This window comes from Nocardioides ginsengisoli, from assembly GCF_039537225.1.
Classification (GTDB): Bacteria; Actinomycetota; Actinomycetes; order Propionibacteriales; family Nocardioidaceae; genus Nocardioides; species Nocardioides ginsengisoli.
This window is the reverse complement of record NZ_BAABAC010000015.1, coordinates 1-85765: the sequence shown is the minus strand read 5'-3', so window position 1 is coordinate 85765 and position 85765 is coordinate 1. Positions and strand designations below refer to the sequence as shown.

At 71.8% G+C, this 85765-nt stretch carries 91 protein-coding genes; 39 read left to right on the top strand and 52 right to left on the bottom strand.

Annotated elements, in window-relative coordinates; translation table 11 throughout:
• The coding region (locus AB4880_RS08835) for an alpha/beta hydrolase fold domain-containing protein (RefSeq protein ID WP_367918849.1) at positions 1 to 515 on the top strand (515 nt) is incomplete at its 5' end.
• A gap of 95 nt (positions 516 to 610) precedes the next feature.
• Here the strand turns inward: AB4880_RS08835 and AB4880_RS08830 are convergent.
• The 4 genes from AB4880_RS08830 to cobA form a co-directional block, all read right to left on the bottom strand.
• Entirely contained in the window at positions 611 to 1102 is a 492-nt protein-coding gene (locus AB4880_RS08830; protein ID WP_367918848.1) for a carboxymuconolactone decarboxylase family protein, read from the bottom strand.
• On the bottom strand, positions 1102 to 2220 hold the full coding sequence (locus AB4880_RS08825) for an NAD(P)H-dependent amine dehydrogenase family protein (protein WP_367918847.1): 1119 nt from the start codon (positions 2218 to 2220) through the stop codon (positions 1102 to 1104). The genes AB4880_RS08830 and AB4880_RS08825 overlap by 1 nt, the downstream gene beginning before the upstream one ends.
• Before the next feature lie 65 nt (positions 2221 to 2285).
• Positions 2286 to 3089, bottom strand: coding sequence for a TrmH family RNA methyltransferase (locus AB4880_RS08820; protein WP_367918846.1), 804 nt, complete (start codon positions 3087 to 3089; stop codon positions 2286 to 2288).
• Between the two features lie 4 nt (positions 3090 to 3093).
• A complete protein-coding gene (gene cobA, locus AB4880_RS08815; RefSeq protein WP_367918845.1) occupies positions 3094 to 4314 on the bottom strand; it encodes a uroporphyrinogen-III C-methyltransferase in 1221 nt (406 codons plus the stop codon).
• A gap of 69 nt (positions 4315 to 4383) precedes the next feature.
• Between cobA and AB4880_RS08810 the strand changes: the two genes are divergently transcribed.
• The gene (locus AB4880_RS08810) at positions 4384 to 4911 is read left to right on the top strand and encodes a YbhB/YbcL family Raf kinase inhibitor-like protein (RefSeq protein WP_367918844.1); all 528 of its coding nucleotides are present in this window, start codon (positions 4384 to 4386) and stop codon (positions 4909 to 4911) included.
• Positions 4912 to 5029: 118 nt separating this feature from the next.
• Here the strand turns inward: AB4880_RS08810 and AB4880_RS08805 are convergent, their stop codons facing one another.
• The 3 genes from AB4880_RS08805 to AB4880_RS08795 are packed head-to-tail and all read right to left on the bottom strand — an operon-like array spanning position 5030 to position 8030.
• The gene (locus tag AB4880_RS08805) at positions 5030 to 6181 is read right to left on the bottom strand and encodes an acyl-CoA dehydrogenase family protein (RefSeq protein WP_367918843.1); all 1152 of its coding nucleotides are present in this window, start codon (positions 6179 to 6181) and stop codon (positions 5030 to 5032) included.
• Between the two features lie 53 nt (positions 6182 to 6234).
• The gene (locus AB4880_RS08800; protein ID WP_367918842.1) at positions 6235 to 6885 is read right to left on the bottom strand and encodes an FMN reductase; all 651 of its coding nucleotides are present in this window, start codon (positions 6883 to 6885) and stop codon (positions 6235 to 6237) included.
• Positions 6882 to 8030 carry an LLM class flavin-dependent oxidoreductase gene (locus AB4880_RS08795; protein WP_367918841.1) on the bottom strand — a complete coding sequence of 383 codons (1149 nt, stop codon included), beginning with the start codon at positions 8028 to 8030 and terminating at the stop codon, positions 6882 to 6884. The genes AB4880_RS08800 and AB4880_RS08795 overlap by 4 nt, the downstream gene beginning before the upstream one ends.
• 223 nt (positions 8031 to 8253) lie before the next feature.
• On the opposite strand from AB4880_RS08795, the gene AB4880_RS08790 reads away from it, so the two are divergent.
• Positions 8254 to 9231 (top strand): alpha/beta hydrolase, encoded by a 978-nt coding sequence (locus tag AB4880_RS08790; RefSeq protein ID WP_367918840.1) that lies wholly within the window; start codon positions 8254 to 8256, stop codon positions 9229 to 9231.
• A 5-nt stretch (positions 9232 to 9236) separates the two neighbouring features.
• Here AB4880_RS08790 and AB4880_RS08785 read toward each other — a convergent pair whose 3' ends face one another.
• Positions 9237 to 9464, bottom strand: a complete 228-nt coding sequence (locus AB4880_RS08785; RefSeq protein ID WP_367918839.1) for a DUF4190 domain-containing protein — start codon at positions 9462 to 9464, stop codon at positions 9237 to 9239.
• A 123-nt stretch (positions 9465 to 9587) separates the two neighbouring features.
• Complete coding sequence (locus AB4880_RS08780; protein ID WP_367918838.1) at positions 9588 to 10058, bottom strand: DUF4190 domain-containing protein; 471 nt, start codon at positions 10056 to 10058, stop codon at positions 9588 to 9590.
• A gap of 35 nt (positions 10059 to 10093) precedes the next feature.
• Between AB4880_RS08780 and AB4880_RS08775 the strand changes: the two genes are divergently transcribed.
• Entirely contained in the window at positions 10094 to 10480 is a 387-nt protein-coding gene (locus tag AB4880_RS08775; protein ID WP_367918837.1) for a hypothetical protein, read from the top strand.
• Here the strand turns inward: AB4880_RS08775 and AB4880_RS08770 are convergent.
• From AB4880_RS08770 to AB4880_RS08750, 5 genes are all read right to left on the bottom strand, one after another.
• On the bottom strand, positions 10465 to 10992 hold the full coding sequence (locus AB4880_RS08770) for a DUF4190 domain-containing protein (RefSeq protein WP_367918836.1): 528 nt from the start codon (positions 10990 to 10992) through the stop codon (positions 10465 to 10467). The two genes, AB4880_RS08775 and AB4880_RS08770, sit on opposite strands and share 16 nt — an antisense overlap.
• Positions 10993 to 11024: 32 nt before the next feature.
• A complete protein-coding gene (locus tag AB4880_RS08765; RefSeq protein ID WP_367918835.1) occupies positions 11025 to 11906 on the bottom strand; it encodes a sulfite exporter TauE/SafE family protein in 882 nt (293 codons plus the stop codon).
• Positions 11903 to 12928: an SPFH domain-containing protein gene (locus AB4880_RS08760; protein WP_367918834.1), complete on the bottom strand. Its 1026-nt coding sequence runs from the start codon at positions 12926 to 12928 to the stop codon at positions 11903 to 11905. Before AB4880_RS08760 ends, AB4880_RS08765 begins: the two co-directional genes overlap by 4 nt.
• Positions 12925 to 13398, bottom strand: a complete 474-nt coding sequence (locus AB4880_RS08755) for an NfeD family protein (protein ID WP_367918833.1) — start codon at positions 13396 to 13398, stop codon at positions 12925 to 12927. Before AB4880_RS08755 ends, AB4880_RS08760 begins: the two co-directional genes overlap by 4 nt.
• An 81-nt stretch (positions 13399 to 13479) precedes the next feature.
• Positions 13480 to 14274 (bottom strand): ABC transporter ATP-binding protein, encoded by a 795-nt coding sequence (locus AB4880_RS08750; RefSeq protein WP_367918832.1) that lies wholly within the window; start codon positions 14272 to 14274, stop codon positions 13480 to 13482.
• 70 nt (positions 14275 to 14344) lie between these two features.
• On the opposite strand from AB4880_RS08750, the gene AB4880_RS08745 reads away from it, so the two are divergent.
• Together AB4880_RS08745 and serB are read left to right on the top strand one after the other, a co-directional pair.
• A complete protein-coding gene (locus tag AB4880_RS08745; protein ID WP_367918831.1) occupies positions 14345 to 15094 on the top strand; it encodes an Rv1486c family protein in 750 nt (249 codons plus the stop codon).
• Between the two features lie 12 nt (positions 15095 to 15106).
• Positions 15107 to 16333 carry a phosphoserine phosphatase SerB gene (serB, locus tag AB4880_RS08740; RefSeq protein WP_367918830.1) on the top strand — a complete coding sequence of 409 codons (1227 nt, stop codon included), beginning with the start codon at positions 15107 to 15109 and terminating at the stop codon, positions 16331 to 16333.
• Positions 16334 to 16337: 4 nt separating this feature from the next.
• Here the strand turns inward: serB and AB4880_RS08735 are convergent, their stop codons facing one another.
• On the bottom strand, positions 16338 to 16850 hold the full coding sequence (locus tag AB4880_RS08735) for a SixA phosphatase family protein (protein WP_367918829.1): 513 nt from the start codon (positions 16848 to 16850) through the stop codon (positions 16338 to 16340).
• A gap of 78 nt (positions 16851 to 16928) precedes the next feature.
• On the opposite strand from AB4880_RS08735, the gene AB4880_RS08730 reads away from it, so the two are divergent.
• Genes AB4880_RS08730 through AB4880_RS08710 form a run of 5 tightly spaced genes read left to right on the top strand, consistent with a single transcriptional unit; the run spans position 16929 to position 19920 of the window.
• Complete coding sequence (locus tag AB4880_RS08730; RefSeq protein WP_367918828.1) at positions 16929 to 17249, top strand: WXG100 family type VII secretion target; 321 nt, start codon at positions 16929 to 16931, stop codon at positions 17247 to 17249.
• Positions 17246 to 17539, top strand: coding sequence for a WXG100 family type VII secretion target (locus AB4880_RS08725; protein ID WP_367918827.1), 294 nt, complete (start codon positions 17246 to 17248; stop codon positions 17537 to 17539). Before AB4880_RS08730 ends, AB4880_RS08725 begins: the two co-directional genes overlap by 4 nt.
• Positions 17536 to 18894: a WXG100-like domain-containing protein gene (locus AB4880_RS08720; protein WP_367918868.1), complete on the top strand. Its 1359-nt coding sequence runs from the start codon at positions 17536 to 17538 to the stop codon at positions 18892 to 18894. The genes AB4880_RS08725 and AB4880_RS08720 overlap by 4 nt, the downstream gene beginning before the upstream one ends.
• Positions 18891 to 19223 carry an immunity protein CdiI family protein gene (locus tag AB4880_RS08715; protein WP_367918826.1) on the top strand — a complete coding sequence of 111 codons (333 nt, stop codon included), beginning with the start codon at positions 18891 to 18893 and terminating at the stop codon, positions 19221 to 19223. The genes AB4880_RS08720 and AB4880_RS08715 overlap by 4 nt, the downstream gene beginning before the upstream one ends.
• Before the next feature lie 22 nt (positions 19224 to 19245).
• A complete protein-coding gene (locus AB4880_RS08710) occupies positions 19246 to 19920 on the top strand; it encodes a YwaF family protein (RefSeq protein WP_367918825.1) in 675 nt (224 codons plus the stop codon).
• A 1-nt stretch (position 19921) separates the two neighbouring features.
• On the opposite strand, the gene fabI is transcribed toward AB4880_RS08710, so the two are convergent.
• From fabI to AB4880_RS08695, 3 genes are all read right to left on the bottom strand, one after another.
• Positions 19922 to 20704 (bottom strand): enoyl-ACP reductase FabI, encoded by a 783-nt coding sequence (fabI, locus tag AB4880_RS08705; protein WP_367918824.1) that lies wholly within the window; start codon positions 20702 to 20704, stop codon positions 19922 to 19924.
• Positions 20705 to 20706: 2 nt separating this feature from the next.
• Complete coding sequence (locus tag AB4880_RS08700; RefSeq protein ID WP_367918823.1) at positions 20707 to 21417, bottom strand: beta-ketoacyl-ACP reductase; 711 nt, start codon at positions 21415 to 21417, stop codon at positions 20707 to 20709.
• A 315-nt stretch (positions 21418 to 21732) separates the two neighbouring features.
• Entirely contained in the window at positions 21733 to 21948 is a 216-nt protein-coding gene (locus AB4880_RS08695) for a dodecin (protein ID WP_367918822.1), read from the bottom strand.
• A 49-nt stretch (positions 21949 to 21997) separates the two neighbouring features.
• On the opposite strand from AB4880_RS08695, the gene AB4880_RS08690 reads away from it, so the two are divergent.
• The gene (locus AB4880_RS08690) at positions 21998 to 22375 is read left to right on the top strand and encodes a DUF3099 domain-containing protein (protein ID WP_367918821.1); all 378 of its coding nucleotides are present in this window, start codon (positions 21998 to 22000) and stop codon (positions 22373 to 22375) included.
• On the top strand, positions 22365 to 22559 hold the full coding sequence (locus tag AB4880_RS08685) for an acetone carboxylase (protein ID WP_367918820.1): 195 nt from the start codon (positions 22365 to 22367) through the stop codon (positions 22557 to 22559). The genes AB4880_RS08690 and AB4880_RS08685 overlap by 11 nt, the downstream gene beginning before the upstream one ends.
• Positions 22560 to 22584: 25 nt before the next feature.
• Here AB4880_RS08685 and moaA read toward each other — a convergent pair whose 3' ends face one another.
• Positions 22585 to 23577 carry a GTP 3',8-cyclase MoaA gene (moaA, locus tag AB4880_RS08680; protein WP_367918819.1) on the bottom strand — a complete coding sequence of 331 codons (993 nt, stop codon included), beginning with the start codon at positions 23575 to 23577 and terminating at the stop codon, positions 22585 to 22587.
• 56 nt (positions 23578 to 23633) lie between these two features.
• On the opposite strand from moaA, the gene AB4880_RS08675 reads away from it, so the two are divergent.
• On the top strand, positions 23634 to 24542 hold the full coding sequence (locus AB4880_RS08675) for an SURF1 family cytochrome oxidase biogenesis protein (RefSeq protein WP_367918818.1): 909 nt from the start codon (positions 23634 to 23636) through the stop codon (positions 24540 to 24542).
• On the opposite strand, the gene AB4880_RS08670 is transcribed toward AB4880_RS08675, so the two are convergent.
• The 3 genes from AB4880_RS08670 to glpK are packed head-to-tail and all read right to left on the bottom strand — an operon-like array spanning position 24428 to position 28472.
• Entirely contained in the window at positions 24428 to 25189 is a 762-nt protein-coding gene (locus AB4880_RS08670) for an SDR family oxidoreductase (RefSeq protein WP_367918817.1), read from the bottom strand. The two genes, AB4880_RS08675 and AB4880_RS08670, sit on opposite strands and share 115 nt — an antisense overlap.
• Positions 25189 to 26946, bottom strand: coding sequence for a glycerol-3-phosphate dehydrogenase/oxidase (locus AB4880_RS08665; protein WP_367918816.1), 1758 nt, complete (start codon positions 26944 to 26946; stop codon positions 25189 to 25191). Before AB4880_RS08665 ends, AB4880_RS08670 begins: the two co-directional genes overlap by 1 nt.
• Positions 26943 to 28472, bottom strand: a complete 1530-nt coding sequence (glpK, locus tag AB4880_RS08660; protein ID WP_367918815.1) for a glycerol kinase GlpK — start codon at positions 28470 to 28472, stop codon at positions 26943 to 26945. Before glpK ends, AB4880_RS08665 begins: the two co-directional genes overlap by 4 nt.
• Positions 28473 to 28566: 94 nt before the next feature.
• On the opposite strand from glpK, the gene AB4880_RS08655 reads away from it, so the two are divergent.
• Positions 28567 to 29367, top strand: coding sequence for an ABC transporter ATP-binding protein (locus tag AB4880_RS08655; RefSeq protein WP_367918814.1), 801 nt, complete (start codon positions 28567 to 28569; stop codon positions 29365 to 29367).
• A gap of 3 nt (positions 29368 to 29370) precedes the next feature.
• A complete protein-coding gene (locus AB4880_RS08650) occupies positions 29371 to 31902 on the top strand; it encodes an ABC transporter permease (RefSeq protein ID WP_367918813.1) in 2532 nt (843 codons plus the stop codon).
• A gap of 90 nt (positions 31903 to 31992) precedes the next feature.
• Here AB4880_RS08650 and AB4880_RS08645 read toward each other — a convergent pair whose 3' ends face one another.
• On the bottom strand, positions 31993 to 33591 hold the full coding sequence (locus tag AB4880_RS08645) for an ABC-F family ATP-binding cassette domain-containing protein (RefSeq protein ID WP_367918812.1): 1599 nt from the start codon (positions 33589 to 33591) through the stop codon (positions 31993 to 31995).
• Positions 33592 to 33688: 97 nt separating this feature from the next.
• On the opposite strand from AB4880_RS08645, the gene ypfJ reads away from it, so the two are divergent.
• The gene (gene ypfJ / locus AB4880_RS08640; RefSeq protein WP_437440497.1) at positions 33689 to 34636 is read left to right on the top strand and encodes a KPN_02809 family neutral zinc metallopeptidase; all 948 of its coding nucleotides are present in this window, start codon (positions 33689 to 33691) and stop codon (positions 34634 to 34636) included.
• Between the two features lie 45 nt (positions 34637 to 34681).
• On the opposite strand, the gene AB4880_RS08635 is transcribed toward ypfJ, so the two are convergent.
• Genes AB4880_RS08635 through AB4880_RS08625 form a run of 3 tightly spaced genes read right to left on the bottom strand, consistent with a single transcriptional unit; the run spans position 34682 to position 38068 of the window.
• Entirely contained in the window at positions 34682 to 35587 is a 906-nt protein-coding gene (locus AB4880_RS08635; protein ID WP_367918810.1) for a phosphotransferase family protein, read from the bottom strand.
• Between the two features lie 10 nt (positions 35588 to 35597).
• Positions 35598 to 37154 (bottom strand): ABC transporter permease, encoded by a 1557-nt coding sequence (locus tag AB4880_RS08630; protein WP_367918809.1) that lies wholly within the window; start codon positions 37152 to 37154, stop codon positions 35598 to 35600.
• Positions 37151 to 38068 carry an ABC transporter ATP-binding protein gene (locus AB4880_RS08625; RefSeq protein WP_367918808.1) on the bottom strand — a complete coding sequence of 306 codons (918 nt, stop codon included), beginning with the start codon at positions 38066 to 38068 and terminating at the stop codon, positions 37151 to 37153. The genes AB4880_RS08630 and AB4880_RS08625 overlap by 4 nt, the downstream gene beginning before the upstream one ends.
• 65 nt (positions 38069 to 38133) lie before the next feature.
• Between AB4880_RS08625 and AB4880_RS08620 the strand changes: the two genes are divergently transcribed.
• The 3 genes from AB4880_RS08620 to AB4880_RS08610 all read left to right on the top strand — a co-directional run bounded on the left by AB4880_RS08620 (position 38134) and on the right by AB4880_RS08610 (position 40095).
• Positions 38134 to 38589, top strand: a complete 456-nt coding sequence (locus AB4880_RS08620) for a GNAT family N-acetyltransferase (protein WP_367918807.1) — start codon at positions 38134 to 38136, stop codon at positions 38587 to 38589.
• A gap of 385 nt (positions 38590 to 38974) precedes the next feature.
• Positions 38975 to 39370 carry a zinc metalloprotease gene (locus AB4880_RS08615; RefSeq protein WP_367918806.1) on the top strand — a complete coding sequence of 132 codons (396 nt, stop codon included), beginning with the start codon at positions 38975 to 38977 and terminating at the stop codon, positions 39368 to 39370.
• 14 nt (positions 39371 to 39384) lie between these two features.
• Positions 39385 to 40095 (top strand): hypothetical protein, encoded by a 711-nt coding sequence (locus AB4880_RS08610; RefSeq protein WP_367918805.1) that lies wholly within the window; start codon positions 39385 to 39387, stop codon positions 40093 to 40095.
• Here AB4880_RS08610 and AB4880_RS08605 read toward each other — a convergent pair whose 3' ends face one another.
• Positions 40096 to 40695: an acVLRF1 family peptidyl-tRNA hydrolase gene (locus AB4880_RS08605; RefSeq protein ID WP_367918804.1), complete on the bottom strand. Its 600-nt coding sequence runs from the start codon at positions 40693 to 40695 to the stop codon at positions 40096 to 40098.
• A 40-nt stretch (positions 40696 to 40735) separates the two neighbouring features.
• On the opposite strand from AB4880_RS08605, the gene AB4880_RS08600 reads away from it, so the two are divergent.
• Positions 40736 to 41248, top strand: a complete 513-nt coding sequence (locus tag AB4880_RS08600) for an SRPBCC family protein (RefSeq protein WP_367918803.1) — start codon at positions 40736 to 40738, stop codon at positions 41246 to 41248.
• A 143-nt stretch (positions 41249 to 41391) separates the two neighbouring features.
• On the opposite strand, the gene AB4880_RS08595 is transcribed toward AB4880_RS08600, so the two are convergent.
• The 10 genes from AB4880_RS08595 to AB4880_RS08550 all read right to left on the bottom strand — a co-directional run bounded on the left by AB4880_RS08595 (position 41392) and on the right by AB4880_RS08550 (position 48841).
• On the bottom strand, positions 41392 to 41775 hold the full coding sequence (locus AB4880_RS08595) for a metal-sulfur cluster assembly factor (RefSeq protein ID WP_367918802.1): 384 nt from the start codon (positions 41773 to 41775) through the stop codon (positions 41392 to 41394).
• Complete coding sequence (gene sufU, locus AB4880_RS08590; protein ID WP_367918801.1) at positions 41775 to 42230, bottom strand: Fe-S cluster assembly sulfur transfer protein SufU; 456 nt, start codon at positions 42228 to 42230, stop codon at positions 41775 to 41777. Before sufU ends, AB4880_RS08595 begins: the two co-directional genes overlap by 1 nt.
• Before the next feature lie 2 nt (positions 42231 to 42232).
• A complete protein-coding gene (locus AB4880_RS08585) occupies positions 42233 to 43504 on the bottom strand; it encodes a cysteine desulfurase (protein ID WP_367918800.1) in 1272 nt (423 codons plus the stop codon).
• Positions 43505 to 43506: 2 nt separating this feature from the next.
• Positions 43507 to 44271 (bottom strand): Fe-S cluster assembly ATPase SufC, encoded by a 765-nt coding sequence (gene sufC / locus AB4880_RS08580; RefSeq protein WP_367918799.1) that lies wholly within the window; start codon positions 44269 to 44271, stop codon positions 43507 to 43509.
• Positions 44268 to 44603: a bifunctional 3-phenylpropionate/cinnamic acid dioxygenase ferredoxin subunit gene (locus tag AB4880_RS08575; protein WP_367918798.1), complete on the bottom strand. Its 336-nt coding sequence runs from the start codon at positions 44601 to 44603 to the stop codon at positions 44268 to 44270. The genes sufC and AB4880_RS08575 overlap by 4 nt, the downstream gene beginning before the upstream one ends.
• Complete coding sequence (gene sufD, locus AB4880_RS08570; RefSeq protein ID WP_367918797.1) at positions 44603 to 45772, bottom strand: Fe-S cluster assembly protein SufD; 1170 nt, start codon at positions 45770 to 45772, stop codon at positions 44603 to 44605. Before sufD ends, AB4880_RS08575 begins: the two co-directional genes overlap by 1 nt.
• Positions 45772 to 47190 carry a Fe-S cluster assembly protein SufB gene (gene sufB, locus AB4880_RS08565; RefSeq protein ID WP_367918796.1) on the bottom strand — a complete coding sequence of 473 codons (1419 nt, stop codon included), beginning with the start codon at positions 47188 to 47190 and terminating at the stop codon, positions 45772 to 45774. Before sufB ends, sufD begins: the two co-directional genes overlap by 1 nt.
• Positions 47187 to 47876, bottom strand: coding sequence for a helix-turn-helix transcriptional regulator (locus tag AB4880_RS08560; protein WP_367918795.1), 690 nt, complete (start codon positions 47874 to 47876; stop codon positions 47187 to 47189). Before AB4880_RS08560 ends, sufB begins: the two co-directional genes overlap by 4 nt.
• A 157-nt stretch (positions 47877 to 48033) precedes the next feature.
• Positions 48034 to 48483 (bottom strand): hypothetical protein, encoded by a 450-nt coding sequence (locus AB4880_RS08555; protein ID WP_367918794.1) that lies wholly within the window; start codon positions 48481 to 48483, stop codon positions 48034 to 48036.
• Positions 48476 to 48841 carry a hypothetical protein gene (locus AB4880_RS08550; protein ID WP_367918793.1) on the bottom strand — a complete coding sequence of 122 codons (366 nt, stop codon included), beginning with the start codon at positions 48839 to 48841 and terminating at the stop codon, positions 48476 to 48478. Before AB4880_RS08550 ends, AB4880_RS08555 begins: the two co-directional genes overlap by 8 nt.
• Positions 48842 to 48975: 134 nt before the next feature.
• Between AB4880_RS08550 and AB4880_RS08545 the strand changes: the two genes are divergently transcribed.
• The 7 genes from AB4880_RS08545 to AB4880_RS08515 all read left to right on the top strand — a co-directional run bounded on the left by AB4880_RS08545 (position 48976) and on the right by AB4880_RS08515 (position 56144).
• Complete coding sequence (locus AB4880_RS08545; RefSeq protein ID WP_367918792.1) at positions 48976 to 50457, top strand: amino acid permease; 1482 nt, start codon at positions 48976 to 48978, stop codon at positions 50455 to 50457.
• A complete protein-coding gene (locus AB4880_RS08540; RefSeq protein ID WP_367918791.1) occupies positions 50430 to 50885 on the top strand; it encodes an Lrp/AsnC family transcriptional regulator in 456 nt (151 codons plus the stop codon). The genes AB4880_RS08545 and AB4880_RS08540 overlap by 28 nt, the downstream gene beginning before the upstream one ends.
• 117 nt (positions 50886 to 51002) lie before the next feature.
• Positions 51003 to 51812, top strand: coding sequence for a carbon-nitrogen hydrolase family protein (locus AB4880_RS08535; protein ID WP_367918790.1), 810 nt, complete (start codon positions 51003 to 51005; stop codon positions 51810 to 51812).
• Positions 51809 to 53491 (top strand): flavin monoamine oxidase family protein, encoded by a 1683-nt coding sequence (locus AB4880_RS08530; protein WP_367918789.1) that lies wholly within the window; start codon positions 51809 to 51811, stop codon positions 53489 to 53491. Before AB4880_RS08535 ends, AB4880_RS08530 begins: the two co-directional genes overlap by 4 nt.
• A gap of 54 nt (positions 53492 to 53545) precedes the next feature.
• On the top strand, positions 53546 to 54487 hold the full coding sequence (locus tag AB4880_RS08525) for an ABC transporter ATP-binding protein (RefSeq protein WP_367918788.1): 942 nt from the start codon (positions 53546 to 53548) through the stop codon (positions 54485 to 54487).
• The gene (locus AB4880_RS08520; RefSeq protein WP_367918787.1) at positions 54484 to 55251 is read left to right on the top strand and encodes an ABC transporter permease; all 768 of its coding nucleotides are present in this window, start codon (positions 54484 to 54486) and stop codon (positions 55249 to 55251) included. Before AB4880_RS08525 ends, AB4880_RS08520 begins: the two co-directional genes overlap by 4 nt.
• A 2-nt stretch (positions 55252 to 55253) precedes the next feature.
• Complete coding sequence (locus tag AB4880_RS08515; RefSeq protein WP_367918786.1) at positions 55254 to 56144, top strand: COX15/CtaA family protein; 891 nt, start codon at positions 55254 to 55256, stop codon at positions 56142 to 56144.
• Between the two features lie 393 nt (positions 56145 to 56537).
• Here the strand turns inward: AB4880_RS08515 and AB4880_RS08510 are convergent, their stop codons facing one another.
• Entirely contained in the window at positions 56538 to 57485 is a 948-nt protein-coding gene (locus AB4880_RS08510) for a heme o synthase (protein ID WP_367918785.1), read from the bottom strand.
• Between the two features lie 111 nt (positions 57486 to 57596).
• Here AB4880_RS08510 and tkt point away from each other — a divergent pair, with 111 nt between their 5' ends.
• The 4 genes from tkt to pgl are packed head-to-tail and all read left to right on the top strand — an operon-like array spanning position 57597 to position 63257.
• The gene (gene tkt, locus AB4880_RS08505) at positions 57597 to 59708 is read left to right on the top strand and encodes a transketolase (RefSeq protein ID WP_367918784.1); all 2112 of its coding nucleotides are present in this window, start codon (positions 57597 to 57599) and stop codon (positions 59706 to 59708) included.
• 31 nt (positions 59709 to 59739) lie between these two features.
• Positions 59740 to 60855, top strand: a complete 1116-nt coding sequence (tal, locus tag AB4880_RS08500) for a transaldolase (protein WP_367918783.1) — start codon at positions 59740 to 59742, stop codon at positions 60853 to 60855.
• 3 nt (positions 60856 to 60858) lie between these two features.
• Entirely contained in the window at positions 60859 to 62529 is a 1671-nt protein-coding gene (pgi, locus tag AB4880_RS08495; protein WP_367918782.1) for a glucose-6-phosphate isomerase, read from the top strand.
• The gene (pgl, locus tag AB4880_RS08490) at positions 62526 to 63257 is read left to right on the top strand and encodes a 6-phosphogluconolactonase (protein WP_367918781.1); all 732 of its coding nucleotides are present in this window, start codon (positions 62526 to 62528) and stop codon (positions 63255 to 63257) included. Before pgi ends, pgl begins: the two co-directional genes overlap by 4 nt.
• Before the next feature lie 7 nt (positions 63258 to 63264).
• On the opposite strand, the gene AB4880_RS08485 is transcribed toward pgl, so the two are convergent.
• The gene (locus AB4880_RS08485; protein ID WP_367918780.1) at positions 63265 to 63906 is read right to left on the bottom strand and encodes a GntR family transcriptional regulator; all 642 of its coding nucleotides are present in this window, start codon (positions 63904 to 63906) and stop codon (positions 63265 to 63267) included.
• A gap of 129 nt (positions 63907 to 64035) precedes the next feature.
• Here AB4880_RS08485 and AB4880_RS08480 point away from each other — a divergent pair, with 129 nt between their 5' ends.
• The 4 genes from AB4880_RS08480 to AB4880_RS08465 all read left to right on the top strand — a co-directional run bounded on the left by AB4880_RS08480 (position 64036) and on the right by AB4880_RS08465 (position 69202).
• Positions 64036 to 64236 carry a hypothetical protein gene (locus AB4880_RS08480; protein WP_367918779.1) on the top strand — a complete coding sequence of 67 codons (201 nt, stop codon included), beginning with the start codon at positions 64036 to 64038 and terminating at the stop codon, positions 64234 to 64236.
• A complete protein-coding gene (locus AB4880_RS08475) occupies positions 64236 to 65687 on the top strand; it encodes a sodium:solute symporter family protein (RefSeq protein ID WP_367918778.1) in 1452 nt (483 codons plus the stop codon). Before AB4880_RS08480 ends, AB4880_RS08475 begins: the two co-directional genes overlap by 1 nt.
• Entirely contained in the window at positions 65684 to 66874 is a 1191-nt protein-coding gene (locus AB4880_RS08470) for an amidohydrolase (RefSeq protein ID WP_367918777.1), read from the top strand. The genes AB4880_RS08475 and AB4880_RS08470 overlap by 4 nt, the downstream gene beginning before the upstream one ends.
• A 156-nt stretch (positions 66875 to 67030) precedes the next feature.
• Complete coding sequence (locus AB4880_RS08465) at positions 67031 to 69202, top strand: sortase domain-containing protein (RefSeq protein ID WP_367918776.1); 2172 nt, start codon at positions 67031 to 67033, stop codon at positions 69200 to 69202.
• Positions 69203 to 69228: 26 nt separating this feature from the next.
• Here AB4880_RS08465 and AB4880_RS08460 read toward each other — a convergent pair whose 3' ends face one another.
• The 10 genes from AB4880_RS08460 to uvrC all read right to left on the bottom strand — a co-directional run bounded on the left by AB4880_RS08460 (position 69229) and on the right by uvrC (position 78696).
• A complete protein-coding gene (locus AB4880_RS08460) occupies positions 69229 to 69591 on the bottom strand; it encodes an RNA polymerase-binding protein RbpA (RefSeq protein WP_367918775.1) in 363 nt (120 codons plus the stop codon).
• Positions 69592 to 69651: 60 nt separating this feature from the next.
• The gene (gene secG / locus AB4880_RS08455; RefSeq protein WP_367918774.1) at positions 69652 to 69888 is read right to left on the bottom strand and encodes a preprotein translocase subunit SecG; all 237 of its coding nucleotides are present in this window, start codon (positions 69886 to 69888) and stop codon (positions 69652 to 69654) included.
• A gap of 27 nt (positions 69889 to 69915) precedes the next feature.
• The gene (gene tpiA, locus AB4880_RS08450) at positions 69916 to 70707 is read right to left on the bottom strand and encodes a triose-phosphate isomerase (protein WP_367918773.1); all 792 of its coding nucleotides are present in this window, start codon (positions 70705 to 70707) and stop codon (positions 69916 to 69918) included.
• A 65-nt stretch (positions 70708 to 70772) separates the two neighbouring features.
• A complete protein-coding gene (locus AB4880_RS08445; RefSeq protein WP_437440496.1) occupies positions 70773 to 71978 on the bottom strand; it encodes a phosphoglycerate kinase in 1206 nt (401 codons plus the stop codon).
• A 5-nt stretch (positions 71979 to 71983) separates the two neighbouring features.
• A complete protein-coding gene (gene gap / locus AB4880_RS08440; protein WP_367918772.1) occupies positions 71984 to 72982 on the bottom strand; it encodes a type I glyceraldehyde-3-phosphate dehydrogenase in 999 nt (332 codons plus the stop codon).
• Between the two features lie 44 nt (positions 72983 to 73026).
• Complete coding sequence (locus AB4880_RS08435) at positions 73027 to 73659, bottom strand: Orn/Lys/Arg family decarboxylase (RefSeq protein ID WP_367918771.1); 633 nt, start codon at positions 73657 to 73659, stop codon at positions 73027 to 73029.
• Positions 73660 to 73748: 89 nt separating this feature from the next.
• Entirely contained in the window at positions 73749 to 74735 is a 987-nt protein-coding gene (whiA, locus tag AB4880_RS08430) for a DNA-binding protein WhiA (protein ID WP_367918770.1), read from the bottom strand.
• A 112-nt stretch (positions 74736 to 74847) separates the two neighbouring features.
• A complete protein-coding gene (locus AB4880_RS08425; protein ID WP_367918769.1) occupies positions 74848 to 75843 on the bottom strand; it encodes a gluconeogenesis factor YvcK family protein in 996 nt (331 codons plus the stop codon).
• Entirely contained in the window at positions 75840 to 76709 is an 870-nt protein-coding gene (rapZ, locus tag AB4880_RS08420) for an RNase adapter RapZ (protein ID WP_367918768.1), read from the bottom strand. Before rapZ ends, AB4880_RS08425 begins: the two co-directional genes overlap by 4 nt.
• Positions 76702 to 78696, bottom strand: coding sequence for an excinuclease ABC subunit UvrC (gene uvrC / locus AB4880_RS08415; RefSeq protein ID WP_379228418.1), 1995 nt, complete (start codon positions 78694 to 78696; stop codon positions 76702 to 76704). The genes rapZ and uvrC overlap by 8 nt, the downstream gene beginning before the upstream one ends.
• A 38-nt stretch (positions 78697 to 78734) precedes the next feature.
• Here uvrC and AB4880_RS08410 point away from each other — a divergent pair, with 38 nt between their 5' ends.
• Together AB4880_RS08410 and AB4880_RS08405 are read left to right on the top strand one after the other, a co-directional pair.
• The gene (locus AB4880_RS08410) at positions 78735 to 80042 is read left to right on the top strand and encodes a tetratricopeptide repeat protein (RefSeq protein ID WP_367918766.1); all 1308 of its coding nucleotides are present in this window, start codon (positions 78735 to 78737) and stop codon (positions 80040 to 80042) included.
• The gene (locus tag AB4880_RS08405) at positions 80039 to 80884 is read left to right on the top strand and encodes an alpha/beta hydrolase (protein ID WP_367918765.1); all 846 of its coding nucleotides are present in this window, start codon (positions 80039 to 80041) and stop codon (positions 80882 to 80884) included. Before AB4880_RS08410 ends, AB4880_RS08405 begins: the two co-directional genes overlap by 4 nt.
• Position 80885: 1 nt before the next feature.
• On the opposite strand, the gene AB4880_RS08400 is transcribed toward AB4880_RS08405, so the two are convergent.
• The 3 genes from AB4880_RS08400 to uvrA form a co-directional block, all read right to left on the bottom strand.
• Positions 80886 to 81314, bottom strand: a complete 429-nt coding sequence (locus tag AB4880_RS08400; protein WP_367918764.1) for a Rieske (2Fe-2S) protein — start codon at positions 81312 to 81314, stop codon at positions 80886 to 80888.
• Positions 81311 to 81790 carry a Rieske (2Fe-2S) protein gene (locus AB4880_RS08395; protein WP_367918763.1) on the bottom strand — a complete coding sequence of 160 codons (480 nt, stop codon included), beginning with the start codon at positions 81788 to 81790 and terminating at the stop codon, positions 81311 to 81313. The genes AB4880_RS08400 and AB4880_RS08395 overlap by 4 nt, the downstream gene beginning before the upstream one ends.
• 68 nt (positions 81791 to 81858) lie before the next feature.
• Positions 81859 to 84864: an excinuclease ABC subunit UvrA gene (gene uvrA / locus AB4880_RS08390; RefSeq protein WP_367918762.1), complete on the bottom strand. Its 3006-nt coding sequence runs from the start codon at positions 84862 to 84864 to the stop codon at positions 81859 to 81861.
• Positions 84865 to 85007: 143 nt separating this feature from the next.
• Here uvrA and AB4880_RS08385 point away from each other — a divergent pair, with 143 nt between their 5' ends.
• Positions 85008 to 85709: a maleylpyruvate isomerase family mycothiol-dependent enzyme gene (locus tag AB4880_RS08385; protein WP_367918761.1), complete on the top strand. Its 702-nt coding sequence runs from the start codon at positions 85008 to 85010 to the stop codon at positions 85707 to 85709.
• The last annotated feature ends 56 nt before the right edge of the window (positions 85710 to 85765 follow it).

Below are 85765 nucleotides of genomic sequence, written 5' to 3'. Positions count from 1 at the left end.
CCGACGTCCGCGACCGGCTCGAGGAGTTCGGCGGCAACGGCATCCTGGGCGTCGCGGGCGACTCCGCCGGCGGCAACCTCTCCGCCGTCGCCGCCCAGCACGTACCGGGGATCGCGGCCCAGCTGCTGATCTATCCCGCGACCGACGTCCCCGGCGACTTCGCCTCGCGCGCCGAGAACGCCACCGGCTACTTCCTCGACGAGCCGACGATGACCTGGTTCATGACGCAGTACCTCGACGCCGACACCGACCTCGCCGACCCCCGCCTGTCCCCGCTGCGCGGCGACCTCGCCGGGCAGCCGCCGGCCGTCGTCGTCACCGCGGAGTTCGACCCGCTGCGCGACGAGGGCATCGCCTACGCCGACGCGCTCGTCGACGCGGGCGTGCCCGCGCAGCAGCACACCTACCCCGGCCTGATCCACGGCTTCTTCGACATGGGCCCGTGGTCGCCGGCCTGCCAGCGGGCGATCGACGAGACGATCGCCCGCTTCGCGGAGGTCCTGCGCCGGGCCTGAAGCGTCAGGCCCGAAGGTCAGGCCCGAAGGTCAGGCCAGAACATGCGGCCAGAACGTGCGGCCAGAACGTGCGGCCAGAACGTCGGGCCCGAGCGTCAGGCCTGAGCGACGTGGCTCGGCAGGACGCACGCGGCGTCCAGGCCGAGCACCCGGTTGAGGCGGCCGAACGCGATCCAGGAGCCGAGGCACATCGACAGCTCCGCGATCTCGCGGTCGCTGTAGGCGGCGCGCATCCGCTGCCAGAACCCGTCGTCGAGCCCGTGGTGGTCGAGTGCGTACCGCTCGGCGTACTCGGCGGCGAGGCGGGTGCGCTCGTCGAACGCGCGCGTCGTCCGCCACTCCTCGACCGCTTGGTCGAACGTGTCCTCGACCTTCTGGCCGTCGCGCTCGGTGCGCCAGTCCTGGCAGAAGAGGCAGCCGTTGATCTGCGCGATCCGCAGCCGGGCGGCCTCGAACTCGCGCAGGCCGAGCGTGCTGTGCTCGTAGACGCTCATCGCGAAGGCGGACGCCGCCGGGCCGATGCCGGGGACCAGCTCGCCCCAGACGTGGAGGATCGGGTCCTTGCCCTCGGGGATGTCGATGAACATCAGGCCTCCTCGGTGCGCGTCGTGCGCAGGTAGGTGCTCGGGACGAGCGGGACGTCGAGGCCGTCGTACAGGCCCGGGGTGGCGGTGCGCAGCCACGGGATCGCATTCACCAGCCGGTTGGCGGCCGTGGCGTTGCCGCCGGCCGCGCGGTTGCCGCCCTCGTCGGTCGCCTCGACGTTGATCTCGATGCGAGGGCGGCCCTCGATGATGACGCGGTGGGCGCCGTCACCGCCGTCGGGCGGCATCGGCCAGTCGTAGGCGCAGGACGCGGCGATCCGGGTGACGTGCTCGATGACGATCCTGGGCTCGCCGCCCACGATGCCCTGGACCTCGAACCGGAGCGCACCCTGGGTGCCGGCCTCGAACTCGCCGAGCGCCGTGGTCACCGTCTCCTGGAGCGCCTGCCGCTCGACCGTCTCGCGCAGCTCGTCGACCTCGACTCCGAGCGCGCGGGCGATGAGCCGGACCTGCCCGCCCCACACCATCGACGGGATCCCGGCCGCGACCATCGGCGGCTCGTAGTCCATCGGCTGGCCCATTCCGACGATGGAGCGGACCGAGTCCTCGGCGTCGTACGTCGAGTAGTCGAAGATCTCCTGGCACCGCACCTGGTCGATCTCGGACGCCAGCCCGCTGACCAGCGCCGGCAGCAGGTCGTTGCCCCAGCCCGGGTCGATGCCGCTGACGAACAGCGCGCTGCCGCCCTCGGCGCACGCCTTCTCGACCGGGACGCGGACCTCGTCGGGCGCGCTGCGGTGGTCGTAAAGCGCGTAGACCGACGGGGTCACCACGACGGCTCCCCCGGCCAGCGCCCGCGCGATGTCGACGACCGCGTCGTCGGGCCGCAGCTCACCGGACGCGGCGTACGCCACGGCGCCCTGGCCGTGGAGCGTCGCCAGCGCGGCGTCGACGTCTGTCGTCGCCGCCACGCCGGTCGCGCCGCCGAGGCCCGCGAGCTCACCCGCGTCCTTGCCGGCCTTGGCCTCGTCGTTGACGATCACGCCGGTCAGCACGAGCCCGGGGTGCGCGACCACCGCGCGGATCGACGCGCGCCCCATGTTGCCGGTGCCCCAGACCACGACCGGGATGGGTTGGTAGAACGCGTTCTCATCCGCCATGGGGGGAGGTTAGGCGGCTCAGCGAGGTTGCGGTAGTGCGACAGCGTGTTCTTTTTGGTGAACCGTCAGCGCCGCGCGGTGACGTAGCAGGCGACCGCCGTGGCCGCCGCGACGTTCAGCGAGTCGATGCCCGCCGCCATCGGGATGATCGCGCGCCGGTCGGCCGACTCCTCCCACCGCGCGGACAGCCCGTGCCCCTCCGAGCCGAGGACGAGCGCAACCCGGTCGAGGCCGGCCACCGCCTGGTCCACCGGTACGGCGTCCGGGGCGAGCGTGAGCGCGACGGTGGTGAAGCCGCGAGCGCTGAGGGCCGGCAGGGCGTCGTACCAGTCCGGGAGGCGGGTCCAGGGCAGCGAGAAGACGGCGCCCATCGCGACCTTGATCGCGCGCCGGTAGAGCGGGTCGGCGCAGCGCGGGGCGAGCAGGACGGCGTCGAAGCCGAGGGCCGCGCCGCTGCGGATGATGGCCCCGATGTTGGCGTGGTCGACCAGGTTCTCGAGCACGAGGACCGAGCGGGCGCCGTCCAGCACCTCGTCGAGCGACGGCAGCGGCCGGCGCTCCAGCGAGGCGAGCGCGCCGCGGTGGACGTGGAAGCCGGTGACCTGCTCGGCGAGCGCCTCGGAGAGGACGTAGCAGGGCGCGTCCGAGCGGTCGAGCACGTCGGACAGCCCGTCCAGCCACCGCGGCGCCATCAGGAACGAGCGCGGGGCGTAGCCGCCGAGGACCGCGCGCCGGACGACCTTCTCCCCCTCCGCGAGGAACAGGCCGTGCTCCGCCTCGAGGTGCTTGCGCAGCTCGACGTCGCGCAGGTCGCGGTAGTCGGCCAGCCGCGGATCGTCCGCGGCGTCGATCTCGACGAGCTCGGCCACGACGTCAGTAGGCGTCGGGGTGGGCGACGCGGACGACCTCGCCGATCACGATGATGGCCGGCGGCTTCACCGACTCCTCGGCGAGCCGGTCGGCGAGGGTGCCGAGGGTGGCGAGCACGGTGCGCTGGGTCGGCATGGTGCCGTCGCAGACGACGGCGACCGGAAGCGACGCGGGGCGACCGCCCTCGATGAGCGCGGTGGCGATGGCTGGGGCGTTCTCGACGCCCATCATCACCACGACGGTCCCGTTGAGCTGGGCCAGCGCCTTGTAGTCGGTCAGCGCCTCCGGGTGACCCGGCGGAAGATGACCCGAGACGACGGCGAACTCGTGCGCCACGCCGCGGTGGGTGACCGGGATGCCGGCCACGCCGGGCACGGTGACCGGCGAGGTCAGGCCCGGGATGACGGTGACCGGCACGCCGGCCGCGCGGCAGGCGATGACCTCCTCGTAGCCGCGACCGAACACGAAGTTGTCGCCGCCCTTGAACCGGACGACGCGCTTGCCCTCGAGCGCCCGCTCGACGATGACCCGGTTGATCTCCTCCTGCTGCGCCGAGCGTCCGCGCGGCAGCTTCGCCACGTCGACCAGCTCGACGTCGGCGGGCAGCTCGCCCAGCAGCTCGCGCGGGGCGAGCCGGTCGGCGACGACCACGTCGGCGTCCATCAGAGCCTTGCGGCCGGCGATCGAGATGAGCTCGGGGTTGCCGGGGCCGCCGCCGACGAGGGTCACGCCCGGCGTCCGGTCGCGGTGGTGGGGCGCCGCGATGGTGCCGTCGCGCAGCCCCGCGACGATCTCGTCGCGGACCGACGCCGAGCGGCGCGGGTCGCGGTTGCCGACGACGGCGACGGTGATGCCGGCCTCGCGGCCGATCGCCGGGGTCCAGGCGGTGCCGAGGGTGGCGTCGTCGGAGCGGACGCAGAAGATCCGCTGCTCCTCGCACAGGGTCGACACGTGGTCGTTGACGGCCCGGTCGTCGGTGACGGCGATGACGTACCAGGCGCCGTCGAGGTCGGCGTCCCCGAACGGACGCTCGTGCCAGGTGATCTCACCCGAGCCGACCAGGCCCTCGATCGCGGGCGTCACGTCCGGCGCGACGACATGGACGTCGGCGCCGACGGCGATGAGCTGCGGGACGCGCCGCTGCGCGACGTGACCACCGCCGACGACGAGCACACGGCGCCCGGCGAGGCGCAGACCGGACGGGTACGGCGGGAAGTCACTCACCCGCACATTCTCCCGACAGACCGCGCCGGGTCGTTGGTGCGGGCCAACCACCGGACTAACTTCGGTGACATGAGTCTCGATCGCCCGGTCACTCCGGACCCGTATCCCCTGCTCCCCGCGACCGCCTCGTTCGCCGTGACCAGCGACGACGTCACCGACGGCCAGCCGCTGAAGGCCGACCAGGTCTACGACGGCGGCAACACCTCACCGCAGCTCACCTGGGAGCGCGGCCCCGAAGGCACGCAGAGCTATGTCGTGACCTGCTTCGACCCGGATGCGCCCATCCCGAGCGGGTTCTGGCACTGGGTCGTCGTCGACATCCCGGCCGACGTGACCAGCCTCGACACCGGCGCCGGTACGTCGGACGCGTCGCTGCCCGAGGGCGCCTTCCACGTCCGCAACGACTTCGGGACGCTCGACTTCGCCGGCGCCGCTCCCCCGCAGGGCGACCAGGTCCACCGCTACTTCTTCGTCGTCCACGCCGTGCAGGAGCCGAAGCTCGGCGTCGACGGGTCGGCGACCCCGGCCGTGGTCGGCTTCAACCTGGCGTTCAAGACGCTCGGCCGCGCGATCATCACGGGCACGTACGCGCACTGAGGCGCGTCCCCGAGGGGGACTTCCTGACGGAAACTGGCGCTTCCTGACGGTTGCAACCGTCAGGAAGCGCAGGAATCCCCGCTGAAGCGGGGATTCCCACACCGCCGGGCCGAGCCGATCAGAGCCCCATCGACTTCGCGATGATCAGCTTCATCACCTCGGACGTCCCGCCGTAGATCCGGGTGACGCGGGTGTCGGCGTAGAGCCGCGCGATCGGGTACTCGTTCATGTAGCCGTAGCCGCCGTGCAGCTGCAGGCAGCGGTCGATGACCCGGCCGGCGACCTCGGTGCAGAACAGCTTGGCCGACGCCGCGTCGACGGCGGTCAGCTCGCCCGCGTCGTGCGCCTCGAGCGCGCGGTCGCAGACGGCCTGGGCGGCGTCGACCTCGCTCTGGCAGGCGGCCAGCTCGAACTTGGTGTTCTGGAAGGACGCGACGGTCGTGCCGAAGACCTTGCGGTCCTCGACGTACGCCTGGGTGAAGCGGATCGCCGCGGCGGCCTGGGCGTAGGCGCCGTAGGCGATGCCGAGGCGCTCCTGCGGGAGGTTCTGGCCGAGGTAGGAGAAGCCCTCGTTCTCCTCGCCGAGCAGGTCGGCGGCCGGGACCATCACGTCGGTGAACGACAGCTCGGCGGTGTCGGAGGTGCGCAGGCCGAGCTTGTCGAGCTTGCGGCCGACCGCCCAGCCCGGCGACGAGGTGTCGACGGCGAAGAGCGAGATGCCGAAGCGGCGGTTGCTCTCGAGCGGCGGCGACGTGCGGGCGCAGACGATGACGCGGTCGGCGAGGACGCCGCCGGTGATGAAGGTCTTCGCGCCGTTGAGCACGTAGTGGTCGCCGTCGCGCTTGGCGGTGGTCTGCATGCCGGCGAGGTCGGATCCGGTGCCGGGCTCGGTCATCGCGATGGCCCACATCTCGGTGCCGGCGACATAGCCCGGCATCCAGCGCTTGAGCTGCTCGGGGGTGGCGAGCTTGAGGAGGTACGGCAGGCACAGCTCGACGTGGACGCCGGCTCCGCCGAGCTGCACGCCCGCCCGGGCGCACTCCTCGGTCAGGATCGCGGAGAACTTGAACGAGTGGATCCCCGCGCCGCCGTACTCCTCCGGCACCTCGATCCCGAACACCCCGAGCTCGCCGAGCTTGGCGTAGAGGTCGCGCGAGACCTGGCCCGCGTCGTACCACTCCTGGTAGTGCGGGACGACCTCCGCCTCCAGGAAGGCACGGATGGTCCGGCGGAAGTCGTCGTGGTCCCCGTTGAACACAGTGCGGCGCATGCGGTCATGGTGCCACCGCCGCGAAGCACGTCACCAGCGGCGTCGCGCCGGCGTCAACGGACCGAGTCACCGCCCGCCTCGCGGAGCAGCTGCTCGAACGGCGTGGGCGCCGCGAACTCGTCGGCCAGGGTACGGCGGTGCGGGGTCGCGGCCGCCGGCGTCGTGGAGACGCCGAGCAGCGCGGCCAGCTCGCCGGCCGCTCGCTCGACCCGCTTGTCGAGCGAGCCGTCGTCGGTGGCGCCGAAGTCCTCGCTCGCCGCGAAGACGCCCGTCGGGACGACGACCGCCCGCAGGTAGGCGAAGAGCGGACGCAGTGCGTGGTCGAGGACCAGGCTGTGCCGCGCCGTGCCCGCGGTGGCCGCGATGACGACCGGCTTGCCGTCGAGCATGCCGTTCTCGAGGACGTCGAAGAACGTCTTGAACAGCCCCGAGTACGACGCCGAGAACACCGGCGTCACGACGACCAGACCGTCCGCGTGGCGCACCGCCTCGATCGCCCGCGCCAGGTCCCCGGTCGGGAACCCGGTCAGCAGGTGGTCGGCCAGTGCGTGGGCCAGCGGCCGGAGCTCGACGTGCTCGACGTCGACCTCCTGGCCGCGGGCGCCCACCGCCCGCTCGACGGCGTCGCCGAGCTTGTCGGCGAGCAGCTTGGTCGACGACGGGACGGAGAGCCCCGCCGAGACGACGACGATCCTGGTGGTCATGCGTCGACCTCCTCCTCGGCACGGTCGGTGGTGCCGGTCATGGTGTCCTCGGCGTGGACGGTGACGTCCTTCGAGCCGCCGGCCGCCGCGACGAGCGAGGCGTGGGTCGGGGCGTCCGGGACGGTGGCCGGGCGGCCCTCGGCGAAGCCCTTGCGCATCTCGGGCAGGATCTCGCCGAGCAGGTCGAGCTGCTCGAGGACCGTCTTCAGCGGCAGGCCCGCGTGGTCGACCAGGAACAGCTGGCGCTGGTAGTGGCCGGCGTAGTCACGGAACGACAGGGTGCGCTCCAGGATCTGCTGCGGCGAGCCGACGGTCAGCGGCGTGTGCTCGGTGAAGTCCTCCAGCGAGGGGCCGTGGCCGTAGACCGGCGCGTTGTCGAAGTACGGTCGGAACTCGCGGACGGCGTCCTGGCTGTTCTTGCGCATGAAGAACTGTCCGCCCAGGCCGACGATCGCCTGCTCGGCGGTGCCGTGGCCGTAGTGCGCGAAGCGCTCGCGGTAGAGGGCGACCATCTGCTCGGTGTGCGACTTCGGCCAGAAGATGTGGTTGTGGAAGAAGCCGTCGCCGTAGTAGGCCGCCTGCTCGGCGATCTCGGGGCTGCGGATCGAGCCGTGCCACACGAACGGCGCCACGCCGTCGAGCGGCCGCGGGGTCGAGGTGTAGCCCTGCAGCGGGGTGCGGAAGCGGCCCTCCCAGTCGACATTCGACTCGGCCCAGAGCCGGCGCAGCAGCGCGTAGTTCTCGATCGCGAGGTTGATGCCCTGGCGGATGTCCTTGCCGAACCAGGGGTACACCGGACCGGTGTTGCCGCGGCCCATCATCAGGTCGACGCGACCGTCGGTGAGGTGCTGGATCTTGGCGTAGTCCTCGGCGATGAGCACCGGGTCGGTCGTCGTGATCAGCGTGGTCGCGGTCGAGAGGATGATGTTCTCGGTCTGCGCGCCGATGTAGGCGAGCGTCGCGGTCGGGTTGGACGCGATGAACGGCGGGTTGTGGTGCTCGCCGGTCGCGAACACGTCGAGGCCGATCTCCTCGGCCTTCTTCGCGATCGCGACGGTGGCCTTGATCCGCTCGTACTCCGACGGCGTCTGCCCGGTCGTGGGGTCGGTGGTGACGTCGCCGACGGTGAAGATGCCGATCTGCATGGGTCCGCTCCGTGTCTGGTGGGTTCGGGATGGTCACCGGTCAGAACAGGTGACATGTCAACTATATTCCAGGATCGTTGATCTGTCATCCAGTGAGCCTTCGCGGCGATTCTCGCCCGGATCGCGACGCGGCCCGTTATCGTGGCCGCGGACCTGGTCCGACAAACCCCCCTTTGCCGGACCGGGTCCGCCTGTTTTTCGGCTCTGCTGGCAGACTCGCCGCGTGAGCGAGCAGAGCACGGTCGACATCCTGGGCGAGCCGTGGCGGGTCGAGACCATCCCGCTCGACGACGACTTCGAGGGCGAGGTCGTCGCGACGCTCGTCAGCCGCCGCCGCGACGACGCAGGCGATCCGGCGACCGACCGCGCCACGCTGCACGTGCACGGGTTCTCCGACTACTTCTTCCACACCGAGTACGGCGCCTGGTGGCTCGACCGCGGCCGCGACATGTACGCCCTCGACCTGCGCAAGTACGGGCGCTCGATCCGCCCCCACCAGTCGGCCACCTATGTCGCCGACCTCGAGGAGTACTTCGCCGAGCTCGACGCCGCCTGGGAGCGGATCACCGTCCGCGACGGACACCGCGACGTCGTCCTCACCGGGCACTCGACCGGCGGGCTGATCGTGGCGTTGTGGGCCGACGCCCGCAAGCCGGCCGAGCTCAGTGGCCTGGTGCTCAACTCACCGTGGCTCGACCTGCAGGGCAAGGCCGTCGTCCGCTCCCCCGTCGCCAACGTCATCGTCGACCAGGTCGGCCGGCGCCAGCCGCTGCGCGAGCTCGGCCGCGACGTCAGCGGCTACTACGCGCGCAGCCTGCACCGCGACCACGAGGGCGAGTGGGAGTTCGACCTCACCTGGAAGCCGGTCGAGTCCTACCCCGTCCGCTTCGGCTGGCTCCGCGCGATCCGTCGGGGACATGCCCGGCTGCAGGCCGGGCTCGCCGTGCCGGCGCCGGTGCTCGTGCTCTCCTCCGACCGCTCCGGGCGCCCGCAGGGCATGGACGACGAGCAGGTCTTCACGACCGACATCGTGCTCGACGTACGCCAGATCCGGCGGTGGTCGACGGCGATCGGACCGCACGTCACCTACGCCGCCGTACCGGGTGCGGTGCACGACGTCGTCCTGTCCCGGCCCGAGGCGCGCGCTCGCGCCTACGACGAGATCGGCCGCTGGCTGATGGCCTACGTCGACGGGCGCTAACCTCCTCAGCTGAACGCGCCGCCGGCCGCCGCCAGCACGACCCAGATGCTGAACAGGAAGAGGAACCACGCGAACCCGAGCCAGCCGATGATGATGCCGGCCACCGCCTGCCCGTAACCACGCTCACCGGTGCGCTTGATCCGGCCCAGCGCGACGTGGCCCATGATCGCCGCGGCGATGCCCGGCAGTCCGAAGAAGACCAGCGAGACCAGGCTGAGGATCAACGAGACCAAGGCGAGGCTGTTCGACTGCGGCGGTACCGGGTAGCCGGGTTGCGGTGGCGGGAGCGGCGGCGGTGGCGGCGCGGGGAACGAGGACACCACGGCGACCTTTCCGCCAACGGTGCTCGCCAAACCTCAGTTGCAGGTGTAGCCGGTGTCGGTGCCGGTGCAGTCGAGGTTGCCCGCGAAGACGCCGATCGCGATGACGACGATGACGACGCCGACGAAGAAGACCGTGCCGAGCCAGCCGATGATGATGCCCGCCATGGCCAGTCCGCCACCCTGCTCACCCGACCGCTTCATCTGACCGCGCGCCATGTGGCCGAGGATCGCGCCGACGAAGCCGGTGAACCCGGCGCACACGGTGATCGACAGGATGCTCACCACCAGCGAGGCGATCGCCAGGGAGTTGGTGCCGGCCACCGGCGGATAGCCGTACGGCGGCACGCCGGCGCCGTACGGCTGCTGGCCGTAGGGCTGCTGAGCGTAGGGCTGCTGGCCGTAGGGCTGCTGGCCGTAGGGCTGCTGGCCGTAGGGCTGCTGGCCGGGAGGCTGCTGGCCGTAGGGCTGGTACGGCGGCTGCGGCTCGTCGGAGGGCGACGTCATGCCCGAACGATCCCACGCTCCTCTAGGGTCTGCCCATGGACCCCGTCTCCGGAATCTCCCTCGGCCGCATCGCCATCGGCGTCAGCGCCCTGGCCGCGCCGACCACGACCGCCAAGCTGTTCGGCCTCGACCCGGCCGCGAACCCGCACCTGGGCTACTTCGCCCGGATGTTCGGCACCCGCGAGATCGCGCTCGGCACGGTCACCCTGGTCTCCCGGGGCGCGCTGCGCCGCAACCTCACCCTGGTCGGGATCGCCGTCGACGGGGCCGACGCGGCGACCGGCGTGCTCGAGCTCAACGCGCGCAACGTCCCCAAGCCGGCCGGCGCGATGCTGGTCGGCGCCGCGCTCGGAGCGGTCGGGTCCGGGATCTCGGCCCTGGTCCGCAACCGCGGTGCTCGCGCGGCTCAGACGGTCGAGTAGTCCCAGCTGCCGCCCGACGACAGCACGGCGATCAGGACGACGCCGAGCGCGAGGGTCAGCCCGAACACGATCCAGCCGACGATGATGCCCGCCAGCGCGAGCCCGTCGCCGTTCTCGCCCCGCGCCTTGATCTGGCGCCGCGCGACATGGCCGAGGATCGCGCCCACGGCGCCGGCGACGCCCAGGACGCCGCACAGGCATACCCCGACGATGCTCAGGACGCTCACCACCAGCGACGCGATGGCCATCCCGTTGGTGGTGGGCGACTGGTAGCCGTAACCGTAGGGCTGCTGGCCGTACGGCTGCTGGCCGTAGGGCTGCTGGCCGTAGGGCTGCTGGCCGTAGGGCTGCTGGCCGTAGGGCTGCTGAGCGTGGGGCTGCTCGCCGTAGGGCTGCTGGCCGTACTGCGGATAGGTCCCGTACGGCTGCGTCGGCGGCGCCGGCGGCGTCGGCGGGGTGGGCTCGCTGCCCTCGTCGGGGCTGCTGCCCCAGGGCGGGGTGGGGTTCGACATGCGGGTCCTTCCGGTTTCCGGATCCGAGCGGATCAGCGCAGGAGCAGGGTGACGACGGCGACCAGGCCGACGACGACGATGACGGTTCGCAGGACGATCGGCGGGAGGCGGCGTCCGACCGCGGCGCCGAGGACGCCGCCGATGATCGCACCGACGCCGATCAGCAGGACGAGCAGCCAGTCGACGCTGGCCTGCGCACCGGAGCCGAAGAGTCCGAGCTCGGCGCTGCCGACGAAGATCAGCCCGGCGATCGCGTTGACGAACGCGACCAGGACGTTCTTGACGCCGTTGAGCCGCTGGATGGTGTCGGCGATGCCGATCCCGAGGACGCCCATGAGCAGCACGCCCTGGGCGGCGCCGAAGTAGCCGCCATAGACGCCGGTGGCGAAGACGGCGAGCGGCACCCACCAGGCCCGCTCCCCCACGTCCGGTACGGCAGCGGCGGACGCGGCGCCATCAGACGCGGCGGTCGCGGCGTCCTCGCCGCCCTCGCCGCGAGCGGCCGTGCGGACGGCGGCCCGGGCCTCGGCGCGCGCGGCGACGTACCGGGCCAGGCGCGGCTGCACGACGACCAGCACCACGCCGGCCAGGATCAGCACCGGCACCACGGCCTTGAAGGCGCCCGGCGGCAGCACCAGGAGCAGCACCGCCCCGAGGATGCCGCCCGTCGTGGAGAAGGCGAGCAGCCGCAGGATCCGGCTGCGCTGGCCGACAAGCTCGCGGCGGTAGCCGTAGGCGCCGGTGATCGAGCCCGGCACCAGCCCGAGGCTGTTGGACATGTTGGCTGTCACCGGCGGCACGCCGAAGGCGAGGAGGGTCGGGAACGTGATGAGCGTCCCCGACCCGACCACGGTGTTGATCGTCCCGGCGCCGACGCCGGCGAGGAGGATCGCGCCGGCCTCGAGCGGACTCACGCGGGAGGCAGCGGCGCCGGCGGCACCTCGGGCGGGGTGGACTCGGCGATCTCGGCCGGTGCGGGCGCGACCGGGGTCGGCGCCCCGGGTGCACCGGGGGCACCGGGCGCACCCGGACCGCCCTGCAGCAGCTCACTGAGGCCGCCGAGGCCGTCGAGGGCCTTCCCGATCTCGCTCGGGATGATCCACAGCTTGTTGCTGTCGCCGTCGGCGATGCGGGGCAGCATCTGGAGGTACTGGTAGGCCAGCAGGCTCTGGTCGGGCCGTCCCTCGTGGATGGCCTTGAAGACGGTCTCGATCGCCGCACCCTCACCCTGCGCGCGCAAGATGGCGGACTGCCGGTCGGCCTCGGCGCGCAGGATCGCGGACTCCCGCTCACCCTCGGCGTTGAGGATCGCCGACTGCTTGTTGCCCTCCGCGGTGAGGATCGCGGCCTGCCGCTGACCCTCGGCCGAGAGCACCTGCGCGCGCTTGTCACGCTCGGCGCGCATCTGCTTCTCCATCGCGTCCTTGATCGACGGCGGCGGGTCGATGCCCTTGATCTCGACCCGCTTGACCTTGATGCCCCAGCGGCCGGTGGTCTCGTCGAGGACGGCGGACAGCCCGTTGTTGATCGACTCGCGGCTGGTCAGCGTCTGCTCGAGATCCATGCCGCCGACGACATTGCGCAGGGTGGTCATGGTGAGCTGCTCAATGGCCTGGATGTAGTTGGAGATCTCGTAGGTCGCCGCGATCGGGTCGGTCACCTGGAAGTAGATGACCGTGTCGATGTCGACGGTGAGGTTGTCCTCGGTGATGGCGGCCTGCGGCGGGAAGCTCACGACCTGCTCCCGCAGGTCGATGATGTAGTGCACCTTGTCGACGAAGGGCACCACGAAGTTGAGACCGGCCGGCAGGGTCTCCTTGTACTTGCCGAAGCGCTCGACGAGGCCGGTGTAGGCCTGCGGGATCACGCGGATGGACTTCGCGACCACGGTGATCACCAGCAGCAGCAACAGCGCGAGCAGGACCAGGACGATCATCGGAGCTCCTCGATCTCGGGGGTGGACACGGGGCGGACGTGGGCGGTGGCGCCGGCGATCGAAACGACCTCGACCGTGGTGCCGATCGCGATGCCGGCACCCGGCGGCTCGCCCACCGCGAGCCAGGACTCGCCGCCGATCTTGACCCGGCCGGGGCGGTGCTCGGCGACCGGCTCGGTGACGATGCCGCGGCTGCCGACCAGGCTGGCCGGGCCGAGCACCAGGTCGGGGCCGCCGTGCAGCCGCCGGATCAGCGTCGGGCGCACCGCGCCGAGCAGCAGGACGGCGGTCGCGGACGCGACGACCACCTGGATCACCGCGTTGTCGGTGACGAGCGCGGTCGCCATGCCGGCGAGCGCGCCGCCGGCGAGCATCAGCAGGAAGAGGTCCATGCTGAGGAGCTCGGCCAGCGCGAGCACGAAGGCCGCACCCAGCCAGGTCTCCCAGAGATGATCCCCAAGCCATTCCATGACTAGAACTCTAGGCCGCGGGCCCGACGGAATCCGGCGATGGGGGGCAAAGAGTGGCGAGGGGGCGCACCGGACGCGCGGTCAGACGCGGTGCTGGCGCCGGCGCGCGGCGTACCGGCCGTCGTGGTGCTCGAGGACGAGCGGCATCCCGAAGGTGGCCGAGAGCGTCTCCGGCGAGAGGGTCGTCTCGAGCGGGCCCTCCGCGACGACCCGGCCGTCGCGCAGCATCAGCACGTGGGTGAAGCCGGGCGGGATCTCCTCGACGTGGTGCGAGACCAGGATCGTGGCCGGGGACGACGGGTCGTAGGCGAGCACCGACAGCGTGGAGACCAGGTCCTCGCGGCCGCCGAGGTCGAGACCGGCCGCGGGCTCGTCGAGCAGCAGCAGCTCGGGGTCGGTCATCAGCGCGCGTGCGATCTGGACGCGCTTGCGCTCGCCCTCGCTGAGCGTCCCGAAGGTGCGGTCGGCGAGCTTGGCGACGCCGACCTCGCGGAGCAGCTCGTCGGCGCGCTTGTGGTCGACCTCGTCGTACTCCTCGCGCCAGCGGCCCAGCACGGCGTACGACGCCGACACGACCAGGTCGCGGACGGTCTCGTTGCGCGGGATCCGCTCCGCGACCGCGGCGCTGGAGACGCCGATCCGCGGGCGGAGCTCGAAGACGTCGACGGTGCCGAGCAGCTCACCGAGCAGGCCGACGGCGCCCGCGGTGGGGTGCAGCTGCGCGGCCGCGATCTGCATGAGCGTCGTCTTGCCGGCGCCGTTGGCGCCGAGCAGGATCCACCGCTCGCCCTCGCGCACGACCCAGCTCACCCGGTCGAGCAGGGTCGCGTCGCCACGACGAACGGTCACCTCGGCGAGCTCGAGCACGGCGGACATGCGTGCCACCCTAACCAGTCGGAGCCAGCGCGCAGCCAGCCGGTCGGAGCCGGTCTCCTAGGCTGGGGGCGTGAGCGCCCTCCCTGCCGCGGCCCGTCTGGCGTGGTGGGGCACCGCCTGGATGCAGGGCCGGATCGGGCCCGACCTCTTCCTCGACGCGATGCTCGGCGACGACGTGGCGCACGTCGTCACCGGTACGACGGAGCCGGCGCCCCTGCTGCTCGAGCTCGCCGACGCGCGCAACCGCGGCGCGACCGCCGTCGGCGCCGCCTTCCCGGCCCCAGGCGACCCGGCCGGCCTGCGTGGTCCGCGCGAGCTCAACAAGGCCGCGATCGAGGCCGGCGAGGTCGCGCTCGTGCTGGGTGGCGACGCAGGCATCGGCCTGGTCCCCCGTCAGGTCGGTCGTGCCGTCGAGTGGTCGCTGCTGCCGGCCGAGCGACGTCCCCCGCCGGATCTCGGCGAGGCCGACCGCGCGCTCCGGACGGCGCTGCTCGCCGCCGCCAACACGCTCGCCGACCTCGACGTCGCCCGCTGGCGGCCGGAGGTCGCCGACGAGCTCCACGACCTGCGCACCGGGGTCCCGCTCGTCGCGCCGCCCGGGACGCCCGCCCGCTGCGTCGACCTGGCCGGTCGCGCGCTGCACCTGGAGGCGGTCGTCGCGCTCGCCCTCGAGGACGACGGCGGCGCCGTGAGCGCCGGCGAGGCGATGGCCCGGCGCCACGCTCTCGAGCCGCTGGAGCGAGCCGCCCGACGCGCGCTGACGGCCGCCTGCTCGCCCGACGGCTGGCCACCGGCCGACGAGGACGCCCGACAGCGATAGCCTGCACCCGCGATGAGCCCTCACGATCCTGCCGCTGACGACACTCTGCTGATCACCGTCACCGGAACCGACCGTCCCGGTGTCACCTCCGCCGTCCTCGACAGCCTCGCCTCCGCCGGCGTGACCGTCGTCGACATCGAGCAGATCCTGATGCGCGGACGGCTGGTGCTCGGCGTCCTCGTCACCGCGCCCCGCGACCGCAAGAAGCTCGCGCAGGGACTGACCGACACCGTCGAGGCACTCGGCATGAGCGTCGACATCGAGCGCGGCTCCGGCGACAACCGGGCCCGACCCGCCGACCGCGCCCACGTGACCGTGATCGGCGCGCCGCTCAAGGCGTCCGCGATGGCCGCCATCGCCGGCCGGATCGCCGACTGCGGCGGCAATATCGACCGGATGGAGCGGATGGCCCGCTATCCGGTCACCGCGATCGAGCTCGACGTCTCCGGCGCGGCTCCCGACCGGCTCCGCGTGCTGCTCGCCGGCGACGCCGCGGCCCAGGGCGTCGACGTCGCGGTCCAGCCCGCCAACCTGCTGCGCCACGGCATGCGCCTGATCGTGATGGACGTCGACTCGACCCTCATCCAGGGCGAGGTCATCGAGATGCTCGCCGAGTACGCCGGCTTCGGCGCCCAGGTCGCCGAGGTCACCGAGCGCGCGATGCGCGGCGAGATCGACTTCGAGGAGTCGCTGCGCGCCCGGGTCGAGCTGCTCGCCGGGCTCGACGCGTCGGTCCTCGACCGGGTCTACGACGCGATCGTCGTCAACCCCGGCGCCCGGACCATGGTGCGGGTGCTGCGGCGGCTCGGCTACCGGTTCGCGATCGTGTCCGGCGGCTTCAGCCAGATCACCGACCGGCTCGCCGCCGACCTCGGGATCCACCGGGCGCGGGCCAACACGCTCGAGATCGTCGACGGCAAGCTCACCGGCCGGGTCGTCGGCGAGGTCGTCGACCGGGCCGGCAAGGCCCGGGCGCTGCGCGAGTTCGCGGCCGACCTCGGCGTCTCCGAGGCTGCCACCATCGCGATCGGCGACGGCGCGAACGACCTCGACATGCTCGACGCGGCCGGGCTGGGGATCGCCTACAACGCGCGGCCCGTCGTACGGGAGGCGGCGGACACGTCGCTCAACGTGCCCTACCTCGACACGATCATGTACCTGCTCGGGATCACCCGCGAGGAGATCGAGGCGGCCGACGCCGAGGCCGGCTACGTGACGCCGGCGCCGCCGCTCGTCTGAGGCCTCAGTCGGCGCGGCCGACGTGGAAGGCGCTGAGCCGCAGCGCCGTCGGCTCGACGTCGGCCCACGCGCCCGGGACGACGAACACCGCCGCCGCGCTGGTCGGGAAGCCCTCGGTCGCGACCGCGCCCGTGGCCTCGCCCTCACCGTCGTCGAGGAGCTGCGCGAGCATCCCGACCGTGGGGTTGTGGCCGATCACGACGACCGCCTGCGCCGACTCGGGCGTCGTCCGCACCAGCTCGAGGACGCCCTCCTCGTCGGTGTCGTAGAGGTTGCCGTCGAAATGGGGCGTGATGGTCCAGCCGGCGCCCTCCGCGACGGCGGACCAGGTCTGCCGGGTGCGGACGGCGTACGAGACGTAGGCGACGTCGGCGGCCACCCCCTGCGCCGCCAGCCAGATGCCGAGCTCGTGACCGTCGGCCCGGCCCCGCTCGCTCAGCGGCCGCTCCACATCGGACGCCGCGAACGGCTCGGCCTTGGCGTGCCGCACGACGACGAGCAGCCGTTCCCTCTCCATTCGAGCATCGTAGTGCCGGTTTGCCCTCTGCTGGGTGGGGCACGCTGGCCGGCGGAGAGCCGACGACGGGGGGAAGTCATGAGCGAGCTGGCGCTGGAGCACGGCGCGGCGGTACGGGCGGAGAACGCCATCGACCGCATCTGCGCCGAGATCCATGCGGAATGCAGACAGCTCGACGGGTCGGTGGCGGCTCTGCTCGACGGCTCCTGGGGTGGCGTGGCTGCCGACCAGTACCGGGAGGGGTGGGACGAATGGGCCGCCGGTGCCGCCGAACTCGTCGGCGCCCTCGGCACGCTGGGCCGCCTGATGGCGGCTGCCCGGACGACGATCGAGGCCGCCGACGGCGCGTCGGCCGACGGCTCCCGGCTACTCGTCTCACGACTGGGGCCGCTCGCATGAGCCACCACGTCGACCTCGAGCGCCTCGACGCCACCGTCGGCGACCTCACCGCGTTCGAGGCATGGCTCGACGACAAGCTCGCCGAGCTCGAGCGCGTCGTCGCCGAGGTGCACGTGACGTGGAGCGGCCAGGCTGCCGACGCCCACCGCCAGGCTCACCGCGAGTGGGTGGACGGCGCGCGCGAGATGCACCAGGGGCTGCGCGAGATGCGGCGCGCCGCGCAGATCGCCCACGGCAACTACCAGGGGGCCATCGACGCCAACAGTGCGATGTGGGCGAGCACCCGATGACGGTCATCTACTTCGAGACCGACCACTGGGTCGCCGGCATGACCCAGATGTACTGGGGTAGTCATCGGGTCTACGGCCTCGTCTCCGACCTCGACACCGCGTTGGCACAGGGCAGTGGCATGGCGGGCACCGACACCGGAGGCGCGGAGTTCGCCCGCCAGTACGACGCGGTGGCCGGGCAGCTCCTCCAGGCGGGCGCCGACCTGAGCGAGACCATGGGGAAGCTCGGCAACCTCCTCAACACGTCGCTGATCAACCACGAGGGCGCCGACTATGGCGCCCGGCTCGCGCCGTACGGCGGGCAGAGCGACGGCGACCCTGACCCCAACGACACCGTCATCACGATCCTGCCTGCCCCGCCGCCGTCCGCTGCCGGGGGCACCGGCGACGTGCCCGGCTGGTGGCACTGGCTGTCATCGCACATGGAGGGCCTGCTCTGGCCGGATGCCGACACCGGCCGGCTTCGGACTGTCGGTGCGGCCTGGTTGACCGCCGGCCGGGGCGTGAGCTCGGCGGCGGGCTACTGCGAGGCAGGAGCCAACGAGCTCCTCCATCAGAAGTCCGCCGAGGTCTCCGACGTCGTCGCGACGCTGCACGACGTCGAGAAGCAGGCCGACGAGCTCGGCACGGCCTACCAGACGCTCGGGCAGGCGTGCATCGACTACGCCGACGCGGTCGACGACCACCACCAGCAGGTCGAGGACGCGATCGCGGACTTCATCGGCTGGACCATCGCCATCGAGGCAGGCAGCGCGATCCTGTTCGAGATCGGCGGAGAGATTTGGGGACAGGCGATCGAGGCGGGCAAGATCGCCAGCAGCGCCTCGAAGGTGGTGCGGATCCTGCGGCCGCTGGTGACGATCGCGAAGGGTCTCGCGTCGAGGATCCTCGAGCTGCTCAAGGTCGCGACGTCCGCGCTCGCGAGGTTCAAGACCATCCTGAGCGCGCGAGTCGTCCGGGCCATCGGCAAGTCGGCCGAAGGGATCGCGGCGACCGAGCGGCAGGCCCTGATCAAGGAGCTCGAGGCGGCCGGGACGAAGTTCGACCCCGAGGCGATCGTGACGATCTTCCGCGACGCCGAGGGCCGCATCGTCTTCCTGGAGAAGGGCACGGACCGCGCCGGGCTCGCCCACATCATCGGTCGGCACGGCCCCGAGTTCGCCGCGGCCGGCGTGCCGGAAGCCGAGGTGCCGACATTGCTGCAACGTGCCCTGGAGGCTGGCAGGATCGTGGGCCATCAGGGCAAGGGCACAGGGCGGCCCATCTACGAAGTGCTGTTCGGCGGGAAGACCATCCGCGTCGCGATCACCGTCGGCACCAACGGATTCATCGTGGGAGCGAATATCACGTCATGAGGACACTGCTGGAGCACCGCTTCGCGCTCGAGTACAACTGCTGGCCGGTCTGGATCGTCTGGTCGGACGGCGCGGCAGACAACCCCGATCCCCACGTCCTCGGGCTGTCGGCCGACCTGGCGGACCGGTTGGCGGCGTACTCCGACCGCTTCGACGCGCTCTACGACCCTGATGACTTCACCGCTCCCCTGTTCGCGTCGAGCGCCGAACGGCAGTCCTTCGACGACGAGGGCCGGACCCTGGCCGCCGAGGTCGCCGCGGCGCTGGCGGGTCAGGCGCCGCGATTCGTGTTCCGCTCTCTCGCCGACGAGGACGTCGTCCTGCGCTGACCTCCGGTGGCACGATGACGGCGTGGCGCAGTACGGACCCAGCCACCTCGTGGCGCTCGCCGTCTTCGGCGTCGGCCTGGTCGTGGTGGTGCTGCTCGGCCGGCGCCACGCGGCCGCCGACGGGCCGACCACCTTCAGCCGGGTGTGGGCGCTGCTCCTCCCGCTGGTGACACTGCCGTTCCTGGTGTACGACGTGTTGTTCCACTACGACATCGCGACCACGCTGCCGCTGCACCTGTGCGACCTCGCCTGGATCGCGGTGGCCTGGGCGCTGTGGACCCATCGGCCGCTGCCCGTCGCGCTGACCTACTTCTGGGGCCTGACGCTGACCGTCCAGGGCATCATCACGCCGTCACTGAACGAGGACTTCCCTCACCCGCGCTACTTCGCGTTCTGGGCGCTGCACCTGCTCATCGTGTGGGCGGCCGTCTACCTGGTGCTCGGCCTGCGGCTGGTCCCTCGCTGGCGCGACTACGGCGCGGCCGTCGCAACGACGCTGGTGTGGGCGGTGTCGGCGTACGTCTTCAACGTCGTCGCGGACACCAACTACGGCTACCTGATGCGGAAGCCGGGACCGTCGATCCTCGATCTCCTCGGCCCGTGGCCGTGGTACGTGGCCGAGGAGATCGGGATCGTCGTCGTGGTGTGGGCCGTGCTCACGCTCGCGGCGCAGCGGTGGGCCCGTCGTACCGAGTGACTCAGGCGCCCATCGCGTGGAAGCCGCCGTCGACGTGGACGATCTCGCCCGTCGTCGCCGGGAACAGGTCCGACAGCAGCGCGCAGACGGCGCGCGCGGTTGGCTCCTGGTCGGTGTTGTCCCAGCCCAGCGGGGCCTTCGTCGACCACATCGACTCGAGGTCCTCGAAACCGGGGATCGCCTTCGCCGCGAGCGTGCGCAGCGGGCCGGCGGACACCAGGTTGACCCGGATGCCGTCGCCACCGAGGTCGCGCGCCAGGTAGCGCGCGCACGACTCGAGACCGGCCTTGGCGACGCCCATCCAGTCGTAGACCGGCCAGGCGACGCTCGCGTCGAAGGTCAGGCCGACGACCGAGCCGCCGGTGGACATCAGCGGGCGGCAGGCGACGGCCAGCGACTTCAGCGAGTACGCCGAGACCTGCACCGCCTGCGCGACGTCCTCCCACGGGCCGTCGAGGAACTTGCCGCCGAGCAGCGTCTCCGGGTTGCCATAGGCGATGGAGTGGACGACGCCGTCCAGCTTCGCGTCGGGGCCGAGCGCCTCGCGGACGGCGTCCGGGAGGGCGGCGAGGTGCTCGGCGTCGGTGACGTCGAGCTCGATGACCGCCGGCAGCTCCGGGAGCCGCTTGACGATGCGCCGGGTGATCCGCAGCGCCTGGCCGAAGTTCGAGACCAGGACCGTCGCGCCCTGCTCCTGCGCGAACTTCGCCACCGCGAAGCCGATCGAGGTGTCGAGGGTGACGCCCGCGACCAGGATGAACTTGCCGTCGAGGATTCCGCTCATGATCAGTGCCCCATTCCGAGTCCGCCGTCGACCGGGATCACGGCGCCGGTCACATACGCCGCCTGCGGGCTCGCGAGCCACAGGACCGCTCCTGCCACCTCTGCCGGGTCGGCGTACCGACCCAGGGGAACCTGACTACGGATCCCCTCCTTCTGCTCGTCGGTCAGCACCGCCGTCATGTCGGTGTCGACGTAGCCGGGCGCCACGACATTGGCCGTGATCGAGCGCGGCCCGAGCTCGCGCGCCAGCGACCGCGCCATGCCGACCAGGCCGGCCTTCGACGCCGCGTAGTTGACCTGGCCCGGCGAGCCGAGCAGGCCGACGACGCTGGAGATGAAGATGATCCGGCCCTTCTTCTGCCGCAGCATGCCCTTCGCCGCGCGCTTGGCCAGCCGGAACGAGCCGGTCAGGTTGGTCTCGATGACCGACGACCAGTCCTCCTCCGACATCCGCAGCAGCAGCGTGTCGTTGGTGATGCCGGCGTTGGCGACCAGGATCTCGACCGGGCCGTGCGCCTCCTCGGCCGCGGCGAACGCCGCGTCGACCGCAGCCGGGTCGGTGATGTCGGCCTTGATGTCGAGGGCGCCCTCGGGAGCGCCGCCGTTCCGGGTGGTGACGGCGACCTTGTCGCCCGCTTCGAGGAAGGCCTCGGCGATCGCGCGGCCGATGCCGCGGTTGCCGCCGGTGACGAGCACAGAGCGTGGTGAGTTCACGCTGTGACGCTAGTGGGGCGGGCGGTGTCGGCTCGTGCGCGGCGGGCACCAAGATCGCGGCGTTCGGTTGTAGGACCTCGACAAAGACCGCTGGGACGGGGTCGGTGAAAGCGTTGCGGTTTGGTCCCAAACCGCAACATCACGGCCGGTCGGCATGCGGTCTTTGACCAATCGACGGCCCCGGAAGAGCGCACCGTGACGCAACCCACCAAACCACGCGACACTGACCGACCCGCCCCACAAGCGCGCGACGGCCGCCTGCCGACCGCCCGGAAGCGATCAGCAGGCGGCCGTCAGCCGGCGCCGAGCAGCGACCTACTCGTCGTCCTCCAGCCGGAACCCGACCTTCATCGTGACCTGGAAGTGCTCGACCTCGCCGTCCTTGATCTGGCCGCGCACACCCTCGACCTCGAACCAGTCGAGATGCCGCAGGGTCTGCCCGGCGCGGATGATGCCGTTGCGGATCGCCTGGTCGATGCCGTCCGGGGACGTGCCGACGATCTCGGTGACGCGGTAGGTGCGATTGGACATGGCAGCAGCCTACTCAGCACCCGCCGGAGCGCGGGTCTAGGCTGGAGCCATGTCGTCGTCCCGCCCGATCCGCTCGTCCGGCCGGCACGACGACGCCATCCGGATCACCACCGCTGGCTCGAGCCCGCAGGCTGATCTGGCGCGCCGTCAGAAGCGGTACGTCATCGCGATGTCGATCCGCACGCTCTGCTTCATCGGGGCGGCGATCTCGGGGGCGGCGGGCATCCACTGGCTGTGGCCGCTGCTGATCGCGGGCGCGATCATCCTCCCGTACGTCGCCGTGGTGGCCGCCAACGCCGAGGACAGCCGCTCCTCGGGGATGCCCCTCACCGGTGGCGGCGATCCGCAGCGCCAACTGGGCGACGGTCCGGTCACCGTGTCCGGCGACGACGACAGCCCGACCGAAGAGGACGACCGTGGAGCCTGACGTCTGCTCGGCCAAGGGGTGCCGCGAGCCTGCTCAGTGGCAGCTGCTCTGGAACAACCCCAAGCTGCACACCCCCGACCGCCGCAAGATCTGGCTGGCGTGCGACGCGCACCGCGAGTCGCTCGAGGCGTTCCTGGGCGCGCGCGGATTCCTCAAGGAGACCGCGCCGCACGTCCCGGCCTGAGCCGAGCAGCCGAGGACAGCAGACGTCAGCCGCCGATGGCCGACATCGGCCGGTCCGGCTGCAGGAAGGTCGGGTCGTCGATGCCGTGTCCGGGCAGCTTGCCCCACATCGCGATCCGCCACCGGTCGGCGAGCTCCTCGTCGCTGGCACCGGCGCGCAGCGCGCCCCGCAGGTCCGACTCGGTGCGCGCGAAGAGGCAGTTGCGGACCTGGCCGTCGGCGGTGAGCCGGACCCGGTCGCAGTCGCCGCAGAAGGGCCGGGTCACCGAGGCGATGACGCCGACGGTGGCAGGGCCGCCGTCGACGAGGAAGAGCTCGGCCGGGGCGCTGCCGCGCGGCTCGTGCGCGGGCGTGAGGTCGTAGCGCGTGGCCAGGGACGCGAAGATCTCGTCGGCGGTCACCATCGACGCGCGGTCCCAGCCGTGCTGGGCGTCGAGCGGCATCTGCTCGATGAAGCGCAGCTGGTAGCCGCGCTCGAGGCACCAGCCGAGCAGCTCGGGCGCCTGGTCGTCGTTGACGCCGCGCAGCAGGACGGCGTTGACCTTCACCGGCCCCAGCCCGGCGGCCTCGGCCGCGGCGAGGCCCTCGACCACGTCGTGGAAGCGGTCGCGGCGGGTGATCTCGTGGAAGACCTCCGAGCGGACCGTGTCGAGGCTGACGTTGACCCGGTTGAGCCCCGCCTCGGCCAGCGCGGACGCCGTCCGCGCGAGCCCCAGCGCGTTGGTGGTGATCGACATCTCGACGTCGGCGTCGAACGCGCGGACCTGCCGCACGATGTCGACCAGGCCCCGCCGTACGAGCGGCTCGCCGCCGGTGAACCGGACCTCCTCGACGCCCAGCTCGCGCACGGCGACGCGGATCAGGCGGACCACCTCGTCGTCGCTGAGCTGGTCCTCGAGCGGCATCCAGTCGAGACCCTCGGCGGGCATGCAGTAGGTGCAGCGCAGGTTGCAGCGGTCGGTCAGGGAGACGCGAAGGTCGGTCGCGGTCCGGCCGTGCTGGTCGATTAGAGGCTGCACACACCCAGCATAGGCCGAGGTCAGGTTGGCTTCGGGCTGGTCCTACCGTTATGGCTGTGCGTTCTGTCCTGAGCTCGTGGCGGTTCCTCCTGAGCCGCCGCTGGGTCCTCTTCTTCCTCGCGGTCATCCTCATCGGCTACGGCACCTGGTGGCTCGGCGAATGGCAGTTCGGCCGCCTCCACGACCGCCGCGAGCTCAACGCCGTCGTCCGCGCCAACGAGCACCGCGCCCCCATCCCGGTCGACCAGGTGATGGCGCCGGGACGTCCCGTCGGCGAGACCGACGAGTGGCGGCTGATCACCGCCACCGGCGAGTACGACGTCGCCGAGACCATCGTCGTCCGCTACCGCACCCGCGAGGGCGCCCCCGGCGTCGAGGTCGTCGTCCCGCTGGTCACGGCCGACGGTACCGCCCTCCTCGTCGACCGGGGCTGGTTCGAGACCGACGACCCCGAGATCGGGCCCGACAAGCTCCCCGCTCCCCCGGCCGGCGAGGTGACGGTCACCGGGTGGGTCCGCGCCGACGGCACCGGCAGCTCCACGCAGGTCAGCGGCCGCTCGACCCGCGCGATCGCCAGCGGCCCGATCAGCAAGGCGATCAACGAGGAGGTCTTCACCGGCTTCGTCGCGCTCAAGGCCGAGGACCCGAAGCCCGCCACCGAGCTCGCCCCGGTCGAGCTGCCCGACCTCGGCGAGGGACCGCACTTCTTCTACGGCCTGCAGTGGTGGTTCTTCGGCGTCCTCGCCGGCGGCGGCTTCCTCTACCTCGCCTACGACGAGCGCAAGCACGGCCCGCGCGGCGAGCGCAAGGGCACCAAGCGTCGCCAGGGCGGGCCGTTCTCACGGGCTCCTCAGAGCGCGCGGACCATCCCGCCGTCGACCGGCAGCATCACGCCGGACAGGTACGACGCCGCGGGCGACAGCACGAAGGCGGCCACCCGGCCGAACTCCTCCGGCAAGCCGTAGCGCCGCAGCGGGATCTGCTCGATCGAGCGCCGCCGCGCGGCCTCCTCGTCGCCGGTGGCGGCGTCGAGCTCGGCGACCCGCTCGGTGGCGATCCGCCCCGGGAGCAGGCCGTTGACGCGGATGCCGCGCGGCCCCAGCTCGTCGGCGAGGGTCTTCGCAGCCATCGCCAACCCCGGCCGCAGGCCGTTGGAGACCGCCAGTCCGGGGATCGGCTCCCGGACGCTGCTCGACAGCACGAACGCGATGGAGCCTCCGTCGCCGAGCACCGCGCCGACCTCGCGCGCCAGCCGCACCGCACCGAGGAACACCGAGCCGAAGGCCGCCGTCCACTGCTCGTCGGTCACGTCGGTGAGGCTGCCCCCGGGCGGGCCGCCGACGCTGATCAGCACGCCGTCGACCCGCCCCCACGCCTGCTGGGCCGCCGCGATCAGCAGGCCCGGCGTCTCGGGCGCGGCGTTGTCGGCGACGACGCCGCGCGCCCGCTCCTCCCCGCCCAGGGCCGCGACGGTCGCCGCCACCGACTCCTGCGAGCGGCCGGAGACCACCACACGGGCGCCCTCGGCCACCAGCGCCTCGGCGGTCGCCCGGCCGAGGCCGCGCGTGGCGCCGGTGAGCAGGTAGACACGGTCGGTCAGGCCAACATCCATCAGCTGTTCTCCATCGATTCGATCTCCTCGGCGATCCGCGACACCGGTACGACGTCCGCCGCCCCCTTGCGCGCCGCGTCGGCCGTGTGGTCATCGGGCTGCCGCTGCGACTCGCGCTCGGCCTCCACCCGCTTGAGGTAGTGCTCGACCTCGCGCTCCTGCTGGTCGGTGTCCCAGCGCAGGTGGCCCCGCACCAGCGCCGCGACGTACGGCGCCGCCCGGACCCCGCGGTCGAAGGTCTCGAACGAGACCCGCATCCGCCGGGTCAGGATGTCGTCGAGGTGGCGGGCGCCCTCGTGGGTGACCGCGTAGACCGCCTCCGCCTGCAGGTAGTCCTCGGCACCGGGCAGCGGCTCGGCCAGCTCGGGCTCGGCCGCGATCAGGTCGAGAACCTCCAGCACCAGCGATCCGTAGCGCTCCAGCAGGTGCTCGACCCGGTTGATCGCCAGCCCCGACTGGGCCGCCAGCGAGCGCCGCTGGTTCCACCGCGCCTGGTAGCCGTCGGCGCCGACCAGCGGCACCCGCTCGGTCACGCACTCCCCCGCCTTGCGGCCGAGGACCGTCTCCAGGCCGTGCACCGCCTCGTCGACTGCGTCGGCCGCCATCACCCGGTAGGTCGTGTACTTGCCGCCCGCGACCACGACCAGGCCCGGCACGCTGTGCGCGACCGCGTGCTCGCGGGAGAGCTGGGACGTCGCCTCGGACTCGCCGGCGAGCAGCGGCCGCAGGCCGGCATAGACGCCCTCGACGTCGTCGCGGGTCAGCGGCACCTCGAGCACCCGGTTGACGTGCTCGAGCAGGTAGTCGATGTCGCTGCTGCTGGCGGCCGGGTGGTCCTTCGACAGCTCCCAGTCGGTGTCGGTGGTGCCGATGATCCAGTGCCGCTTCCAGGGGATCACGAAGAGCACGGACTTCTCGGTGCGCAGGATCAGCCCGGTCTCACCGCGGATCCGGTCGCGCGGGACCACCAGGTGGATGCCCTTGCTGGCGCGGACCTTGAACTGCCCGCGCTCGCGCGCCATCGCCTGCGTCTCGTCGGTCCAGACGCCCGTCGCGTTGATGACCTGCGACGCGCGGATCTCGAAGCGGTGGCCGGTCTCGAGGTCGATCACCTCGGCGCCGACGACGCGCTCGCTCTCCTTGATCAGGCCGAGCACGCGCGTGCGTGACGCGACGGCCGCGCCGTAGGTCGCCGCGGTGCGGGCGAGGAACATCGTGTGCCGGGCGTCGTCGACCTGCGCGTCGTAGTAGCGGATCGCGCCGACCAGCGCGTCCTTGCGCAGCGACGGGAACACCTTGCGCGCGCCGTGGCGGGTGAGGTGCTTGTGGAGCGGCATCCCGTCGCCGTAGCCGCTGGCCTTCGACATCGCGTCGTACATCGCGACGCCGGTGCCGGCGTACCAGCGCTCCCAGCCGCGGCCGTTGAGCGGGTAGAGGAAGGGCACCGGCCGGACCAGGTGGGGCGCCAGCCGCTGCATGAGCAGGCCGCGCTCCTTGAGGGCCTCGGCGACCAGCCGGAAGTCCATCATCTCCAGGTACCGCAGGCCGCCGTGGATCAGCTTGGAGCTGCGGCTCGACGTACCGGAGGCGAAGTCGCGGGCCTCGACCAGACCGACCGTCAGACCGCGGGTGGCCGCATCGAGCGCGGCGCCGGAGCCGACCACGCCGCCGCCGATGACGAGGACGTCGAGGTGCTGGCTCTCCAGCCGCTTCAGCGCGGCGCTGCGGGCGCGGGGCGAGAGGGCGGCGGGGTTCACCGGCCGACCTCCACCCAGCCGAGCGTGCGCTGGACGGCCTTCTGCCACTGGGCGTAGCCGGCCTCCCGCCGCTCGACGTCCCACTCCGGCTCCCAGCGGGTGTCCTCCTGCCAGTTCTGCCGGAGCTCGTCGGTGTCGCGCCAGTAGCCGACCGACAGGCCCGCCGCGTAGGCCGCCCCGAGCGCCGTCGTCTCCGGCACCACCGGCCGGCTGACCGGGACGCCGAGCACGTCGGCCTGGATCTGCATGCAGAGGCTGTTGAGGGTGACGCCGCCGTCGACCTTGAGGACGCCGAGCTCGACACCGGAGTCGGCGCACATCGCCTCGACCACGTCGCGGGACTGGTAGCAGATCGCCTCCAGCGTCGCCCGAGCCAGGTGGGCGTTGGTGTTGAAGCGGGACAGGCCGACGATCGCCCCCCGCGCGTCGGAGCGCCAGTAGGGCGCGAACAGGCCGGAGAAGGCGGGCACGAAGTAGACGCCGCCGTTGTCGTCGACCTGCCGGGCCAGTGACTCCGACTCGGCCGCGCCGCTGATGATGCCCAGCTGGTCACGCAGCCACTGGACGGCCGAGCCGGTGACGGCGATCGAGCCCTCCAGCGCGTAGACGCACGGCTCGTCACCGAGCTGGTAGGCCGGTGTCGTGAGCAGGCCCGCCTTGGACCGGACGATCTCGGTGCCGGTGTTGAGCAGCATGAAGTTGCCGGTGCCGTAGGTGTTCTTGGCCTCGCCGGGCGCGAAGCAGACCTGGCCGACGGTGGCCGCCTGCTGGTCGCCGAGGATGCCGGTGATCGGCACCTCTCCCCCGAACGGTCCGCGGGCGCGCGTGACGCCGTACGGCGTGGTGGCTGAGGACTCGCGGATCTCCGGCAGCATCGCGCGCGGGACGCCGAAGAAGCCGAGCAGCTCGTCGTCCCAGTCGAGGGTCTCGAGGTCCATCAGCATGGTGCGACTGGCATTGGTGACGTCGGTGACGTGGACGCCGCCGTCGGGCCCGCCGGTGAGGTTCCACAGGATCCACGTGTCGGGGGTGCCGAAGAGCGCGTCGCCCTGCTCGGCTGCCTCGCGCGCACCGGGGACGTTGTCGAGGATCCACTGAAGCTTGCCACCGGAGAAGTACGTCGCCGGGGGCAGCCCCGCGCGATGGCGGATCACGTCGCCGCGGCCGTCGGCGTCGAGCGCGGCGGCGATCGCGTCGGTGCGGGTGTCCTGCCAGACGATCGCGTTGGAGAGTGGCCGGCCGGTACGGCGGTCCCACACGATGGTGGTCTCGCGCTGGTTGGTGATGCCGATCGCGGCCAGGTCGTCGGCCGACAGGCGGGCGCGGCCGAGCGCGGTCTGCACCACGGCCGACGTCCGCTCCCAGATCTCGACCGGGTTGTGCTCGACCCAGCCGGCTCTCGGGAGGATCTGGGTGTGCTCGAGCTGGTGGCGCGCGACCTCGCGTCCGGCGTGGTCGAACACCATGAACCGGGTGCTGGTGGTGCCCTGGTCGATCGCCCCCACGAAGCGTGCGTCAGCAGCCATGACCCGAAGCCTACGGAGTGGGACGGAGGTCCCGGGGGAAGGCTCGGGGACATTCCTGATGCGATGCGTCGGAGGCCCCTGGCAAGGTGGTCCCATGACGGACGCCAGCCCCCTCGCCCCGGCCGCGACACCCGTGGCCGCACGGGCGATCGACCTGCGCAAGACCTATGGCGCGGGCGACTCCGCGGTGCGCGCGCTCGACGGGGTCTCGATCGACCTCGCGGCCCGCGAGTTCACCGCGATCATGGGTCCCTCGGGCTCCGGCAAGTCCACCCTGATGCACTGCCTCGCCGCGCTCGACACCCCCACCTCCGGGCAGGTGCTCATCGGCGACACCGACCTGTCCCGGCTGCGCGACAAGGCGCTGACGGCGCTGCGGCGCGACCAGATCGGGTTCGTCTTCCAGGCGTTCAACCTGATCCCCACGCTGACCGCGCGCGAGAACATCCTGCTCCCGCTCAGCCTCGCCGGCCGCAAGCCCGACGCCGCGTGGTTCGACACCGTCGTCGACACCGTCGGCCTCCGCGACCGGCTCGGCCACCGTCCGGCGGAGATGTCCGGCGGCCAGCAGCAGCGGGTCGCGTGCGCGCGGGCGCTGGTGAGCAAGCCGTCGATCGTCTTCGCCGACGAGCCGACGGGCAATCTCGACAGCACGTCGGGGGCCGAGGTGCTGACCTTCCTGCGGCGCAGCGTCGACGAGTTCGACCAGACCGTGGTGATGGTGACCCACGACCCCGTCGCGGCGTCGTACTGCGACCGGGTGGTGTTCCTCGCCGACGGCCGCGTCGTCGACGAGATCCGCGACCCCGACCGCGACCAGCCATCTCTGGTGGCTCAGATCACTGAACACATCACTCAGCTGCACGCGGCCGCGGCCGCGCGCGGGCAGGCCTGAGCCATGCTCCGCCTGACGCTGCGCACCCTGCTCGCGCGCAAGGTCCGGCTGCTGATGAGCGGCCTGGCGATCATCCTCGGCGTGGCGTTCCTGTCCGGCGTCCTCGTCTTCTCCCACGCGCTGTCCAAGACGTTCGACGGCATCATCTACGGCTCCACGCCCGACGCCGTCGTCCGCGCCCAGAACACCGAGGAGTTCAGCGGCAACGGCACCCAGTCGGCCGAGGTGGTCACCCCGGCCACCATCCAGGCGCTCGCCGCGCTCCCCCAGGTCGCCCGCGCCGACGGCGACGTCCAGGGTGTGGGGCTCAACCTGCTCGCCAAGGACGGCACGCTCGTCGGCGGCACCGGCGCGCCCACACTGTCGTTCAACTACAAGGGCTCGCCCAATATGGCGGGCCAGCAGATCATGCTGCTGAAGTCGGGGCGCTGGCCGACCGCCACCGACGAGATCGTGCTCGACCAGCACGCCGCCAAGGCCGGCGACTACCGGATCGGCGACCAGGTCAAGCTGCTCGCCCCGTTCGGCACCCTCGAGCGCACTGCCACGCTGACCGGCACCGCCGAGTTCAACGGCGGCGGTACGGCGGGCGCGACGCTCCTGGTGTTCTCAACCAAGGGCGCCCAGGACCTCTTCTACCAGGGCAAGGACGTCTTCAACCGGGTCAGCCTCACGGCCGCTCCCGGCGTCAGCCAGCAGCAGCTCGTCGACGCCGCCGAGCGGGTGCTGCCCGCCGGCTTCCAGGCGGTGACCGGCAACAAGGTCGCCAAGGAGTCGCAGGACGCGATCGGCAAGTTCCTCGACGTGATCACGATCTTCCTGACCGTGTTCGCGATCATCGCCGTGCTCGTCGGCGGCTTCATCATCGTCAACACCTTCTCGATCCTCGTCGCCCAGCGCACCCGCGAGCTGGCGCTGCTGCGCGCGCTCGGGTCGTCCCGCGGTCAGGTCACCCGGTCGGTGCTGATCGAGGCGTTCGTCCTCTCCCTGGTCGCGTCGACGCTGGCGATCGGGCTCGGGCTGCTGCTCGCCCGCGGTCTCGCCGCGATGTTCCGCGCCTTCGGGCTCGACATCGCGGGCAACGTCCTCAACCTCACCGGCAGCGCCGTCGTGAGCAGCTATGTCGTCGGCATCGGTGTGACCATGGTCGCCGCCTACCTGCCCGCCCGCCGGGCCGGCCGGGTCGCGCCGGTCGCGGCGATGCGCTCCGACGTGGCGCCGGAGCGCACGTCGCTGCGCCGCCGTACCGTCATCGGCGGCACGCTCCTCACCATCGGCGCCGGCGCGGCCGGCTACGGCGTCGCCGACTCCAACGCGCTCTGGATCGGCGTCGGCGCCGTCATCTGGATCCTCACCGTCGCCGCGCTCAGCTCGGTCATCGGCAAGCCGGTTCTGCTCGTCTGCCGCAGCGTGTTCGCCCGCGTCTTCGGCGCGCCCGGCCGGCTCGCCGGCGAGAACGCACTGCGCGACCCCCGCCGTACCGGAGCGACCGCCTCGGCGCTGATGATCGGCCTGGCGCTGGTCTCCACGATCGGCGTGCTGGCCGCCTCGCTCAACAAGTCGGTCGACGATCTCGTCAACGAGCAGTTCACCGCCGACCTGCTGGTGCAGAGCCCGACCTTCCTGCCGTTCTCGACCCAGATCGGCGACCGGATCGAGGGCATCGACGGCGTCGGCGTCCTCGCCCGCCAGCAGCTCACCCCCGCCCGCTACGACGGCGGCTCGATCTTCGTCACCGGCGCCGACGACCACTTCGCCGACATCTACACGCTCAAGGTGCTCCACGGCACCAGCACGATCAGCGGCGACGAGGCGATCGTCACGAAGTCCTTCGCCAAGGACCACCACCTCTCCGTCGGCAGCTCCCTCGAGCTCGGCTTCCTCGGCGCCCAGCAGCTCAAGCCCAAGGTCGTCGGCATCATCGACGCCTCCACCGTCACCTCCGACGTGACCGTGCCCCTCGACCAGCTCACCAAGGTCGGCGTCCAGCGCCAGGACACCTCGCTCAGCATCCTGCTGGCCCCGGGCGCCGACGCCCAGGCCGTGCACGACCGCGTCGACGCGGCCGCCAAGCCGGCGCCGATCGTCGGCGTCTACGACAAGGTCGAGTTCGCCGACCAGATCCGCGGCCAGATCAACCAACTGCTCTACATCATCTACGGACTGCTGGCGCTGGCGATCGTGATCGCCGTCATCGGCATCGTCAACACCCTCGGCCTCAGCGTCATCGAGCGCACCCGCGAGGTCGGCCTGCTGCGCGCCGTCGGCATGAGCCGGGCCAAGCTGCGCCGGATGATCACCCTCGAGTCGGTGACCATCGCCGTGCTCGGCGCCGTCCTCGGCATGGCTCTCGGCGTCGTCATCGGCACGCTCCTGCAGCGCGCCCTCAAGACCGACCTCACCAGCCTCGGCCTACCGCTCGGCCAGCTCCTGGCCTTCCTCGTCGTCGCCGTCGTGGTGGGCGTGCTGGCCGCGGTCATCCCGGCCATCCGGGCGGCGCGGCTCGACGTCCTCGACGCGATCGCCACCGAATAGCCAACCGAATAGCCGGGGCCGCCGTCGTACCGGACGTTTCGGTCGCTCAACCGCCGAATCAGTGACCGAAACGTCCGGTACGACCGACGATCAGGCGAGGGCGACCAGGTCGGCGTAGTCGGGGCTCCAGAGGTCCTCGACGCCGTCGGGGAGGATGAGCACCCGGTCCGGCTCGAGCGCGTGGACGGCGCCCTCGTCGTGGGTGACGAGCACGATCGCGCCCTCGTAGCGACGGATCGCGCTGAGGACCTCCTCGCGTGAGGCCGGGTCGAGGTTGTTGGTCGGCTCGTCGAGCAGCAGGACGTTGGCGGCCGACACGACGAGCGAGGCCAGCGCGAGCCGGGTCTTCTCGCCGCCCGACAGGACGCCGGCCGGCTTGTGGACGTCGTCGCCGGTGAAGAGGAAGGAGCCGAGGACCGAGCGTGCCTCGGTGTCGGTGAGCTGCGGGGCGGCGGACTGCATGTTCTCGAGCACCGTGCGGCTCACGTCGAGCGTCTCGTGCTCCTGCGCGTAGTAGCCGACCTTGAGCCCGTGGCCGGCCACGACCTCGCCGGTGTCGGGCTTGTCGACACCCGCGAGGATCCGCAGCATCGTCGTCTTGCCGGCGCCGTTGAGGCCGAGGATGACGACGCGGGAGCCCTTGTCGATGGCCAGGTCGACGGCGGTGAAGATCTCGAGCGCGCCGTAGGACTTGGAGAGGTCGTGCGCCGACAGCGGCGTCTTGCCGCAGGCGGCCGGCGTCGGGAACTTGATCGCCGCCACCTTGTCGGCCTGCCGCTCGCCCTCGACGCCCTCGAGCAGCCGCTCGGCCCGCTTGAGCATCTGCTGCGCGGCGGTCGCCTTGGTCGCCTTGGCGCGCATCTTGTTGGCCTGGTCAGTGAGCGTCTTGGCCTTGTTCTGCGCGTTCATCAGCTCGCGCTTGCGGCGGGCCTCGTCGGTCTCGCGCTGCGTGAGGTAGTTCTTCCAGCCCATGTTGTAGATGTCGATGACCGCGCGGTTGGCGTCGAGGTGGAAGACCTTGTTGACGGTCTCCTCGAGCAGCTCGTTGTCGTGGGAGATCACGATGAAGCCGCCCTTGTAGGACTTCATCCAGTCCCGCAGCCAGACGATCGAGTCGGCGTCGAGGTGGTTGGTCGGCTCGTCCAGGACGAGGACCTCGGCGCTGGAGAAGAGGATCCGGGCCAGCTCGACCCGGCGGCGCTGACCACCGGAGAGCGTGCCGAGCGGCTGCTCCATGAGGCGGTCGGCGATGCCGAGGCTCTGCGCGATCTGCAGCGCCTCGGTCTCGGCGGCGTAGCCGCCACCGGCGTCGAGCTCGTCCTGCGCGCGCTGGAACCTGCGGAAGGCCTTGTCACGCTCGTCGGGGTCGTCGGAGGCCATCGCGATCTCGGCGGCCCGCATCCGTCGTACGGCGTCGTCGAGGCCGCGCGCGGACAGGATCCGGTCGCGCACCAGCACCTCGGGGTCGCCGACGCGGGGGTCCTGGGGCAGGTAGCCCATCTCGCCGCTGTTGGTGACGGTGCCGCCGGCGGGCAGCGCGTCACCGGCGAGGACCTTCGTGAGCGTGGTCTTGCCGGCGCCGTTGCGGCCGACCAGGCCGATCTTGTCGCCGGGGCCGACGCGGAAGCTGACGTTCTCCATGAGGAGCCGCGCACCGACGCGAACCTCGAGCTGGTGCACAGTGATCATGACCCGCCGATTCTCCCATGCGACCGGGCCGGCCCCGAAAACGTCGGATCACGGCTCACCAGAAGCCGGCCCTTCCTGGCATAGGGTGCTTCTCGTGGTGCGATTCAATCCCAAGGCCCGCCTCGACACCTCCCGCATGCGCGATGCCGGAAGCGGCGGCGGAGGCGGTGGCCTGGGCGGCGGTCTGGGCGGCGGCGGGATGCGGCTGCCGATCCCCGGCGGCAAGGGCGGCGCGGGCGGCATCGTGGTGCTGCTGGTGATCGTCGTGGCCGGCTACTTCCTCGGCATCAACCCGCTCGGCGGCGGCGCCAACGTCTACTCGCCCGCGCGGCTGAGCGACGCCCAGCAGGGCACCGACCGCTACGCCAACTGCCTGACCGGCGACGACGCCAACAACAGCCCCGACTGCGCCCGGGTGGCGATCGAGAACTCGCTGACCAGCTACTGGTCGAAGGAGCTCGGCAGCAGGTTCCACCCGGAGAAGGCGATGGTCACCTTCACCGGCAGCGTCGACACCGGCTGCGGCGCGGCATCGTCCGCGGTGGGGCCGTTCTACTGCCCGACCGACGAGACCATCTATCTCGACACCAGCTTCTTCAAGGACGTCCTGCAGAACCAGCTCGGCGGCCCGACCGGGCAGTTCGTCGAGTACTACGTCCTCGCCCACGAGTACGGCCATCACGTCTCCAACCTGCTCGGCTTCATGGGCAAGGTCCGCAGCCAGCAGACCGGCCCGCAGAGCGACGGCGTCCGGCTCGAGCTGCAGGCCGACTGCTACGCCGGGCTCTGGGCGCAGCACGCCACGTCGACCGACGACGCGTCCGGCGAGAAGCTCCTCCTCGACCTCACCCAGGAGGACATCGACCAGGCGATCGAGGCTGCCAAGTCCGTCGGCGACGACTACATCCAGAAGCGCAGCGGCGGCCGGGTCAACCAGGAGGCCTGGACCCACGGCTCGTCGGAGCAGCGCAAGAAGTGGTTCATGGTCGGCTACGACAAGGGCACCGTCGACGCCTGCGACACCTTCTCGGCGCCGCGCGTCTGATCTCCTCCTGTCCAGGTCCGGTCCTGGCCGCTCGCGGCCGGGACGCTAGAGCTCGAGCAGGGCCTCCATGTGCCCGAAGGTCCGCTGCAGCGCGCGCAGGTGGGGCGCGACGGCGGGATGGCGGTACTTGCCGGCCAGCGCGCCCTCGCCCCCGGCGACCCGCGCGAGCGCCCACTCGGCGCGGGTGAGCGCGGTGTAGACCGACGTGATCCGCGCGCCGGTGACGACGTCGTCGCGCTCGGCGATCCCGTCGGGCAAGCCGAGCAGGTAGGCGTCGAGCAGCGGCTCGAACTCCTCGCGCGCCGACAGCGACAGATAGCCGAGGTCGCCGCCGACGGGTCCGTGGCCGAGGGTCCCCCAGTCGATGGCAAGGACCTCGTCGTCCTCGCGGCCGGGCAGGTTGCGGTGCGTCGGGTCGCCGTGCTGCGGGACCTGGGGCAGCCGTTCGAGCACCGCCAGCATCGACTCGCGGCGGGTCCAGAGGTGCTCGGCGACGTCGGCGACCGTCGTCCGGGCGAGGGTGGTCCAGCCGCCGTTGCGTGCCACCCGGGCGAGCCGGTCGCGCAGCAGGTCGCTCGCCAGGAAGGTCGGGTGGCCGATCTCGGCGCCGGCGAAGCGGCCGAGCGCGAGGGCGAGAAAGAGTCCGCTGGACGCGGCGTCCTCGACCCAGTCCCGGACGATGGTGACGCCCTCGTCGTCCTCCTCGACCGATGCGGGCGCCGAGCGCAGGCCCGGCGTCCGCCCGGTCAGCCCGGTGAGCAGGACGTCGGCCTCGCGCCGCCAGTAGCCGATGTGCCCGCGGTCGGACAGCACCGCCGGGTCGCCGGGCCCGGGCGCGCCGAGCCGCTTGACGACGACGGGGCGACCGCCGAGGGCGGTCCGCCACACGCCGACGGTGGAGGTCCCGGTAGCACCGGGGACCGCCACCCAATCCGGCTCGGGCTGCCACATGGTGGGCAAACTAGCCGATATCACGCTCGCGGAAGCGCCACCACGCCACGCCCAGCAGGACGGCGGCGACCGCGCTCAGCCCGCCGGCACTCCCCCAGTCCCACGCGGCGGCCGGCAGCAGCGGCACGTGCGCGTACGGCGACAGCCCCGTCAGCCACCCCGGCAGGTGCAGCAGGTCGCCCAGCAGGCTGAGCGTCAGGAAGGCCGCGGGCCACACCCAGACCAGCGCCGCCCACCGCGTCCCCAGCGCCAGGCTCAGCGCCGCGAGAGCGCCGACGACCCACGCGGCGGGCGCCCACGCGAGCGCCGCGACGAGGAGGTTGCCGATGCCAGGGCCGTCGGCCGCGACGTACCCGATCCAGAGCCCGGCGCCGGTCACCAGCAGCAGCCAGGCGGTGCCGGCGAGCGCCAGGACGGCGGTCGCCGCGAACCACCGGGTGCGGCTGGTGCCGCCCGCGAGGACCAGCTCGGCCCGCCCGTCGGACTCGTCGCGCGCCGAGTGACCGACGACCGTCGCCGCGAAGTAGGTGAGCACGACGGCCGTGATCGACAGGATCGCCGAGACCAGCGCGCCACCGAGCTCGTCGATGATCGACTGCGCGGTCGCCGAGTCGAGCAGGTCGCCGATGCCCGGCGCGATCATCCCGAAGACGGCACCGAGGACGGCGGCCGCGCCGCTCCACAGCATCAGGGTGGTCGCGTGCACCTTCAGCGCCAACGAGAAGGCGTCGGCGAGACGCGGCGCGCCGGACGCCGGACCGGGCCGCGCCGCGACCAGCCCCGCACCGAGATCGCGGCGGCTGCGCAGCGCGACCGCGACCCCGGCGAGGGCCGCCGCGAGGGCCGGGTAGGCGAGCAGCAGCCACCAGCGCGTGTCGCCGTACGCACGGACCTGGGTGTTCCACCCCAGCGGCGACAGCCGGCTCACCCACGCCGGGCCGGTGTCGCCGACCGCGCGTAGCACGAAGAGCACGCCGATCGCGCCGGCGGCGAAGCCGGCGCAGGTCCGCGCGCTCGCCGAGAGCTGCGCGGCGACCAGCCCGATGCCCGCCGCGACCAGCGCCGAGCCGGCCCACATCGCGCCGAACGCGACCGAGCCTCCGACGTCGAGCCCACCGACGACATTGCCGAGCGCGGTGAGCAGACCGAGGACGACGGCCAGCAGCACCGCCTCGACGGCCGCCGCCATGAGCGGGGCGTCGCGGCCGATCGCGGTGCCGCCGACCAGCTCGGTGCGGCCGGTCTCCTCCTCGACGCGCGTGTGGCGGCGGACGATCGCGATGAACAGCGCGGCCGCGAAGAGGGCGTACAGGACCGTCATCTTGGTCATCGCCAGCTCGCCCTCGCTGCTGACGTCGACGATCGGGCCGTAGAGCGCGACGATCGCGGGGCTGGCGTTGATCGCCTCGGCGGCTCGGATCCGCTCGGCGGCACTGGAGTAGAGGCTCGGGGTGGCGGCCGCCGACGCGATGCTCATCAGGACCAGGACGCCGATCGCGACCGGCGCGAGGATCCGGTCGCGGCGCAGCCCGACCCGGAGCAGCAGGGACCAGCCGTCGGTCCTCATCGGCCCGCGCCCGCCCGGTCGCGGTAGGCGTCGAGGAAGAGCTCCTCGAGGCTCGGCGGGCTGCTCGTCAAGGTGGTGACGCCGGCGTCGGTGAGCGCGCGCAGGACCTGCGGGAGGACGTCGGGCTCGACCGAGCAGCTGACTGCCGTACCGTCGCCGGCGGGCTCGACGGACAGGTCGTGGACGCCCGCGATCGAGCCGAGGTCGGGCGCGGCCGCGGCGACCGTGGCGACGACCTTGGTCCGGTGGAGGTGGCGCAGCGAGCTGAGCGTCCCCGTCTCGACGACCCGCCCCTCGCGGATGATGGTGACCCGGTCGGCCAGGCGTTCGACCTCGCTCAGGATGTGGCTCGACAGCAGGACCGTCGCGCCACGGGCGGTCGCCTCGGCGACGCACTCGTTGAAGACCTGCTCCATCAGCGGGTCGAGGCCGGAGGTCGGCTCGTCGAGGATGAGCAGGTCGGGGTCGGTGGCGAAGGCGGCGACGAGCGCGACCTTCTGCCGGTTGCCCTTGGAGTAGGCGCGCCCACGCTTGGTCGGGTCGAGGCTGAACCGCTCGATCAGCTCGGCGCGCCGTGACGTCCCCGGGTCGGCGCCGCGCATCCGGATCAGCAGGTCGAGGGTCTCGCCGCCGCTCAGGTTGGGCCACAGACTGACGTCGCCGGGGACGTACGCGAGCCGCCGGTGAAGCCGCGCGGCGTCCGCCCAGGGATCGCCGCCGAGCAGCCGCACCTCCCCCGCGTCGCGCCTCAGCAGCCCGAGCAGCACCCGGATCGTCGTCGACTTGCCCGCCCCGTTGGGCCCGAGGAAGCCGTGGACCTCGCCCGGCTCGACGACCAGGTCGAGCCCATCGAGGGCCCGGAACGAACCGAACGTCTTCACGAGGCCGCGGACCTCGATGAGGGGACTCGTCATGCGTCCATCATGCTGCGCATCGGGGCGATGCCGTGGGAGCCACGTGCCCGCGAGAGAATCCACCCATGCAGATCGCGCCCGACGACCCGCGCCGGCCCGACGTCCTCGCCCTCCTCGAGGAGCACCTCGCCGACATGTACGCGACCTCGCCGGCCGAGAGCGTCCACGCGCTCGACCCCGACGCGCTCGCCGCGCCCGGCATCACCTTCTGGACCGCCCGGTCCGACGACGAGCTGCTCGGCTGCGTCGCCCTCAAACGGCTCTCAGGCGAGCACGTCGAGCTCAAGTCGATGCGGACGGCGACCGCCGCCCGCCGTCGCGGCGTCGCCGGCCGACTCCTCGACCACGTCGTCGGCGAGGCGCGCTCGCGCGGCCATCGTCGGATCAGCCTCGAGACCGGCACCGAGGACTACTTCGCGCCGGCTCGAGCGCTCTATGTCGCCCGCGGCTTCGCCGAGTGCCCGCCGTTCGAGGGCTATGCGCTCGACCCCAACAGCGTCTTCCTGACCCTGGCGCTCTAAGCCCCGCACGCGCCGTCAGTCCTCCACGCCGAGGCGCCCCTTTGATCCGCGACGGTTGCCGACCATCTCTTGTGTCGACCGCGGACCTGTCGTACGGTCGCGCACCCGATGTTACTTGGGGTCACAGACAATCTCGGTCACGCCGAGCCGAAAGGGGTATGACATGAACTGAAGCGCGCTGGCCTCTACCGCGGTCGTCGCAACATCAGCGACCGCTGCCGTCTTCGGGCTCTGCGCCCCGGCCCACGCAGACCACCGGCCCTGGCCGGACCACCTTGCGGAACCGGATCGCGGCACGCACACGTTCTGCTTCTCAGACATCAATCCGATGGGCACCGCAGCCAAGTCCCGCGCGCGCTACTCGATGGACAACAAGGACGGTCTCATGGCCCAGACCGTGGTCGACACTCGCGAGGATCCGTGTGGCGCGGCGACCGACATCGTCTTCCGCCAGGTCGACCTCGGACCGAGCACCTTGGGCGACACCAAGTGCCTCAAACGCAACGACGTCAACCGCTGCGACCAATGGCGGATCCGCGTCAACGTCAACCTGATCGACGCCACCGCGACGAACAGCGGATCCGAGATCCGCCACACCTTGTGCCACGAGATCGGGCACACCGTTGGGTTGTGGCACTACGGATTCGGCGACCCATATACCGGCCCAGCAGATAGGAACGGCGCCGACAACTGCTTGATGAGCGGGCTGGCCGACGGCGGTCAGCCCTGGACTCGTTCCTACGGCCCCCACGACATCGTCGCCGTCAACACGAACTGGTGAGGCCAGGTCCCATCATGATCCAGAAGAAGACACCGCGTGCCCTGCTGATCCTGTCGCTGGCCCTGACCGGTTGCGCCGAGACACGAGCAGGCGCACTCCACGCAGACGACGGCGCAGCGCGCGCACCGCGGGTCTATGCGCAGGATGCGATCCTCGACGGGGCGGGCTCGGCCGACTTCCTGTCCGAACCGTCGCCGCGCGCCGTCGCCGCGAAGTCGCGTTTCGTCCTCGAGGGCGTGGTCGACGGCTTGGCCGACGGCCGCTCGGAAGTGCAGACCAACGAGCAAGGTCAGTCCGAACGCGATCGGTTCGTGGTGATTCGCGTCCGAGTGAGCAATGTCCTCAAAGGCTCGCGAGCGAAGTTTCCCGGCGGCATCGCCTACCTGACGCTGCCCCGGGGCGTTCAGACCTACGACCAGACCGGCACGATCGTCCCAGGCGGCGATGTCGCGGTGCCCATCGACGCCTTCCAGCACGACATTCCCCCGGGCGCCCGCATTCTCGTCTTGGCCTCGCCGGTCAGAGGCGCCGAGGGCACGTCGATGTGGCGTGCGCGTGCCGGCGTACTCGACGCGTCCACCCCCATCGTGGACGTCTCCAATCCACAGACGATCCTGCTCGATCGCGGCCCGGAATCGTCCGTCCGCGGATGGCAGAACGACCCGAGTCTCACCTTCGACCACGCACTGTCGCAGGTGCGGTCAGCACTCGGCGCCACGCCCTAGCTAGGCGTTCGTCACCTCGACCACCAGCGCCTGCGCATCGAGGATCGCCTGATCCAGCACCGCCCGCCGCGGATCGGGTACGGCGAGCCACGGCCCCACCGTCGTCACCCGCGCCAGCCGTGGGTCGGCCAGCACCTCGGCGACCGCCGACCGGTCGCCGCCCGTGACCACGACAGACGCGCCTGCCAGGATCCGCGCGGCATGCTCGGCCGCGGCGGCGTATGCGTCGCGCGCCTGGTTGGCCCGGCGCCGCGCGAACCGCTGCTGCGACTGCCCGCCGGCCTTGGTCCGGCCCTGGACGTGTCGCTGCCCGACCTTGCTCTCCACCAGCCGCGCTCCCTCGAGCCGCGCGACCGCGAAGCCACCCTTGCGCACCAGCAGCACGCCCCAGCGTTCGGGCGCGACGGCATGGTCGGCGAGCCCGGTGGGCGGACCGTCGTACGGAAGGTCGAAGGGCAGCCGGGCGGTGAACCACGACCCGTCCGGCGCGCTCGCGCGGAGCCCGCCGTCCGCGACGGTGAGCTCGGGCTCGCCGTGCGAGCCGGCGAAGTTGGCGAGCCAGCGCGGCCAGCGAGCAGGCGGGACGAGGACCTCGGGCACGCGCTGACACTACCGACGAGAACGTGTTCTAATTCAGCCCATGCCGAAGACGCTCACGATGCACCCGTGCGAGCCGGTCGGGATCGACTTCGTCGACACGGCGCCCTACCGCTACGCCAACAGCGTCGACCTCGCCATCACGCCCGAGCAGCTCTTCGAGGTGCTCGCCGACGCCGACGCGTGGCCGCGCTGGGCGAGCGTCATCACCCACGTCGCGTGGACCACGCCGCTCCCCCGCGACGTCGGCACCCGCCGGACGGTCACCATGCGCGGTGGACTGATCGGCGACGAGGAGTTCCTCGCCTGGGAGCCGCCGACGATGATGTCCTTCCGGTTCAACGAGGCGTCGACGCGGACGGTCTGCGCGTTCGCCGAGCGGTACGACGTCGTACCGACCGCGGGCGGGTGTCGGCTGACCTGGACCCTCGCGCTCGACGTCCGCGGGGCGTCGAAGGTGGGCATGCCGCTGGGCCGGCCGGTGATGAATGCGGTGTTCCGGCGGTTCCTCACCAACCTGCGGCGGTACACGGACGAGCGGTTCGCCGGGGCCTGAGAATTGCGGTTTGGGACCAAACCGCAACGTTTTCGGCCCCGGAGCGTGCAGTATCTGCCCAATCGACGCACCCCGACGTCCCGCCGACCCCCACCCAAAAACACGAGAAGGCGGGCCGAAGCCCACCCCCGTGCACGTCCAGCTCAGACGTTGAAGCCCAGCGCCCGCAGCTGCTCGCGGCCGTCGGGCGTGATCTTGTCGGGACCCCACGGCGGCATCCAGACCCAGTTGATCGCGACGTCGTTGACCAGGCCCTCGAGCGCCGACTCGGTCTGGTCGGTGATCACGTCGGTCAGCGGGCAGGCCGCGGAGGTCAGCGTCATGTCGAGGACGACATTGGTGCCCTCGTCGACGTGGATGCCGTAGACCAGGCCGAGGTCGACGACGTTGATGCCGAGCTCGGGGTCGACGACGTCCTTCATCGCCTCCTCGATGTCGGCGAGCGCGACGTTGGAAGACGCGTTGGTGCCGGCGAGCCCCGCCTCGGGGACCTCGGGCAGGTCGCTGTTGTCGATGGACTCGGTCATCACTTGTCTCCTCCTGCGACGACCTGCGCCGTCGCGTCCTTCCATGCCATCCACGACAGCAGCGCGCACTTCACGCGGGCCGGGAACTTCGCCACGCCGGCGAACGCGATGCCGTCCTCGAGGACGTCCTCGTCGGGGACCACCGTGCCCTTGCCCTGCATCAGGGTCAGGAACTCCTGGTGGATCGCCATCGCATCGTCGACGCTCTTGCCGACGACGAGGTCGTAGAGCACCGACGCCGAGGCCTGCGAGATCGAGCAGCCGAGGGCGTCGTACGACACGTCGGCCACGACGCCGTCGGCGACGTGGACGCGCAGGGTCACCTCGTCACCGCACGTGGGGTTGACGTGGTGCACCTCGGCCTCGTGGGCCTCGCGCAGCCCCTTGCCGTGCGGGTTCTTGTAGTGGTCGAGGATGATCTCCTGGTAGAGCGCATCCAGATCCTGGGCAGTCATCCTCAGTCCAACTTGAAGTAGGAACGGGTGTATTCCAGCGCCTCGACGAGGGCGTCGATCTCGCGCGGCTCCGTGTAGAGGTACGACGACATGCGCGTCGACGCCTGGACGCCGAAGCGGGCGTGGGCGGGCTTCGCGCAGTGGTGCCCGGCCCGGACGGCGACGCCCCGGCTGTCGAGCACCTGGGCGATGTCGTGCGGGTGGACGCCGTCGAGCTCGAACGAGATCGCGCCGCCGCGCATGGCCGCGTCGAGCGGTCCGAGGATCGTCACGCCGCGGACCGACTGCAGGCCCTCGAGCGCGTACGCCGTGATCGCCCGCTCGTGCGCGTGGATCGCGTCCATGCCGACGTGGGCGAGGTACTCGACCGCCGCGCCGAGGCCGATCGCCTCGACGATCGGCGGCGTGCCGGCCTCGAACTTGTGCGGGATGCCGGCGTAGGTCGACGCCTCCATCCGCACCGTCTCGATCATCTCGCCACCGCCGAGGAACGGCGGGAGCGCGTCGAGCACAGCCCGGGATCCCCAGAGCACACCGATGCCGGTCGGGCCGACGACCTTGTGGCCGGTGAAGGCGACCAGGTCGGGGCGCTCCTCGACCGGCATCGCAGCCAGGTCGATCGGCAACTGCGGCGCGGCCTGCGACGCGTCGACGACGACGATGGCGCCGACCGCGTGCGCGCGGCGGGTGATGTCGGCGATCGGGTTGATCGTGCCGAGCATGTTGGACACCCAGGTCAGTGAGACGACCTTGGTGCGCTCGGTGATCAGCTCGTCGATGTTCGACAGGTCGAGCAGACCCTCGTCGGTGAGCCCGAACCAGCGCAGCGTCGCACCGGTGCGCTGGGTGAGCAGCTGCCAGGGAACGATATTGGAGTGGTGCTCCATCTCGGTGATGACGACCTCGTCACCGGGGCCGACCTGCCGCTCGCCGGCCCAGGCCAGCGTGTTGGCAACCAGGTTGAGCGCCTCGGAGGCGTTCTTGGTGAAGATCACCTCGTCGCGCTCGGGCGCGCCGATGAACGCGGCCACCTTGTCGCGCGCCGCCTCGAACGCCTCCGTCGACTCCGCGCCGAGCTGGTGCATGGCGCGGGCGATGTTGGCGTTGTGCCGCTCCAGGTGGTCGACCATCGTGTCGATGACCACCTGCGGCTTCTGCGAGGTGTTGGCGCTGTCGAGATAGACCAGCGGCAGCCCGCCCGCGAGCGTGCGCTCGAGGATCGGAAAGTCCTTGCGGATGACCGCCAGCTCCGGGAGGAGCCCCTCCAGGGTCATGATCAGGCTCCGGCGGCCGCGCCGACGTACTTCTCGTAGCCGTTGGCCTCGAGCTCCTCGGCGAGCTCGGGACCGCCGGACTCGGCGACCCTGCCGGCGACGAAGACGTGGACCTGGTCGGGCTTGATGTAGCGCAGGATCCGCGTGTAGTGCGTGATCAGCAGGACGCCCTTGCCGTCGCGCTCGCGGAACCGGTTGACGCCCTCGGAGACGACCTTGAGCGCGTCGATGTCGAGGCCGGAGTCGGTCTCGTCGAGGATCGCGACCTTGGGGTCGAGCAGGTCGAGCTGGGCGATCTCGTGGCGCTTCTTCTCACCACCGGAGAAGCCCTCGTTGACCGAGCGCTGCGAGAAGGTCGGGTCGAGGTTCATCCGGTCGAGGACCGCGTTGACATCCTTGACCCAGGTGCGCAGCTTGGGCGCCTCACCGTCGATGGCGGTCTTGGCGGTGCGCAGGAAGTTGGCGACCGAGACGCCGGGGACCTCGACGGGGTACTGCATCGCGAGGAAGAGACCGGCGCGGGCGCGCTCGTCGACCGTCATCGCGAGGACGTCCTCGCCGTCGAGGGTCACCGTGCCACCGGTGATCTCGTAGCGCGGGTGGCCGGCGATGGAGTAGGCCAGCGTCGACTTGCCCGAGCCGTTGGGGCCCATGATCGCGTGGGTCTCGCCGTCCTTGATGGTCAGCGTGACGCCCTTGAGGATCTCCTTGGGACCGTCCTCGGTCTGCACCTGGACCTGCAGGTCCTTGATCTCGAGCGTGCTCATGCGGGGGTGACTCCGTTCAGGGTGGTCTCGACGTCGACGAAGACGTCGCCGTCACGTACTTCTACGGGGAAGGTGGCGACCGGCTCGGTCGCCGGGAGGCCGGTGGGCTTGCCGGTGCGCAGGTCGAAGGTGGACCCGTGCAGCCAGCACTCGATGGTGCAGTCCGCGACTTCGCCCTCGGAGAGGGAGACGGAGGCGTGGGAGCACAGGTCCTGCAGCGCGTAGACCTCGTCGCCGTCGCGCGCGATCGCGACGTCGTAGCGGTCGACGGTGACGGCGAGCGCCTCGTCGGTCGGTACGTCGCTGAGCGCGCAGGCGCGTGCGAAGGCCATCAGTCGAGCTCCGCCAGGACGTGGCGCTGGAGCTCCTCCTCGACCTGAGCCGAGAGCTTCTCGGCCAGCTCGGGGACCTCCACCTTGCGGATCAGGTCGTCGAAGAAGCCGCGCACGACGAGCTTGCGCGCCTCGGCCTCCGAGACGCCGCGCGAGCGCAGGTAGAACAGCTGCTCGTCGTCGAAGCGGCCCACCGCGGAGGCGTGGCCGGCGCCGTCGATCTCGCCGGTCTCGATCTCCAGGTTGGGGACCGAGTCGGCCTGGCAGCCCTCGGTGAGGACGAGGTTGCGGTTCTCCTCGTAGGTCTCGATGCCCTCGGCGACCTTGCGGATCAAGACGTTGCCGATCCACACGGTGTGCGCCTTCTGGCCCTGCAGCGCACCCTTGTAGACCACGTGGGACTTGGTCTTCGGGGCGTTGTGGTCGACGAAGAGCCGGTGCTCGAAGTGCTGGCCGGCGTCGGCGAAGTAGAGGCCGAAGAGCTCGGCCGAGCCGCCGGGGCCGGCGTAGTCGACATTGGTGCTGGTGCGGACCAGGTCGCCGCCGAGGGTGAACTCGAACTGGCGCAGCGTGGCGTCGCGACCCACCCGGGCGTTGATCTGCTCGGCGTGGACGGCGTCGTCGGCCCAGTCGTTGACGTGGACCAGGTCGAGCTGGGCGCCGTCGCCGACGAGCACGGTGGTGAAGCCGTTGTACGTCGTGCTGCCGGTGTGCTCGACCAGGACGACGGCCTTGGCGTGGTTGCCGACCCGGACCACGACGCGCCCGGAGACGATGTCGTCGACCGAGGTGCCGTGCAGGTGGACCCACACCGGGGAGGACAGCTCGGCCTCGGCCGCGATGTCGAGCAGGTGGGCGGTGCCGGCGTTCTTGGCCGCCAGCGCGCCGAGCCGGTCGAACGGGGCGGTGCCGCCGAGCGCGTTCGCCTCGTCGAGGGAGATCTGCGTCAGCGTCACGCCCTCGGGCAGCTCGAGCTTCTGCTCCAGGTGGGCGTCGGCGACGACGTCCTCGAGCAGGCCGCGCAGCCGCTTGAGCGGCGTGAAGCGCCAGATCTCCTCGCGCCCGGTCGGGGCGGGGTGGGCCTCGAGCGCAAAGGTCGGCTCCGGGTGGAGGTGCGACTCGACGTGCTCCATCTCCACCGCGGCCGCGGTGGTCTCGACAGCCGACATCAGCCGACCGCTCCTTCCATCTGAAGCTCGATCAGGCGGTTCAGCTCGAGGGCGTACTCCATCGGGAGCTCCTTGGCGATCGGCTCCACGAATCCGCGGACGATCATCGCCATCGCCTCGTCCTGCTCCATGCCCCGGGACATGAGGTAGAACAGCTGGTCGTCGGAGACCTTCGAGACCGAGGCCTCGTGGCCCATCGACACGTCGTCCTCGCGGATGTCGACGTAGGGGTAGGTGTCGGAGCGGCTGATCTGGTCGACCAGCAGCGCGTCGCACAGCACGTTGGACTTGGAGCCGTGCGCGCCCTCGTTGACCTGGATCAGGCCGCGGTACGACGTACGACCGCCACCGCGGGCGACCGACTTGGACAGGATCGAGCTGGAGGTGTGCGGCGCGGCGTGGACCATCTTGGCGCCGGCGTCCTGGTGCTGGCCCTCGCCCGCGAACGCGATCGACAGCGTCTCGCCCTTGGCGTGCTCGCCCATCAGGTAGACGGCGGGGTACTTCATGGTCACCTTGGAGCCGATGTTGCCGTCGACCCACTCCATCGTCGCGCCTGCCTCGCAGACCGCACGCTTGGTGACGAGGTTGTAGACGTTGTTCGACCAGTTCTGGATGGTCGTGTAGCGGCAGCGGCCGCCCTTCTTGACGATGATCTCGACGACCGCGGAGTGCAGCGAGTCGGAGGAGTAGATCGGCGCGGTGCAGCCCTCGACGTAGTGCACGTAGGCGTCCTCGTCGACGATGATCAGCGTCCGCTCGAACTGGCCCATGTTCTCGGTGTTGATCCGGAAGTAGGCCTGCAGCGGGATATCGACGTGCACACCCTTGGGGACGTAGATGAACGAGCCGCCCGACCACACCGAGGTGTTGAGCGCGGCGAACTTGTTGTCGCCGACCGGGATGACGGTGCCGAAGTACTCCTTGAAGAGCTCCTCGTGCTCCTTCAGCGCGGTGTCGGTGTCGAGGAAGATGACGCCCTGCTCCTCCAGGTCCTCGCGGATCTGGTGGTAGACGACCTCGGACTCGTACTGCGCCGCGACGCCGGCGACGAGGCGCTGCTTCTCCGCCTCCGGGATGCCGAGCTTGTCGTAGGTGTTCTTGATGTCCTCGGGCAGGTCCTCCCAGCTCTGGGCCTGCTTCTCCGTGGACCGCACGAAGTACTTGATGTTGTCGAAGTCGATCGCGCTGAGGTCGGATCCCCACGTCGGCATCGGCTTGCGGTCGAAGAGCTTGAGGCCCTTCAGCCGGAGGTCGAGCATCCAGCCCGGCTCGCTCTTCTTGCCGGAGATGTCGCGGACGACGTCCTCGTTGAGGCCGCGCTTGGCGTTGGCGCCGACGTCGTTCTTGTCGGCCCAGCCGAACTCGTAGCGACCGATCCCCTTGAGCTCCGGGTTCAGTTCTTCGATCGAGGTCATGAGGTGACCTGCTCCTTCTTCTCTCGGGACGAGACCGTTGCGATGTCGGGGATGCACGTGGTGCAGACCCCGTCGCCGTGCGCGATGGTGGCCAGGCGCTGGACGTGGGTGCCGAGCACGCGGCTGATCGCCTCGGTCTCGGCCTCGCACAGCTGGGGGAACTCGTGCGCGACGTGGGAGACCGGGCAGTGCTGCTGGCACAGCTGCTCCCCCACGACCGGCAGCTCTCGGACGGAGGCCGCGTAACCCTCGTCGGAGAAGATCATGGCGAGCACCTCGGCGGGCGAGGAGCCCGGGTGCTCGGCGGCGACCTCGGGGAAGCGCCGCTCGATGAAGGTCGCGCGCCGCTCGGCGAACGCCTTCACGGCGTCGGTGCCGCCCGTCTCGGCGAGGAAGCGCAGCGCCTCGGTGGCCAGGTCGTCGTACTGCTGGTCGAAGCCGTCGCGGCCGTGCTCGGTGAGCGCGAACACCTTCGCCGGCCGCCCCCGCCCCCGCGCACCCATCGGGCGCGGGTCGCGCGCGGTGACGATGCCGTCGGCCAGCATCTGGTCGAGGTGTCGACGCACCGCCGCGGGGGTCAGGTCGAGGCGCTCGGCGAGCGCCGCGGCCGTGGAGGGACCGTTGACCAGGATCGACCGCGCGACGCGCTGGCGCGTCGGCTGGTCGGACTCGGTCGCGAATTCCACAACACCAGTGTGCCGATAATCAGTGGGTGGGTTCAAGGAAGGGTCGCCTTACCCACACTTTTCGGCCGGGTCGAACTGTTGCGGTTTGGTCCCAAACCGCAACCGCGAGGGCCCGAATATTGCGGTTTGGGACCAAACCGCAGAGGTTTCTCCCCCGCTACGTTGCCGTTGGACTGGTATGCCGAAGCCACACCAAACCCGCGACCGGCAGCACCAGCGGCAGGAATCCGTAGCCCTGGCCGAAGTGCGACCACACCGTCTTGTCCGGGAAGAGGTCGGTCGCGAGGTAGCTCAGCGTCCCGACCGACAGCACGCCGAGCAGCTCGATGGTCACCGCGATGCCGGCGATCCGCCAGCCGGTCCGGCCGCCGAGCAGCAGGCAGGTGGTCGCCACCAGGTAGAGGACGGCGGCGACCAGCGACAGCGAGTACGCCAGCGGCGCCTTGCCCGGCTCGAGGCCCAGCTGGACGGCGGAGCGCCCGGTCGCAGCGACCGCGAACAGGCCGTAGACGAAGACCAGCGCCCGACCCCAGCCGTGCGACAACGCCGCCACCTCGCCGCGCTCCCCCGCCCCCTCGGCCCCCGAGGCACCCGGAACGTCAGGCATGCGGACCTCCCCACACATCCCACAGCCGCAGCTCCAGCCCCGCCACCGTCACGACCGCGAGCAGCAGGATCGTCGTCCCCACGCGCGAGCGCTCGGCGAGCGAGAAGAACGCCGCGACGACCGGGATGATCGCGTTGGTGACCAGATAGCTCACGAAGACGGCGCCCTCGATGTCGCGGCTGGTGCGCGAGAGCGCCACCACCCCGACGACGAGCTGGACGAGCATGAGCAGCTCGACGACGGCCAGCGCGATGTAGTGGGAGTCCTGCGCGGCGCGGTCGCGGATCAGGTCGACGACGAGGAGCACCGCGGCCAGGCCGGCGACGACGAGCGCCGCGCCGTAGAGCCAGGAAGTCACGGCCGCCAGCGTAGGGCGCGCGGCGGCGGCGAAACAAAGCGCCATCGAAGAGGCCTCTCGCGCAAGAATCTTGTGCCGCAGCGCAACTCACGTTGCTTACGTGACGCCGATCACCCCACGTACGGTTTCTCGTCGTGACTTCCACACCGCCCGTCGCCCCGTCGGCCCCGGCCGTCTCCCTCGGCGCCCAGCTCACCCGCCGCAAGCCCGTCGAGCGCCTGGTCGCCGACGCCGGCAGCGGCGAGGGCGGGACGCTGCGCCGCACGCTCGGCGTCTGGCACCTGACCATGATCAGCATCGGCGCGACGCTCGGCACCGGCATCTTCGTGGTGCTCGGCGAGGCGGTCCCGGTGGCCGGCCCCGCGGTCGTCATCTCGTTCGTGCTCGCGGGCGTCATCGCCCTGCTCTCGGCCCTGTCGTACGCCGAGCTGGCCGGCATGATCCCGGCCGCCGGCTCGTCGTACTCCTACTCGTACGCGACGCTCGGCGAGCTCGCCGCGTGGGTCTGCGGCTGGTGCCTCATCCTCGAGTACGGCGTCTCGGTGGCCGCGGTCGCCGTCGGCTGGGGCCAGTACGTCAACGAGCTCCTCGACGCGACGCTCGGCGTCACCATCCCCGACGCCTGGAGCCAGCCGCCGGGCGCCGGCGGCTACTTCAACGTCCCCGCGCTGGTGGTCGTCGTCCTCGCGACCCTGGTCCTGCTCCGGGGCGTCACCGAGAGCGCCCGGGTCAACACCGTGATGGTGGTCGTGAAGATCCTCGCGCTGCTGCTGTTCTGCTCGATCGCGTTCACCGCCTTCCGCGCGGGCAACATGACCCCGCTCTTCCCGCTCGGACTGGCCGGCATGAGCTCCGGCGCGGCGACGCTGTTCTTCTCCTACATCGGCTTCGACGCCGCCTCCACCGCCGGCGAGGAGGCGCGCAACCCGCAGCGCGACCTGCCGCGGGCGATCATGCTGTCGCTCGGCATCGTCACGGTCCTCTACTGCCTGGTCGCGCTGGCCGCGGTCGGCGCACTGCCGTGGCGCCGGTTCGAGGGCACCGAGGCCGCGCTCGCCCGGATCGTCGACAACGCGGGCGGCGGCTCGCTCGCGGTGGGGCTACTGTCGCTGGGCGCGGTCGTCGCCATCGCGAGCGTGGTGCTGACCGTGCTCTACGGCCAGATCCGGATCCTGTTCGCGATGTCGCGCGACGGCCTGGTGCCCCCGATCTTCGCCCGGGTCGACCGGCGTACCGGCGTCCCGCGTGCCAACACCCTGGTCGTCGGCCTCTTCGTCAGCGTCCTCGCCGCCTCGATCCCGCTCGGCGAGCTCGCCAACGCCACCTCGATCGGGACGCTCTTCGCGTTCGCCCTGGTCAACGTCGCCGTCCTGACCCTGCGGCGGACGCGCCCCGACCTGCCGCGGGCGTTCCGGGTGCCGTTCGCGCCCGTCGTACCGATCGCGGGGGCGCTGCTCTGCTGCTACGCGATGCTCAGCCTCGGCCTGTCCACCTGGGTCGTCTTCCTCGGCTGGATGGTGCTCGGCCTGGCCCTGTACGCCGGCTACGGCCGCCACCACTCGCGCCTCAACTCCGACACAATGGGCGCATGCAGCTCGACCAGCTCGACCGACTGATCATCGGCGTCCTCCTCGAGGACGGACGAGCGACCTTCGCCCAGATCGGCGACCAGGTCGGGCTGTCCGCGCCCGCAGTCAAGCGACGGGTCGACCGGCTCGTGTCGTCCGGCGCCATCACCGGCTTCACGGTGCGGGTCGACCCGGCCGTCGTCGGCTGGTCGACGGAGGGGTACGTCGAGATCTACTGCCGCGGCTCGACGACGCCCGGCGAGATCCTCAAGGCCGTCGACAAGCATCCCGAGGTGGTGTCGGCCTCGACGGTCACCGGCGAGGCCGACGCGATCCTGCACATCCTCGCCGCCGACATCCGGCACTTCGAGCAGGTCGTCGAGCGGATCGCGAGCGAGCCGTTCATGGTCCGCACCAAGAGCGAGCTGGTCCTGTCGCCGCTGGTCCGGCGCGAGCAGGGCAGCCTCCCCTCGTAAGCCAACCGCATCCCGCGCAACGGATCACTCATTGTGGCTGATTCGACGCAACAGATCGCCATAGATTGGCAACGCGCGCCTCTCGATCGTGCGTCGCCCCGGCAATAGCGTGAGCCCGTGACCGAAACCGTTGATCTCGTCGTCGCGGCCTGGCAGGCCGACGGCCCGCTGCGCGACGTCCCCGCCGCGCTCGCGGCGCTGGACGCCGCCGCGGCCGACGCCGCCGCCCAGGGCGTGCGGCTGCTCGTGTGCCCCGAGCTGACCCTCACCGGCTACGACATCGGCGCCTACGCCGCCGAGCTCGCCGAGCCCGCCGGCGGCCCGATGGCCCAGGCGGTCGCCGCCATCGCACAGGAGCGCGGCCTCGCGATCGCCTGGAGCTGGCCCGAGCGCGACGGCGACGTCGTCCACATCTCCGCCGAGCTGGTCGACCGCGACGGCACCGTCCTCGCCCGTCACCGCAAGGCCCACCTCTACGGCCCCGACGAGGCGGCCGCCTACGTCCCCGGCGACGGCCACCCGGTCGTCGCGGCGCTCGACGGCTACAACGTCGGCCTCTTGGTCTGCTACGACGTCGAGTTCCCCGAGCAGGTCCGGCTGGTCGCGCTCGAGGGCGCCGACGTCCTCGCCTGCCCGACCGCGCTGATGGACCCCTACGAGACGGTGAGCAGCCTCCTCGTCCGCGCCCGCGCCTACGAGAACCAGATGGCGGTCGTCTACGCCAACCGCGCCGGCACCGAGAACGAGCTGACCTACTGCGGCAGCAGCTGCATCGTCGGCGCCGACGGCGTCGACCTCGCCCGCGCCGACGACCAGGCCGCCCTCGTCGTCGGCACGATCACCGCCGCCGCGCTCGCCGACGCCCGGCGCGCCAACACCCACCTGGCCGACCGCCGGCCCGACGTCTACCGAGGCCTGAACCGATGACCACCGCACAGACCACCCCCGACGCCCCCACCCAGCACGACGCCGGCGTGACCATGCTCGGCCCCGACTTCCCGTTCTCCTACGACGAGCTGCTCGAGAGCCCCGCCGGCCTCGGCTCGATCCCGGCCGACCACCACGGCCGTGAGGTCGCGATCGTCGGCGGCGGGCTGTCGGGCATCGTGACGGCGTACGAGCTGATGCGCCTGGGCCTGCGGCCCGTGATCTACGAGGCCGACCAGATCGGCGGCCGCCTCCGGTCGCAGCCGTTCGGCGGCCCCCACGGCCCGATCGCCGAGCTCGGCGGCATGCGCTTCCCGCTCTCGTCCAAGGCGCTCTTCCACTACATCGACAAGGTCGGGCTGCGGACCTCGCCCTTCCCCAACCCGCTGTCCGAGGCGACCCCGAGCACGGTCATCGAGCTCGAGGGCCGCTCGCACTACGCACGCACCTACGACGACCTGCCGGCCTTCCTCAAGGACGTCGCCGACGCCTGGTACGAGGCGCTCCTCGAGGTCGGCTTCGCAGACATGCAGAAGGCGCTCGCCGACCGCGACGTCCCGCGGATCAAGGAGCTGTGGGACGAGCTGGTGCTGGCGCTCGACGAGGAGACCTTCTCCGGCTTCCTCGCCAACAGCAAGGCGTTCCAGTCGCGGTCGTTCAAGCACCGGGAGGCGTTCGGCCAGGTCGGCTTCGGCACCGGCGGCTGGGACACCGACTTCCCGAACTCGATGCTCGAGATCCTGCGCGTCATCTTCACCAACGCCGACGAGGACCACCAGATGATCCACGGCGGCGCGCAGGCGCTGCCGGTCGGCCTCTGGAGCGCCACGCCCGACTGCGCGCACTGGCCCGCCGGCACCAGCCTGGAGAGCCTGCACGGCGGCTCCCCGATGCCGGGCGTCGCGCGGATCATGCCGGCCGACGGCGACCGGTTCGAGATCACCGACCGCTGGGGCACCGCCCGGACCTACGACGCCGTCGTCGTCACCTGCCAGGTCTGGCTGCTGTCCGCGCGGATCGACGTCGACGAGTCGCTGTTCCCCTCAGAGCTGTGGACCGCGATGGAGCGGACCCACTACATGCAGTCGTCGAAGACCTTCGTCCGCGTCGACCGGCCGTTCTGGAAGGACGTCGACCCCGACACCGGCCGCGACGTCATGAGCATGACGCTGACCGACCGGCTCAGCCGGGCGACGTACCTGCTCGAGGACGACGGCGCCGCGTCGATCTGCCTGTCCTACACCTGGAACGACGACGCGCTGAAGTGGCTGGCGCTGCCGGTCGAGGAGCGGGTCCGGCTGCAGCTGCACTCGCTGCGCAAGATCTACCCGGGCGTCGACATCGCCTCGCACATCGTCGGCGACCCGATCACCGTCTCGTGGGAGTCCGACCCCAACTTCATGGGCGCCTTCAAGGCCAACCTGCCGGGGCACTACCGCTACCAGCGCCGGCTGTTCGCGCACTTCGTCCAGGAGCACCTGCCCGCTCACCAGCGCGGCATCTTCCTCGCCGGCGACGACATCTCGTGGACCGCGGGCTGGGCCGAGGGCGCCGTCACCACCGCGCTCAACGCGGTGTGGGGCATCGTCCACCACTTCGGCGGCGCGAGCGCCCCGGAGAACCCCGGCCCGGGCGACCGGTTCGCGGAGCTGGCGCCGGTCGAGCTGCCGGGCGGGTGAGATCACACGGGACCGGATGCCGGAGGCACGAGGGGCCGTTCCTAGACTGTCGCCGTGCCAAGCCCTTCTGACCACGCCGTCGAGGTCGACGGCCTGGTGATGCGGTACGGCGACACCGTGGCCGTCGACGGCCTGTCGCTCACCGTGCAGCGCGGCACCATCACCGCCGTGCTCGGCCCCAACGGAGCCGGCAAGACCACCACGCTGGAGACCTGCGAGGGCTACCGGCGCGCACAGGGCGGGACGGTGCGCGTCCTCGGCCTCGACCCGGTCCGGCAGCGGCGCGAGCTGCTCCCCCGGATCGGCGTGATGCTGCAGTCCGGCGGCGCCTGGAGCGGCGCGCGCGCCGAGGAGATGCTGCGGCACTTCGCGCGGCTGCACGCGCACCCGCTCGACATCGGCGTACTGATGGAGCGGCTGGCGCTGCACGAGTGCGGGCGGACGCCGTACCGACGGCTGTCGGGGGGCCAGCAGCAGCGCCTCGGCCTGGCGCTCGCGCTGGTCGGACGGCCGGAGCTGGTGTTCGTCGACGAGCCCACCGCCGGCATGGACCCCCAGATCCGCCGCGCCGTGTGGGAGCTGCTCGAGGAGCTGCGGCGCGACGGCGTGACCGTCGTCCTCACCACGCACTACCTGGAGGAGGCCGAGCGCCTCGCCGACCAGGTCCACATCGTCGACCGCGGCAGGCTGGTCGCCAGCGGGACGCCGCTCGAGCTCACCCGCGGCGGCACCGTCGCCACCCTGCGGATCGTCGTGACCCAGCCGTTCCCGCCGGGTGCTCCCGACGAGCTGGCCGCTCGCCTCGGCGCCGGCACCGAGCTGACCCAGCTCGACCCGCTGAGCATCCAGCTGTCCGGCCCGGCCGACAGCTCGACCCTCGCCACCGTGGCCGCCTGGTGCGCGAGCCACGACGTGCTGCCGGAGTCCCTGTCGCTCGGCCAGCGCAACCTCGAGGACGTCTTCCTCGAGCTGACCGGACGGGAGACCCTCTCGTGAGCACCTTCGCCCCCGCACCCGGCGCCGCGCCCGCCGTACGCCAGCTGCTGACGCAGGCCGGGATGGAGGCGCGGCTGATGCTGCGCAACGGCGAGCAGCTGCTGCTCGCCGTCGTGATCCCGGTGATCGTGCTCGTCGGCGCGGTCCGGGGCGTCGAGAAGGTCGGCTTCGACCTCGGCGGCAAGCCGATCGACGTCCTCACGCCCGGTGTGCTCGCGCTGGCGACCATGTCCACGGCGTTCACCTCGCTGGCGATCGCGACCGGCTTCGAGCGGCGCTACGGCGTCCTCAAGCGCCTCGGGACCGCTCCCCTGTCCCGCGCGACCCTGCTCGGCGGCAAGGTGCTGGCTCTGCTGCTCGTCGAGGTCTTCCAGTTCGTGGTGATCGGCGGGGTCGGGCTGGCGCTGGGCTGGACCGGCCCTGCGGGCGTGGGCGGCGTGCTCGCCGTCCTGCTGGCCGCGCTGTGCGGCACCGCGGCGTTCGCCGCCCTCGGCATGCTGCTCGCCGGGTCGCTGCGCGCCGAGGCGACCCTCGCCGCGGCGAACCTCGTCTACCTGCTGCTCCTCGCCGGCGGCGCCGTCGTCCTGCCGGCCGACCAGTACGGCGGCCTCGGCGACGTCGTCCGCTGGCTGCCCTCCGGGGCGCTCGGCGAGGCGATGCGCTCGGCCTGCGACGGCGCGGTCGCCGTACGGGACCTGGTCGTGCTCGTGGCGTGGGCCGTCCTCGGCTCCGCGCTGACCGCCCGAACCTTCAAGTGGGAGTGATCGTGTCCACCACGTTCCGCATCGTCGACCTCCAGCCCGCGCTGGCGGCCCGGACCGTGCCGCTCGCCTGGGCGAACCTGGTCGCGAACATCCTGATCGTGGTGACCGGCGGCGCGGTTCGGCTGACCGGCTCGGGACTGGGCTGCCCGACCTGGCCGAAGTGCACCGACCAGTCCTACACCGCCCACAGCGCGCTCGGCGTCCACGGTGTCATCGAGTTCGGCAACCGGCTGCTGACCTACGTGCTGCTCTTCATCGCGCTCGCCTTCGTCGTCGCCGTCTGGCGGCGCGCCGACCGGGTGCGGACGCTGGGCCTGGTCGTGCTCGGCGGCATCCCGGCGCAGGCCGTCGTCGGCGGCATCACCGTGCTGACCGACCTCAACCCGTGGATCGTCGCCGGGCACCTGCTGGTGTCGATGGCGATGGTCGGCGTCTGCACGTCGATCATCGACGACCTCACCGGTCCCGCGCGGTCGACTGCGTCCGCCGGGTCCCGGCGGCTCGCCTGGGCCACCTTCGCCGTCGGCTGGGTCGTGCTGTGGCTCGGCACCGTCGTCACCGGCTCCGGCCCCCACTCCGGCGACCTCTCCTCACGCCGTACCGGGCTCAACCCGGAGGTCGTCTCCCACGTCCACGGCTTCTCCGTGTGGCTGCTCGTGGCGCTGACGGTGGCGCTCGTGGTCGCGTCCCGACGCTCGGGCGACCGGTGGGTGGCGACCTTCGCGTCGGCGCTGCTGGTGGTCGAGCTGGCCCAGGGACTGATCGGCTACGTGCAGTTCTTCACCGACCTGCCGGAGATCCTCGTCGGGGCGCACATGCTCGGCGCGGCGCTGGTCGCGGCGGGGCTGGCGCGGGTGGTCGTGACGACCCGCGCGCGGGTCGGCGCGGTCTGATCCGGCTCGGCCTAGATGTTCCGCTCAGCCGAACATCTGGGGCGAAACCGTTGCGGTTTGGTCCCAAACCGCAACATTCCGGCCCTCGGACGTGCGGTCTTTGCCCAAACGAAACCTGTTCCACCCGCCCGGATCGGCCCCCGCGGACACCCCTGCCGCCCGAACCGCCACTCGGTGCCCCCTCCATCCCTCGCCCCGCACCCGACAGAAGGCTGCGGCGGGAACACCGCCGAGAAGGCGCAGGGAGCGAGGCACGAGCGACCGGAGCCGACGAAGGCGGTGGCTCCCGTCGCGCCGACGTCCTGCCGCCAGCGATCAAGGCGCCGAGACGACGTCAACAGCGAGCGCGGCAGCGCGGCGCGAGGAACGAGCGACGCGCTCGCGCCAGACAAGCTAGTGCAGCAGCGGGTCGATCGCCACGGCCACGAACAGCAGCGACAGATACAGGTTCGACGAGTGGAACAGCCGCATCGGCTGCAGCACGCTCAGCTCGTCCGACGTCTTCGCCCGCCGGTGCAGCCCGTGCGCCTGCACCAGGAAGACCGCGCCGAGGACGACGGCGACGACCGGGTACAGCAGTCCGGTAGAGGCGACCGGCCAGAGCAGCAGCGACGTCGCGACCATGACCCAGCTGTAGATCACGATCTGCAGCGCGACCACGCGCGCCGACTTCACGACGGGCAGCATGGGTACGTCGACCTGCGCGTAGTCCTCGCGGTAGCGCAGCGCGAGCGCCCAGGTGTGCGGCGGCGTCCAGAAGAAGACGACCGCGAAGAGTACGATCGGCACCCAGGAGAGCTCGTTGGTGACGGCGGTCCAGCCGATCAGGGCCGGGAAGCAGCCGGCGATGCCGCCCCAGACGATGTTCTGGGTCGTACGACGCTTGAGCAGCATCGTGTAGACGAAGACGTAGAAGGCGTTGGCCGCGACCGACAGCACCGCCGACAGCGGGTTGACCCAGAGCGCCAGGATGACGGTCGACAACACGCCGAGGACGACGCCGAACACGAGCGCAGCGCCGGGCGACACGATGTGCCGGGGCAGCGCCCGCCGGCGGGTACGACGCATCTGCTCGTCGATGTCGCGGTCGTAGACGCAGTTGAAGACGGACGCCGACCCGGCGGAGAAGGTCCCGCCCACGACGGTCCAGATCACCAGCCCCAGCTCGGGCACGCCGCGGGCGGCGAAGAACATGACCGGCACGGTGGTGAGGAGCAGCAGCTCGATGACGCGCGGCTTGGTGAGGCCGACGTAGGCCATCACCACATCGCGGAACGTCGCCTTCTGCGGTCCGTCGTCTCCGGCGAGCAGCTCGCGGCTGGTCGGGTCGACGTAGGTCACAGGAGTCCTCGCTGAAAGGGGTCGAAGCGCACTGAGTGTATCCCGTGGGTCTCCGGCTTCCGGCACCCAGCCGGTGTCAGGCTCACCACGTCGCTCGGTAGGCTCGACACCATGATCCCGGAGCTCGAGTGGACCGACCTCGACCGCAAGGCTGTTGACACCGCCCGCGTCCTCGCGATGGACGCCGTCCAGAAGGTCGGCAACGGGCATCCCGGCACCGCGATGAGTCTGGCCCCGGCGGCGTACCTGCTCTTCCAGAAGGTCATGCGCCACGACCCGGCCGACCCGGACTGGATGGCGCGCGACCGCTTCGTCCTCTCCTGTGGCCACTCCTCCATCACGCTCTACACCCAGCTCTTCCTCGGCGGCTTCGGCCTCGAGCTCGGCGACCTCGAGGCGCTGCGCACCTGGGACAGCAAGACCCCGGGCCACCCGGAGTACGGCCACACCGCCGGCGTCGAGGTCACCACCGGCCCGCTCGGCCAGGGCATCGCCAACGCGGTCGGCATGGCGATGGCCGCGCGCCGCGAGAAGGGCATGCTCGACCCCGAGGCCGGCGACGGCCCGTCGCTGTTCGACCACCACGTCTACGTGATCGCCTCCGACGGCGACCTCGAGGAGGGCGTGAGCAGCGAGGCGTCGTCGATCGCCGGCACCCAGGAGCTCGGCAACCTCACGGTCATCTACGACGCCAACCGGATCTCGATCGAGGGCGACACCCACATCGCGTTCAACGAGGACGTCGCGAAGCGCTACGAGGCCTACGGCTGGCACGTCCAGACCGTCGACTGGACCGGCAACGACCACTCCGACCTGGCCAACTACCAGGAGGACGTCCCGGCGCTGCACGCCGCGATCCGCGCCGCCGACGACGTCAAGGACCAGCCGTCGCTGATCGTCCTCAAGACCGTCATCGCCTGGCCCGCGCCCAACGCCCAGAACACCGAGGCCGCCCACGGATCGGCGCTCGGCGCCGACGAGGTCGCGGCCACCAAGAAGGTCCTCGGCTTCGACCCCGACAAGTCCTTCCAGGTGCCGGCCGACGTCCTCGCCCACACCCGCAGCCTGATCGAGCGCGGCAAGGCCTGGGGCGCCGCCTGGGACAAGGAGTACGACGCGTGGGCCGGCGCCCACCCCGAGAGCGCCGCCCTGCTCCACCGGATCAAGGAGCGCCGGCTGCCCGACGGCATCGAGGGCGTCCTGCCGGTGTTCGAGGCCGACGCCAAGGGCGTTGCTACCCGCGCCGCGTCCGGCAAGGTCATCAACGCCGTCGCCGCGGTCATGCCCGAGCTCTGGGGCGGCTCGGCCGACCTGGCCGGCTCCAACAACACCACGATCAAGGACGCGCCGTCCTTCCTGCCGGTCGACCGCTCGGTCGAGGAGTGGAAGGGCGACCCCTACCAGGGCCGCGTGCTCCACTTCGGCATCCGCGAGCACGGCATGGGCGCGATCATGAACGGCATCGCCGTCCACGGCGGCACCCGCGTCTTCGGCGGCACCTTCCTCACCTTCTCCGACTACATGCGCGGCGCGGTCCGCGTCGGCGCGCTGATGAAGGCGCCGGTCGTCTACGTCTGGACCCACGACTCCATCGGTCTCGGCGAGGACGGCCCGACCCACCAGCCGATCGAGCACCTCGCCGCGCTGCGCGCGATCCCGGGCCTCGACATCATCCGCCCGGCCGACGCCAACGAGACCGCCGCGGCCTGGCTTCAGGTCCTGCGCAACAGCGACCGCCCGGCGGGCCTGATCCTGAGCCGCCAGAACGTCCCGACGTTCCCGCGCGGCGTCGACGGCTTCGCCACCACCGACAACGTGGCCAAGGGCGGCTACGTGCTGATCGACTCCGAGGGCGGCCAGCCCGACGTCGTCCTGATCGCGACCGGCTCCGAGGTCCAGTACGCCGTCGCCGCGCGCGAGCAGCTCGCCGCCGAGGGCATCGGCGCGCGGGTCGTCTCGCTCCCCTGCCTGGAGTGGTTCGAGGCGCAGACCCAGGCCTACCGCGACTCCGTCATCCCGCCGACCGTCAAGGCGCGCGTCTCCGTCGAGGCGGGCGTCAAGCAGGGCTGGCGCGAGTACGTCGGCGACGCCGGCCGGATCGTCAGCATCGACCACTACGGCGCCAGTGCCGACGCCGCCACCCTGTTCCGGCAGTTCGGGTTCACGCCCGAGGCCGTGACCCAGGCGGCCCGCGAGAGCATCGCCGCGGCGGCCCGCGACTGACCCAGCACCACCACCGCACGAGGAGGATCTCATGACCGATCGACTGAAGGCCCTCGCTGACGCGGGGGTGTCCATCTGGCTCGACGACCTGTCCCGCGAGCGGATCGAGAGCGGCAACCTCGCCGAGCTCGTCGCGGAGCGGTCCGTCGTGGGCGTGACCACCAACCCCACCATCTTCGCGAGCGCGATCTCCGACGGCGAGCGCTACGACGCGCAGGTGCGCGACCTGGTCGCCGGCGGCGCCGACGTCGACAAGGTGATCTTCGAGCTCACCACCGACGACGTCCGCAACGCCTGCGACGTGCTCGCGCCCGTCGCCGCCGCGCACCACGCCGACGGCCGGGTCTCCATCGAGGTGGAGCCGACGCTGGCCAACGACACCGACGCCACCATCGTGTCCGCGAAGGCGCTGTGGGCGGCGGTCGACCGGCCCAACGCGCTGATCAAGATCCCGGCGACGCTCGAGGGGCTGCCCGCGATCACCGCCTGCATCGGGGCCGGCATCAGCGTCAACGTCACCCTCATCTTCTCCGTCGAGCGCTACCGCGCGGTGATGGACGCCTACCTCGCCGGCCTCGAGCAGGCGCGCGACGCCGGCATCGACCTGTCGACGATCCAGTCCGTGGCGTCCTTCTTCGTCTCGCGCGTCGACACCGAGGTCGACCAGCGGCTCGAGAAGATCGGCACCGACGAGGCGCTCGCGCTGCGGGGCCAGGCGGCCGTCGCCAACGCCCGGCTCGCCTACGCCGCCTTCGAGGAGGTGCTCGCGACCAGCCGCTGGCAGGCGCTCGCCGAGGCCGGCGCCAACCCGCAGCGACCGCTGTGGGCCTCGACCGGCGTGAAGAACCCGGCCTACCCCGACACCCTCTACGTCACCGACCTGGTCGTCGCCGACACGGTCAACACGATGCCCGAGAAGACGCTGCTGGCGTTCGCCGACCACGGCGAGGTCGAGGGCGACCAGGTCACCGGCCGGGCCGCCGACGCGCACGACCTGTTCGACGGGCTGCGGGCCGTCGGCATCGACCTCGACGACGTCTTCCTCGTCCTCGAGGCCGAGGGCGTCGACAAGTTCAAGAAGTCGTGGGACGAGCTGGTCGCCACCGTCGAGGCGCAGATGGCGTCGTCGGGAACGGCCGGAGCCTGACGCGTGGCGGCTGCTCCCGTCGACCCGCGGACCACGGCCGCCTGGGCGTCCCTCTCGGGGATCGCCGACGGCTTCACGCCCGAGCTCCGGGGCTGGTTCGCCGACGACCCCACCCGCACGGAGCGGTTCTCCTACGACGCCGGTGACCTCCGCGTCGACCTGTCCCGCAACCTGGTCGACGCGAAGATCCTCGACGCCCTCGTCGCGCTCGCCGAGGAGGTCGAGCTGCCCGCGCGGCGCGACGCGATGTTCCGCGGCGAGCACATCAACGTCACCGAGGACCGCGCGGTGCTCCACACCGCGCTGCGCCAGCCGGTCGACGTCGACATCGAGGTCGGCGGCAAGGACGTCGTCGACGACGTCCACGCCGTCCTGCGCCGGGTCTACGCGTTCGCGCGCGACGTCCGCTCCGGCACCTGGCGCGGCTCGACCGGGCGGCAGATCGCGACGGTCGTCAACATCGGCATCGGCGGGTCCGACCTCGGCCCGGTCATGGCCTACGAGGCGCTGCGCCCGTACGTCCAGGACGGCCTCGAGTGCCGGTTCATCAGCAATATCGACCCGACCGACGCCGCACAGACGCTGGAGGGCCTCGACCCGGAGACGACGCTGTTCATCGTCTCCAGCAAGACCTTCGGGACGCTCGAGACGCTGACCAACGCACGCCTGTGCCGGTCCTGGCTGCTCGACGGCATCCGTGCGGTCGACGCCTCGGCGCCGGCCGACCCGGCGATCGTGGCCCGCCACTTCGTCGCGGTGTCGACGGCACTCGACAAGGTCGCGGAGTTCGGCATCGACCCGGCCAACGCCTTCGGGTTCTGGGACTGGGTCGGCGGCCGCTACTCCGTCGACTCCGCCATCGGGACGTCGCTCGCCGTGGCCATCGGGCCCGACCGCTTCCAGGAGTTCCTGGGCGGCTTCCACGCCATCGACGAGCACTTCCGTACGACGCCGCTGGCCGCCAACGTCCCGGTCCTGATGGGCATGCTCAACGTCTGGTACTCCAACTTCCTCGGCGCGCAGTCCCACGCCGTGCTGCCCTACGCGCAGTCGCTGCACCGGTTCCCGGCGTACCTGCAGCAGCTGACCATGGAGTCCAACGGCAAGAGCGTGCGCTGGGACGGCACCCCGGTCACCACGACCACGGGCGAGGTGTTCTGGGGCGAGCCGGGCACCAACGGCCAGCACGCCTTCTACCAGCTCATCCACCAGGGCACCCGGCTGATCCCGGCCGACTTCATCGCCTTCGCGACGCCGACCCACCCGCTGCAGGACGGCGCGACCGACGTCCACGAGCTGCTGCTCGCCAACTTCCTGGCGCAGACCAAGGCGCTGGCGTTCGGCAAGACGGCCGACGAGGTGCGTGCCGAGGGCACGCCCGAGGCGATCGTCCCGGCGCGGGTCTTCCCCGGCAACCGGCCGACGACGTCGATCATGGCGCCGGCGCTGACCCCGGCCGTCCTCGGACAGCTGATCGCGCTCTACGAGCACATCACGTTCACCCAGGGCGTGGTGTGGGGCATCGACAGCTTCGACCAGTGGGGCGTCGAGCTCGGCAAGCAGCTCGCGCTGCAGATCGCGCCCGCGCTCGACGGCGACGCCGTCGTGCTCGCCGCGCAGGACCCCTCCACCCAGGCGCTGATCCGCTACTACCGGGAGCACCGAACGCGATGACCGAACGTCCCGCCCCGCTCGTCGAGGTCCACCCCGACGCCGACACCCTCGCGACCGCCGTCGCGGGCGAGCTCCTCAACCGGATCGCCGACGCCCAGGCCGCGGGCCACGTCCCCGACATCGGGCTCACCGGCGGCACCATCGCCGACGCGATCCACCGCGAGATCGCCCGCCTGGCGCCGGCCTCCGGCGTCGACTGGGGAGCCGTGACCTTCTGGTTCGGCGACGAGCGCTACGTCCCCGCGGGCTCCCCTGACCGCAATGTCGCCCAGGCGCGCGCGGCCTTCCTCGACGAGGTCGGCAGCCACCGGGTCTACTCGGCGCCCGCCTCCGACGAGGCCGCGACGGTCGAGGAGTCCGCGACCACCTACGGCGACACGATCCGCAGCGAGGGGCGCGGCGACTTCGACGTCCTCATGCTCGGCGTCGGGCCCGACGGCCACATCGCCTCGCTCTTCCCGGGGCATCCGGGGCTCGACGTGGTCGATGCGATCACCGCGCCGATCGTCGACTCGCCCAAGCCGCCGCCGTCCCGGGTGACGCTGACCTTCGAGGCGCTCAACCGCGCGCAGTCGGTCTGGTTCCTCGTCAGCGGCGACGCCAAGGCCGACGCCGTACGACGGGCGCTCGCCGACGAGGGCAGCCTCGCCGAGACGCCCGCCCGAGGTGTCGCGGGCAAGGCCGAGACGGTCTGGTTCCTGGACCACGAGGCCGCCAGCGCCCTGTGAGTCGGGGCTAGAGCATCCCCTGGGTGGCCTTGCGGACCGTCCGGACGTGCTCGGCCGCCCGCTTGCTCGCCAGCCGGGCGTCCTGGGCCTCGACGGCCTCGACGATCGACTCGTGGTGGCCCTCGGTGTCGACGCCGGTCTTGCCGCCGGTGAGCCAGAAGAGCCGTCGTACGTGATGCTGCAGCGGCGTCATCAGCCGCGCCAGGATGTCGTGATGGGCCGCGTCGATGAGGGCCTGGTGAAAGCCCGCGTCGATGGCGCGGTGCTCGCTCGCGTCGAGCGGGACGCCGGTCGTGAGGAAGGTGTGCAGCAGCGCCAGGTCGTCGTCCGTGCGGCGCTGGGCCGCGAAGCCCGCGAGCCGCGCCTCCAGCACCTCGCGCCCGTCGAAGACCTCCTCGACGGAGGTGGCGTCGATGTCGGTCGCGAAGGCCCCGCGCCGCGGCTCGACCCGGATCAGTCCCTCGATGGTCAGCCGCAGGATCGCCTCGCGCACCGGCACCCGTGACACGCCGAGGTCGGTCGACAGGTTGCGCTCGTGGAGCCGCTCGCCGGGCGCGATCTGCCCGATGACGATCAGCTCGCGGACGGCGTCGGTCACCTCGTCGCTCAGCGACCGGTGCCCTCCGCCGATGTCGGCCAGCGCGCTCATCTCGTCCTCTCCGGACCGGCTCTCGGCGATCCGCATTTTCCTGGCCCGGGGCCATTTACATCGGGTCATCCTAGCCTTATGGTCGCTGGTATACCAGAGTTGGTATACCGAATACCCAGGAGGGTTTAGATGTCCAAGAAAGTTGCGGGGGTCCTCCCCCTCGTCCCGGTGGTCCTGCTGATCGCCGGCGTGCCCGTGTTCTCGGGCGACTACCGGATCGGCCCCTTGCCGGCCATCGGCTCGTGGTTCCTCTTCTGGGTGCTCGTCGGACCGTTCTTCGTCCTCGCCGCCGACCTCATCAACCGCCGCCACGAGGGGGACGAGCTCTGATGGCCGTCGCGATCATCGTCATCACCCTGGCCCTCGCCGGGCTGATCGGCATCATGTCCCGCCGCCGCGCGGTGGCCGGCGACCTCACCAGCTGGAGCATCGGCGGCCGGTCCTTCGGCACCGTGCTCTTCTGGGTGCTCGCCGCCGGCGAGATCTACTCGACCGCCACCTTCCTCGGCGCCTCGGGCGGCGCCTACAGCATCGGCGCCGCGGCGATGTGGACGACGGCGTACGGCACCATCGCGATGTGCCTCGGCTACCTCTACCTGCCGCGGCTGTGGCGCTACGCCAGCAACCACGGCCTGATGACCCAGGCCGACTACTTCGCCCACCGCTTCGGCAGCCGCTGGATCGGCGCCGCCTTCGGCGTCGTCGGCGTCGCGTTCATGATCCCCTACATCGAGATCCAGCTGCTCGGCTTCGGCCAGATCATCGAGGTCACCACCAAGGGCGCGCTCCCCCGCGAGACGAGCATGCTCGTCGCCTTCGCGGTCGTCGCCGTCTTCGTCTTCCTGTCCGGCATGCACGCCACCGCGCTGGTGTCGATCCTCAAGGACATCCTGATGGTGGCCGCCATCGTCATCGTCGGCGTCTGGATCCCGATCCACTACTTCGGCTCCTACGCCCACGTCGTCGACAAGGTGCAGCAGACCCACCCCGGACTGCTCTCCCTCACCGGCCTCACCCCGCAACACACCCCGCTGTGGATGATGACGACGCTGATCGGCTCCGGCCTGGCCTTCTTCATGTTCCCGCACTCGACCGCCGCGATCTTCTCGGCGAAGTCGGAGAAGACGGTCCGCCGCAACATGGTCTTCCTGCCCTTCTACGGCGTGCTGCTGTTCCTGCCGGTCATGGTCGGCCTCACCGCGCTGCTCGCGATCCCCGGCATCCAGGGCCCGGCCAGCAACGGCGTGCTCCTCAACCTGACCGTGCAGACCCTGCCGTCGTGGCTGGTCGGCATCGTCGGCGCCGGCGGCGCGCTCGCCGCGATCGTCCCCGTCAGCCTGCTGGTCCTGCAGTCGGCGACCCAGCTGTCGAAGAACGTCTTCCGCGACGCCTTCGCCCCCAACGCCTCCGACCACACCGTCCTGCGGATCTCGCGGGTCATGGTCCTCGTGGTGATGGGCGTCAGCCTCGGCATCGCGCTGTCGGCGCCGACGCTGCTGGTCAACCTGCTGCAGATCGGCCAGACCGGCGTGACGCAGTTCGTGCCCGCCGTCCTGCTCGGCCTGTTCTGGAAGCGGCTCAACACGACCGCAACGATCGTCGGCGCCGCCGTCGGCCTCGGCCTCGTCGCCTGGTCGGTCCTGTCCGTGACGCCGATCGTCCTCGGCCTCAACATCGGGTTCGCCGCGCTGGCGGTCAACCTCACCATCACCGTGGTCGGATCGCTGGTCCTTCCGGCCCGTGCCGCCACGCCCGCCCACCTGGAAGGGGTGGCTGCATGAGCCTGCGCCTGGAGAACCTGACCCTGCCCGGCCACGAGTCGCCGGTGACGCTGACCGTGGCGGACGGACGGATCGCCTCCGTCGTCCCGGCCGGCGCCGCGGCCCCCGTCGCGGAGGGTGTCGAGACGATCGACGCCACGGGTCTGATCGCCCTGCCCGGCCTCATCGACGCGCACTGCCACATCGACAAGACGCTCTACTCCGGTCCGTGGGTGCCCACCCCGGCAACCACGTCGGTACACGAGCGGATCGCCCGCGAGCGGGAGGTGCGCGACCAGTACGGCCTCCCCCAGCCCGACTACGTCGCCGCGCTCGTCGAGGCGATGATCGGCGCCGGAACCACCCACATCCGCACGCACACCGACGTCGACCCCGGCGTCGGCACCCGCGGCATCGAGGTCGTGGCCGACGTCGCCAAGCGGTACGCCGACGCGGTCACCATCGAGCAGGTCGCCTTCCCCCAGGGCGGACTGATCACCAACCCCGGCACGCTCGAGCTCCTCGAGAAGGCGGTCGCCGAGGGCGCCACCACCATCGGCGGGCTCGACCCGGCCGGCTTCGACGGCGCACCGACCGAGCACCTCGACGCGATCTTCGAGCTCGCCGCGCGCACCGGCGCCGGGATCGACATCCACCTCCACGACGACGGCGCCCTCGGCGCCTGGGAGATGGGCCAGATCGTCGACCGGACCATCGCCTACGGGATGGCCGGCAAGGTCGCCATCAGTCACGCCTTCGGCCTCGGCCACGCGCCCACGCAGGACGCGCTCATCGAGCGGTTCGCCGCGGCGGGCGTCGCCATCGTCAGCGCCGCCGTGTACGACGTGCCGGTGCCGCCGCTCGACAAGATGGCCGCCGCGGGCGTGACCTTCGCGTCCGGCAGCGACGGCATCAACGACCTGTGGGGCCCGTTCGGCGACGGCGACATGCTGCGCCGGGCCAACCTCGTCGCCTACCGCAACTCAGCGCGCACCGACGAGGGGCTCGAGCTGGCCTTGGGCACCGCCACCACCGGCGCGGCGAAGCTGATCGGCATCGCCGGCTACGGCCTCAGCGTCGGCGACACCGCCGACCTGGTGCTCGTGCGCGCCCGCTGCCACGCGGAGGCGGTCGCCCGGGTTCCCGTGCGCGAGGTCGTCATCAAGGCGGGCTCGATCGTCGCGCGGGACGGTCGCTACCGGGGCTGAGCCTCGCCGCCCGCGCGTCGCGACGGCGCCCCAACGGCATCATCCGCACCAGCGCCGGCCACTTCCTGTCCACAGGGGGTGGCCGGCGCGGTGGTTCTCCACAGCGGACGACGACGCGCTCCGGGATCCGCTCTCCGCCGCCCAGGATCGGGCCTCATGAGAACTCCTGCCCGCCGCCTCGTCCTTCCGCTGCTCCTGCTGACCGTCCTCAGCTCGCTCCTCGGCCCGCTCCTCGGCCCGCTCCTCGGCCCGGCTCTCGGGCCGCCCGGCGAGACCGCCGCGGCCGCCGCGGGCTCAGCGCCTGCGTCCTTCTCCGGCTTCGTCACCTCCAGCGGATCCGAGCTCGGCATCCGCCGACTCCCCGACGGCCGCTTCGGGATCTGCCTCGACACCGGCCCCCGTGCCTGGCCCACCGCGCCCGGGCACCCCGGGGTCATCACCGACCCGGTCATCGGCTACCTGCTGTCCACCCGGCTCGAGCGAGCCCGCCGCGACCCGGTGCTGGCGGCCGCGCTCTGGTGGACCGTCGGGATGACCCAGCGGCTCAACTCGCGGCGCGATCTGATGCGCTCCCACCTGGCCGACCTGCGACGCGAGCGGCCGGCCGTCGCCGCGGCGGTCGAGCGCACCGCCTCCGGCCTGGTCCGCGAGGCCCGGGCCTACGCGCCCCGCCGCGTCGGCTACTCCGTGCCGAAGCCGGTGCTGCGCTCCGCCGGCACCACCGGCACGCTCTCCGCCCTCGACCTCCGCTCGGCCGCGGGTCGTCTCGTCCCGGGCGTCCGCGTGGTCGTGACCCTCGCCGGCGCGACCTTCCCCGACGGCGCCGCACGCCACGCGCTCACCACCACGACCAGGCCGCTCAGCCTGCCCTGGCGCCGGATCGGCACGGGCGCCGTCAGCGCCCGGATCAGCTACGACCAGGTCCCCGACCACCGCTACCGCCGCTACCCCGCCGGCCCGCGCGACCAGCGCGTCGCCACCACCGCGGGCTTCCGCCACCTCGCGGCGCGGGCCTCGGCCCCTGCCCTGCGCGTGCCCACGCTGAGCACCCAGGTCAACCTCCAGCGAGCGCGCGTCGGCGCCCGGCTGGTCGACACCGTGACCGTCCGCGGGCTCGGCTCCGGCGCGGGGGCGGCCGCTGCGGCGATCCCCGGTGCCTGGCAGCTACTCGGCCCGATCGCACCTGCCGCTTCCGCCACGCCCCCGGCCGGCTGCGGCGCCGTCGACTGGTCCCGCGCGCCGGTCGCCGCCCAGGGCGCCTTCACGGTCACCAGCGACGGCTCCCTCACCGTCGGCGCCACCACCATCACCGCGACCGGCTGCTACACCTACCGCCAGCGGCTCGCCGGCTCCCCCACCACCGCCGCGGTCGGCTGGACGCCGGCCGGGCTCGCCGAGGAGACCGCCCTCGCCGTCAGCACGCCGCGCCTGCGCACGCGGATCAACCTGCAGCGCGCCGTCGCCGAGACCGACCTGGTCGACCAGGTCACCGTCACCGGGCTGCCGACCGGTCTCGGCGCCCTTACGACTCCGTTGACGGGCCTGTGGCAGCTCCTCGGGCCGGTCGCGCCCGACCGCGCCGGCCGCTGCACCGGCGCACGGTGGGCCGGCGCTCCGGCGGCCTCCGCAGGCAGCTTCGTCGTGCCTCTCTCCGGCGCGACGACCAGCTCGGGCACCGCCAGCCTGGCCGTCGGCCGCACGCGCATCCACACCGGCGGCTGCTACACCTACCGCGAGCAGCTCGCGGCGACCGCCCTGAGCGAGGCCGCCCCCTGGACCACCGCCGGCGTCGCCGAGGAGACCGCGGTCGTCGCGCCGACGCAGCCTGCGGTCCCGGCGCACCCCAAGGTCGACACCGGCGGCTTCCGCCCGGCCGTCCGCGGTCGTGCCGCAGCACGCAGCGTCGCGCTGGCGCGCATCGGGATCAGGGCTGAGCTCACCGGTGTCGGCTTCCACGGCTCGGTGCTGCCGGCGCCCCTCGGGCCGCGCCTGGCCGGCCTGTGGACCGCGGGCGCCTCGCTCGACGCCCTCGTCGGCACCACGGTCGTCGCCGGACACGTCTCCGACGACCACGACCGCCCCGGCGTCTTCCACCGGCTCCGGTCAGCGCGTGTCGGCGACCGCATCCACACGGCCGCGGGCGGCACCGGCCACGACTGGCGGATCGTCCGGATCCGGGCGATCGACCGTGACCGTCTTCCGCGCAGCCTCTTCCACCAGGACGTCGCCCGGCGGCTGGTGCTCATCACCTGCACCGACCGCGTCTCCACCAGCGGTGGAGGCTTCCACTACCGCAAGAACCTCGTGGTCGAGGCCGTGCCGTGGTGACGCCGTGCCGCCCGTCGGCGACGGGCTCAGAAGATGATGTCGCCCGACTTGCGGCGCGAGCGCAGCAGCTGGATCGCCTCGTCGAGGATGACCTCGGCCTCCTTGTCGGAGCGGCGCTCCTTCACGTAGGCCAGGTGGGTCTTGTACGGCTCGATCTTCGGCGCCGGCGGGGCGTTCTCGGAGTCGAGTCCGGCAGGGAGGCCGCACTTGGGGCAGTCCCACGACTCGGGGACGGACGCCTCGACGGAGAACGTGATCACCGCGCGGTGACTGTTCGCGCAGAAGTAGGTCACCGCCTGACGGGGAGCAGCCTCGCCACGCTCGGCCTCGCCCATCGGACCCGCGCCGACGCGACTACCGCGGATCGCGTTCCCACCACCACCAGCCAACGGATTCTCTCCTCAAAGCCTCGAACGGCCGCGGTCACCCCGCGAGCCGGTTGCAGTCGATCAGTTCTTGTACGCGAGCAGGAGGCCCAGCGCGATGACGCAGGCGAACCAGATGACGCCGATCCCGATCGTGAACCGATCGAGGTTGCGCTCGGCGACGGACGAGCCGCCGAGCGAGCTCGACACACCGCCACCGAACATGTCCGAGAGACCGCCGCCACGACCCTTGTGCAGCAACACCAGAAGGATGAGCAGCAGGCTCGTGATCACGAGCAGGACAGTCAGAAGCGTCGACACGCGACGAATCCTACGTCAGGGTCCCGACTACGACAGCACCGGCATGTCGTAGAAGCGGCAGATTCCTCCGAACTCGTCGGCTTCGAGGCTCGCCCCGCCGACGAGCGCGCCGTCGACGTCGGCCTTGGCCATGATGCCGGCGACATTGGCCGCCTTCACCGAGCCGCCGTAGAGCACGCGTACGGCGTCGGCCGCCTCGTCGCCGTACGACTGGCGGATCTGCTCGCGGATCGCCGCGCAGACCTCCTGCGCGTCGTCCGGCGTGGCGACCTCGCCGGTGCCGATCGCCCACACCGGCTCGTAGGCGATGACCAGGCCGGCCACCTGCTTCTTCGACAGGCCCGCCAGCGAGCCCTCGAGCTGGGCCGTCGTGTACGCCACGTGCTCGCCCGCCTGGCGGACCTCGAGGCCCTCGCCGACGCAAACGATGGGGATGATCTTCGCCCCCAGCGCCGCCTTGGCCTTGGCGTTCACGATCGCGTCGGTCTCGCCGTGATACTGCCGGCGCTCGGAGTGGCCGACGACGACGTACGAGCAGCCGAGCTTGGCCAGCATCGCCGCCGAGATCTCACCCGTGTAGGCGCCGCCCGCGTGCTGCGACACGTCCTGCGCGCCGTGCTTGATCGAGAGCCGGTCGCCGTCGATGAGCGTCTGCACCGACCGGATGTCGGTGAAGGGCGGCAGCACCGCGACCTCGACCTTGCCGTAGTCGTGCCGCTTGTCCGACAGCGTCCAGGCGAGCTTCTGCACCAGCACCACGGCCTCGGCGTGGTTGAGGTTCATCTTCCAGTTGCCGGCCATCAGCGGCGTACGCGTCATTGCTTCTCCTTCAGGGTCTGGGGCGAGGCCCCAGCGGGGGTTCACGGGGGCGGAGCGCCCGTGCGTCAGTCCTCGAGCACCGTGATGCCGGGCAGCTCCTTGCCCTCGAGATACTCGAGGCTGGCGCCGCCGCCGGTCGAGATGTGCCCGAAGGCCGCCTCGTCGAACCCGAGGGTCCGCACGGCCGCGGCCGAGTCGCCGCCACCGACGACCGAGAGCCCGTCGACCTGGGTCAGCGCCGCGGCGACCGCACGGGTGCCCTCGGCGAAGGCCGGCTGCTCGAAGACGCCCATCGGGCCGTTCCAGAAGACGGTCTTGGCGTCGGCGAGAGCGCCGCCGAAGGCCGCGCCCGACGCGGGGCCGATGTCGAGGCCCAGCGTGTCGGCCGGGATCTCGGTGGCCGCGACGACGCGCGCGGACGCCTCGTCGCCGAAGCTGTCGGCGACGACGATGTCGGTGGGCAGCACGATCTCGACGCCGAGCTCCTTGGCGCGGGCCTGATAGGCGCGGACCGTGTCGAGCTGGTCCTCCTCGAGCAGGCTCTTGCCGACCTCGTGGCCATCGGCCTTGAGGAAGGTGAAGACCATGCCGCCGCCGATGAGCAGCTTGTCGGCCTTGCCGAGCAGGTTGTCGATCACGCCGAGCTTGTCGGAGACCTTGGATCCACCGAGGACGACGACATACGGCCGGGCCGGGTCGACGGTGAGCCGGCGCAGCACGTCGATCTCCGCGGCGACCAGGTTGCCCATCGCGTGCGGGAGGCGCTGGGCGACGTCGTACACGCTGGCCTGCTTGCGGTGCACCACCCCGAAGCCGTCGGAGACGAAGGCGTCGGCGAGGGCGGCGAGCTGGTCGGCGAAGGCGCCGCGCTCGGCGTCGTCCTTGCTGGTCTCGCCGGCGTTGAACCGGACGTTCTCGAGCAGCGCGACCTGGCCGTCCTGCAGCGCGGCGACGGTCTCCTGGGCGGAGGCGCCGACGGTGTCGGTGGCGAAGGCCACCGGCGCGCCGAGCAGCTCGCCGAGGCGGGCGGCAACGGGCGCCAGCGAGTACGCCGGGTCCGGCTCGCCCTTCGGACGGCCGAGGTGGGCGACGACGACCACGCGGGCACCGGCGTTCGCCAGGGCCTGGATGGTCGGCACGCTGGCCCGGATCCGGCCGTCGTCGGTGATGGTCGTCCCGTCGAGGGGGACGTTCAGGTCCGAGCGGACGAGGACGCGCTTGCCCGCGACATCGTGGAGGAACGACTCGTCGAGCGCGTTGATTGCTGTCACAAGCGTCAGAGGGTAGCGCCCACGTAGGTGACCAGGTCCCCCAGCCGGTTGGAGTAGCCCCACTCGTTGTCGTACCAGCCCGCCACCTTGACCTGGTTGCCGATCACCTTGGTGAGGGGTGCGTCGAAGATGCAGGAGGCCGGATCGGTGACGATGTCGGAGGAGACGATGGGCGCGGTGGAGTACTTCAGATAGCGGCCGTCGGCGGCCGCCTTCACGATCGCGTTGACCTCCTCGACGCTGGTCTCGCGCGACGCCTCGAAGGAGAGGTCGGTCAGCGAGCCGGTCGGGGTCGGCACCCGCAGGGCGTAGCCGTCGAGGCGGCCCTTGAGCTCGGGCAGCACCAGCCCGATCGCCTTCGCCGCGCCGGTCGAGGTCGGCACGATGTTGATGGCGGCGGCGCGGGCGCGACGCAGGTCCTTGTGGATGTTGTCCTGCAGGTTCTGGTCGGCGGTGTAGGCGTGCACCGTGGTCATCAGTCCCTTGACGATGCCCAGCCCGTCGTTGAGCGCCTTGGCCATCGGCGCGAGGCAGTTGGTGGTGCAGGAGGCGTTCGAGATGACCGTGTGGGCGGCCGGGTCGTAGGTCTCGTGGTTGACGCCCATCACGATGGTGGCGTCCTCGTTGGTGGCGGGTGCGGAGATGATCACCTTCTTGGCACCGCCGCGCTCGACGTGGGCGCGCGCCTTGGTGGCGTCGGTGAAGAAGCCGGTCGACTCCACCACGACGTCGACGCCGATCGCGCCCCAGCCGAGGGCCGCGGGATCACGTTCGGCGAAGACCTTGATCTCCTGCCCGCCGACGATGATCGCGTCCTCGGTGGCCTCCACGTCGACGTCGAGGGGGCCGAGGATCGAGTCGTACTTCAACAGGTGGGCGAGCGTGGCGTTGTCCGTGAGGTCGTTGACGCCGACGATCTCGATGTCGGCCCCGCCGGCTCGCACGGCGCGGAAGAAGTTCCGGCCGATCCGGCCGAATCCGTTGATCCCTACACGAACAGTCACTTCAAGCCTCCTGGGAGAGCCGGACGTTGTCGGTGCTCCCGACCCTAGGCGACGACACGAAGCGTGGCGAGGGACTTGTCCGCCGGATCGGGCAGCAGGACGCCGGCGGCACGTGCCGAACGCAGGTAGTCGAGCGCCTCGCGGGTGATCCGCTCGCCGGGGGCGAGCACCGGCACGCCGGGCGGGTAGGGGCTGACCAGCTCGGCCGCGATCCGGCCCACCGCCTCGGCGACGGGGACGGTCTCGATCTCGGCGAAGAAGGCCTCGCGGGGCAGCATCACGGTCTCCAGCTCGAGTCCGTGGGCGGACGGGAAGTCGACCTCCGGCGCCGGGTCGAGCGACGGGGCGTCGGCGACCGGCGCGGTCACGACCTCGATCAGCCGGTCGACCCGCTCGTCCGTGTCGGCGTGGGTGAGCCGGGCGCTGATCCGGACCGTGTCGGAGGCGCCGAGGTTCACGCGGTGCGCCGACCGGGCGTGCTCGGTGGCGGTGTAGCCGGTGATCCCGAGGCCGGAGACGTCGAAGGTGAGGGCGAGCGGGTCGAGGTCGAAGGCGAGGCCCTGGTCGACGATCTCGCGTCCCATGACGTCGATCCCGTCGAGCTTCTCGACCGCGTCCCGGACCCGCCGCGCGCGGTCGAGGGCGGCGCCGAGCAGCGACGTGCCGTCCTCGACCATCTGGCGCAGGCCTGCAGCGCCTCGAGCACGGGCGTACGCGACTGGTCCATCCCAGCGCCGTACCCGCCCGAGGCGAAGGATCCGGACGCTCAGGCGTCGCCGGCGAGCATGTCCGGGGTGAGCGACGCCTCGGTGTCGGGGATGCCGAGCTCCTCGGCGCGCTTGTCGGCCATCGCGAGCAGGCGGCGGATCCGGCCGGCGATGGCGTCCTTGGTCAGGACCGGCTCGTGCAGCTGGCCGAGCTCCTCGAGCGAGGCCTGCTTGTGCTCGAGGCGCAGCTCGCCGGCCATCTTGAGGTGGTCGGGGACCTCGGGGCCGAGGATCTCCATGGCGCGCTCGACGCGGGCGCCGGCCGTGACAGCGGCGCGGGCGGAGCGACGCAGGTTGGCGTCGTCGAAGTTGGCGAGGCGGTTGGCCGTGGCGCGGACCTCGCGGCGCATCCGGCGCTCCTCCCAGGCCATCAGCGTCTCGTGGGCGCCGAGGCGGGCGAGCAGCTGGCCGATCGCGTCGCCGTCACGGATGACGACCCGGTCGACGCCGCGGACCTCGCGGGCCTTGGCCTGGATCCCGAGCCGGCGGGAGACGCCGACGAGCGCAAGCGCCGCCTCCGATCCCGGGCAGGTGACCTCCAGGGACGACGACCGGCCGGGCTCGGTGAGCGAGCCGTGGGCCAAGAAGGCCCCGCGCCACGCCGCGACCGCGTCGCACGCGCCGCCGGAGACGACGGCGGGCGGAAGGCCGCGGACCGGGCGTCCGCGCTGGTCGAGCAGCCCGGTCTGGCGGGCGAGCGCCTCGCCGTCCTTGACGACGCGGACGATATAGCGGCTGCCCTTGCGCAGCCCGCTCCCCTGCACCATCACGACCTCGGAGCTCTGGCCGTAGATCTCGGAGATGTCCTTGCGCAGCCGGCGGGCCGCGGCGCCGGTGTCGAGCTCGGCCTCGACGACGATCCGTCCGCCGACGATGTGGAGTCCGCCCGCGAACCGGAGCATCGAGGCGACCTCGGCCTTGCGGCAGCACACCTTCGTGACCGGAATGCTGGCCAGCTCCGCCTTGACCTGTGCCGTCATCGCCATAGCGCCGATCCTCCCACGGGGGTCAACAACCGCTCGCGCCCACCACGGAAGGCGAGCTCCCCCGCGCGATCCGCGCCACACGCCGGCGCCACCGGAGAGCCGGGCGGCGGGCTCAGCCGGCCGCGAAGATCCGGGCGTAGGCGGCCGCGAGCTTGTCGGCGTCGTGCCGCGGCGAGCCGTCGTCGGCCGCGACGTCGTCGACGACGAGCCGGGCGCCGAGGGCGGCGACGGTCTCCTCGAGCTCCGCCAGCTCGGCCGGCGAGCCGACCGAGCCGCGGTCGGCGAGTACGACGTGGACGGCGAGGTCCGGCGCGTGCTCGGCGAGGACGGCGAGGTGGTCGGCCGGCCCGAAGCCGTGGGTCTCTCCTGCCTGCTCCTCGAGGTTCAGGACGACGACCAGGCGGGCGTCGGTCTCGACGAGCGCGGCGCGCAGGCGCGGCACCAGCAGGTGCGGCAGCACGCTGGTGAACCACGAGCCGGGACCGAGGACGGCCCAGTCCGCGGCGGCGATCGCGTCGGTGACGGCGGGACTGACCTCCGGGTCGGCGGGCTCGAGCGCGATCCCGGCGATGACGCCGTCGGTGGTCGCGACCTCGACCTGTCCGCGGACGGAGGTGAGCGCGTCGGGGTGGGCGGCGTCGAGTCCGCGGACGTCGGCGGTGATGTCCATCGGCTCCATCGCCATCGGCAGCACGCGGCCCTTGGCGCCGAGCAGGCGGCCGACCCAGTCGAGCGCGTCGACGTGGTCGCCGAGCAGCTCCCAGAGGCCGACGATGAGCAGGTTGCCGACGACATGCCCGCGCATCTCGCCGTCGCCGGCGAAGCGGTGCTGCAGCACGCGCGCCCAGGTGTCGCCCCACGCGTCGTCGCCGCAGAGCGCGGCGAGCGCCATCCGCAGGTCGCCGGGCGGCAGCACGCCGAACTCGCCGCGCAGCCGGCCGGACGAGCCGCCGTTGTCGGCGACCGTCACGATCGCGGTCAGCTCGTCGACGGTGAGGTCGTCGACCAGGTGGCGCAGCGCACTGAGCGACGCGTGCAGCCCGTGTCCGCCGCCGAGCGCGACCACGGCCTGGGCACGCTGATCGGCCCCGAGGAAGTCCGAGCTCACTCGCGCCCCAGGTCCCGGTGGATGGCGCGGGCGACGTAGCCCTGCTCGCTCAGCCGTCGGGCGATCTCCTCGGTCATCGCGACGCTGCGGTGCTTGCCGCCGGTGCAGCCGATCGCGACGCGCATGAAGCGCTTGCCCTCGCGCAGGTAGCCCTCGGCGACGCCGGTCAGCAGCGGCACGTAGGCGTCGACGAACTCGGCGGCGCCCTCGCGCCCGAGGACGTAGGCGGAGACCTCCGGGTCCTGGCCGGTGCGCGGGCGCAGCTCGGGGATCCAGTGCGGGTTGGGCAGGAAGCGCATGTCGGCGAGGAAGTCGGCGTCGACCGGGATGCCGTACTTGAAGCCGAAGCTGATCACCGAGACCCGCAGCCGGGTGGCGTCGGCCGTGCCGAAGGCCTCCGCGATCCGGTCGGTCAGCTGGTGGACGTTGAGGTTGCTGGTGTCGATGACCAGGTCGGCCTCGGAGCGCAGGTCACCCAGGACGACGCGCTCGCGGTGCAGCCCGTCGAGCAGCCGGCCGCCCTCCTGCAGCGGGTGCGGACGGCGCGCCGCCTCCTGGCGGCGGACCAGCACCTCGTCGCCGGCGTCGAGGAACACCAGCGTCGTGTCGCGCCCGGCGACGCCGTGCGCGAGCGCGCTGCGCAGGCCCTGGAAGAACGAGCCCGACCGTACGTCGACCACGACCGCGACCCGCTGCGCCGGCCCGTGCGTCTCGTCGACGAGACGCACCACGTCGGGCAGCAGGCTGGGCGGGAGGTTGTCGACGACGTAGAAGCCGAGGTCCTCCAGCTCCTTGGCGGCCGTGCTGCGACCGGCGCCGGTCATGCCGGTGACGACCACGAGCTGGCCGGGCGTGCTCTCACTCATGGGCGTCATTGTGCTGCAGGGCCTGCTTGATCGCCTCGGCGGTGCGCGGGCCGACGCCCGGCACGGCCGCGATCTCGTCGACCGTCGCGGCCCGGAGCTTGCGCAGCGAGCCGAAGTGACGCAACAGCGTCTTGCGGCGCACCTCGCCCAGCCCCGGGACGCCGTCGAGCATGCTCTCGACCATCGACTTCGACCGCCGGTTGCGGTGATGGGTGATCGCGAAGCGGTGGGCCTCGTCACGCACGCGCTGCAGCAGGTAAAGCCCTTCGGAGGTGCGGGGCAGGATCACCGGGTCCTCCTCGCCCGGCACCCAGACCTCCTCGAGCCGCTTCGCCAGACCGCAGACGGGGATGTCGTCGATGCCGAGCTCGTCGAGCGCGCGCTGCGCCGCGGCGACCTGCGGCGCGCCGCCGTCGACGACGACGAGCCCCGGCGCGTAGGCGAACTTCCGCGGCCGGCCGGTGTCGGGGTCGACGAGCATCGGGCCGGTGCCGGCCTCGGGATCGCCGGGCCGCAGCTCGGAGCGCGCCTGCTCGTCGAGCAGCCGCCGGAACCGCCGGGTGATCACCTCGTGCATCGCCTTGACGTCGTCGGAGCCCTCCTGGTCCTTGATCACGAATCGGCGGTACTCCCCCTTGCGCGCCAGGCCGTCCTCGAAGACCACCATCGACGCGACGATCTCGGTGCCCTGGATGTGCGAGACGTCGTAGCACTCGATCCGCAGCGGCGCCTCGTCGAGCTCGAGCGCCTCCGCGATCTCGGCCAGCGCCTTGTTGCGCGTGGTCAGGTCGCTGGCCCGCTTCGTCTTGTGCAGCGCCAGCGACTCGGAGGCGTTGCGCGCGACCGTCTCCTGCAGGGTCTTCTTGTCGCCGCGCTGCGGAACCCGGATCTCGACCTTCGACCCGCGCAGGTCCGACAGCAGGCGCTCGAAGGTCTCGTGCTCGGGCGGCAGCTCGGGCACCAGGATCTCCCTCGGTACGGCGTCGCGCGCGTCCTCCGGCGCGACCCCGGCGTAGAGCTGCAGCAGGAAGTCCTCGACCAGCGACGACGTGTCGCCCTCGTCGGTGCGGTCTGCGACCCAGCCGCGCTGGCCGCGGATCCGCCCGCCCCGCACGTAGAACACCTGGACGGCGACCTCGAGCGGGTCCTCGGCGAGCGCGATGACGTCGGCGTCGGAGCCGTCGCCGAAGACGACCGCCTGCTTCTCCAGCGCCTTGTTCATCGCGCCGAGGTCGTCGCGCAGCCGGGCCGCCTTCTCGAAGTCGAGCGCGTCGGAGGCGGCGTACATCTCGGTCTCGATCCGCTTCATGAACGGCCGTGTGCGTCCGGCCATGAACTCGCAGAAGTCGTCGACGATCGCCCGGTGGTCCTCGGGGCTGACGTTGCCGACGCAGGGCGCGGAGCACTTGTCGATGTAGCCGAGCAGGCAGGGCCGGCCGATCTGGCTCGACCGCTTGAAGACGCCGTTACTGCACGAGCGCATCGGGAAGACGCGGAGCAGGATGTCGACGGTCTCGCGGATCGCCCAGGCGTGGCTGTAGGGCCCGAAGTAGCGGGTGCCCTTGCGCTTCGCGCCCCGGCCGACCATCACCCGCGGGAACTCGTCGGAGACGGTGACCGCGAGCCACGGGTACGACTTGTCGTCGCGGTACTTCACGTTGAACCGCGGGTCGTACTCCTTGATCCAGGAGTACTCCAGCTGCAGCGCCTCGACCTCGGTGCCGACGACCGTCCACTCCACCGAGGTCGCGGTCGTGACCATGGTCGCCGTGCGCGGGTGGAGGTTGCCGATGTCCTGGAAGTACGACGACAGCCGGGCGCGCAGGTTCTTGGCCTTGCCGACGTAGATCACCCGCTGCGTGCGGTCGCGGAACCGGTAGACCCCCGGCTGCGTCGGGATCGAGCCCGGCTTGGGTCGGTAACTGAGGGCGGGTGACACGTCCTCAACCCTACGGAGACCCGCCGACAGCCCCGACAACGCGGTCATGGTCTTTAAATAGGTTAGTCGCGTGGTTTACTAGACATATGGCCAGCCCTCGATGTCGCGACCCCTACGGATACGAGCTCACCACCGGCCCGCTCGCGGCCGAGGCGTACGCCGACGGCGTGCGCGACCTGCTCCGCCTGCGCACCGGCGCCGCCGGCCGGATCGCCGCCGCGGTCGCCCTCGACCCGACTTTCGCCGTCGGCCACGCCGCCCTCGCGCTGCTCGGCCACGAGATGTGCGTCGAGGTCGACATCGCGGCCCGCCTGGCCGACGCCCGCCTCCACGCCGGGCGCGCGACGCCGCGGGAGCGCAGCCACGTCCACGCCATCGAGCGGCACCTGGTCGGCGACCCCGCTCCCCTGGTGGCCCACCTCGCGTCGTACCCGCGCGACGCCCTCCTGCTCTCGGTCGCGATGCCGACGATCGCCTTCGCGGGCGTCACCGACGTCCCCGAGCAGGCGTGGCGGATCGTCGAGACGGCCGCGCCCGCCTACGGCGACGACCCGTGGATCCTCGGACTGTTGGCGTTCGTGCGTCAGGAGCAGCGCCGCTACGACGACGCGATGTCGCTCTCCTGCCGCTCCCTCGCCGCGGAGCCGGCCGGCGGCCACGCCGCCCACGCCCGCGCCCACGCGCACTACGAGACCGGCGACCACGCCGGCGGACTCGGCTGGATGGACGCCTGGATCACGGGTGACGGCGCAGGCACCGACAGCCTCACCCACTTCTCCTGGCACGCCGCACTGCACGAGCTCTCCCTCGGCGACCTCGCCGCGGTCCGCCGCCGCTACGAGACCCAGCTGCAGCCGCGCCGCGCGGTCGGCTGCCGAGCGCTGGTCGACACCGGATCGCTGCTGTTCCGCTGGGCGATCACGCCGGACGCGACCGACGTCCCGTCGCTCGCCGAGGTCGCCGACGTGACCGGGCGTTCGGTGCTGGAGCACCCGGGGACGGCGTTCCTCGGGCTGCACGCGGCCGTCGTCCTGCTGGCGACCGACGACCGCGTCGGCCTCCGCCGGCTCGCCGACTGGAGCGCGACGCACCCCAACCCGACCCACCGCGAGGTCGTCGCACCCCTGGCCGAGGCGCTCGGCCTGCTCGCCGCCGGGAACTGCTCGAGCGCCGCCGACCGGCTCGCGGCGCTCACGCCGCAGGTCTGGCGGCTCGGCGGCTCGGACGCGCAGCGCGAGATCGTCGAGGAGGCGCGGATCGCGGCGCTGCTCCGCGCCGGCCGGTACGACGAGGCGCGGCTCGTCCTCGACAGCCGCCTCGACCGGCGGCCCGCCGTACGGGATCGGCGGTGGCGCGCGACGGCGACCGCGAGGGCGGGCATGCTGGTCCCGTGACCGGGACCACCGATGACGCTGCCGACCATGCTGCCGACCATGCTGCCGACCATGCTGCCGACCATGCTGCCGACCATGCTGCCGACGTCGCCGCTGCCGAGGAGGCCGCCTGGGAGCGGCTCGAGGCGGCCGGAGCGGCGCTCGGCGCGTCCGCTGCCGTGCTCCGCTACGGCGACCACCCCGACCACCCCGACCAGCTCGTCGAGGTGATCGGCGACGCGGACGCGCGGGGGCTCGTCGTCCTGGTGCACGGCGGCTACTTCCGGCCGGGGATCGACCGGGTCCACGCCCGTGCGTTCGCGGCCTTCCTGGCCGCCGCCACGGGGGCCGCGGTGTGGCTGCCGGAGTACCGCCGGATCCCCGGCGATCCCGACGCCACCCTCGCCGACCTGCGAGCCGTCGACCGGCTGACGGCCGGCCGTACGGCGGTCTGGGTCGGGCACTCGGCGGGCGGGACGCTCGCGCTGTGGCGCGGCGCCGAGCCCGGCCTGGCTCCGGTCGCGGTCGTCGCGCTCGCACCGGTCGCCGACCTGGTGCGCGCGGCCGCGGACGGACTGGGCTCCGGCGCCGTCGTCGACTGGCTGGGCGGCCCGCCCGCCGAGCTGGCCGAGCGCTATGCCGCGCTCGACCCGTCCCAGCGCCTCGAGGGGCTGCGGGCACCGGTGCGGGTGCTGCTCGCCGAAGAGGACGCGACGGTCCCCCGCAGCCAGGTCGCCGTGATCGGGGCGGCGTCCTTGGTGCAGGTCGACGTCCTGGACGGCGCCCACCACTTCGACGTCGTCGACCCGGGCACCGCGGCCGGAGCCGCCGTCGCGGCGGCGGTCGGCGAGCTGCTGCGGTAGGTCAGGCCGCCAGGATCTTCTTGGCCGCGGTGTCGACGGTGATCTTCACGGCGGAGAGGGGCGCCGGAGCGGGCCCGCCCTCGACCTGACCCGTGCTCGCGGAGTAGGACGAGCCGTGGTGGTCGCAGCGGATCGTGTCGTCCTTGACCGAGGTGACGGTGAATCCCTGGTGGGTGCACACGGCCGTGAAGGCCTTGAACTCCCCCGCCGACGGCTGGGTGAGGACGATCTTCTGCACGGTCAGGATGATCCCGCCGCCCACGGGGACCTCGTCGAAGGTGGCGAACTCGGTGCCGACGGTGACCTTCGGCGTACTGCTGCCGCCGCTGCCGGCACACCCGGCCAGCGCGGCCGCGACGCCGAGCGCGCCGAGCCCGGAGAACACGATCCGCCGGCTGGCGCGGATCTCGCCGAGGGGACTGCCGCTCATGCCAGGTCGACCTGGCCGCCGCTGACCTTCACCTGGACGGCGGGCAGCGCGGACGGCGCCGGGCCGCCCTCGACCGCGCCGTCGGTGATCGAGAACGAGCTGCCGTGGCACGGGCAGACGATCTTGCCGTCGGTGACGCTGCCGACCAGGCAGCCCTGGTGGGTGCACAGCGCCTTGAAGCACTTGAACTCCCCCGCCGCCGGCTGGGTGACGACGAGCTCCTGGTCCTTGAGGACGACGCCGCCGCCGACCGGGACGTCGCTCGCCGCGACCAGGCCCGCCTCGCCGGCGCCGCCGGTCGCCGCGCCGCCGGTCGCCGTCGGGGACGACGAGCCGGTCGCGGGAGGCGCGGCCGGGGTGTGCGCCGGGTCGGACGCGGTGGTCTGGTCGTTGCCGCCGCATGCCGCGAGCAGGGGCACACCCACTCCCAGGGTCGCCGCTCCGGTCAGGGCACGTCGCCTGCTCAGGGAAGTCATGGGCGCCAGGCTACGGGGGCTGTCTGAGAGCAGGCTGTGCGCCCGCCCGAGGATCCTCGCGGGCGTGCCTACCGGGATGCGCGCTTCGCCGTGCCGGTCGTCGACTTCTTGACCGCCGCCGCCTTGCGGGCCGCGGTCTTCTTCGCCGCCGCCGCCTTCTTGGCCGCCGTCTTCGTGGGCGGCAGCGTCGTCTTCGGCGCCCGCTTGGGCGCCCCCGGCTGCTCGGCTCCGCGGCCGTCGAGCAGCGGCCGCAGGAAGGCGCCGGTGTGGCTCTCGGCGACCTCGGCGATCTGCTCGGGCGTGCCCTGCGCGACGACGGTGCCGCCGCGCGAGCCGCCCTCGGGACCCATGTCGATGATCCAGTCGGCGGTCTTGATGACGTCGAGGTTGTGCTCGATGACGAGGACCGTGTTGCCCTTGTCGACCAGGCCCGAGAGGACACCGAGCAGCTTGCGGATGTCCTCGAAGTGCAGGCCGGTGGTGGGCTCGTCGAGGACGTAGACCGTGCGGCCGGTGGAGCGCTTCTGCAGCTCGGCCGCCAGCTTGACGCGCTGCGCCTCACCGCCGGACAGCGTGGTCGCGGGCTGGCCGAGGCGGACGTAGCCGAGGCCTACCTCGGTGAGCGTCTGCATGTGGCGCGCGATCGGCGGGACGGCGGCGAAGAAGTCCTTCGCCTCCTCGATCGGCATGTCGAGGACCTCGGCGATGGTCTTGCCCTTGTAGTGGACCTCGAGCGTCTCGCGGTTGTAGCGGGCGCCGTGGCAGACCTCGCACGGGACGTAGACGTCGGGCAGGAAGTTCATCTCGATCTTGATCGTGCCGTCGCCGGCGCACGCCTCGCAGCGGCCGCCCTTGACGTTGAACGAGAACCGGCCCTGCTGGTAGCCGCGCATCTTCGCCTCGGGCGTCTGCGCGAACAGCTTGCGGACGTGGTCGAAGACGCCCGTGTAGGTCGCCGGGTTGGAGCGGGGCGTGCGGCCGATCGGCGACTGGTCGACGTGGATCACCTTGTCGACGTGCTCGAGCCCGGTGATCTTCTGGTGCCGGCCGGGGATGGCGCGGGCGTTGTAGATCTGCTTGGCCAGCGACGTGTAGAGGATGTCGTTGACCAGCGTCGACTTGCCCGAGCCGGACACGCCGGTGACCGCGGTGAAGACGCCGAGCGGGAAGGCGACGTCGACGTTCTTGAGGTTGTGCTCGCGAGCGCCGACGACCTTGAGCTCACGGCCGACCGTGCGCGGACGTCGTACGGCGGGCACGGGGATCTCCCGGCGACCGGAGAGGTACTGGCCGGTCATCGAGTCGGGGTGCTCGAGGAGCTGCTTGACCGTGCCGGAGTGGACCACCTGGCCGCCGTGCTCGCCGGCGCCGGGGCCGATGTCGACGATCCAGTCGGCGACCCGGATGGTGTCCTCGTCGTGCTCGACGACGATGAGCGTGTTGCCGAGGTCCTTGAGCCGGACCAGGGTCTCGATGAGCTTCTGGTTGTCACGCTGGTGGAGCCCGATCGACGGCTCGTCGAGCACGTAGAGGACGCCGACCAGGCCGGCGCCGATCTGGGTGGCGAGCCGGATGCGCTGCGCCTCGCCGCCGGACAGCGAGCCCGAGGGCCGGTCGAGGGAGAGGTAGTCGAGCCCGACGTCGAGCAGGAAGTTGAGGCGCTCCTGGATCTCCTTGAGGACCCGCTCGCCGATCTGGCGCTCACGCGCGGACAGGTCGAGGTCGCGCAGGTAGGCGGCGGCCTCGTTGATGGGCAGCGCGCAGACCTCGGCGATGTTCTTGCCGCCGCGGTCCTTGGCGCCGAGGGTGACCGCCATCGAGACCGGCTTGAGCCGGCTGCCGGAGCAGACCGGGCACGGGACCTCGCGCATGAAGCCCTCGAAGCGCTCGCGGCTGGTGTCGCTCTCGGCCTCGCGGTGGCGGCGCTCGACGTACTTGCGCACGCCCTCGAAGTCGGCGTAGTAGGACCGCTCGCGGCCGTAGCGGTTGCGGGTGACGACGTGGACCTTGGTGGCGTGGCCGTCGAGGATGGCGCGCTGCGCGCGGGTGCTCAGCTGCTCCCACGGGGTGTCGACGTCGAAGCCGAGCTCGTCGCCGAGCGCGATGAGCAGCCGGCCGAAGTAGTCGGCGACGTGGGCGTGGCTCCACGGCTGGAGCGCACCCTCGGCGAGCGTGGCGGTGGGGTCGGGGACGACGAGCTCGGGGTCGACCTCCATCCGGGTGCCGAGGCCCGCGCAGGCCGGGCAGGCGCCGAACGGCGAGTTGAACGAGAACGAGCGCGGCTCGAGGTCGTCGGTCTCGATCGGGTGGTCGTTGGGGCACGCCATCTTCTCGGAGAACTTGAGCTCCTGGCCGCCGTCGACCAGGTCGAAGACGACCAGCCCGCCGGCGAGGCCGAGCGCGGTCTCGACGGAGTCGGTGAGCCGGCGCTTGGCGGACGCCTTGACCGCGAGCCGGTCGACCACGACCTCGATGGTGTGCTTGAGCTTCTTGTCGAGCGTCGGCGGGCTGTCGAGGTTGTGGGTCTCGCCGTCGACGCGGGCGCGGGAGAAGCCCTGCGTCTGCAGCTGGCGGAAGAGCTCGACGTACTCGCCCTTGCGGCCCCGGACGACCGGCGCCAGGACCTGGAAGCGGGTGCCCTCGTCGAGCGCCATCATCCGGTCGACGATCTGCTGCGGCGTCTGCCGCTCGATGGGCGCGCCGCAGGTCGGGCAGTGGGGGCGGCCGGCGCGGGCGTAGAGGAGGCGGAGGTAGTCGTAGACCTCGGTGATGGTGCCGACGGTCGAGCGCGGGTTCTTCGACGTCGACTTCTGGTCGATCGACACCGCGGGCGAGAGGCCCTCGATGAAGTCGACGTCGGGCTTGTCCATCTGGCCGAGGAACTGGCGGGCGTAGGCCGACAGCGACTCGACGTAGCGCCGTTGGCCCTCGGCGAAGATCGTGTCGAACGCGAGGCTGGACTTGCCCGAGCCGGAGAGACCGGTGAACACGATCAGCGAGTCGCGCGGAAGGTCGATGGAGACGTCCTTCAGGTTGTGCTCGCGTGCGCCGCGGATGATCAGCTGGTCGGTCACTACGGTCCTCTGGAGTGGTGTCGAGATCTTCGAACAAGTGTTCGCCATGGTACGGCGCGCAGGCAAGCCGCCGACCCGTGGACCACCCTCTCACCCGCCACCGACAACGGCCCTGTCGTGGCGGACGCGGGCATGATGTCCCCGTGACCTCCGCCTCCCGTCTTCCCGCCCTGTCCGCCGCGACCGCGCGACTGATCGCCACCGCCGAGTCGCTCCCCGACGACGGCTGGGCCGCCCCGAGCCTGTGCGCCGGGTGGACCCGCGGCCACGTCCTCGCCCACCTGGCCCTCAACGCCGAGGCGATGGTCGGCGTGCTGAGCGGGCTGCGCGACGGCACGCCGACGACCATGTACGTCTCGGACGAGCGGCGCGACGGCGACATCGACGTCCTCGCGGCGGAGCCGCCCGCCGCCGTGCTCGCCCGCCTGACCGCGGCCTGCGACGCACTGGCCTCGGTCGGGGCGGTCGCGGAGGGGCTGCCGGAGGGCACCACCTTCGAGCGGACGCCGGGCGGCCGGCTGATGTCCGCCAACGCCGTCCCCTTCCTGCGGCTGCGCGAGGTCGAGATCCACCACGCCGACCTCGGCGCCGGCTACACGGCGTCCGACTGGCCGCCGGCGAACGCGGTGGCGTTCCTGACCTTCGAGAGCGGCAAGTACGACGGCCCCGGCTTCCACGTGGTGGCCAGCGACGAGCCGGCCCGCTGGACGTTCGGCGACGCCGGCGACGGCGCCCCCACCGTGAGCGGACCGGTCGGCGCACTGGCCTGGTGGGCGTCGGGCCGCGACGCCGCCGCAGTAGTGTCGAGCTCCACCGGAACACTGCCGAGCATGGAGGGCCGATGAGTTGCCCTGTGTCAACCTCCGCTGTTTCAGGCGGCGTTGAGCGAGTCCTCGTTGAG

Coding starts and splice junctions, on each gene's coding strand:
- AB4880_RS08830 (WP_367918848.1), bottom strand. CDS start 1,102: ATGTTCATCGACATCCCCGAGGGCAAGGACCCGATCCTCCACGTCTGG.
- AB4880_RS08825 (WP_367918847.1), bottom strand. CDS start 2,220: ATGGCGGATGAGAACGCGTTCTACCAACCCATCCCGGTCGTGGTCTGG.
- AB4880_RS08810 (WP_367918844.1), top strand. CDS start 4,384: ATGAGTCTCGATCGCCCGGTCACTCCGGACCCGTATCCCCTGCTCCCC.
- AB4880_RS08805 (WP_367918843.1), bottom strand. CDS start 6,181: ATGCGCCGCACTGTGTTCAACGGGGACCACGACGACTTCCGCCGGACC.
- AB4880_RS08800 (WP_367918842.1), bottom strand. CDS start 6,885: ATGACCACCAGGATCGTCGTCGTCTCGGCGGGGCTCTCCGTCCCGTCG.
- AB4880_RS08795 (WP_367918841.1), bottom strand. CDS start 8,030: ATGCAGATCGGCATCTTCACCGTCGGCGACGTCACCACCGACCCCACG.
- AB4880_RS08780 (WP_367918838.1), bottom strand. CDS start 10,058: ATGACGTCGCCCTCCGACGAGCCGCAGCCGCCGTACCAGCCCTACGGC.
- AB4880_RS08775 (WP_367918837.1), top strand. CDS start 10,094: ATGGACCCCGTCTCCGGAATCTCCCTCGGCCGCATCGCCATCGGCGTC.
- AB4880_RS08770 (WP_367918836.1), bottom strand. CDS start 10,992: ATGTCGAACCCCACCCCGCCCTGGGGCAGCAGCCCCGACGAGGGCAGC.
- AB4880_RS08760 (WP_367918834.1), bottom strand. CDS start 12,928: ATGATCGTCCTGGTCCTGCTCGCGCTGTTGCTGCTGCTGGTGATCACC.
- AB4880_RS08755 (WP_367918833.1), bottom strand. CDS start 13,398: ATGGAATGGCTTGGGGATCATCTCTGGGAGACCTGGCTGGGTGCGGCC.
- AB4880_RS08750 (WP_367918832.1), bottom strand. CDS start 14,274: ATGTCCGCCGTGCTCGAGCTCGCCGAGGTGACCGTTCGTCGTGGCGAC.
- serB (WP_367918830.1), top strand. CDS start 15,107: ATGAGCCCTCACGATCCTGCCGCTGACGACACTCTGCTGATCACCGTC.
- AB4880_RS08735 (WP_367918829.1), bottom strand. CDS start 16,850: ATGGAGAGGGAACGGCTGCTCGTCGTCGTGCGGCACGCCAAGGCCGAG.
- AB4880_RS08730 (WP_367918828.1), top strand. CDS start 16,929: ATGAGCGAGCTGGCGCTGGAGCACGGCGCGGCGGTACGGGCGGAGAAC.
- AB4880_RS08725 (WP_367918827.1), top strand. CDS start 17,246: ATGAGCCACCACGTCGACCTCGAGCGCCTCGACGCCACCGTCGGCGAC.
- AB4880_RS08720 (WP_367918868.1), top strand. CDS start 17,536: ATGACGGTCATCTACTTCGAGACCGACCACTGGGTCGCCGGCATGACC.
- AB4880_RS08715 (WP_367918826.1), top strand. CDS start 18,891: ATGAGGACACTGCTGGAGCACCGCTTCGCGCTCGAGTACAACTGCTGG.
- fabI (WP_367918824.1), bottom strand. CDS start 20,704: ATGAGCGGAATCCTCGACGGCAAGTTCATCCTGGTCGCGGGCGTCACC.
- AB4880_RS08695 (WP_367918822.1), bottom strand. CDS start 21,948: ATGTCCAATCGCACCTACCGCGTCACCGAGATCGTCGGCACGTCCCCG.
- AB4880_RS08690 (WP_367918821.1), top strand. CDS start 21,998: ATGTCGTCGTCCCGCCCGATCCGCTCGTCCGGCCGGCACGACGACGCC.
- AB4880_RS08670 (WP_367918817.1), bottom strand. CDS start 25,189: ATGGATGTTGGCCTGACCGACCGTGTCTACCTGCTCACCGGCGCCACG.
- glpK (WP_367918815.1), bottom strand. CDS start 28,472: ATGGCTGCTGACGCACGCTTCGTGGGGGCGATCGACCAGGGCACCACC.
- AB4880_RS08655 (WP_367918814.1), top strand. CDS start 28,567: ATGACGGACGCCAGCCCCCTCGCCCCGGCCGCGACACCCGTGGCCGCA.
- AB4880_RS08650 (WP_367918813.1), top strand. CDS start 29,371: ATGCTCCGCCTGACGCTGCGCACCCTGCTCGCGCGCAAGGTCCGGCTG.
- AB4880_RS08645 (WP_367918812.1), bottom strand. CDS start 33,591: ATGATCACTGTGCACCAGCTCGAGGTTCGCGTCGGTGCGCGGCTCCTC.
- AB4880_RS08635 (WP_367918810.1), bottom strand. CDS start 35,587: ATGTGGCAGCCCGAGCCGGATTGGGTGGCGGTCCCCGGTGCTACCGGG.
- AB4880_RS08630 (WP_367918809.1), bottom strand. CDS start 37,154: ATGAGGACCGACGGCTGGTCCCTGCTGCTCCGGGTCGGGCTGCGCCGC.
- AB4880_RS08625 (WP_367918808.1), bottom strand. CDS start 38,068: ATGACGAGTCCCCTCATCGAGGTCCGCGGCCTCGTGAAGACGTTCGGT.
- AB4880_RS08620 (WP_367918807.1), top strand. CDS start 38,134: ATGCAGATCGCGCCCGACGACCCGCGCCGGCCCGACGTCCTCGCCCTC.
- AB4880_RS08615 (WP_367918806.1), top strand. CDS start 38,975: ATGGCCCAGACCGTGGTCGACACTCGCGAGGATCCGTGTGGCGCGGCG.
- AB4880_RS08610 (WP_367918805.1), top strand. CDS start 39,385: ATGATCCAGAAGAAGACACCGCGTGCCCTGCTGATCCTGTCGCTGGCC.
- AB4880_RS08600 (WP_367918803.1), top strand. CDS start 40,736: ATGCCGAAGACGCTCACGATGCACCCGTGCGAGCCGGTCGGGATCGAC.
- AB4880_RS08595 (WP_367918802.1), bottom strand. CDS start 41,775: ATGACCGAGTCCATCGACAACAGCGACCTGCCCGAGGTCCCCGAGGCG.
- sufU (WP_367918801.1), bottom strand. CDS start 42,230: ATGACTGCCCAGGATCTGGATGCGCTCTACCAGGAGATCATCCTCGAC.
- AB4880_RS08585 (WP_367918800.1), bottom strand. CDS start 43,504: ATGACCCTGGAGGGGCTCCTCCCGGAGCTGGCGGTCATCCGCAAGGAC.
- sufC (WP_367918799.1), bottom strand. CDS start 44,271: ATGAGCACGCTCGAGATCAAGGACCTGCAGGTCCAGGTGCAGACCGAG.
- AB4880_RS08575 (WP_367918798.1), bottom strand. CDS start 44,603: ATGGCCTTCGCACGCGCCTGCGCGCTCAGCGACGTACCGACCGACGAG.
- sufD (WP_367918797.1), bottom strand. CDS start 45,772: ATGTCGGCTGTCGAGACCACCGCGGCCGCGGTGGAGATGGAGCACGTC.
- sufB (WP_367918796.1), bottom strand. CDS start 47,190: ATGACCTCGATCGAAGAACTGAACCCGGAGCTCAAGGGGATCGGTCGC.
- AB4880_RS08555 (WP_367918794.1), bottom strand. CDS start 48,483: ATGCCTGACGTTCCGGGTGCCTCGGGGGCCGAGGGGGCGGGGGAGCGC.
- AB4880_RS08540 (WP_367918791.1), top strand. CDS start 50,430: ATGCAGCTCGACCAGCTCGACCGACTGATCATCGGCGTCCTCCTCGAG.
- AB4880_RS08530 (WP_367918789.1), top strand. CDS start 51,809: ATGACCACCGCACAGACCACCCCCGACGCCCCCACCCAGCACGACGCC.
- tkt (WP_367918784.1), top strand. CDS start 57,597: ATGATCCCGGAGCTCGAGTGGACCGACCTCGACCGCAAGGCTGTTGAC.
- tal (WP_367918783.1), top strand. CDS start 59,740: ATGACCGATCGACTGAAGGCCCTCGCTGACGCGGGGGTGTCCATCTGG.
- pgl (WP_367918781.1), top strand. CDS start 62,526: ATGACCGAACGTCCCGCCCCGCTCGTCGAGGTCCACCCCGACGCCGAC.
- AB4880_RS08485 (WP_367918780.1), bottom strand. CDS start 63,906: ATGAGCGCGCTGGCCGACATCGGCGGAGGGCACCGGTCGCTGAGCGAC.
- AB4880_RS08480 (WP_367918779.1), top strand. CDS start 64,036: ATGTCCAAGAAAGTTGCGGGGGTCCTCCCCCTCGTCCCGGTGGTCCTG.
- AB4880_RS08475 (WP_367918778.1), top strand. CDS start 64,236: ATGGCCGTCGCGATCATCGTCATCACCCTGGCCCTCGCCGGGCTGATC.
- AB4880_RS08470 (WP_367918777.1), top strand. CDS start 65,684: ATGAGCCTGCGCCTGGAGAACCTGACCCTGCCCGGCCACGAGTCGCCG.
- AB4880_RS08465 (WP_367918776.1), top strand. CDS start 67,031: ATGAGAACTCCTGCCCGCCGCCTCGTCCTTCCGCTGCTCCTGCTGACC.
- tpiA (WP_367918773.1), bottom strand. CDS start 70,707: ATGACGCGTACGCCGCTGATGGCCGGCAACTGGAAGATGAACCTCAAC.
- AB4880_RS08435 (WP_367918771.1), bottom strand. CDS start 73,659: ATGGTCGAGGACGGCACGTCGCTGCTCGGCGCCGCCCTCGACCGCGCG.
- whiA (WP_367918770.1), bottom strand. CDS start 74,735: ATGGCGATGACGGCACAGGTCAAGGCGGAGCTGGCCAGCATTCCGGTC.
- rapZ (WP_367918768.1), bottom strand. CDS start 76,709: ATGAGTGAGAGCACGCCCGGCCAGCTCGTGGTCGTCACCGGCATGACC.
- uvrC (WP_379228418.1), bottom strand. CDS start 78,696: ATGACCGCGTTGTCGGGGCTGTCGGCGGGTCTCCGTAGGGTTGAGGAC.
- AB4880_RS08410 (WP_367918766.1), top strand. CDS start 78,735: ATGGCCAGCCCTCGATGTCGCGACCCCTACGGATACGAGCTCACCACC.
- AB4880_RS08400 (WP_367918764.1), bottom strand. CDS start 81,314: ATGAGCGGCAGTCCCCTCGGCGAGATCCGCGCCAGCCGGCGGATCGTG.
- AB4880_RS08395 (WP_367918763.1), bottom strand. CDS start 81,790: ATGACTTCCCTGAGCAGGCGACGTGCCCTGACCGGAGCGGCGACCCTG.